The 106,357-nt window shown below is 64.2% G+C and carries 140 protein-coding genes and 1 tRNA gene (2 of these 141 only partly in view); 84 read left to right on the top strand and 57 right to left on the bottom strand.

Going from position 1 to position 106,357, the window contains the following annotated elements; genetic code table 11:
• The 3 genes in view from lepB to ruvX are tightly spaced (at most 31 nt apart) and all read left to right on the top strand, a layout consistent with a single transcriptional unit that may run on beyond the window.
• Positions 1-534, top strand: partial view of a signal peptidase I gene (lepB, locus tag WBP07_RS18360; protein ID WP_395393179.1) — the 3' portion only. The gene continues 414 nt to the left of window position 1, outside the view; only the last 534 of its 948 coding nucleotides appear in the window; its start codon lies beyond the left edge, outside the window; its stop codon occupies positions 532-534.
• Complete coding sequence (locus tag WBP07_RS18355) at positions 531-1,646, top strand: AI-2E family transporter (protein WP_395393178.1); 1,116 nt, start codon at positions 531-533, stop codon at positions 1,644-1,646. Before lepB ends, WBP07_RS18355 begins: the two co-directional genes overlap by 4 nt.
• 31 nt (positions 1,647-1,677) lie before the next feature.
• On the top strand, positions 1,678-2,163 hold the full coding sequence (ruvX, locus tag WBP07_RS18350) for a Holliday junction resolvase RuvX (protein WP_395393177.1): 486 nt from the start codon (positions 1,678-1,680) through the stop codon (positions 2,161-2,163).
• A gap of 149 nt (positions 2,164-2,312) precedes the next feature.
• Here the strand turns inward: ruvX and WBP07_RS18345 are convergent, their stop codons facing one another.
• The 7 genes from WBP07_RS18345 to argH form a co-directional block, all read right to left on the bottom strand.
• Positions 2,313-3,236, bottom strand: a complete 924-nt coding sequence (locus WBP07_RS18345) for a transposase (RefSeq protein ID WP_395393176.1) — start codon at positions 3,234-3,236, stop codon at positions 2,313-2,315.
• Positions 3,224-4,177: a hypothetical protein gene (locus WBP07_RS18340; protein ID WP_395393175.1), complete on the bottom strand. Its 954-nt coding sequence runs from the start codon at positions 4,175-4,177 to the stop codon at positions 3,224-3,226. Before WBP07_RS18340 ends, WBP07_RS18345 begins: the two co-directional genes overlap by 13 nt.
• A gap of 25 nt (positions 4,178-4,202) precedes the next feature.
• Entirely contained in the window at positions 4,203-4,382 is a 180-nt protein-coding gene (locus WBP07_RS18335; protein WP_395393174.1) for a hypothetical protein, read from the bottom strand.
• A 171-nt stretch (positions 4,383-4,553) separates the two neighbouring features.
• Positions 4,554-5,336 (bottom strand): NAD(P)-dependent oxidoreductase, encoded by a 783-nt coding sequence (locus tag WBP07_RS18330; RefSeq protein ID WP_395393173.1) that lies wholly within the window; start codon positions 5,334-5,336, stop codon positions 4,554-4,556.
• A gap of 43 nt (positions 5,337-5,379) precedes the next feature.
• Positions 5,380-6,639 (bottom strand): diaminopimelate decarboxylase, encoded by a 1,260-nt coding sequence (gene lysA, locus WBP07_RS18325; RefSeq protein WP_395393171.1) that lies wholly within the window; start codon positions 6,637-6,639, stop codon positions 5,380-5,382.
• Positions 6,640-6,660: 21 nt separating this feature from the next.
• Entirely contained in the window at positions 6,661-6,912 is a 252-nt protein-coding gene (locus WBP07_RS18320; protein ID WP_395393170.1) for a hypothetical protein, read from the bottom strand.
• A 5-nt stretch (positions 6,913-6,917) separates the two neighbouring features.
• On the bottom strand, positions 6,918-8,291 hold the full coding sequence (gene argH / locus WBP07_RS18315; protein ID WP_395395832.1) for an argininosuccinate lyase: 1,374 nt from the start codon (positions 8,289-8,291) through the stop codon (positions 6,918-6,920).
• A 19-nt stretch (positions 8,292-8,310) separates the two neighbouring features.
• Between argH and WBP07_RS18310 the strand changes: the two genes are divergently transcribed.
• Positions 8,311-8,895, top strand: a complete 585-nt coding sequence (locus tag WBP07_RS18310) for a TlpA family protein disulfide reductase (RefSeq protein ID WP_395393168.1) — start codon at positions 8,311-8,313, stop codon at positions 8,893-8,895.
• 80 nt (positions 8,896-8,975) lie between these two features.
• Complete coding sequence (locus tag WBP07_RS18305) at positions 8,976-9,206, top strand: hypothetical protein (protein WP_395393166.1); 231 nt, start codon at positions 8,976-8,978, stop codon at positions 9,204-9,206.
• A 3-nt stretch (positions 9,207-9,209) separates the two neighbouring features.
• On the opposite strand, the gene WBP07_RS18300 is transcribed toward WBP07_RS18305, so the two are convergent.
• The 6 genes from WBP07_RS18300 to WBP07_RS18275 all read right to left on the bottom strand — a co-directional run bounded on the left by WBP07_RS18300 (position 9,210) and on the right by WBP07_RS18275 (position 15,338).
• Positions 9,210-9,536, bottom strand: a complete 327-nt coding sequence (locus WBP07_RS18300) for a YnfA family protein (protein WP_395393165.1) — start codon at positions 9,534-9,536, stop codon at positions 9,210-9,212.
• 46 nt (positions 9,537-9,582) lie between these two features.
• Complete coding sequence (locus WBP07_RS18295) at positions 9,583-10,494, bottom strand: VOC family protein (protein ID WP_395393163.1); 912 nt, start codon at positions 10,492-10,494, stop codon at positions 9,583-9,585.
• A gap of 16 nt (positions 10,495-10,510) precedes the next feature.
• Positions 10,511-11,869, bottom strand: a complete 1,359-nt coding sequence (locus WBP07_RS18290) for an SRPBCC family protein (RefSeq protein WP_395393162.1) — start codon at positions 11,867-11,869, stop codon at positions 10,511-10,513.
• Between the two features lie 89 nt (positions 11,870-11,958).
• Positions 11,959-13,188: an MFS transporter gene (locus tag WBP07_RS18285; RefSeq protein ID WP_395393160.1), complete on the bottom strand. Its 1,230-nt coding sequence runs from the start codon at positions 13,186-13,188 to the stop codon at positions 11,959-11,961.
• Positions 13,181-13,594 carry an EthD domain-containing protein gene (locus tag WBP07_RS18280; RefSeq protein ID WP_134093806.1) on the bottom strand — a complete coding sequence of 138 codons (414 nt, stop codon included), beginning with the start codon at positions 13,592-13,594 and terminating at the stop codon, positions 13,181-13,183. The genes WBP07_RS18285 and WBP07_RS18280 overlap by 8 nt, the downstream gene beginning before the upstream one ends.
• 127 nt (positions 13,595-13,721) lie before the next feature.
• The gene (locus WBP07_RS18275; RefSeq protein WP_395393158.1) at positions 13,722-15,338 is read right to left on the bottom strand and encodes an SMP-30/gluconolactonase/LRE family protein; all 1,617 of its coding nucleotides are present in this window, start codon (positions 15,336-15,338) and stop codon (positions 13,722-13,724) included.
• Positions 15,339-15,575: 237 nt separating this feature from the next.
• On the opposite strand from WBP07_RS18275, the gene WBP07_RS18270 reads away from it, so the two are divergent.
• The 4 genes from WBP07_RS18270 to WBP07_RS18255 all read left to right on the top strand — a co-directional run bounded on the left by WBP07_RS18270 (position 15,576) and on the right by WBP07_RS18255 (position 19,894).
• Complete coding sequence (locus WBP07_RS18270; protein ID WP_395393157.1) at positions 15,576-16,502, top strand: SDR family NAD(P)-dependent oxidoreductase; 927 nt, start codon at positions 15,576-15,578, stop codon at positions 16,500-16,502.
• 101 nt (positions 16,503-16,603) lie between these two features.
• Positions 16,604-18,433, top strand: coding sequence for a flavin-containing monooxygenase (locus WBP07_RS18265; protein WP_395393155.1), 1,830 nt, complete (start codon positions 16,604-16,606; stop codon positions 18,431-18,433).
• A 308-nt stretch (positions 18,434-18,741) separates the two neighbouring features.
• Positions 18,742-19,329: a DoxX family protein gene (locus WBP07_RS18260; RefSeq protein WP_395393153.1), complete on the top strand. Its 588-nt coding sequence runs from the start codon at positions 18,742-18,744 to the stop codon at positions 19,327-19,329.
• Between the two features lie 73 nt (positions 19,330-19,402).
• Positions 19,403-19,894 (top strand): nuclear transport factor 2 family protein, encoded by a 492-nt coding sequence (locus WBP07_RS18255; protein ID WP_395393151.1) that lies wholly within the window; start codon positions 19,403-19,405, stop codon positions 19,892-19,894.
• Positions 19,895-19,905: 11 nt separating this feature from the next.
• Here WBP07_RS18255 and WBP07_RS18250 read toward each other — a convergent pair whose 3' ends face one another.
• Positions 19,906-20,592: a pentapeptide repeat-containing protein gene (locus WBP07_RS18250; protein ID WP_395393149.1), complete on the bottom strand. Its 687-nt coding sequence runs from the start codon at positions 20,590-20,592 to the stop codon at positions 19,906-19,908.
• 51 nt (positions 20,593-20,643) lie between these two features.
• Complete coding sequence (locus WBP07_RS18245; RefSeq protein ID WP_395395831.1) at positions 20,644-22,803, bottom strand: transglycosylase domain-containing protein; 2,160 nt, start codon at positions 22,801-22,803, stop codon at positions 20,644-20,646.
• 157 nt (positions 22,804-22,960) lie between these two features.
• On the opposite strand from WBP07_RS18245, the gene WBP07_RS18240 reads away from it, so the two are divergent.
• Positions 22,961-23,036 (top strand) — tRNA-Val (locus WBP07_RS18240).
• 20 nt (positions 23,037-23,056) lie between these two features.
• On the opposite strand, the gene WBP07_RS18235 is transcribed toward WBP07_RS18240, so the two are convergent.
• The 21 genes from WBP07_RS18235 to WBP07_RS18135 all read right to left on the bottom strand — a co-directional run bounded on the left by WBP07_RS18235 (position 23,057) and on the right by WBP07_RS18135 (position 37,054).
• Positions 23,057-24,265: a tyrosine-type recombinase/integrase gene (locus WBP07_RS18235; RefSeq protein ID WP_395393147.1), complete on the bottom strand. Its 1,209-nt coding sequence runs from the start codon at positions 24,263-24,265 to the stop codon at positions 23,057-23,059.
• Between the two features lie 136 nt (positions 24,266-24,401).
• A complete protein-coding gene (locus tag WBP07_RS18230) occupies positions 24,402-24,707 on the bottom strand; it encodes a hypothetical protein (protein ID WP_395393144.1) in 306 nt (101 codons plus the stop codon).
• The gene (locus tag WBP07_RS18225) at positions 24,704-24,937 is read right to left on the bottom strand and encodes a hypothetical protein (RefSeq protein WP_395393142.1); all 234 of its coding nucleotides are present in this window, start codon (positions 24,935-24,937) and stop codon (positions 24,704-24,706) included. The genes WBP07_RS18230 and WBP07_RS18225 overlap by 4 nt, the downstream gene beginning before the upstream one ends.
• Positions 24,934-26,814, bottom strand: coding sequence for a DNA cytosine methyltransferase (locus tag WBP07_RS18220; RefSeq protein WP_395393139.1), 1,881 nt, complete (start codon positions 26,812-26,814; stop codon positions 24,934-24,936). The genes WBP07_RS18225 and WBP07_RS18220 overlap by 4 nt, the downstream gene beginning before the upstream one ends.
• Positions 26,814-27,185: a hypothetical protein gene (locus tag WBP07_RS18215; RefSeq protein WP_395393137.1), complete on the bottom strand. Its 372-nt coding sequence runs from the start codon at positions 27,183-27,185 to the stop codon at positions 26,814-26,816. The genes WBP07_RS18220 and WBP07_RS18215 overlap by 1 nt, the downstream gene beginning before the upstream one ends.
• Positions 27,182-27,733 (bottom strand): hypothetical protein, encoded by a 552-nt coding sequence (locus WBP07_RS18210; protein WP_395393135.1) that lies wholly within the window; start codon positions 27,731-27,733, stop codon positions 27,182-27,184. Before WBP07_RS18210 ends, WBP07_RS18215 begins: the two co-directional genes overlap by 4 nt.
• A gap of 318 nt (positions 27,734-28,051) precedes the next feature.
• Positions 28,052-28,330, bottom strand: coding sequence for a hypothetical protein (locus WBP07_RS18205; RefSeq protein WP_395393133.1), 279 nt, complete (start codon positions 28,328-28,330; stop codon positions 28,052-28,054).
• Entirely contained in the window at positions 28,327-28,740 is a 414-nt protein-coding gene (locus WBP07_RS18200) for a hypothetical protein (protein WP_395393131.1), read from the bottom strand. Before WBP07_RS18200 ends, WBP07_RS18205 begins: the two co-directional genes overlap by 4 nt.
• The gene (locus tag WBP07_RS18195; RefSeq protein WP_395393129.1) at positions 28,737-29,138 is read right to left on the bottom strand and encodes a recombination protein NinB; all 402 of its coding nucleotides are present in this window, start codon (positions 29,136-29,138) and stop codon (positions 28,737-28,739) included. Before WBP07_RS18195 ends, WBP07_RS18200 begins: the two co-directional genes overlap by 4 nt.
• On the bottom strand, positions 29,131-29,484 hold the full coding sequence (locus tag WBP07_RS18190) for a putative HNHc nuclease (protein ID WP_395393127.1): 354 nt from the start codon (positions 29,482-29,484) through the stop codon (positions 29,131-29,133). Before WBP07_RS18190 ends, WBP07_RS18195 begins: the two co-directional genes overlap by 8 nt.
• Entirely contained in the window at positions 29,484-30,095 is a 612-nt protein-coding gene (gene ssb, locus WBP07_RS18185; RefSeq protein WP_395393125.1) for a single-stranded DNA-binding protein, read from the bottom strand. The genes WBP07_RS18190 and ssb overlap by 1 nt, the downstream gene beginning before the upstream one ends.
• Positions 30,096-30,105: 10 nt before the next feature.
• The gene (locus tag WBP07_RS18180) at positions 30,106-30,612 is read right to left on the bottom strand and encodes an HNH endonuclease (RefSeq protein WP_395393123.1); all 507 of its coding nucleotides are present in this window, start codon (positions 30,610-30,612) and stop codon (positions 30,106-30,108) included.
• A 2-nt stretch (positions 30,613-30,614) separates the two neighbouring features.
• Positions 30,615-31,616 (bottom strand): hypothetical protein, encoded by a 1,002-nt coding sequence (locus WBP07_RS18175; RefSeq protein WP_395393122.1) that lies wholly within the window; start codon positions 31,614-31,616, stop codon positions 30,615-30,617.
• Positions 31,616-33,097 carry a hypothetical protein gene (locus WBP07_RS18170; protein ID WP_395393121.1) on the bottom strand — a complete coding sequence of 494 codons (1,482 nt, stop codon included), beginning with the start codon at positions 33,095-33,097 and terminating at the stop codon, positions 31,616-31,618. The genes WBP07_RS18175 and WBP07_RS18170 overlap by 1 nt, the downstream gene beginning before the upstream one ends.
• Before the next feature lie 11 nt (positions 33,098-33,108).
• Positions 33,109-33,873, bottom strand: a complete 765-nt coding sequence (locus WBP07_RS18165; RefSeq protein WP_395393119.1) for a hypothetical protein — start codon at positions 33,871-33,873, stop codon at positions 33,109-33,111.
• 97 nt (positions 33,874-33,970) lie between these two features.
• A complete protein-coding gene (locus WBP07_RS18160) occupies positions 33,971-34,270 on the bottom strand; it encodes a hypothetical protein (protein ID WP_395393117.1) in 300 nt (99 codons plus the stop codon).
• Positions 34,267-34,593: a hypothetical protein gene (locus WBP07_RS18155; protein WP_395393116.1), complete on the bottom strand. Its 327-nt coding sequence runs from the start codon at positions 34,591-34,593 to the stop codon at positions 34,267-34,269. The genes WBP07_RS18160 and WBP07_RS18155 overlap by 4 nt, the downstream gene beginning before the upstream one ends.
• Positions 34,590-35,003, bottom strand: a complete 414-nt coding sequence (locus WBP07_RS18150) for a hypothetical protein (RefSeq protein ID WP_395393115.1) — start codon at positions 35,001-35,003, stop codon at positions 34,590-34,592. Before WBP07_RS18150 ends, WBP07_RS18155 begins: the two co-directional genes overlap by 4 nt.
• 157 nt (positions 35,004-35,160) lie before the next feature.
• Positions 35,161-35,934: a hypothetical protein gene (locus WBP07_RS18145; RefSeq protein WP_395393114.1), complete on the bottom strand. Its 774-nt coding sequence runs from the start codon at positions 35,932-35,934 to the stop codon at positions 35,161-35,163.
• On the bottom strand, positions 35,931-36,449 hold the full coding sequence (locus tag WBP07_RS18140; RefSeq protein WP_395393113.1) for a hypothetical protein: 519 nt from the start codon (positions 36,447-36,449) through the stop codon (positions 35,931-35,933). The genes WBP07_RS18145 and WBP07_RS18140 overlap by 4 nt, the downstream gene beginning before the upstream one ends.
• A gap of 146 nt (positions 36,450-36,595) precedes the next feature.
• Positions 36,596-37,054, bottom strand: a complete 459-nt coding sequence (locus tag WBP07_RS18135; protein WP_395393112.1) for a hypothetical protein — start codon at positions 37,052-37,054, stop codon at positions 36,596-36,598.
• A gap of 85 nt (positions 37,055-37,139) precedes the next feature.
• Between WBP07_RS18135 and WBP07_RS18130 the strand changes: the two genes are divergently transcribed.
• The 39 genes from WBP07_RS18130 to WBP07_RS17940 all read left to right on the top strand — a co-directional run bounded on the left by WBP07_RS18130 (position 37,140) and on the right by WBP07_RS17940 (position 57,440).
• Entirely contained in the window at positions 37,140-37,352 is a 213-nt protein-coding gene (locus WBP07_RS18130; protein WP_395393110.1) for a hypothetical protein, read from the top strand.
• Complete coding sequence (locus tag WBP07_RS18125; RefSeq protein WP_395393109.1) at positions 37,349-37,648, top strand: LexA family protein; 300 nt, start codon at positions 37,349-37,351, stop codon at positions 37,646-37,648. Before WBP07_RS18130 ends, WBP07_RS18125 begins: the two co-directional genes overlap by 4 nt.
• Before the next feature lie 3 nt (positions 37,649-37,651).
• A complete protein-coding gene (locus WBP07_RS18120; protein ID WP_395393107.1) occupies positions 37,652-38,125 on the top strand; it encodes a hypothetical protein in 474 nt (157 codons plus the stop codon).
• A gap of 58 nt (positions 38,126-38,183) precedes the next feature.
• Positions 38,184-38,561 carry a hypothetical protein gene (locus WBP07_RS18115; protein ID WP_395393106.1) on the top strand — a complete coding sequence of 126 codons (378 nt, stop codon included), beginning with the start codon at positions 38,184-38,186 and terminating at the stop codon, positions 38,559-38,561.
• A 60-nt stretch (positions 38,562-38,621) separates the two neighbouring features.
• Entirely contained in the window at positions 38,622-38,885 is a 264-nt protein-coding gene (locus tag WBP07_RS18110) for a DUF2312 domain-containing protein (protein ID WP_395393103.1), read from the top strand.
• On the top strand, positions 38,885-39,091 hold the full coding sequence (locus WBP07_RS18105) for a hypothetical protein (RefSeq protein WP_395393102.1): 207 nt from the start codon (positions 38,885-38,887) through the stop codon (positions 39,089-39,091). The genes WBP07_RS18110 and WBP07_RS18105 overlap by 1 nt, the downstream gene beginning before the upstream one ends.
• Positions 39,088-39,237, top strand: a complete 150-nt coding sequence (locus WBP07_RS18100; RefSeq protein ID WP_395393101.1) for a hypothetical protein — start codon at positions 39,088-39,090, stop codon at positions 39,235-39,237. The genes WBP07_RS18105 and WBP07_RS18100 overlap by 4 nt, the downstream gene beginning before the upstream one ends.
• Positions 39,234-39,599 carry a hypothetical protein gene (locus WBP07_RS18095; RefSeq protein WP_395393100.1) on the top strand — a complete coding sequence of 122 codons (366 nt, stop codon included), beginning with the start codon at positions 39,234-39,236 and terminating at the stop codon, positions 39,597-39,599. The genes WBP07_RS18100 and WBP07_RS18095 overlap by 4 nt, the downstream gene beginning before the upstream one ends.
• Positions 39,596-39,793: a hypothetical protein gene (locus tag WBP07_RS18090; protein WP_395393098.1), complete on the top strand. Its 198-nt coding sequence runs from the start codon at positions 39,596-39,598 to the stop codon at positions 39,791-39,793. The genes WBP07_RS18095 and WBP07_RS18090 overlap by 4 nt, the downstream gene beginning before the upstream one ends.
• Positions 39,790-40,104: a GIY-YIG nuclease family protein gene (locus WBP07_RS18085; RefSeq protein ID WP_395393097.1), complete on the top strand. Its 315-nt coding sequence runs from the start codon at positions 39,790-39,792 to the stop codon at positions 40,102-40,104. Before WBP07_RS18090 ends, WBP07_RS18085 begins: the two co-directional genes overlap by 4 nt.
• A gap of 516 nt (positions 40,105-40,620) precedes the next feature.
• A complete protein-coding gene (locus tag WBP07_RS18080; protein ID WP_395393096.1) occupies positions 40,621-41,256 on the top strand; it encodes a hypothetical protein in 636 nt (211 codons plus the stop codon).
• On the top strand, positions 41,253-41,543 hold the full coding sequence (locus WBP07_RS18075; RefSeq protein ID WP_395393094.1) for a hypothetical protein: 291 nt from the start codon (positions 41,253-41,255) through the stop codon (positions 41,541-41,543). Before WBP07_RS18080 ends, WBP07_RS18075 begins: the two co-directional genes overlap by 4 nt.
• A 1-nt stretch (position 41,544) precedes the next feature.
• Positions 41,545-42,114 (top strand): hypothetical protein, encoded by a 570-nt coding sequence (locus WBP07_RS18070; protein WP_395393093.1) that lies wholly within the window; start codon positions 41,545-41,547, stop codon positions 42,112-42,114.
• Positions 42,101-42,301: a hypothetical protein gene (locus WBP07_RS18065; RefSeq protein ID WP_395393091.1), complete on the top strand. Its 201-nt coding sequence runs from the start codon at positions 42,101-42,103 to the stop codon at positions 42,299-42,301. The genes WBP07_RS18070 and WBP07_RS18065 overlap by 14 nt, the downstream gene beginning before the upstream one ends.
• Positions 42,298-42,927, top strand: coding sequence for a putative metallopeptidase (locus tag WBP07_RS18060; RefSeq protein WP_395393090.1), 630 nt, complete (start codon positions 42,298-42,300; stop codon positions 42,925-42,927). Before WBP07_RS18065 ends, WBP07_RS18060 begins: the two co-directional genes overlap by 4 nt.
• Positions 42,924-43,589: an LEM-3-like GIY-YIG domain-containing protein gene (locus WBP07_RS18055; protein ID WP_395393089.1), complete on the top strand. Its 666-nt coding sequence runs from the start codon at positions 42,924-42,926 to the stop codon at positions 43,587-43,589. The genes WBP07_RS18060 and WBP07_RS18055 overlap by 4 nt, the downstream gene beginning before the upstream one ends.
• Positions 43,586-44,059, top strand: coding sequence for a DUF2280 domain-containing protein (locus WBP07_RS18050; RefSeq protein WP_395393086.1), 474 nt, complete (start codon positions 43,586-43,588; stop codon positions 44,057-44,059). Before WBP07_RS18055 ends, WBP07_RS18050 begins: the two co-directional genes overlap by 4 nt.
• A complete protein-coding gene (locus tag WBP07_RS18045; RefSeq protein ID WP_395393085.1) occupies positions 44,056-44,409 on the top strand; it encodes a hypothetical protein in 354 nt (117 codons plus the stop codon). Before WBP07_RS18050 ends, WBP07_RS18045 begins: the two co-directional genes overlap by 4 nt.
• A complete protein-coding gene (locus WBP07_RS18040; protein WP_395393083.1) occupies positions 44,406-44,969 on the top strand; it encodes a hypothetical protein in 564 nt (187 codons plus the stop codon). Before WBP07_RS18045 ends, WBP07_RS18040 begins: the two co-directional genes overlap by 4 nt.
• Positions 44,966-45,253: a hypothetical protein gene (locus WBP07_RS18035; protein ID WP_395393082.1), complete on the top strand. Its 288-nt coding sequence runs from the start codon at positions 44,966-44,968 to the stop codon at positions 45,251-45,253. The genes WBP07_RS18040 and WBP07_RS18035 overlap by 4 nt, the downstream gene beginning before the upstream one ends.
• Positions 45,250-46,701, top strand: coding sequence for a phage terminase large subunit (terL, locus tag WBP07_RS18030; protein WP_395393080.1), 1,452 nt, complete (start codon positions 45,250-45,252; stop codon positions 46,699-46,701). Before WBP07_RS18035 ends, terL begins: the two co-directional genes overlap by 4 nt.
• Before the next feature lie 55 nt (positions 46,702-46,756).
• Complete coding sequence (locus tag WBP07_RS18025; protein WP_395393079.1) at positions 46,757-47,032, top strand: hypothetical protein; 276 nt, start codon at positions 46,757-46,759, stop codon at positions 47,030-47,032.
• A gap of 55 nt (positions 47,033-47,087) precedes the next feature.
• On the top strand, positions 47,088-49,034 hold the full coding sequence (locus WBP07_RS18020; RefSeq protein ID WP_395393077.1) for an anti-CBASS protein Acb1 family protein: 1,947 nt from the start codon (positions 47,088-47,090) through the stop codon (positions 49,032-49,034).
• 1 nt (position 49,035) lies between these two features.
• Positions 49,036-49,524, top strand: coding sequence for a hypothetical protein (locus WBP07_RS18015; RefSeq protein WP_395393075.1), 489 nt, complete (start codon positions 49,036-49,038; stop codon positions 49,522-49,524).
• The gene (locus WBP07_RS18010; RefSeq protein ID WP_395393073.1) at positions 49,521-49,703 is read left to right on the top strand and encodes a hypothetical protein; all 183 of its coding nucleotides are present in this window, start codon (positions 49,521-49,523) and stop codon (positions 49,701-49,703) included. Before WBP07_RS18015 ends, WBP07_RS18010 begins: the two co-directional genes overlap by 4 nt.
• The gene (locus WBP07_RS18005) at positions 49,696-49,881 is read left to right on the top strand and encodes a hypothetical protein (RefSeq protein WP_395393071.1); all 186 of its coding nucleotides are present in this window, start codon (positions 49,696-49,698) and stop codon (positions 49,879-49,881) included. The genes WBP07_RS18010 and WBP07_RS18005 overlap by 8 nt, the downstream gene beginning before the upstream one ends.
• The gene (locus WBP07_RS18000) at positions 49,881-50,687 is read left to right on the top strand and encodes a phage minor head protein (RefSeq protein ID WP_395393070.1); all 807 of its coding nucleotides are present in this window, start codon (positions 49,881-49,883) and stop codon (positions 50,685-50,687) included. Before WBP07_RS18005 ends, WBP07_RS18000 begins: the two co-directional genes overlap by 1 nt.
• Before the next feature lie 359 nt (positions 50,688-51,046).
• A complete protein-coding gene (locus WBP07_RS17995) occupies positions 51,047-52,135 on the top strand; it encodes a DUF2213 domain-containing protein (RefSeq protein WP_395393068.1) in 1,089 nt (362 codons plus the stop codon).
• A 12-nt stretch (positions 52,136-52,147) separates the two neighbouring features.
• Positions 52,148-52,597, top strand: a complete 450-nt coding sequence (locus WBP07_RS17990; protein ID WP_395393065.1) for a hypothetical protein — start codon at positions 52,148-52,150, stop codon at positions 52,595-52,597.
• An 11-nt stretch (positions 52,598-52,608) separates the two neighbouring features.
• Complete coding sequence (locus WBP07_RS17985) at positions 52,609-53,619, top strand: major capsid family protein (RefSeq protein WP_395393063.1); 1,011 nt, start codon at positions 52,609-52,611, stop codon at positions 53,617-53,619.
• Between the two features lie 3 nt (positions 53,620-53,622).
• Entirely contained in the window at positions 53,623-53,949 is a 327-nt protein-coding gene (locus WBP07_RS17980) for a hypothetical protein (RefSeq protein ID WP_395393061.1), read from the top strand.
• A gap of 467 nt (positions 53,950-54,416) precedes the next feature.
• Positions 54,417-54,812 (top strand): DUF4054 domain-containing protein, encoded by a 396-nt coding sequence (locus WBP07_RS17975; RefSeq protein ID WP_395393059.1) that lies wholly within the window; start codon positions 54,417-54,419, stop codon positions 54,810-54,812.
• Entirely contained in the window at positions 54,812-55,189 is a 378-nt protein-coding gene (locus WBP07_RS17970; protein WP_395393058.1) for a hypothetical protein, read from the top strand. Before WBP07_RS17975 ends, WBP07_RS17970 begins: the two co-directional genes overlap by 1 nt.
• Positions 55,182-55,610 (top strand): HK97-gp10 family putative phage morphogenesis protein, encoded by a 429-nt coding sequence (locus tag WBP07_RS17965; protein ID WP_395393056.1) that lies wholly within the window; start codon positions 55,182-55,184, stop codon positions 55,608-55,610. The genes WBP07_RS17970 and WBP07_RS17965 overlap by 8 nt, the downstream gene beginning before the upstream one ends.
• Before the next feature lie 5 nt (positions 55,611-55,615).
• A complete protein-coding gene (locus WBP07_RS17960) occupies positions 55,616-55,789 on the top strand; it encodes a hypothetical protein (protein WP_395393055.1) in 174 nt (57 codons plus the stop codon).
• Complete coding sequence (locus WBP07_RS17955; protein WP_395393053.1) at positions 55,782-56,219, top strand: DUF3168 domain-containing protein; 438 nt, start codon at positions 55,782-55,784, stop codon at positions 56,217-56,219. Before WBP07_RS17960 ends, WBP07_RS17955 begins: the two co-directional genes overlap by 8 nt.
• Positions 56,220-56,231: 12 nt before the next feature.
• A complete protein-coding gene (locus WBP07_RS17950; RefSeq protein WP_395393052.1) occupies positions 56,232-56,501 on the top strand; it encodes a hypothetical protein in 270 nt (89 codons plus the stop codon).
• 40 nt (positions 56,502-56,541) lie between these two features.
• Positions 56,542-56,991 carry a phage tail tube protein gene (locus WBP07_RS17945; RefSeq protein ID WP_395393050.1) on the top strand — a complete coding sequence of 150 codons (450 nt, stop codon included), beginning with the start codon at positions 56,542-56,544 and terminating at the stop codon, positions 56,989-56,991.
• Positions 56,991-57,440, top strand: a complete 450-nt coding sequence (locus WBP07_RS17940) for a hypothetical protein (RefSeq protein WP_395393049.1) — start codon at positions 56,991-56,993, stop codon at positions 57,438-57,440. Before WBP07_RS17945 ends, WBP07_RS17940 begins: the two co-directional genes overlap by 1 nt.
• 174 nt (positions 57,441-57,614) lie before the next feature.
• On the opposite strand, the gene WBP07_RS17935 is transcribed toward WBP07_RS17940, so the two are convergent.
• Entirely contained in the window at positions 57,615-57,938 is a 324-nt protein-coding gene (locus WBP07_RS17935) for a hypothetical protein (protein WP_395393048.1), read from the bottom strand.
• A 68-nt stretch (positions 57,939-58,006) separates the two neighbouring features.
• On the opposite strand from WBP07_RS17935, the gene WBP07_RS17930 reads away from it, so the two are divergent.
• From WBP07_RS17930 to WBP07_RS17855, 16 genes are read left to right on the top strand one after another with little or no spacing between them, the layout of a single operon-like run.
• A complete protein-coding gene (locus WBP07_RS17930) occupies positions 58,007-61,141 on the top strand; it encodes a tape measure protein (RefSeq protein WP_395393046.1) in 3,135 nt (1,044 codons plus the stop codon).
• 1 nt (position 61,142) lies between these two features.
• Positions 61,143-61,694, top strand: coding sequence for a hypothetical protein (locus WBP07_RS17925; protein WP_395393044.1), 552 nt, complete (start codon positions 61,143-61,145; stop codon positions 61,692-61,694).
• Positions 61,694-62,080 carry a DUF6950 family protein gene (locus WBP07_RS17920; RefSeq protein ID WP_395393042.1) on the top strand — a complete coding sequence of 129 codons (387 nt, stop codon included), beginning with the start codon at positions 61,694-61,696 and terminating at the stop codon, positions 62,078-62,080. The genes WBP07_RS17925 and WBP07_RS17920 overlap by 1 nt, the downstream gene beginning before the upstream one ends.
• Complete coding sequence (locus tag WBP07_RS17915; protein ID WP_395393040.1) at positions 62,080-64,395, top strand: hypothetical protein; 2,316 nt, start codon at positions 62,080-62,082, stop codon at positions 64,393-64,395. The genes WBP07_RS17920 and WBP07_RS17915 overlap by 1 nt, the downstream gene beginning before the upstream one ends.
• Positions 64,392-65,129, top strand: a complete 738-nt coding sequence (locus tag WBP07_RS17910; protein ID WP_395393039.1) for a hypothetical protein — start codon at positions 64,392-64,394, stop codon at positions 65,127-65,129. The genes WBP07_RS17915 and WBP07_RS17910 overlap by 4 nt, the downstream gene beginning before the upstream one ends.
• Positions 65,119-65,469, top strand: a complete 351-nt coding sequence (locus tag WBP07_RS17905) for a hypothetical protein (RefSeq protein ID WP_395393038.1) — start codon at positions 65,119-65,121, stop codon at positions 65,467-65,469. The genes WBP07_RS17910 and WBP07_RS17905 overlap by 11 nt, the downstream gene beginning before the upstream one ends.
• A 29-nt stretch (positions 65,470-65,498) precedes the next feature.
• On the top strand, positions 65,499-66,785 hold the full coding sequence (locus tag WBP07_RS17900) for a hypothetical protein (RefSeq protein ID WP_395393037.1): 1,287 nt from the start codon (positions 65,499-65,501) through the stop codon (positions 66,783-66,785).
• Between the two features lie 42 nt (positions 66,786-66,827).
• Positions 66,828-67,034 carry a hypothetical protein gene (locus tag WBP07_RS17895; RefSeq protein WP_395393036.1) on the top strand — a complete coding sequence of 69 codons (207 nt, stop codon included), beginning with the start codon at positions 66,828-66,830 and terminating at the stop codon, positions 67,032-67,034.
• On the top strand, positions 67,034-67,486 hold the full coding sequence (locus WBP07_RS17890) for a hypothetical protein (RefSeq protein WP_395393034.1): 453 nt from the start codon (positions 67,034-67,036) through the stop codon (positions 67,484-67,486). Before WBP07_RS17895 ends, WBP07_RS17890 begins: the two co-directional genes overlap by 1 nt.
• A complete protein-coding gene (locus WBP07_RS17885; protein WP_395393033.1) occupies positions 67,486-67,674 on the top strand; it encodes a hypothetical protein in 189 nt (62 codons plus the stop codon). Before WBP07_RS17890 ends, WBP07_RS17885 begins: the two co-directional genes overlap by 1 nt.
• On the top strand, positions 67,671-67,838 hold the full coding sequence (locus WBP07_RS17880) for a hypothetical protein (protein WP_395393031.1): 168 nt from the start codon (positions 67,671-67,673) through the stop codon (positions 67,836-67,838). The genes WBP07_RS17885 and WBP07_RS17880 overlap by 4 nt, the downstream gene beginning before the upstream one ends.
• Complete coding sequence (locus tag WBP07_RS17875) at positions 67,838-68,212, top strand: hypothetical protein (RefSeq protein ID WP_395393030.1); 375 nt, start codon at positions 67,838-67,840, stop codon at positions 68,210-68,212. Before WBP07_RS17880 ends, WBP07_RS17875 begins: the two co-directional genes overlap by 1 nt.
• Position 68,213: 1 nt before the next feature.
• Positions 68,214-68,792, top strand: coding sequence for a glycoside hydrolase family 19 protein (locus tag WBP07_RS17870; RefSeq protein ID WP_395393029.1), 579 nt, complete (start codon positions 68,214-68,216; stop codon positions 68,790-68,792).
• Positions 68,789-69,022 carry a hypothetical protein gene (locus WBP07_RS17865; RefSeq protein ID WP_395393027.1) on the top strand — a complete coding sequence of 78 codons (234 nt, stop codon included), beginning with the start codon at positions 68,789-68,791 and terminating at the stop codon, positions 69,020-69,022. The genes WBP07_RS17870 and WBP07_RS17865 overlap by 4 nt, the downstream gene beginning before the upstream one ends.
• Positions 69,019-69,567, top strand: coding sequence for a hypothetical protein (locus WBP07_RS17860; RefSeq protein ID WP_395393025.1), 549 nt, complete (start codon positions 69,019-69,021; stop codon positions 69,565-69,567). Before WBP07_RS17865 ends, WBP07_RS17860 begins: the two co-directional genes overlap by 4 nt.
• Before the next feature lie 38 nt (positions 69,568-69,605).
• A complete protein-coding gene (locus WBP07_RS17855) occupies positions 69,606-69,851 on the top strand; it encodes a hypothetical protein (RefSeq protein ID WP_395393023.1) in 246 nt (81 codons plus the stop codon).
• 4 nt (positions 69,852-69,855) lie between these two features.
• Here WBP07_RS17855 and WBP07_RS17850 read toward each other — a convergent pair whose 3' ends face one another.
• The 4 genes from WBP07_RS17850 to WBP07_RS17835 form a co-directional block, all read right to left on the bottom strand.
• Complete coding sequence (locus tag WBP07_RS17850) at positions 69,856-70,047, bottom strand: hypothetical protein (protein WP_395393022.1); 192 nt, start codon at positions 70,045-70,047, stop codon at positions 69,856-69,858.
• A gap of 163 nt (positions 70,048-70,210) precedes the next feature.
• Complete coding sequence (locus WBP07_RS17845) at positions 70,211-70,912, bottom strand: hypothetical protein (RefSeq protein WP_395393021.1); 702 nt, start codon at positions 70,910-70,912, stop codon at positions 70,211-70,213.
• Positions 70,902-71,285 carry a hypothetical protein gene (locus tag WBP07_RS17840; protein WP_395393019.1) on the bottom strand — a complete coding sequence of 128 codons (384 nt, stop codon included), beginning with the start codon at positions 71,283-71,285 and terminating at the stop codon, positions 70,902-70,904. The genes WBP07_RS17845 and WBP07_RS17840 overlap by 11 nt, the downstream gene beginning before the upstream one ends.
• Entirely contained in the window at positions 71,269-71,949 is a 681-nt protein-coding gene (locus tag WBP07_RS17835) for a hypothetical protein (protein WP_395393018.1), read from the bottom strand. Before WBP07_RS17835 ends, WBP07_RS17840 begins: the two co-directional genes overlap by 17 nt.
• 220 nt (positions 71,950-72,169) lie before the next feature.
• On the opposite strand from WBP07_RS17835, the gene WBP07_RS17830 reads away from it, so the two are divergent.
• Positions 72,170-72,445: a hypothetical protein gene (locus tag WBP07_RS17830; RefSeq protein ID WP_395393017.1), complete on the top strand. Its 276-nt coding sequence runs from the start codon at positions 72,170-72,172 to the stop codon at positions 72,443-72,445.
• Positions 72,446-72,642: 197 nt separating this feature from the next.
• Here WBP07_RS17830 and WBP07_RS17825 read toward each other — a convergent pair whose 3' ends face one another.
• The 3 genes from WBP07_RS17825 to WBP07_RS17815 form a co-directional block, all read right to left on the bottom strand.
• Positions 72,643-74,064: an aldehyde dehydrogenase family protein gene (locus WBP07_RS17825; RefSeq protein ID WP_395393016.1), complete on the bottom strand. Its 1,422-nt coding sequence runs from the start codon at positions 74,062-74,064 to the stop codon at positions 72,643-72,645.
• Positions 74,065-74,158: 94 nt separating this feature from the next.
• Entirely contained in the window at positions 74,159-75,934 is a 1,776-nt protein-coding gene (locus WBP07_RS17820) for a thiamine pyrophosphate-binding protein (RefSeq protein ID WP_395393013.1), read from the bottom strand.
• Between the two features lie 143 nt (positions 75,935-76,077).
• Complete coding sequence (locus WBP07_RS17815) at positions 76,078-77,301, bottom strand: CaiB/BaiF CoA transferase family protein (RefSeq protein WP_395393011.1); 1,224 nt, start codon at positions 77,299-77,301, stop codon at positions 76,078-76,080.
• A gap of 150 nt (positions 77,302-77,451) precedes the next feature.
• Between WBP07_RS17815 and WBP07_RS17810 the strand changes: the two genes are divergently transcribed.
• From WBP07_RS17810 to WBP07_RS17795, 4 genes are all read left to right on the top strand, one after another.
• Complete coding sequence (locus WBP07_RS17810) at positions 77,452-78,618, top strand: acyl-CoA dehydrogenase family protein (protein WP_134093802.1); 1,167 nt, start codon at positions 77,452-77,454, stop codon at positions 78,616-78,618.
• 115 nt (positions 78,619-78,733) lie between these two features.
• The gene (locus tag WBP07_RS17805; RefSeq protein ID WP_395393009.1) at positions 78,734-79,639 is read left to right on the top strand and encodes an HpcH/HpaI aldolase/citrate lyase family protein; all 906 of its coding nucleotides are present in this window, start codon (positions 78,734-78,736) and stop codon (positions 79,637-79,639) included.
• Position 79,640: 1 nt separating this feature from the next.
• Positions 79,641-80,912 carry an acetyl-CoA hydrolase/transferase family protein gene (locus WBP07_RS17800; protein WP_395393007.1) on the top strand — a complete coding sequence of 424 codons (1,272 nt, stop codon included), beginning with the start codon at positions 79,641-79,643 and terminating at the stop codon, positions 80,910-80,912.
• The gene (locus tag WBP07_RS17795; RefSeq protein WP_395393005.1) at positions 80,912-81,694 is read left to right on the top strand and encodes an enoyl-CoA hydratase/isomerase family protein; all 783 of its coding nucleotides are present in this window, start codon (positions 80,912-80,914) and stop codon (positions 81,692-81,694) included. Before WBP07_RS17800 ends, WBP07_RS17795 begins: the two co-directional genes overlap by 1 nt.
• A gap of 222 nt (positions 81,695-81,916) precedes the next feature.
• Here WBP07_RS17795 and dcd read toward each other — a convergent pair whose 3' ends face one another.
• A complete protein-coding gene (gene dcd, locus WBP07_RS17790) occupies positions 81,917-82,471 on the bottom strand; it encodes a dCTP deaminase (RefSeq protein ID WP_395393003.1) in 555 nt (184 codons plus the stop codon).
• Positions 82,472-82,643: 172 nt separating this feature from the next.
• On the opposite strand from dcd, the gene WBP07_RS17785 reads away from it, so the two are divergent.
• The 3 genes from WBP07_RS17785 (at position 82,644) to wecC (ending at position 85,851) form a co-directional block, all read left to right on the top strand.
• Positions 82,644-83,120 carry a hypothetical protein gene (locus tag WBP07_RS17785; protein ID WP_395393002.1) on the top strand — a complete coding sequence of 159 codons (477 nt, stop codon included), beginning with the start codon at positions 82,644-82,646 and terminating at the stop codon, positions 83,118-83,120.
• 43 nt (positions 83,121-83,163) lie between these two features.
• Complete coding sequence (gene wecB, locus WBP07_RS17780; protein WP_395393000.1) at positions 83,164-84,294, top strand: non-hydrolyzing UDP-N-acetylglucosamine 2-epimerase; 1,131 nt, start codon at positions 83,164-83,166, stop codon at positions 84,292-84,294.
• A gap of 252 nt (positions 84,295-84,546) precedes the next feature.
• Positions 84,547-85,851 (top strand): UDP-N-acetyl-D-mannosamine dehydrogenase, encoded by a 1,305-nt coding sequence (wecC, locus tag WBP07_RS17775; RefSeq protein WP_395392999.1) that lies wholly within the window; start codon positions 84,547-84,549, stop codon positions 85,849-85,851.
• 205 nt (positions 85,852-86,056) lie between these two features.
• On the opposite strand, the gene WBP07_RS17770 is transcribed toward wecC, so the two are convergent.
• The 7 genes from WBP07_RS17770 to WBP07_RS17740 all read right to left on the bottom strand — a co-directional run bounded on the left by WBP07_RS17770 (position 86,057) and on the right by WBP07_RS17740 (position 91,147).
• Positions 86,057-86,689: a MarC family protein gene (locus WBP07_RS17770; protein ID WP_395392997.1), complete on the bottom strand. Its 633-nt coding sequence runs from the start codon at positions 86,687-86,689 to the stop codon at positions 86,057-86,059.
• Positions 86,690-86,694: 5 nt separating this feature from the next.
• Positions 86,695-87,399, bottom strand: coding sequence for a hypothetical protein (locus WBP07_RS17765; protein ID WP_395392995.1), 705 nt, complete (start codon positions 87,397-87,399; stop codon positions 86,695-86,697).
• Positions 87,396-88,292, bottom strand: a complete 897-nt coding sequence (gene folD / locus WBP07_RS17760; RefSeq protein ID WP_395392994.1) for a bifunctional methylenetetrahydrofolate dehydrogenase/methenyltetrahydrofolate cyclohydrolase FolD — start codon at positions 88,290-88,292, stop codon at positions 87,396-87,398. Before folD ends, WBP07_RS17765 begins: the two co-directional genes overlap by 4 nt.
• Positions 88,292-88,585, bottom strand: coding sequence for a YggT family protein (locus WBP07_RS17755; RefSeq protein ID WP_395392993.1), 294 nt, complete (start codon positions 88,583-88,585; stop codon positions 88,292-88,294). Before WBP07_RS17755 ends, folD begins: the two co-directional genes overlap by 1 nt.
• Positions 88,586-88,774: 189 nt before the next feature.
• The gene (locus WBP07_RS17750; protein WP_395392992.1) at positions 88,775-89,332 is read right to left on the bottom strand and encodes a hypothetical protein; all 558 of its coding nucleotides are present in this window, start codon (positions 89,330-89,332) and stop codon (positions 88,775-88,777) included.
• Between the two features lie 51 nt (positions 89,333-89,383).
• On the bottom strand, positions 89,384-90,283 hold the full coding sequence (gene argB / locus WBP07_RS17745; RefSeq protein WP_395392990.1) for an acetylglutamate kinase: 900 nt from the start codon (positions 90,281-90,283) through the stop codon (positions 89,384-89,386).
• 186 nt (positions 90,284-90,469) lie between these two features.
• Complete coding sequence (locus tag WBP07_RS17740; RefSeq protein ID WP_395392989.1) at positions 90,470-91,147, bottom strand: queuosine precursor transporter; 678 nt, start codon at positions 91,145-91,147, stop codon at positions 90,470-90,472.
• Between the two features lie 102 nt (positions 91,148-91,249).
• Here WBP07_RS17740 and WBP07_RS17735 point away from each other — a divergent pair, with 102 nt between their 5' ends.
• Complete coding sequence (locus WBP07_RS17735) at positions 91,250-92,587, top strand: NupC/NupG family nucleoside CNT transporter (RefSeq protein WP_395392987.1); 1,338 nt, start codon at positions 91,250-91,252, stop codon at positions 92,585-92,587.
• A 169-nt stretch (positions 92,588-92,756) separates the two neighbouring features.
• On the opposite strand, the gene WBP07_RS17730 is transcribed toward WBP07_RS17735, so the two are convergent.
• On the bottom strand, positions 92,757-94,217 hold the full coding sequence (locus WBP07_RS17730; RefSeq protein ID WP_395392985.1) for a carboxylesterase/lipase family protein: 1,461 nt from the start codon (positions 94,215-94,217) through the stop codon (positions 92,757-92,759).
• Positions 94,218-94,463: 246 nt separating this feature from the next.
• Here WBP07_RS17730 and WBP07_RS17725 point away from each other — a divergent pair, with 246 nt between their 5' ends.
• The 4 genes from WBP07_RS17725 (at position 94,464) to WBP07_RS17710 (ending at position 96,565) form a co-directional block, all read left to right on the top strand.
• Positions 94,464-94,826, top strand: coding sequence for a DUF4870 family protein (locus WBP07_RS17725; RefSeq protein ID WP_395392984.1), 363 nt, complete (start codon positions 94,464-94,466; stop codon positions 94,824-94,826).
• Between the two features lie 40 nt (positions 94,827-94,866).
• A complete protein-coding gene (locus tag WBP07_RS17720) occupies positions 94,867-95,457 on the top strand; it encodes a hypothetical protein (RefSeq protein WP_395395830.1) in 591 nt (196 codons plus the stop codon).
• A 142-nt stretch (positions 95,458-95,599) separates the two neighbouring features.
• Entirely contained in the window at positions 95,600-95,950 is a 351-nt protein-coding gene (locus tag WBP07_RS17715) for a PilZ domain-containing protein (protein ID WP_395392983.1), read from the top strand.
• 183 nt (positions 95,951-96,133) lie between these two features.
• Complete coding sequence (locus WBP07_RS17710) at positions 96,134-96,565, top strand: thermonuclease family protein (protein WP_395392982.1); 432 nt, start codon at positions 96,134-96,136, stop codon at positions 96,563-96,565.
• Between the two features lie 367 nt (positions 96,566-96,932).
• On the opposite strand, the gene WBP07_RS17705 is transcribed toward WBP07_RS17710, so the two are convergent.
• The gene (locus WBP07_RS17705) at positions 96,933-97,985 is read right to left on the bottom strand and encodes a ribonucleotide-diphosphate reductase subunit beta (protein ID WP_395392981.1); all 1,053 of its coding nucleotides are present in this window, start codon (positions 97,983-97,985) and stop codon (positions 96,933-96,935) included.
• Positions 97,986-98,305: 320 nt separating this feature from the next.
• Here WBP07_RS17705 and WBP07_RS17700 point away from each other — a divergent pair, with 320 nt between their 5' ends.
• The 3 genes from WBP07_RS17700 to WBP07_RS17690 all read left to right on the top strand — a co-directional run bounded on the left by WBP07_RS17700 (position 98,306) and on the right by WBP07_RS17690 (position 101,549).
• Positions 98,306-98,548 (top strand): DUF2171 domain-containing protein, encoded by a 243-nt coding sequence (locus WBP07_RS17700; RefSeq protein WP_395392980.1) that lies wholly within the window; start codon positions 98,306-98,308, stop codon positions 98,546-98,548.
• A gap of 134 nt (positions 98,549-98,682) precedes the next feature.
• Complete coding sequence (locus WBP07_RS17695; protein ID WP_395392979.1) at positions 98,683-98,910, top strand: DUF2171 domain-containing protein; 228 nt, start codon at positions 98,683-98,685, stop codon at positions 98,908-98,910.
• A 197-nt stretch (positions 98,911-99,107) separates the two neighbouring features.
• Positions 99,108-101,549, top strand: a complete 2,442-nt coding sequence (locus tag WBP07_RS17690) for a PQQ-dependent dehydrogenase, methanol/ethanol family (protein WP_395392978.1) — start codon at positions 99,108-99,110, stop codon at positions 101,547-101,549.
• A gap of 75 nt (positions 101,550-101,624) precedes the next feature.
• Here WBP07_RS17690 and WBP07_RS17685 read toward each other — a convergent pair whose 3' ends face one another.
• Entirely contained in the window at positions 101,625-101,861 is a 237-nt protein-coding gene (locus WBP07_RS17685; RefSeq protein WP_395392977.1) for a hypothetical protein, read from the bottom strand.
• A gap of 156 nt (positions 101,862-102,017) precedes the next feature.
• Positions 102,018-102,914, bottom strand: a complete 897-nt coding sequence (locus tag WBP07_RS17680) for a LysR family transcriptional regulator (RefSeq protein ID WP_395392976.1) — start codon at positions 102,912-102,914, stop codon at positions 102,018-102,020.
• Positions 102,915-103,009: 95 nt separating this feature from the next.
• On the opposite strand from WBP07_RS17680, the gene WBP07_RS17675 reads away from it, so the two are divergent.
• From WBP07_RS17675 to WBP07_RS17665, 3 genes are all read left to right on the top strand, one after another.
• Positions 103,010-103,519, top strand: a complete 510-nt coding sequence (locus WBP07_RS17675; RefSeq protein WP_395392975.1) for an SRPBCC domain-containing protein — start codon at positions 103,010-103,012, stop codon at positions 103,517-103,519.
• A gap of 13 nt (positions 103,520-103,532) precedes the next feature.
• The gene (locus WBP07_RS17670) at positions 103,533-104,210 is read left to right on the top strand and encodes a type 1 glutamine amidotransferase domain-containing protein (protein WP_395392974.1); all 678 of its coding nucleotides are present in this window, start codon (positions 103,533-103,535) and stop codon (positions 104,208-104,210) included.
• 130 nt (positions 104,211-104,340) lie between these two features.
• The gene (locus WBP07_RS17665) at positions 104,341-105,459 is read left to right on the top strand and encodes an NADH:flavin oxidoreductase/NADH oxidase (RefSeq protein ID WP_395392972.1); all 1,119 of its coding nucleotides are present in this window, start codon (positions 104,341-104,343) and stop codon (positions 105,457-105,459) included.
• A gap of 274 nt (positions 105,460-105,733) precedes the next feature.
• Here the strand turns inward: WBP07_RS17665 and WBP07_RS17660 are convergent, their stop codons facing one another.
• A protein-coding gene (locus WBP07_RS17660; protein ID WP_395392969.1) for a helix-turn-helix domain-containing protein crosses the window boundary here: on the bottom strand, positions 105,734-106,357 show its 3' portion. The gene runs 267 nt beyond the window's last position; 624 of the gene's 891 nt are visible here — the last part of the coding sequence; its start codon lies beyond the right edge, outside the window; its stop codon occupies positions 105,734-105,736.

Genomic DNA, 106,357 nt, shown 5'->3' with positions numbered 1-106,357 from the left:
GGGCGCATCCGGCTGAACGGCAAGTTCGTGCCGCGTCAGGTCGAACCGCCGGTACGGATTCCCGCCGACGATTCGCTGCACTGCGAAGGCGATGCAGAGCCCGGCCACTGCTACGACGGCTTCGAGATGTTCCGCACCCGCCTGCCCAGCGGCAAAGAAGTCTACGAATTGCCGACTTATCGTGAAACCTTGCCCAACGGCGCCAGTTACGATGTGATCGACTATATCGATCAGGAGCTGGACAATTACCCGGAGATCAAGGTGCCCGAAGGCCATGTCTTCCTGATGGGCGACGACCGCGACCGCTCGGCAGACAGCCGCGCCCCGTTCGAAACCGATGTGTTCGGCCAGCCCGGCGGCGGGCTTGGCGGCCCGGTGCCGTTGACCAACATCGGCGGCCGCGCGGAATTCATCACCTTCTCGCTGGACGGGACGCAGACCTGGAACCCGCTGACCTGGTGGAAGGCGCTGCGTGAGGGCCGGGCCTTCTCCAGCCTGCGCCCGCCGGTCGATCCCACCAAGGCCTGGAAGTGAGCGGCGCGGGTCACACCGATCACGGTTCGGCCCCGCTGGAAGAGCGGGCCGGGCCAACCGACATCACCGATCCGCTGATCCGCACGGAAGCACGCAAGGCCTTCGTCTGGATCGGCATGGCCGCGCTTTTCGCGCTGGTCGTATTCCTTTCGCAATCGCTGCTGGTGATCTTCGGCGGCGTGGTCGTCGCCGCGCTGATCGACGGCGGCGCGCGGGTACTGGGCAAAGTGCTGAAGATCCCGCGCGGATGGCGCGTGGGACTGGTGCTGCTGCTGGCGCTGGCCTTCGTGATCTGGATGGGCGATTTCGCCGGCAGCCAGATCGCATCGCAGGCGGCGGAGCTTCCCGCCACACTGGAAAGCCAGTTCCATCGCGGTGCCCTCTGGCTGGAAAGTCACGGCTTCGTGATGCGCGTCACCGACATGCGATCGCTCGCGCGGGAGGCGATCAGCGGCGTCGGCGGCGGCATCGGGCAAGTCACCCGCATGGTCGGCGGCCTGATCGGCGGGCTGACCACGCTGTTCCTGATCCTGGTGCTGGGCATCTACTTCGCGATGGAGCCGCGACTCTATCGGCGCGGCGTCGGCTGGATGCTGCCGCAAGAACGGCGCGGCCATTTCGAGGAAACCGCCGAAGTCATGGGCCAGGCCCTGCGCCGATTGCTGTTCGGCCGCGTGATCGGCATGACCGTGGAAGGGCTGTTCACCTGGGTCATGCTGGAATTCTACGGCGTGCCGATGGCGACGCTGCTGGCGCTGATCACCGGATTGCTGGCCTTCCTGCCCAACATCGGTGCGCCGATTTCCGGCATGCTGATGATCCTGGTGGGCTTTTCGGGCAGCTACGAGATGGGGCTCTACACGATCTTCGTCTATGCGCTGATCCACCTGATCGACGGCTACCTGATCGTGCCGCTGATCGCCCGCAAGACGGTGGACCTGCCGCCCGCGCTGGTGCTGGCCGCGCAGCTCATCATGGGCGTGCTGTTCGGCCTGCTGGGACTGGCGCTTGCCGATCCGCTGGTGGCGATGATCAAGATCTGGCTGGAACGACAGGCGGAGCGCAACGACGATCTCGCCCCCGCTTCCCCGGAGCACACGACCTCTCTATGAGGGCCGTCCATTCGCGAAGAGGACGGCCTAGATGGCAGACGGCACAGTGATCACCACCGGCGCGCTCGAGTATCGGGACGCACTGCCGGAAACGGGCGGCGCCCTGCTGGGGATCGACCTGGGCACCCAGACCATCGGCACGGCCTTCTGTGACGCCGGCTGGCGCTTCGCTTCGCCCGGCAAGACGCTGAAGCGCGGCAAGTTCGGCGCTGACAAGGCGCTGCTGGAAGAACTGATCCGCGAACGAGCGATCAAGGGCATCGTCATCGGCCTGCCGCTCAACATGGACGGATCGGAAGGCCCGCGATCGCAATCGAGCCGCGCTTATGCCCGCAACCTTGCCGCGCTGGGCCTGCCGATTCTGCTGTGGGACGAACGCTGGTCCACCACCGGCGCGGAGCGTGGGCTGATCGAACAGGACATGAGCCGCGCCAAGCGCGCCACCCGCATCGATTCGGCCGCCGCCGCAGTGATCCTGCAAGGCGCGATCGACGCGTTGGCCGGCGGGATGTTCTGACGTCCCTTGAGCAGTTGATCCGATTGCATCGGATCAACTGCTCTAAGTTTTTGGTTTGCCGAGTTTTCCGAGTCATCAGGTTATTCCACCTGATTAGAAAACGCTCTAGCCTTGTCGGCCGCCCCGACGGACAACCGATAGCCCCGCCCTCAGCGATCGAACCGCAGCGAGCCCTCCGCCCGTTGCCGTGCGGCCACTTCGGCGACCAGCCGGCTGCCGGACCGTTCGGCCGCTTTCCAGACCTCGTCACGCGCCGAAACGGTGCCCGCCTGGGCCGCCAGCGCCTGCCATGCGACCAGCCGCATGCGATCGCTGGGATGGGTCTTGCCGAACCGCGCGGCAAGATCCGTCGCCTCCACGCCGCCAAGCGCGACCGCGATCCGCAGCAGGCTTTCCGAAGGGCCATGGCCCAGCAGGTCGGTAATCTCGCCCCGCCGCATGTCGAAAGTGTGATGGCTGGCCCATCCCTGCATGGGATCGGTGTGCACGAGGTCGATCGAAACCGACAGCGCGTCCGGCGGATGGCGCAGCAGCACGTCGCGGCGGGCCCGGTAGTGGATCAGCCGCCCTTCATCCAGCGGGCCCCGTCCCACCAGCTTCAAATCGACCGGTTCCCCCTCGTAGCCGATGACCGCGTCGGGCGCATATTCGTAGTCCTCACCCATGTAGCCCGGCCCAAAATAGCCGAGTGTAAGCACGTCCGTGGCGAAGTCGTGCGCTTGCCCATAGCCGCAAGCAGCCGGGGTGCCGGCGCGATAGACCGCCTCGCGCGGGGAGGGCCATATGCGTGCGCGGATGGAAAAGTCCCCCCGGCCCGGCGGCACCAGCAGGATCGTTTGCGGGCCGCCGCCCACCAGTCCCTCGGCATCGGCCGGCACTGGCGCCAACCCCGCGAGCAGGTCCACCAGCACATCGCCCAGGAACTGCCGATCGTTGCCCAGCCGCTGCAACCAGCTTGCCGCATGGGACAGGCTGACGTCCTCATGCGGATCGAAGCCCCAGCCCGCCAATGCCTCCGCACATTCCGCCAGCGAGGCGCTGGTCGGATCCCGCCGCGTCATCACCCGCGCCATTGCGTCACCTTTTCCAGTTCCGGCCATTCCTTCAGAAAATCGCTACGAAGCGCACGCGCGGCGGCGCCAAGCGCCGCGTCATCCCCATCGGCAAGCTCGCCGAGCAGAACCATCCCCGCACGCGTATCCAGCCCAAGCACGCCCCGCAGAGCCGACCAGCGCAAGGCCGCCGCCCCGGATCCACCGACAATCCGGCCCAGCGCGGGAACCGCATCGCGGCGGCCCTGCGCCACAAGCACGGAAATCGCCAGTTCGAGCCGGCTGTCTTCCACCCGCGCTGCCGCCCGGTTCAGAATCGCGCCATCGTCCAACGCGAACTCGCAAGCTGCGTCCGCCGCGCCAATCGGCCGTTGCAGGCGCAGGACGACCAGCGTGCCCTCTGCCGCACGCACCCGCAGCGCTTCGGTCCTGCCATCGCGGTGGATCACGTCGCCCGGTCGCAGGACGACCTCCGCCCGGTCGAGAGGGCCGGCCGACACCGGGTTCCGCGCCACAAGCGCAGCGGAGCCGGTTCCAGAGACGACCCGCAGCCACGTCTCCACCGGCGCGAAATCCGCGCTGCGCGGTGCCGGTTGCAGGGACAATGCCGCCCCGTCGTAAACGGTGACCGCAAGGCTTGCCTCCCGCTCACGCGCCAGGAGCAGTGTGTGCGCCGCCCGCCGGTGCGCATGGCGAAGGGGCAGTTGGCCAAGCGGGATCGCCGCCATCGCGGCCACGGCTTCATGAACGAAACTGTCCAGAACCTTTTCGGCCGGTTCCGGATCGGCGCGAAACAGTGCCCCCAGCGAAGGGCAATCGTTAATCGCGGCGCCATCGGCGAACCGCCCCAATGCGGCCAGCACCGGCGCCACCGCGTCATTCGAACGCCAGCGATTCACGGCCGAAGCCAAGCGCCGCTGGCCGCTTTCCCAGTCGGTCATGCCAATCGCGAAACCTGCCATCTTCCGGATGCCTGCCCGCTGTGCGTCACGCGCCGGGATGGAAGGCATAGAGGCAATCGAGCAGTTCGGCCCGGTTGTCGTCCAGCGAATACCGGTGCGCGGCATCGCAAAGCGTACCGAAAAGTCCCGTCAGATGTTCAAGTTCAGGTATCCGGGAAATATCGATCCGCGGAAGCAAGGATGTCGGTGATTCCAGCTGCTGCAAAATTATCCCCTATGGCATGATGTCCAGACCGCCATCGGACAAAGGTGCCGCACCGCGCCCACCAATATGAATTAACTCCTTGCAATTATAAAAAGATAATTAACCAAGCGCGGCCACGGATCAAGACACCGGCATGCCGGAAATGTGACCAACAATACTTTTTAAAATCGGTCACGGCGCCCGCAGAATTACGACCAGCCCACTTCCGCCCGCTTCATCAACGGCCGAAAGTTCCCGCCGCATGGCATCGGCGCGGGCACGATCGAGCACGGCAGAGGCAACGCCCACCTCGTGGAGAACAAGGTCCGCGGACCCGAGCAGACGGGCTTCGCGCAATGTCAGGTCTTCGGGATCGTCGCTGCGCAGGCATATCTCCACCCGGCCCGAGGCCATCGCCGCAGCACCGGCAAGCCAGCCTTCGACACGATCCGCGGCCGCATCGTCCAGCGGGTCGAGCGCGCCGCCCTGCCCCAGCGCGGCATCGAGCGCGCGGCGACGCTCGCCAGCATCGGGAAATCGGGCGCGCAATCGCCCACGCGCGTCGTACAGGGCCTGGGCAAGCCGCCCCAGCGTGGACGGCAGCAGCACTTCCAGCCGCAGCCGAAGCTGCTTGGCGAGCCCGGCCGATGCCCCTCCGGTGCCGATCGCCACCAACACCGGGGACCGGTCCAGCACGGAAGGCACGGTGAAATCGCACAAGGCCGGCCGATCGACGACATTGACGAGCAATCCCGCCTGCCGCGCCCGCAAGGCATCCGCCTCTGCCGGTCCTTCGTCTTCATGGGCCACGAAGGCCAGCCGGGCGCCGGCATTGCAGCCATGGTCCAGATCTTCGAAGACCACGCCCCCGGCACGTTCGACCAGCCGCCGCTTCGCCTCGGCCGCCTCACCGCTTCCGAGGACGACGACCGGGCGACCGGCAATACGGTGAAAGAGAGGTAGGCTGGCGATCATTCCGCCAGCCTACCGCGCCATGTCCGGCTTGTCTAAAGCCCTGTTACTTCAACCACTCCGGCACGGTTTCGGCGGCCAGGATGGTGGCGGGCTCGATACGCTCGGCCACCACGGCCCACTTGTCGCCGTCGACCATCACCTCAGGCACCAGCGCGCGGCTGTTGTAGGTGTTGGCCATCGTCGCGCCATAGGCGCCGGCGGTGCGGAAAATCGCCAGGTCACCGGCGACAACCTCATCGATCTCGCGGCCCATGGCGAACGTGTCGGAGCTTTCGCAGATGGGGCCGACGATGTTGGCGGTGACCGTCTTGCCGCTGGGCTTCACCGCCGCAAAGTCGTGCCAGGCATCGTACATTGCCGGGCGGGCAAGGTCGTTCATGGCGGCATCGACCACCACGAACGGGTTCACGGTGCCCTGCTTCACGCGCACGACTTCGGTGATCAGTACGCCCGAGTTGCCGGTGATCACACGGCCCGGCTCGAACATCAGCGTAACGCCCCAGTCCTTGGCGACCGAGGCGACCACTGCGCCGTAATCTTCCGGCGTCGGCAGCGCATCGCCGGCCTTGTAAGGCACGCCGAGCCCGCCGCCGAGGTCCATGTGCGTGACCTTGTGGCCCGCCGCGCGGATCTCTTCCATCAGCGCGCCCATCTTGATGAAGGCCTGGCGCGAGGGTTCGAGGTCGGAAATCTGGCTGCCGATGTGCACGGCAAGCCCGCGCATATCGAGGCCCGGCAACGCGGAAAGACGCGCGTAGATACCGGCGGCGCGGTCATAGGAGACGCCGAACTTGTTCTCTGCCTTGCCGGTGGAGATCTTGGCGTGGGTACGCGCATCGACATCGGGGTTCACGCGGAGCGCACAGGCCGCCGTAAGGCCCAGTTCCGCCGCGATCTCGGCAAGTTCGACGCCCTCTTCCTCGCTTTCGAGGTTGAACTGGCCGATGCCCGCCTTGACCGCTGCGGTCAATTCGCGCCGGGTCTTGCCAACGCCGGAAAACACCACGTCTTCCGCCGGAATGCCGGCGGCCAGCGCACGGTTCATCTCGCCTTCGGAAACGACGTCGGCCCCGTAGCCCTCGCTCGCCAGCAGGCGCAGCACCGCAAGGTTGGGGTTGGATTTCACCGCGAAAGCGATGTGAACGCTGGGCAGCGCCGAAAGCGCTTCGCGGAACACGCGGGCATGGCGGCTGAGCGTCGCGCGCGAATAGACGTAGACGGGCGTGCCGACTTCGCGGGCGATTTCGGCCAGCGGCACGTTTTCGGCGAAAAGCTCGCCGTTGTTCAGGGCAAAATGATCCATTGGTTTCTCGGCGTCAGAGTGTCATTCGGGCGGCGGGAGATCGTAGGGATCGTCTCCGCGGTCCTCCGATCGGGTGCGCAGTTCCACGCTGCGCTCGGGAATGGCCAGCGTGGGCGGGGTCAGCAGTTCCGCCGCCTTGGGCTGCACCGCGCGCCCGTAAGGCGCCGGCGGCAACTGCTCGCCCTGTTTGACCGTCAGCTGCGCGCGCTGCCCGCACCCCGCAAGCGCGGCGGCGAGAACCGGTATCAGGATCAGGGCGGCAGTCTTGCGCATCAAGCTCACTCCAGACCGAGCGCGAGCCGGGCTTCGGCCACGCGCAGGCGTACCTGATCGGGCGCGGTGCCCCCGTGCGACTTGCGCGCGGCAACCGAAGCCTCGACCGAGAGCGCCTTGAATACGCGTTCGTCGATGCGGCTGTCGATGGCCTTGAGGTCTTCCAGCGGCAATTGGTCGAGCGCGACGCCGCGCTGCTCCGCCAGCTTCACGGCAGAGCCGGTGATGTGGTGCGCCTCGCGGAAGGGAATGTCGCCCTCACGCACCAGCCAGTCGGCCAGATCGGTGGCGGTGGCGAAGCCCAGTTCCGCCGCGCCGCGCATACGATCGGTGCGGAAGCGGGTTTCGGCGACCATGCCGGTCATCGCCGCGATCGACAGCGCCAGCAGGCTGGCCGCCTCGAACACCGGCGGTTTGTCGTCCTGCATGTCCTTGGAATAGGCCAGCGGCAGGCCCTTCATGGTGATCATCAGGCTGGTGAGGCAGCCGACGATCCGGCCCGAATGGCCGCGCACCAGTTCCGCCGCGTCGGGGTTCTTCTTCTGCGGCATGATCGAGCTGCCGGTAGACAGCGAATCGGGCAGCGCCACGAAGCCGAACGGCTGGCTGGCCCAGATGATGAACTCTTCCGCCAGGCGCGAGAGGTGCAGCGAGCACTGGCTGGCCGCCATCAGGTAATCGAGCGCGAAGTCGCGGTCCGACACCGAATCGAGGCTGTTGTCGGTGGGCGCATCGAAGCCCAGTGCCTGCGCGGTCATGTGGCGGTCGATCGGGAAACCGGTGCCGGCCAGCGCTGCCGCGCCCAGCGGGCTGCGGTTCATGCGCTTGCGCGCGTCGGCAAAGCGCGAACGGTCGCGTCCGATCATCTCGTAATAGGCCATCAGGTGATGGCCCAGCGTCACCGGCTGCGCGGTCTGCAGATGGGTGAAGCCCGGCATGATCGAATCGGCATGCTCGCCGGCGCGGACCACCAGCGCCTTCTGCAGCGCGTCCAAGCCAGCATCGGCCTGATCCATCGCATCGCGCACCCAAAGGCGGAAATCGGTCGCCACCTGGTCGTTGCGCGAACGCGCGGTATGCAGGCGCCCCGCCGCCGGACCGATGAGTTCCGCCAGGCGGCCCTCGGTGGTCATGTGAATGTCTTCAAGGTCCCAGTTTTCGGGCACGCCGTTGGCCTCGTACTCGGCGGCGACTGTGTCCAGGCCATCGCGAATCGCCAGCGCGTCCTCGTCGGTGACGACGCCGCAAGCTGCCAGCATCGCGACGTGCGCCTTGCTGGCCGCGATGTCCTGCCGCCACAGTGCCTTGTCGAAGGGGATCGAGGCATTTATCTCGCGCATGATTGCCGACGGTCCTTCCGCGAACCGTCCGCCCCACATCTGGTTGGAGCCTGCCCCCTTGCTGTCGTCCACTTCGCTCAAGTCGCTTGTCCTGTGTTCACTGGCGGGGGCCTCGGCCCTCACGATCGCGGGTTGCGATAAGCAAAGCGGGAAGGACGCGCAACCGCAGGCTACGGAATCCGTCGCGCAGGCGCCCAAACCCACCGACAAGCTGGACCGTTCGCACAAGGGCCAGCCGATCCCCGACGTTACCTTGGTGGACAATACGGGCGAGAGCCTGGACCTCACCTCGCTCAAGGGCAAGCCGCTGCTGATCAACCTCTGGGCCACCTGGTGCGCGCCCTGCATCGCCGAGATGCCGACGCTGAACGAACTGGCCGCCAATCCCGATTCGCCGGTGCAGATCCTGCCGATTTCCGAAGATACGGCGGACATGGGCAAGGTGGTGGAGATCCTGCATCGCCGCAAGCTGGACCATATCGAGCCCTGGCAGGACGAGCATGGCGACCTTGGCTTCCAGTACGGCGGCAACTTGCCGGTTACAGTGCTGTTCGACAGCCAGGGCAAGGAAGTCTGGCGCTTCGTCGGCGGCAACGACTGGACCAGCGACGAAGCGATGAAGCTGATCGCCGAGGCCAAGTAAGGATTGCGGCGCGGTGGCAGGCGCCTTGCTTGCCGCCACATGGCATGAGACGCTGCGGCTTCCTTGAAGGAGAGTCCATCATGCAGAACCTCCTGGGGCGCGATCCTGCCGTAACGGCGATGTTCATCATCGCCATGCTGCTGATGCTGCTGATGCTGCTGATGGGAACCGCGGCGGTCCTGATCGTGACTGTCGGCCCGGAATTTCTTGGACTGGCGAAGATCGGGATGCTGCTGACCGGCGCTTTCGCGCTGGTCGGCATCGGCTTTGGGCTGATGCGCACCTTGCGCGGGCGCGCCCCTCGCCGCTAATTCTCAGGCGCGGTGCGGCCCGAACAGGATGACGGCGGCACCGACAAGGCATAGTGCCACGCCGCCCAGATCCCAGCGATCCGGCCGCACGCCCTCCGCTGCCCAGAGCCACAGCAGCGCAAACGTGATGTAGATGCCGCCATAGGCCGCATAGGCGCGGCCGGCCTGCGAGCTATCCACCAGAGTCAGCAGCCAGGCGAACAGCACGAGCGATCCGCATCCCGGAATCAGCCACAGGGGCGATTTCCCCATGCGCAGCCAGGCCCAGAACGAGAAGCACCCGGCGATCTCCGCCAAGGCCGCACCGAAATAGATGAGGATCGATTGCATCGGCGTTCCCTAGCCGATTCAGGGTATTGCGTCTGCCTCGGAGATCCTAGGCGGCGCCGGCCATTTCGCCGAGCCGCGAACCAACCGCCGGATAACCCTGCGGCACGTGATGGGTAAACCAGATCAGCCGCCCCTGTGCCACGTCGGGATCAATGGCGAAGCGCGTTGCGGTATCGCCGATCAGCGGCAGGCCCCGTGCGCGCAGAGCGCTTGCGGTTTCCTCCGCATTACGGACCTTGAAGACGAGATGGCAGATGCCCTTCACATCGCGCGCGTGGGCGGCGATGGGCGAGCCTTCGTCGCCTACGATCGCTTCCAACACGGTGTCTCCCATGGCGAAGGCCGCGCATCGCCCCTCGGGCAGGTCCCGGGTGCCGATTTCCGGCCATTCCAGCTTTTCCGCAAACAGGGCCCGCGCTTCCTCCAGCGAGGGCGTCGAAAGGCCCAGCGCCTGAAGCCCCTCGATGCCGAGCCGATGGTCCGTCGCCGGGCGCCACGCCGGATCGCGGCGCGGGTCGCCCGGCATGTCCTGCTTCACGATTTCCAGTCGCATGCCCAGCGCCTGCCCGCGCGGGACGAGGAAGTAGAACGCCTCCATCCCCGGATCGTAATGCCGCTTGAACCCGCGCGCCGCAAACCATGCGTCGGCCTCGGCCAGATCGGTGACTTTCAGCGCCACCCCGATCCAGCGATGCGGCGCGGCCGAGCGGCGCAGCATGTCACCCAACGGACTGCCCTTCTGCGCGCCGTGACCGGCCGGGGCGATCGGGATCAGCATGGTGTCGCCGATCATGAGGAGGCTCTCCTCGCGGTCGAGCCCCATCTTCTCCGTCTCGGGCGTGATCAGGATTTCGTGCGCGGTGCTCGCCCCGAACACCTCGCGAAAGAAGGTGTCGCAGGCAGGCCGGCCGGCGTTATCGGCCAGCGACCAGCTTACGTGGACCAGCGGGAACTGCATGGAGTTTTGGGCGCGATCAGTACGTTTCCGGCGCGCCCGTGCCCATGAACTTGGCAAGGTTCATGTGCAGCGACGCCACCGACCGCTCCATGTAGGGATTGGGCTGCGCGCCCCGGAAACCGACGTTCTTCATGCCCTGCTGGACCGCTGCCATATTGGCGAAGTCCTGCTGGAGCACCGGCGGCCAATCGGTGGGGGCGGTATATTCCCACTCGGTCTCGGGCGCTTCGCCTTCGGGCCATAGTTCGTAGACGGCGGCTTCGAAAATGCACTTGTCCGGATCGGTGCCGTAAGGCCGCGCCTGATAGCAGAGCATGTTGTTGACCGCGTGGCCGATCTGGAAGTTCGGGAAGATCTGCCAGGCCGTGCCCGCCTGCGCGGTGTGCTGCGGGTCGACTTGCGCCCAGACCACGCCGCGTTCCGCGTCTTCCTTGCGCGCGGTGCCGATCCAGTAAGCGGAAACTTCCGCCGCCGGGGTGCCCTCGGGCAGTTCGTCCTTCAGGCGGTTCGCCACGCCGACCAGCGTCATCGTCGTGTTGGTATTGGCGTTGGCCCAGGTGAAGTTCTGCATGTCCGCCGTGGTCAGGCGCGGGTCTTCACCGGCGCCGAGGCGCAGTTTGCCCGAGTCTTCCTCCTGCCCCTTGGGCGCGTCGTAGCCGATGTTGGAATGGAGGCCCTGGTTGCGCGCCCAGCCGCGAAACTGGCCGAATTCCATGAATTCCGGGTGCGTGGTGGAGACGTGATAGGTCTCGCAGAAGGCCTCCATCGCGACCTTCCAGTTGCATTCGAACACCACCCACTTGCGCCAGCGCGGGCGCATGTTCTGAAGGCCGTAGGGATCGAGCATGCCCGCCGCCGGGTTCAGATAATCGGCCAGCGGCATCGAATCCGGGTCCAGATTGATCCAGATCCAGCCGCCCCAGGTATCGACCTTGACGACACCTAAGTCGGCCTTGCCGGCACAGAGATGGCCCTGCCAGTCCTCCGGATGCTCCAGATAAGTGTTCGCGCCGTCCAGCCCGAAGGTCCAGCCGTGATAGCCGCAGATGAAGCTGCGACGCGTGCCGCGCGCATTGCGTTTTCCGGCCGGGGTATCGACCAGCTTGCGGCCGCGATGGGGGCACACGTTGTGAAAAGCGTGAATCTCGGTTTCGGAGGCGCGGACCACGATCACCGAATCGTCGATGATGTCGAAAGTGATGAAGTCGCCCACTTCCGGAATGTCTTCCAGCCGCCCGGCCTGAAGCCAGACCTTGCGCCAGAGCTTGTCGCGCTCCGCCTTGGCGTATTCCGGCGAGATGTAGGCTTCCGCCGGGACGCGGACCGGGACGGTCAGGTCCTCGGGAGCCTGTACGATCTTACCTTGCTCACCCATTGCTCTCTTCCCAATTTCGTATCGCGCCGATTTGCGGCCGTTATCCCATTATTCGCACGCGAGGCCAATCGCCGTGGCGCTACCGGGCGCTAGGCGGGGGCAAATTTCAGGCTGCGCCGTGGCAGCGTACCGATGGCGAGGCTGCTGGCCGCCATCGTGGCGATCGCCAGATAGAGGAACATTTCGTAGCTGCCCGTCCGATCGTGAATCAACGCTGCGACCAGCGGGCCGACCGCCGTGCCGATCGACAGTGCCGCCAGCACGCCGCCGTAGAGCCCGCCAAAGTTCCTGAGGCCGAAGTGCCGGGTGATCAGATAGACCACCACGTCGATCTCCGCCCCCAAAGTCAGCCCGATCAGCCCCGAGGCGAGCGCCAGCACGGCAAGCGACGTGCCCGATCCCAGCAGCAGCAGGCAGCCCATCACCGGCAGCATGAACACCGCCGCGCCGACCAGCGAGGCCGGGAATCGGTCCAGCAGCACACCCGTCCCCAGCCGCCCGGCGAGCGAGAACCAGCCGACGAACGAGGCGATCGCCGCCGCCGTCATCGGGTCCGCGCCGCGATCGCCGAGGATCGAGACGAAGTGGACGACGATGGCGATGATCGTGAACGTAAACAGCAGGCTCGCCACGAAAAGCCGGTGGTAGACGCTGGAGCGCAGCCCCTCCCCCAGCGAAACGCCGGGCAGGTCGCGCTTGGCCGGCGCGGGCTCCTTGCGCCGCCCACTGTCATGCGCGCCGCGAAAGAACAGGAAGATCACCGGCGCCGCGATCACGAACCACAGCCCGCCGTGCACCGCGAAGGCCAGCCGCCAGCCGAAGGTCTTGATCGCCCAGGTGCCGATGATCGGGAACAGCCCCGCCGCGATCGAGGCGCCGCAGAGCGTTACCGCCAGCGCCATCCCGCGCGAAAGCTCGAACCGGGACGCCACCGCGCTTGTCCAGACCGAGGCTTGCACCGGCAGCGAGACCATCGCGATCAGCCCCCAGAGCAAATACCACTGCAACAGGCTGGCCCCGGTCGTGCCGAGCAGCGCGAAGGCCAGAGTCAGCAGCACGATGCCGATCACGCCGAACCGGCGCGGGCCGAAGCGATCGACCGCCAGGCCGATGAACACCCCGCCGATGGCCTGCACCAAGGTTGCGATGGTCAGGCCGAAGGTCACTTCGGTGCGGGTCCAGCCCATCGCTTCGGCCACCGGGCCGATATAAGGCCCGATGCCGTAGATATGGATCACGCTGGTGGCGTAGCCGAGCCCCGCCGCCACCGGCAACAGCCCGAACTGCCGCCATTCCTGTCGGGCCGTCAGTTCAGTCACCGTAGCGCAGCTCAACTTGCGTCGCTTCGCCATTCGGCCCCATCGGCGAATCGTATTCGATGCAGGTGCAGACCGGGTTGGCGTGGCTGGCGAACAGCTTTTCCTCATCCGCCTTGGTCATCGGCAGGCGCGCGGGATCGCTGATGATCGCCTGCGAGCGTTCGAAGTCGGCGCGGCTGTTCCACCAGATTTCCATCACGCAATCGAAGCCGGGATCGTGGACTTCGCCGGTGATCGGGTTCTTTTCCGGCACCAGATAGCGCCGCACGTACCGAACCGCGCCGGGGATCGCCGGCTGCGCGCCCATCTTCTTCGACAGCTGTGAGTGCTGGTTCTCGTAGTAGTCCATGAACTCGTCCATGGTCATATCCGGGCGTTTCCGGAAAAAGCAGATCTGCTTGAGCATGATTAGGCTCCTTTGACGATCCGGCGCAGCCGGATCGAAGCGGCACCGGCCCGCTCCCCCACCCGACCCCCCATCAGGATACGCTCGCGCGTGTTCGGATGGGGGAGCGGGCCGGTGCCGCGGGTTTTCACGAAGACGCCTTCCTGAGTGCGAGAACGGTGCCTTCGAGGTCACCGCAGATCCACACCGTGCCGTCCGGCCCCACGTCGAGCCCGGTCATGTTGCCCATCGGCCCGCACATGTCGCCCACGCCGCCCAGCGGCTTGGGATCGGTGCCCTCGGGCGCGCCCACCGGCAGGCCGGCCGCGATCACTTCGCGCGCGCCGCCGGACAAGTTGCACTGGATCGCTTCGCGGCGCTTTACGTCGAGCACGGTCACGGTGCCATTGCGGATCGCGAGACCTTCGGGGCGGACGAGATCGTCCAGCACTGTCTCGGTACGCCCGCTAACCAGCTTCACCACCCGGCCCGCGCCGCTTTCGGCCACGTAGACGGTGCCGTCCCCGGCCACCGCCACGCCCTTGGGCCGGTCCAGCCCGGAGGCCAGTTCCTCTACTTTGCCATTGTGCACCGAGTGAACCTTGCCGGTGCCGTATTCCGCGAAGACCACCGCGCTGGAGGGAGCCAGCGCCACACCCATCAGCTGGTCGTAACCGCTCGCCAAAACCTCACTGGAAGGACCGGCAGGATGGAACTTGGCGACTTCGCCGTTGGCGGTGGTGACGATCATCGTCCCCGCACCCGCCGCCGCGACGCCGCGCGAGTAACCGGGGAAGCTGGGGCTGAACAACATGCCTTCCAGCTTCACCGCCTCACCGGCGCGGAGCGAGAACACGAAGCCGCCATCGGCGATCCACAGCACCCCGTCCTCGCCCATGGCGACGTCCAGCGGCCATTGCAGGCCCTTCTCGATCAGCGGCTTCACCACACCACCCGCCGCCTTGGGTGTGGTGATCTCGTGAATCGAACCGAGGATGTGCGAGATGAACAGGCGGTCGCCCACGAAGGTGCAATTGTCGAGGCCGGCGCCGATATCGGCCAGCACCGTCTTCGCGCCGGTGCGCGGATCGATGCGCAGCACCTGCCCGCTGGCGACCTGGGTGGAGACGATCATCCCGTCACTGTCGAACTTCACCGAGTCCGGCACGCCAAGGTCGCCGCAGACCACTTCGGGTTCGCCGTTGCCGTCGAGGTCAATGCGCCAGATCGCGTTGGCGCCCATCACCGGGATATAGAGCTTGCCGTCCGGGCCGACTTCGAAGGCGTTCGGCATCGGCACGTCGCCCGCGATCACGCGCGGCGCGCCGCCGTTCCGATCGAGTTCGAGGATCTGCGATCCCATGTGGCAGCCCGCCGCGATCAGGCGCCCTTGCGAATACGTGATCGGGTTGGCCACCGGCAGGTCGCCGCAGACCACTTCGCTGCTGCCGTCCGGGCGCAGCATGGTAACGCGGCCCTCGGTAATCTCGGTGGCGAAGAGGTTGCCCGCCTCGTCGAAGGCCAGATCGTCCGGTGCGGTGATCGCACCGCCCATCGGGCTGATGATCTCCACCGCGCCGGTATCGGGATCGACCGCGCTGATCTGGCTGCCACCCACTTGCGCCACATAGATGCGCCCGTCCGGACCGGTGCGCAGGCCATTGGCACTGTAGAGGCGCGTGGGCGGGGTCAGCCGGTGCAGCATCCAGCCTTCGGAAGCGCGGGCGGAAACGACGCCGTGATTACGTCCTGCGGGTTCGAGCATCGGTGAAATTGTCCTCTCGTCCGGCGCTCTTGCGGCCGTTCTTTTCCGGCCGAGCCTATCCAGCGCTTCCGAGGCAGGCAACGCGAGGACCGGGCCGAGAGCCCTTCGGACATGCACTATCGCCCCGGCGACGTTCGCGCGGCTTTGTTCGATTGCCCCGGCTGGCTGCGTGCGCATATTCGACCGTCAGACGGAAAAGAGACCGCTTCGTTTTGCGGCCAACCCGGAGAGTTTACCATGGAAGAGATGCGTTTTGACGGCCGGGTGGCCGTGATCACCGGAGCTGGCCGCGGGCTGGGCCGGGCCTATGCCCTGCTGCTGGCCGAACGCGGCGCCAAGGTGGTGGTGAACGATCTGGGCGGCGCGATCCGGGGCGATCTCGATGCGCCCGGCGCGGACGTCAGCGTGGCGCAGCAAGTGGTCAACGAGATCGTGGCGGCGGGCGGCGAAGCCATCGCCAACACCGATTCCGTCGCCACGCCGGAGGGCGGCAAGGCCATCGTGCAGGCCGCGCTCGACCAGTGGGGCCGGATCGACGTGCTGGTCCACAATGCCGGCAACGTCCGCTACGGTTCGATCCGCGATCTTTCCAGCGCGGACCTTCATGCCGTGCTCGACGTTCACCTGCTGGGCGCTTTCCATGTGGTGCAGGCGGCGTTCGGGCCAATGTGCGATGCCGGATATGGCCGCATCGTGCTGACTAGCTCGGTCGGCGGCCTCTACGGCAATGAGAACTGCGTGAACTACGGCATCTCGAAATCGGCGATGCTGGGGCTTTCCAACATCACTGCCCTCGAAGGCGAGGCGCACAACGTGAAGTGCAACGTGATCGTGCCCGGCGCGGTGACGCGCATGGCCGAGGGGCTGGACATCTCGCAGTACCCGCCGATGGAGCCCGAACTGGTGGCCCCGGTGGTCGGTTGGCTGGCGCATGAGCAGTGCCCGGTGACGGGTGAACTGATCGCCTCGATGGCGGGCCGCGTGGCGCGCATGTTCGTGGCCGAAACGCGCGGCGTCTACCGCTCGCACTGGACGATCGAGGACGTCGCCGCCGCGTCCGATGCCTTCCACGACAAGAGCGAACTGATCGATTTCGGGCTGCACGGGCATGTCGATCACATTGGCTATTCGTTCAAGATGGCGACCGCAGGTGCGGACGCTTAATGAACAACACTGTTGACAACTAACTCACCGCTGCGCCAGATTCGGCGGTGAGAGGGCGACCGGAGCAGAGTCGCCGCCAAGAGGATGCCCATTCGATGGAAATGACCTGCCTCAAGTCCGACGTGCCTTCGCCCGAGGAACTCGACATCCCGGCGCTCAAGGCCAAGTATCGTCAGGAGCGCGACAAGCGCATGCGGCGCGAGGGCGGCGAGCAGTACGTGCGGCCGACTGACGATTTTTCCGATAACTACGCCCACGATCCGTTCACCCCGGTGGCGGAGCGTGAGGCGCTGGTCGAGGATATCGACGTTGCCATCCTGGGTGCTGGTTTCTCGGGCATTCTGGCGGGCTATCACCTGCACAAGCAGGGCGTTTCCAACGTCCGCAACATCGACCATGCTGGCGGTTTCGGCGGCGTCTGGTACTGGAACCGCTATCCCGGCGTGCAGTGCGACAACGACGCCTACTGCTACCTGCCGCTGCTCGAAGAAACGGGCTTCATGCCCAGCAAGAAGTTCTCCGACGGCTGGGAAATCCAGCAGTACTGCCAGGACATGGCCGAGCGCTTCGACCTGGCCGACAAGGCGTTGTTCCACACGCTGGTCACCGGCATCCGCTGGGACGAGAGCATCAAGCGCTGGCATGTGACCACCAATCGCGGCGACGACATCCGCGCCCGCTTCGTCGTCATGGCGGGCGGAGTGATGAACATGCCCAAGCTGCCCGGCATCCCCGGCATCCACGATTTCAAGGGCAAGATGTTCCACACCAGCCGGTGGGAGCATGACTATACCGGCGGTTCGTGGACCGCGCCGGAGCTGGAAAAGCTGCGCGACAAGCGCGTCGCCATCATCGGCACCGGCGCCACCTCGGTCCAGGCGGTGCCCTACCTCGCCAAGTACGCCAAGCACCTCTACGTGCTGCAGCGCACGCCCTCGAACATCGACGAGCGGCCCAATCCGCCGACCGATGCCGAGTGGGCCGCCTCGCTCCAGCCCGGCTGGCAGCAGGAGCGCATGGCGAATTTCCACCGCGCCGCGCAGCAGTTCTTCATCCCCGGCGAGCCCGACCTGATCTGCGACATCTGGACCGAGATCAGCCGCAACCTTGCCATCGAACTGGGTGAGGAAGGCTGGCCCGCGCTGGAACCGCTGGAGTTCATGGACCGCCGCGAAGTCGTGGACTTCCAGGTGATGGAACGCCTGCGCCGCCGCGTGGATTCGATCGTCGAGGACAAGGATACGGCGGAGAAGTTGAAGCCGTACTTCCGCTTCATGTGCAAGCGGCCGCTGTCCAACAACGACTACTACCCCGCGTTCAACCAGCCCAACGTCACGCTGATCGACGTTTCGGCGACTCAGGGCGTGGAACGGATGACCGAGAAGGGCTTCGTGGCCGACGGCGTGGAGCACGAAGTCGACCTGGTGATCTTCGCCAGCGGTTTCGAAGTGACCAGCGACCTCAAGCGTCGCTGGGGCATCGACACGGTGGAAGGACGCGGCGGCAAGTCGATCTACGACCACTGGACCAACGGGGCGAGCACGTTCCACGGCGTGATCACCGACGACTTCCCCGCGATGTTCTACATGGGCTACATCCAGGGCGCGACGAACTCCTCCACCACCGAGCAGTTCGGGCGCCAGGCGGAACACATCGCCTTCATGATCGGCGAAACCAAGCGCCGGGGCGCCAGCACGGTTTCCGCCACCAGGGAAGGCGTCGAAGGCTACTGCGCGCACTGCAAGACGAACGAGGTCGACATGTCCGGCTTCCAGAACGATTGCACGCCCAGCTACTTCAACAACGAAGGCGACAAGGAACTGAAGTGGGCGCTGTTCCGTGGCTATCTGCCCGGCTGGGACGCCTTCCGCGACATGCTGGGCGACTGGCGCAAGAGCGACACGCATGACGGCGTGAAGTTCGAAGCGTGAAGTTCGAAGCCTGAGGTTTGGGCCTGATGTTCTGAGCTGTTTGAAAATGCCCATCCGGGCATTTTCATGCGGCACCGGCCCACTCCCGTCCCGAAGAACACGAGAAGGTCCGGGGGACCTTCTCGCTGAGGGGGCCGACCTCCCACTAGTGTATCCTGATGGGAGGTCGGGTGGGGGAGTGGGCCGGTGCCGCCAAAAATCCGCGCGCAGCGGATTTTCAAACCCACCGACGAACTAACCCCTCGGGAACAAACCGGCCCCACATCCGCTACTCCCGGCAGGTAGAAAGACCTGTCGGGAGAGCAGACATGTCCAAGATCGCCGCCATCATCGGGCGATTCCTGATCGCCATCATCTTCATCGTTTCCGGCGCGTCCAAGCTGATGGACGTATCCGCCACCGAAACCCTGATCGTCGCCGCCGGGCTGCCTGCCGGGCTGGCCATTCCCACCGGGCTGTTCGAACTGATCACCGGCCTGTGCCTTGCCGCCGGCTTCATGGTGCGGCTGGTCTCGGTGCTATTGATCGGCTTCGTCGCGCTGACGATCCTGTTCTTCCATCACCAGTTCACCGATCCGATGCAGCAGATCATGGCGCTGAAGAACGTCGCGATCATGGGCGGCCTGTGCCTGGCCTTCGCGCATAGCCAGATGTGGAACCACTACTACGCGATCGCCAGCGAGCGGCGCGGCGAGCTTGCCGCCCGCGATGCGGATGCGCGGGTGCGCGAGGCCGAACTGCGCGCCGCCCGGGCAGAGGCGCGCGCGGACGCGCTGGCCGGAACCCACGTCCCCGTGGAGCATGTGACCACCGAGACCGTCCCCGCCGCCGCCCTGTCGGACTACGACCGCGGCGCCATCCCGATCACGCGCCGCCGCCGCCTGTTCGACTGGTAATATCGCTTGACGCGCCTCTCTCGCCGGGGAACCCTTGGCCTGAAGTAACGAAACACGGCGGGAGAGGCCGGAAATGACCAACGAAGACGTGCTGGCGCGCGAGGGGATTCGCGACGTGATAGCCCGCTACAACATCGCCGGCGACCGGCTGCGGATCGACGATTTCGCCGCCTGCTTCACCCATGATGCGATACTGGAAAGCGACCGCGTTCCTGAAGACCGCGCCTTCCGCTTCGTCGGCCGCGACGCGATCCGCGATTGGCAGACCCAGTGGAGAGACCGCGCCGCATCGGGCACCCCCGTCCACGAAGCGAACTTCGTGCGTCACCACCTCACCACTTCTCAGATTGACCTGGTCACGCGCGACAATGCCACCGCCCGCACCTATTGGCAGGCGTGGACCCGCATCGGCCCCGATCACGCCGGCTATTATCTGGACGATCTGCGCCGCGTGAACGGCCACTGGCTGATCGCCCACCGCCGCGTGCGCATGGACTGGGAGGCGGAGGAAAGCCTGTTCAAGCCCGCCATCGCGCGAACCCGCGACTTGCGCGGGCAAGCCTAGAGCATCTGCCTTTAGACTACTCTCAGCCCCAGTTCGGATAGCACCTGCCCCGCCTGTTCGCGTGAGATAGTGGCGCCACGAAAGCGGCTGGCATCCTCCAGCCGCACCCCGCCCAGATCGGCGCCGCGCAGATCGGCCCCGTCGAACCGCGCGCCGTCCAGCACCGCTTCGCGAAGGCTGCATTCCTCGAACAGGGCTTGCCGGAAGTCGCAATTGCGCACGTCCGCCTGCGAAAGATCGACGCGCAGCAACGTCGCCCTGCGGAACGACCGTCCGGTCAGCTTGGCGCTGACCAGCAACGTCTCCTCGAACGCCAGGTCGACCGCCCTCACTTCGGACAAGTCCGCGCCGGTCAGCCGGCACCGTTCGAACCGCGCGCCTTCCAGCGTGCTGCGCTTGAACGAGGCATTGTTGAAATCGCTGGCGACGAACACCGCATCGCCCAGATCCGCGCCAGAGAAATCCGCGAAAGCGGCCTTGCATCCCTGCCAGCGGGTTCCTTCCAACGTGGCGCGGTTCAGATCGATGCGCCGCAAGCTGCACTGTTCGAAAGTCCAGCCGGAAAGGTCCAGCCGCGACAGGTCCAGATCCTCAACCTCACAGTCGATCAGGGTCTGCGGCGTGCCGAGCAGGCCCCGAATCCGTTCGGCATCAAGCGTCTGCTGGCGAATGGCGCGGTCGGCGAAAAGGTCGTCCATCTCCGGTTGGTAGCCGAGCCGCGCGTGCGAAACCAGTCACGCCGGTCGCGATCAATTGGCCTTGGGCGTCGATCCTGTCGCCGGTGCGGCGGGCGGTTGATCACCCAACCGCTGCCCGTTGATCTGAAGCCCCTTCTGGTCAAGCTTCAGTTCCAGCGGCACGCCGTTGATCTGGCCGTTCAGCGTCGCCGCGTTGTTCTCCACCTTCACGTCACCCACGCTGACGTCGGGCGTGACGCCGCTGGGCAAGCCGGTCGGCAGTGCGGTCGGGATATCGCCGATATCGGGCACGTCGAGCGGCTGGATCGGCCCACTCGGGTTCGGGCTCGGCTTTGAGGATGGGGCCGGAATGCCGCCTTCGCGCAGCGCCTCGCGCATGAAGCCGCGCCAGATCTTCGCCGGGATCGACCCGCCGGATACGCCCTTCAGCGGCTTGTTATCGTCGTTGCCGACCCAGACGCCCACCACGTAGTCACCCGCATAGCCCACGAACAGCGCATCGCGGTTTTCCTGGCTGGTGCCGGTCTTGCCGAAGTTGGCTGCCTTCAGCATCGCGCCGCGTCCGGTGCCCTTGTTGACGACGGCGCGCAGCAGCGTCTCGATATTCTCGTGCTCGCTGCTGGACATCGAGTGGCGGCCATCGAACAGCCAGTCGAACCAGCCCTCTTCCGGCACCGGAAACGCGCGCGGCTCCACCGGGAAGCGGTTGGCGGCCACGCCGGCATAGGCAGCGGTCAGTTCCATCAGCGACATCGTGGAGGTGCCCAGCGCCAGGCTGGGATCGCCCTGCGGCATCGGCGAAGTGACGCCGAGGCGGTGGGCCATGTCGATCACTGCGGTATCGCCCACTTTCTGGAACAGGCGCACGGCGGCGACATTGCTGGAGCGCGCGAAGGCATCTTCCAGCGTGATCGTCTGCGAATAGTTTCCGCCGGCATTCTGCGGGCGGTAATAGCCGGTTTCGATCGGGGTGTTCTCGATCGTGTCCGTCGGCTTCCAGCCCTTGTCCAGCGCGGCCAGGTAGACGAACAGCTTGAAGGTGGAGCCCGGCTGGCGGCGCGCCTGCGTCACGCGGTTGAAGGTCGAAGCGGCATAGTCACGCCCACCCACCATCGCCACGACCTCACCATTGCGGCGCATCGCCACCAGCGCGACTTGCGCGGAGCCCAGCCCGGACGATTCGATGGCTCGGCGCGCGGCGGCCTGAAGCCGCGAATCGAGCGTGGTGCGGTAGGTCTGCGCCGCGTAGCTTGCCTCGTCGATCATGCGCGCCTGCGGCAGTGCCCAGTCGGCGAAATAGGTGCCGGTGGGCAGCTCGTTCTGCACGCGCACGTCCAGCCGAGGTGGGCGAATCGCCTTGGCTTGTGCAGGCGTGAGGAAATTCGCCTCGACCATCGACTGGACCACCAGCTTCATGCGGTCGGCAGCGCCGTCGTAATTGCTGGTGGGGGCAAGGCGCGACGGCGCCTTCATCAGCCCGGCCAGCATCGCCGCCTGCGCCGGCGTCAGGCTTTCCGGCTTGCGGTGGAAATAGTGCATCGCGGCGGCGCGCAGGCCGTAGCAATTGTCGCCGAAATAGGCGTTGGACAGATAGCGTTCGAGGATCTGGTCCTTGGTCAGCCACGCCTCCAGCCAGAACGCGATCAGCATCTCGCGCGCCTTGCGGGTCAGGCTGCGTTCGGAACTGAGGAAGGTGAACTTGGCCAGCTGCTGGGTGATCGTGCTGCCGCCCTGCGTGCTGCCGCCGGACACATTGCTCCACATGGCGCGGGCGATGCCGCGCGGGTCGATGCCCCAGTGGGTGTAGAAGCGGCGGTCCTCGATGGCGATGAAGGCCTGCGGGACGTGGATCGGCAGCGTCTTGATCTCCACCGGCGCGTCCACGATCGCCCCGTTGCGCGCGATCGGCGTGCCGTCCGCCGCCAACAGGGTGATCTGCGGCGGGGAGATCGGCTGGAGCGACTTGGACAGCGGCGCGGTCACCGCCAGCCATCCGATCAGCAGGAAAAACGCCAGCAGCAGCGCGGCGATCCCGCGCGTGATCCACCACAGCCGCGTGCGCCGCTTGCGCGCAGGCACCTGCGAATCGAGCGGTGCCCCGGGAATCGCGCCGGGAGTCGCACCCGCACCGTGACCGGGCTGGTTGGGCAAGACTTCCGGGGCCAGAATCGGGTTCTTGGCGGCGGAAGGCAGAGGCTGAAGGTTATCCATCGTCAGCGCGTCGCTATACTTCGTGCGCGGGCCGACGAAAAGCGCCCTGCACACGGCCTGCCGCATCGAATTGTGGGGATTACTTCTCAGCCCGCCCCCCTTGACCACGGCGGCAAACCCGCTAAATGCGGCCCTCCAGACGCGCTGCGGCGTGCTTGGGCGATTAGCTCAGTTGGTAGAGCATCTCGTTTACACCGAGAGGGTCAGCGGTTCGAGCCCGTTATCGCCCACCATTCTTAAACGCGCAGAAAACTTAGCTTTTTCGCGCTTTCAACTCAACCAAAATCTTGTTGTTGTCGCCCGTGATGGTCAGAGAATGGCCAGAGCGCCATTTGGCCGCCTCGCGCTCAACCTCACTCCATAGTTTGGTCAGAACGCGAATCGCTGTCCGCATCTTCTTCGGGTTGATGTGAGCGTAGATCTCGCTGGTGCGCTCCAGCGTATCATCCTCAGACTTGTGCCCGAGTATGGCGCTGATCTGCTCGCCCGGCACCTCATGGTCCCGCAGGTAAGTGCTCACCGTGTGCCGAATCGTTTTCGGGATCGCCTTCTCTGGCAGATTCAGCATCCTGCGCGCGGTGCCCCACCATTTCTTGCGAGACTTCACCCTTTCGCCATCGGGCCAATTGGCAAGGAACAGCTGCAGGGGCTCGATAACCGGCACGATCGGGTTTCGCTTGTTCGTAAGCGAGGCTCCCTCCGGATGCATGTCAGCAACATTCCCGAGCCATTGCTTCGCCGGATCGAACGCAAGGCCGGCATCGGGCCGAACGGCGGTGCCGATCATCAGCCATAGCCACGCCTGCACGTCCGGCTCATGGTCGGCAAAGGCCACCACTGCGCCGAGTTGCTGGACGGTGAGCGTAAGACGGCGAGGCTTCGATCTCAGCTTTTTGTCCACCGCGGGAATCTTGGGTGCCTGCGGGATGCGCTTTTCCGCTTCCGCATGGTTCAGGGCGGCGCGCAGGTCTTCGATGTTCCGCTGGACCGCCTCGCCAGTCACACCCTTGCTGGTGTGCCGGTACTGCTTACCATCCCACATGATGTCCCACGAGTGTGGCGCCATGCGCCAGCGGCGGAAACGCGCTACCACATTCTTGGTCAGATCGCCCACCCGCGCGCCGGTTGTCAGCTCGTCCTGCATCAGGAATCCGATCCACGCGCGGAATGACGACTTCACAGTGTCGAGGCGGTGAACGTCCGGCCCATGCTCGCGCAGGTAGTGGAACAGGTGAGGCAGGAGTTCGGCCTCTGTCGTCTCCTGCCTGGTCGTCGATCGCTGATTCGCCTCAAAGGCGCGAAGGACGTTGCCTGCTTCGGTTACATCCCTGCGCTTAGTGCTTCGATAGACAACGGTGCCCGCGCGGGCCGTGGCAATTTGCCAGATTTCCGGGGACTTGCCGTCGCGGCGCTTGTCGAGCCAATAGTCACCGACGATGAGGGGGCTGTTTTCGCGGGGCATAGTTCGTTCGCTTCAATCTTCGCTATGAGTTCGAGCACGCCATATCCGGCAAGCTCCTGGAGTTGTTCGAGGGTGAATGATGCGCCGGTCTGATTCCGCAGCGCTCGGCGGTATTTCGACGCGATGCTGTGTGCCGTCATTCCGACTTCTCCATTTTCTTGATGACCCGATGCTGCCGAGCATATCGGGGTGAGACGATCTTCCCGTTGAGGGCGCGATACGTGAGTGATCCTCCCTCAATCCAATCCATCGGCAGCTCGAAGAACCCGCCGTTGATCCAGGGCTCGAGGTGCTCGGGGTGATCAGCGAGATAGGAGATCAGGTGACCGGCGGTTTCCATGGCGCCAACGCCAGCCTCATTCGCAAACCCTGCCGAGCGCTTCGCCACCAGTTCGATGAACCGCGCCGGGGTCCAGTCCGCCAAGCGTTCTTCCATGCTCATGAGCGTTCCGCCTGTTCGATGGTGACAGCCTCGCACCGACCGCCCGGCCGGATGACGATGCTCTCGATTGCGTAGAAGTTCGGGCCGGCCTCAACGATCTCGTGCAGGTCCGCGATCTCCTCGAAGGAAACCATGCGTACCTCGTTGCCCGCGTCGCGCCGGTAGGTGATGTGTGCCACCCACCGGTAGAGCGTGATGGGCTGGACCGCGCTGCTGGTGATCTGGGTCATGCTGCCTGCGCCTCCCGCTCCGCGATCTCGTCGGCCATGTTGGCGCGCACCAGCGCCTCGGAGAGTGGCGGGCAGACGCTATTGCCGCACTTGGCGACCTGGGCAGTCTTCGTGATCGGCTTGCCGTGGGCGTCGAACTCGATCTTGTAATCAGCCGGGAAGCCCTGCGCGTTGAAAAGCTCGCGCGGGCTGAGCATCCGCATGCCGATATCGACGATGACGTATTCTTCGCCCTCAATCATCACCGTGACGAGACCGTACCGATCCTTGGTCGTCACGGTATGTAGGGGCTCGCCCAACTGCGGATCTTGATCGGTCCCGTAGTATTTGAGCAGAAAGGCGCGGACCTCGCCCATGTGGGTGCCGCCGGCGCTGACTGTGTGCAGCGGCTCATCTACACCTTGGCCGTCCCGACAGGTGCCGCGCAGCTTCACGAGGTTGGAGGTCACGAGGCGCTGCTGGCTGCCGGACGTGGCCACCGTCGAGAGCGGAGCGTCCGCAGGTCGCCCGGCAAGGTTCTCGTTGTTCGGCCCACCATTGGCCTGCTCAACATGGGCACAGATCACCGCGTGACGCGGCGCGCCAGCCATGACGGTATGCAGAGGGTCGGCCGGGTCATAGCCCTGCCCGTTCTGCGCGAACTTCTGCATGAATGCGGTCACGGCATGGTGCTTCGTCCCGCCAGCTACGACTGTGCCGAGCGGCGCCTGTACGTCCATGGCACGGGGCGCCTGCCCCTGCCGCTCACCGTTGCCGATGTGGACCAGGTGTGCGGTAGCGACGCAATTCTGATCCTTGTTCGACGCGGTGACGGTGTGGTGCGGGTCTTCCAGCGAGCGGTTCGCGCCGCCTTGCTGGGCATAGGTAGCAAAGGGGGCAGCGGCGACCTCGACCACGCCCAGCGGCACGCTGCCGCCCGGTCGCTTGATGAAGCTGTTCGCCGTCACCGTGTGCAGCGGTTCATCGGCAGCATGGCCAATCGCGCCGGAGCGGAACTTCGTCACGTGAGGCATGATGATCGCGTGCTCGCCCCGATTCGCGCCCGTCACGGTCGCCATGGGCTGGTCAACCGATGCGCCGCGCGCGCCGCGCTGGTGATGGGTCAAGGGCACGATGAACGGCGCGGGGTTGTTGACCACGAACTTCATGATGCCGTGCGCGATGCGGCGCAGGGTCTTGTCGGCCAGTGGCTTCTTGCGCTCGAAGATGGACGGGCACGGGATCGACCAGTCGATAATCTCGGCTGCCGTGCGCCACGGCTTGCGCTTCCCGCTCAGCACCTCGGGCGAGCCCGGCTTACCATGCGTCGGCTTGGGCCAAACGATAGGCTTGCCGTCGCAGCGGGCGATCATGAAGAAGCGCTTGCGAATGGTCGGCGCGCCATAGTCGCAGGCCCGCAGCTCCTTCCACTGGATCTTGTATCCGGCCTTGCGTAACTCACGCTGCCACTTCTCGAACGTCTCGCCAGCCCGCTCCTTGATCGGCATGCCTTGATCGCAGAGCGGCCCCCAGGTGCGGAACTCTTCGACGTTCTCCAGCAGGATCAGCGAAGGGCGCACACGCTGGGCCCAGAGCACCACGACCCATGCAAGGTCGCGAATGGACTTCTCGCGCGGCTTCCCGCCCTTCGCCTTGCTGAAGTGCTTGCAGTCGGGCGAGAACCAGGCGAGGTCGACGGGCTGGCCGCCGGTCACTTCCTTCGGGTCGATCTGCCAAATGTTGTTGCGGATGTGCAATGTGCCGGGGTGATTGACCTCGTGCATGCGGATCGCTTCTTCATCGTGGTTGATGGCGATGTCCACGGCGCGGCCGAGGGCGGCTTCGATACCGGTGCTGGCTCCGCCGCCACCGGCGAAGTTGTCGACGATGAGGCCCATTATGCCATTGCTCCACGGATGCATTCGCGAGCCCTGATGTTCTCGCAGATGTGATTGTACTTCTCTCGGGTGATGAGGCCGGAGTGCTCAAGCTGGGAGGCGGCGGTGAGGTCGTCAGTGTGACGCTCGGCAAGCAGGGTTTCCACGTCACTGAGCCGCACAAGACGCTCGGCTTCCGCCGGTCCGGTGGACCAGTGGTAAGCAATAGCATCGCGCTCCCGCAGGCCCTCGATCGGGTGGTCCGGTTCCTGGATCATCCAGTGGTAGGCCGCGACCGGAATTCCGTTCCAATACTCGCGATCGATCTTCCGAACGATGCCGCGACCCATGTCCTTTTCGTCCTGGGTCACCTCCACGGTGAAGGTCTTCATGCGGAGTCTCCGGGGATAGTCTGGGCGAATGCCTGCGGCACCGCGCTCTCGTGAACCGAGCCGGTTCCCGTCTCGGCCCTGCGGGCTTCGATCGCTTTCGCGGGGCGAGCGTAGAGCGGGGTTTCGGCCCAATGTTTCGGCACCTTGTCCCAGCGCGTTGCGGAAAGGGCGACAACCGGCTTGGGCGGCGCGGTGCATTCCATTTTCGGTTCGTACTGCACCGTGTAGATATACAACCACGCCACCGGCTCCGCGGGCGATCCCGCAAGCAACGGCGTGAAATCACCGCCGGTCACGTTCAGGTGCTCGCCCTCATCCCAGCTTCCGATGAGATATCCGGCCCACCTATAGGCTCCCGGCGCAAGGTGCTCGGGCGCACAAGTGGCGAAAGTGTCCTCCCACCAATGCTCGATGTCGAACTGGTTCCAGTCCTCAGAATGCCCGAGGACCATCACCTCTTTGTTGTGAGTGACAGCGATATCGAACCACGACATGTCCGGCTCTGCCTCAATGGCTTCCGGCGTATGCTCAGTGCGGGTGTCGGTCATGCGGCTTTCCTCGCCATCTTTTCGAGACGAAGCGCCGCCTGAGCTGCCAGCATGTGCGGCGGCCATTCATCGTGCGGCATGTCGTCGTAGAGTTGTGTGAAGCAGGGCGCGCAGTCCCAGCGATCCAAATGGGCGACATACCAGTCGCGGACCTGTACGCACTGTACGCAGGTGGCATAGCTGTCTGGACGGCTATCCCAGATACCGCTGACGTAGTTGTACCTCTCGCCTGCAATGATCCACGCTGAGCATTCACAGCACCGATGCGGCTTTCGGGCCGTCCGCCAGCTTTCCGAGAAAGCCTGAGGAACTTCACAATCACACATTGTCCTTCCCCTCCTCGATCTGAGAGGGGGCGGAGGGGAGGTAATGCGTCGGATCGAACCGAAACATGCCGTCGGCGCAGACGAAACCAGCGTTGCAGGCCCAGCTATCGCCATCCCACTCACCATAGACCGGGAATATGGTCTCGACCTTCTGCGAGCTGGGATCGAGAAGATGGGCCACACGGATGCGCTGATCCTTGGGCGCGTCGGCAATCGGAAGCCATCCAGCTTCCTTCATGCCCGCAGCGATATCGGAGGTGGTGGTGCTCATGCTGCCTTCACCTTGCTGTTGCGTTGGAATTCGCCGAACGTCAGGCTGTCGTTGACGTCGCTGATGGAAAGCCACTTGGAATACCGGGCCTTCGCGCGGGTGGTGGCGATCACCTCCATCTCGTACCCTGCGTAGGACACGAGCCAGCGCCGATGCTTGTCGCCGATGGCCTTGAGGTGCGCGGCAAGCGCAGCCCGGCCTTCACCGGTGACTAAGAAGTACTCCCCTTCGCCATCCTTGCCGTCGCCAAGCCAGAACGGGGACGCCGCCATATCGCGACGCAGGTCGGTGTCGCCGATCACGTAGAAGTAATTGCGGTAGGACTCCGCCATTGGATCGACCGGACGGCCCAGCGCGTGGTCGATGTGGTCCATCGCCTTGTCTTTGAGGTAGCGGTTCACCTGCGTCATGCGGCGTGCCTTTCAGCGGGTTCGCTCCAAACGACGCCATGCTCGGCGCCGAAGGCGTACATGCTTTCGATCATGTCACTCATCTGGGCGACGGTGAGGCGGGAGGAACGGAAGCCGGTGTTCACGACACCATCGCCGTCGAGCGAAGGAACCCAGTTGGCCTGGTGGCCCATCGCGTCGAGGAACAGGCACTTCCAGATCTCGGGCTTGAGGTTGCGGCCCATCGGCTTTGCCCGGCTGATATCGGACAGCATGGCGTGCATCTTCGCGTTCTGGTCCAGCGAGCGGGTCGCCTCGCGGATGTTGAGCACGGCCCGCTCCGGCGCGCGATCGATCAACTGATGTGCGAGGCGCCGAACTTGGTCATTCGCGAGAATGAGGGTCTGACCATTAGCCATTGTTGCGCTCCCTCTTTGCTTGGCGGATTTCTGCGGCCTTGGGGCTCTCGGTGGAGAACTCAGCGGCCAGCGCGTGCAGGTCGATGCCATGCTTCCGCGCGAACGGGCCTTCGCCGATCCGGTGCTGCTCGCCGTGGTGGTCGCGGCACAGGCTGACCGTGAACCAGTCTGACGGCTTGCGACCCATTCCCGCGTCGGAGCCCGAGCGAACATGCGCGACCTCGATCGGCATGCTCTGGCAGCCGGGCACGCAGCACTGATGCGACCTGACGAAGTTGCAGTGGGCTGCCGAGCGCCAGCGCTCAGAACGGTTGCGCTCCTTCGGAATCCGACGCGGGAGCGCCATCACCAGATGCTCCGGTCGGTGATGAACGGGATATCGTCGTCGAGGTCGTCCCCGAAGCCGCCGTCATTGTGCCAGTTGTCGGCCGACGACCCACGGCTGCCATCGCCGCCGTCCTGCCAGCCACCGCGCGCCGAAGAGTAGACCTCCTTGTCGCCCTGCTGCTTGCCCCAGTTTCCGCCGGAGCGCTGGCCGCCGCGTTCGTTCCCGTCGCGCTGGCCATTGCCGCGATGCTGCTGGCGGCCGCCCTGCCCCTCGCCGCCGCTGTTGGCGCCGTCGAGCATGATGAGCTTGGCCTCGTAGCCATTCAGCACGATCTCGGTGGCGTAGCGGTCGCTGCCGTCCTGCGCCTGATACTTGCGCGTCGACATCTTGCCGGCGACGAAGACCTTGCTGCCGCGACGCAAAAAGCGCTCCGCAACGCCGATGAGACCTTCGTTGAAAATCGCAATGCTAATCCACTCAGTTTTTTCCTTTGGATTGCCCTCGCGATCCTTCCACTTTTCGGTGCAGGCTATCCGGAAATTAGCGACACGACCGCCATTCTGGAACGAACGCACTTCTACATCCGCGCCAAGGTTACCAATGAATGAGCATGAGTTCAGAGAAGACATGGAATAACCCTTAAATATGCGTCCATCGCTCGCGGCGAACAACCTTGCCAACCAGCGCGCGACTGATTCCAAAAGTATCTGCTATTTGAGATTGCCGGTGACCGATGTCGTACAGGCGCCGAATTTCCAGCGCTTGTTTGGCATCTATCTTTGCCATTGGATGGCGATCACCCTTCCGGTCGGAATTGCGACCTCTCGCAACCATATCGCGCATGTTCTCGGATGCCGTTCCGACTTCGAGGTGGAGCGGATTCACGCAAGACGGCGTGTCACACTTGTGCCGGATCACCTGATCCGACTGTGTGAGGCCGTAAACATACGAGTAGATCCAGCGATGCGCACGAATGGTTGTCTGTCGAACTTTGAAGTGGCCGTAGCCCTGTTCATTCGTGCCACCATGCCAAATCCAACAATCGCCAGCGCACTCGGGGATGGTGACGAACCCCATGAAACGGCAGAAGTCAGCGACCTTCCCTCGCGGGGAGGTGATGTCGTATTTTTCGGGGCTCGCCAACATGATCAGACCACCTGCTCGGAGCGAATGTTGAAGCCTGGAATTCCGCGAACTCGGGTCGCCTCAATGCGGGCGTCACGGGTCGCCCAGCGCTGAATCAGCCCATGGAATTCAGCCATGAACTCGGGGTTCTGCTTGTAGTGGCCATATGCGAGCGCGTAGCTGTTCGGGGCGTCGATCAGATCGGCGTGGTAGATGGTGCGCAGGGTCATTGCCCGTTGCCCCTCGCCAGCATCGACACGGACCTTTTCCTTCGAGACCACCTCGGCCTCGCGCAGCAGGGCCTTGGCTCCCGCCAGCGCGTCCTCTGCGCGGTCCATGACGGCAAGGTCAGTGGTTTCCTTCGCCTCGGTGCGGAGTGCCATGGCCTCCTGCGCAGCGGCGAACGCAGCATCGGCAGCAGCCTTCTCGCGCTGCTTCCGCTCATCATCGAGCTTCTGGAGCCATGCGCCCGACAGCCTGCCGGTTGCCGCGATGGCCTTGGTGAGCGAACCCGCAGGGATCGTCTTCATGCCAGCCTTGGCGGTATAGCCGTTCTGCCACTTGGCGATCTCGTTGACCGCTTCGTTTAGGGGGCGCTTTTCATCGTCGGCCTGCTTGTTGACCAGACCAGCGACTTCCTGAAGTGAGCGGTGCAGAGTGCCGACCTTGGCCGCCTGCCCTTCGTTCTCAATCGCGACACCGTCAGCCCAGTTGGCAGCCTCGGTCAGCAGATCGTCGGCATGCGCCTCGATGGCGGCACGGCCTTCCAGCTTCGGCGCGGGGGTTTCCTCGGGAGGGTTGTTCCCGCCAATCACCGCGCGCGGGTTCGCATCGTCACCGCCTGCCAGCGCCTTCGCTTCGGCCTCGGCGGAAAGCTTATCGACATGCGCCTGCAGGGCGTCGATCTCGGCCTTCCGTTCCGGCTCGTTGCGGATCAGCTTATTCACCGCGTTTTTTGCATACGAGAGCGGCATATCGGCAATAACCTTTTCGCCGCTGCTCGACTTGTAGATGGTGGTAGTCATCAGGCGGATTCCTTCTGGAACAGGGCCTTGAAGCGCTCGCCGTAGTGGCCGAACGCAGCGGTCAGCACGGTTTCGAGCGGCAGTTCGTTGGCTTCGGGGTCAAGGCCGGCCTCAGCCATGCCGTGGCGGGTGCCCTCTTCGCAGGCGCCGGTGATGAGGCGAAATTCCTCAATCATGACGGTGCCGCGCGATTTGATCTCATCGACCAGTTCGCCCTCGTCGAAGTCGTGCTCCATCACCTTGAAGCGGAGATCGCGCATCGCCTGCTCGACGGTCGAACCGTGGGCGAAATGCTTGCCCTGGTGCGCGACGTAGCAGGTCTTGAGGTCGGCCAGTTCGCCACCGCCGAAGTATGCGGCGCTGTAGAGCGTGACTTCGCCAACCATCCGCTCGGAGCGGATCAGCATGGTAAAGCCGTCGACATGCTTCAGGCGGATGCGCTGGCCGCGATACGTCTGGTATTCGTCGGTCAGGCTGCCCAGGTAGACGTTGCCGCCGTTCGAGAACGTGGTGCCCTCGGGAAGCGTGGTCAGGCTGCGCAGGTAGACGTAGCCGCCGTTCGAGAACGTGGTGCCCTCGGGAAGCGTGGTCAGGCTGCGCAGGTAGACGTTGCCGCCGTTCGAGAACGTGGTGCCCTCGGGAAGCGTGGTCAGGCTGTCCAGGTCGACGTAGCCGCCGTTCGAGAACGTGGTGCCCTCGGGAAGCGTGGTCAGGCTGCGCAGGTCGACGTAGCCGCCGTTCGAGAACGTGGTGCCCTCGGGAAGCGTGGTCAGGCTGCGCAGGTAGACGTTGCCGCCGTTCGAGAACGTGGTGCCCTCGGGAAGCGTGGTCAGGCTGCGCAGGTCGACGTAGCCGCCGTTCGAGAACGTGGTGCCCTCGGGAAGCGTGGTCAGGCTGCGCAGGTCGACGTAGCCGCCGTTCGAGAACGTGGTGCCCTCGGGAAGCGTGGTCAGGCTGCGCAGGTAGACGTTGCCGCCGTTCGAGAACGTGGTGCCCTCGGGAAGCGTGGTCAGGCTGCGCAGGTCGACGTAGCCGCCGTTCGAGAACGTGGTGCCCTCGGGAAGCGTGGTCAGGCTGTCCAGGTAGACGTTGCCGCCGTTCGAGAACGTGGTGCCCTCGGGAAGCGTGGTCAGGCTGCCCAGGTAGACGTAGCCGCCGTTCGAGAACGTGGTGCCCTCGGGAAGCGTGGTCAGGCTGTCCAGGTAGACGTTGCCGCCGTTCGAGAACGTGGTGCCCTCGGGAAGCGTGGTCAGGCTGCGCAGGTAGACGTTGCCGCCGTTCGAGAACGTGGTGCCCTCGGGAAGCGTGGTCAGGCTGTCCAGGTAGACGTTGCCGCCGTTCGAGAACGTGGTGCCCTCGGGAAGCGTGGTCAGGCTGTCCAGGTAGACGTTATGAAAGCTCTTCACCTCCACGCCGTTTTCGGTGACTTCGTAGACGTAGCCCTTGCGATCCAGCAGGGCGCAGAATTCGTCGCGGTTCATCGCAAGCCCTTTCAGTAGGGGATATCGTCGGCGGCGAGGTCGCCGGACTGGGCGCCGGTGCGGTTGCTCTGCTCGCGCGCCATCTTCGCCATCGTCTCTTCGAGCGTGGCCACGGCCTCGTCGTATTCCTTGGGCGACAGGTGCTTGAGGTCCTTCACGCCGAAGTGCTTGAGCATCTTGCCGGTGTCGGTGTTGGTCGCTTCGATCAGCTGGACCAGCTTTGCCCACGCATCGGCAGGCATCCCGTCGTCATCCTTGGCGGCACGGCGCGCAGGCTCCTTGGCGGCCTCAGGCTCGGCTTCTGCCTCGTCGACATGCAGGTCGCCCTTGTGCCAGAGGTCAAGCGCCGCGCCGAAGCGCATCGCCGCGTTGCGGAGCGCGTCGCCGATGGCCTCCTTGATGCCGTTGCCGCCGGGCTTGCCGTCAGCATCGCCATAGCCAAGACGCGTCACTCCCAGGACCGTCAGGCGAATCCAGAGCCCGCCATTGCGGTCGAGCGCGGGCAAGCCATCCTGTCCGAAGGCCACCGGCTCCCACGACCACGCGGGGTCGGTGTCGAGCAACCGATCGGTCAGCGCGGCGTGGCCGACGTAATCGAGGTGGATGATCTTGCTGGTGGCGTGAAATCCGCCGCAGACCTTGCAGGGAGCCTTCGCCAGCTTGTCCATTACCTCGCGCTTTGCGGTGGGCTTCGGAAGCTTGCTGATCTGGTGATCAGGAAAAGGTTCCCGCAGCTTCGCCAAAGGCGATGGCTCAATCTTGGAAACAGCGTTCATTGCTGGAATCCTTGTCCGAGGCCGCATCGAAGCCAGGGGCTAGTTGCCGCTTCCGGTAGGGGCTCCGGCGACGCAGCGGTTGGGATCAGAAAGGCGATCAGTTCCAGAGGCCGAGGCCGACGCCCGCGAGGATCACGGCGGCAATGCCGACCATTCCAAGCGACAGGCGGGCCAAAGCCACAGGGTAAGGCGGCTGCGCGTCAGCGAGGCCGGACAGATTGTGCGGGTCGTCGATCAGGTGGACCGGCTCGCGCGCTTCGGCGGCGATGCCGCGCAACTTCGCGATGACGCTGTTCAGATCGTTCTCGATCTGGCTCATGCGGGTGCGGGGCTTGGCGTCGAAGTATGCCGGGACGCGCTGACCGTAGTGCAGCCGGGTGGCGATGCGCTGGTTCATGCCGCACGCTCCCGAACAACGATGTCGAAACCGGCCTTGTCGAGCACGGCAACGATCTGGCGCGCCTTACTTTCGCTCGAAAAGTTGCTGTAGCCGAAGTAACCGGTGATCGCGTCAACCGCGCCGCTCTCCGGACCTTCCAAGGCCTCGTAGATTGCGCTGTCGATCTCGGCAGCCAGTTCCTTGAACGTGGCGGCGTGAACCATCCGGGTATCGCCCTCACCATCGTAATCGGGGTGAGTGGCTTCCCAGTCGAACCCGGCGTGCGGAATGGGCTTGGGGTCGAAGTAGACGTTCCAGTCGCGATAGGTGCCCGCGCTCATGCCGCTTCTCCGATCCCGTGGCGCGCCTGCGCGGCCTTGATCTGAGCCTCGCAGCGCATCATCTGCGTGGCGCGGTCGGGATGCTCGTTGCCGAACCGGCGCGGGTCGCCGAAGCGCTCCGACAGCACCGCATCAACGGTCGGGTTCTCGTCGTCGAAATCGAGGTAATCGTGGGCGCGGCCGGAGGCGTTCGCTTCGCGGAAGGTGCAGCCGAACAGCGCATCGACCACCTCGCGGCGCATGTCGTGCAGCTTCTCCACCGGGTCGCCGGTGTAGATCAGCTCGTCCTTGCCCATCACGATCAGCGGACGGCGAAGGGCCAGATCGTCAACGGTGACCGTGGCGAGGTATGCAGCGACAGCAGGCGTTTCGTGCCAAGCCGCGCTCGAAATCTTGGTGATGGCGTTCAAGGGAACCTCCATGCAGGCGTTCTTGCCTGATGGAGACGTTTTGACGTGTCTTTTTCTACACGTCAAGCGAGAAATGTATTTTTGTACATTTTATAGGCGGAAGGCACAAAAAACCCCGCCGGAGCGGGGTTCCGTACGATCGACAATCGAGCGCTGATTATGCCGCCTCAGCCACAACCTTACGCAGCACATCCTCACCAACTCCGGCCTCAATGACTTCGGCTTCCTGAGAGATGAGCGGGAGCCACTTACTCATCTTCGCGAAGCTTTCCACCACAGCTACTGGATGAGTTTCGGGGCCCAGGCGGCGAATGTCACTGAACTTGCTCTTTGCAAATACCACTGATGAATGGTGTGGCACCACGGCATCAAAAAGCACCCGGCGCTCGCCAAGCGTCACCTCAGCGGCAAAAGGCCAATCGAGGTTGGAGGCGCCAGCGATCTTCGTTTCGCCTTTCACGTGGTCCGCACCGAACATATCGCGCAGCCGCTGGTAAAGAACGGCGCCGATTTCATGTGCCTCCATCTCAGGGAGCGAGTTGTGTGCCTTTGTCGCTGCGTCATGCGACGCGGCAGCAACGCGCCGAATGGCGGTTGTGAGCTGTCGTTCGGTAGCGAACATTCTGATCTCGTGGCCCACCGTGTATTCGACGCCATAGCGCTCAGGGGCCTTACCTGCATGTGCACCGAAAGATCGCTGGGCATCAATTGCCTCGGCCTCACGGTAGCCCATCGCAAAATCACTGACCCAATAGCCGCCAGCTTCGGGTGTGATTTTCACGCCGACCACGGCCCCTGAAGGGTAGATCATAGGCACAGTGACTAGATAAGACGCGCCCCAAGTAGAAGCGCGCACCAGGCTGCCAACTGCCTTACGCACTGCTTCATCGCGGATGTCGTCGCGCGTCAGTGGATCGAAAGCGAGCGTCATGAGAACAAGTCCTTGGGCCACGGCCGAGGCAACGAAGACCCTGCGCCCGAGATTCTAAACAGCTTACCTACCCCGTCAAGGAGTTCCTCAACTGATTGATAGTCTGGGATAATTTCCTCTGCGATGGGTAAATTTCTCAATGGCTTGCCCGCGCTCGATGACCAATTGAGCGGGAAAGAATGGTGATGCGATCCCTCGATATCTCCAAGCAGTTCTGCCGGAGTTCTGGGATGGTCATTCCCGTGCGGGGTCTTGGGCCTCCAGTCTATACGAGCCAACTGCACAGCGTCGCGCCGGCTATCGGTAGGCAGGTAGATCAAGCTGAAGCTCACGTCTGCTTCGCGGGGATCTAGGTGTGTCCGGCCAACCAATTCAAGCCCCTGCAGAACCCGCCCCTCCAGCATCAGCGACGCGACAAGCGTCATGCGGAGATCAACCCCCTTGGGCTTTGACCAATATGGATCGCCAGCGATTGCCTTCTCGCTTTCCACGAGACGCTGATACTGACTCATCATCTAGCGCGGACCCATCGAAGGAAATTTCCTAGACTTGTTGGATTTCATCGATCATCTCCGAATGAGAACAGATCGTGAACAAGGAGGCGATTCGATGGCACTGGTTCTTGCTGAGCCTCAGTGCGAGGTTGGATGCAGCACGTGCCTCATGAGGTGCGCGATCCTTCCTGCCCGTCTTCATTGGTGGGAGCGGGAGGTAGAGCGCCTTTGTCGAGATCGGTCCCTTCGACCTGACTGCCTGGAGCTACGCCAACAGTTAAATGCAGCCTTAGCTGCTCACGAAGCGCTGACGCGACGGTATTCCGAATCTCCTCGATCCGCATACCAGCTTGGATTTCCTCTGCTGCAATCTCAGCCATCCCGCGAAGCACGTCGTCAGTAAGGGCGTTGTCATTGCCGAAAAGCAGCCAGCGCTCCGACGTTTTCAGTGGCCCCGCCAGCTTGTTTAACGTCTCGACGGTCAGCGATTGGCTCATGCCGTCTAGGAAGTTGCGCACAGTCGTTTGACCAATGCCGTGGTCCTTGAGCCACTTGCCCGTCAACGAAAGGTCGAGATCGCTGAACCTTGCGCGCAGGCGTGCGCGAATGTCTTCATGGTCTATCACGTGTACATTTTGACACAGCACGATATCTGCGCGCGAATGTCTAATTCTACTTGACCGATCGTGTATAAAAAGACATTCATGCTGCATGGATGACACTCAGAAGCTGATCGCGCGCGTCGACGCGCTGGCGCATCGCACCGGGGCAAGCACCTCCACTCTCTCGCGCAAGCTGTTCGGCAACGGCAAGCGCCTCGATGAGATCAGGGCTGGCGGCTCGCTCACGATGACTACGTATCACCGCGCCGTCTCCACTCTGCGTGACCTGGAAAACGCTCCCGCTCGTGGCCGCGCCGCATGATTGGCCTCACCACACAGCAGAGCCGCCTGCTCTCCTACCTTGCGGGCTATCTCGCGAGCACGGGCGGAGTAGCCCCCAGCTTCGATGAGATGTGCGCCGCCACCGGTATCGCATCCAAGAGCGGCATCCACCGCCTGCTCTCCTCGCTGGAAGAGCGCGGCCATGTTCGCCGCATCCCGCAGCGAGCGCGCGCGATCGAGATCGTAGACGTTTCCGCCCTCCGTGATCTGCCTACCGAAGCTCTGATTTCTGAGTTGACGCGCCGGGGCTTCCACATCGCAAGCGGGAAGGCCTGAGCCATGGCTGAAGATTGGCAGATTGGTGACCTCGCGCTCTGCGTGGATGACACGAACCTTCGCAAGGGGTTGATCCGCAAGGGCGGCGTCTATCGCGTGAACGACCTTTGCCACGGCGAGCACGTCCGGTTCGGGCCTCAGATCGCCCTCTATTTCGATGGTGTAGACGACATCATGGGTCACGCGGCCATCCGCTTCCGCAAGATCAAGCCGCTGACCGAAGAAGAGCGTCGCTCCTTCGTGGCAGAACTCGACTGCCCCGTGCTCCAGCCCAATCAGGAAGTCGCGCAGACTGTCCGCGCTGACGGACGGCCACAAGCTCTCCCCACCTCCCCCATCTCGTGCCGGGCGCATGGCGCGATGGGGGACGTGTCCCTGCCCGCCCCACTGAGCGCTCCGTGCCTCGCCGGGGCGGGCCTTTCCTCCAATCCTGTCGATGCCTGTCGTCATGACAGCGCTTCTATCTCGCAAGGGTGATAAGATCATGCCGCACTGCATTGGAACAAAAGAAGATGTTGCAAGTCGCGTCGCGGACATGTTCCGCCTCGCCGAGCGCGACTATGGCCTCGACCTCAAGCGCCTCGAACTGCTGACGCGCCTCGATTATTCGAGCCTCAAGAATTACCGCAACGGCACTGCGATCCCGCTGCACGCATTCGTGCAGCTCGCGCCGCACATGCCCGACGAACTGCTCTCGCTCTGCGTGGGCGGCGTTGGGAAGCACATCGGCACCGATGAGCCCGACGACGGCGGCGCGCACGATCTGGCTCGCGATTCCAGCGAGTACAACGTCGAGTACATCCGCGCGACTGATCCACGGGGCGACGGTGGCGCCTCGATCACCCCGCGCGAGCGCGCCCGCCTGACCGACATTCACCGCCGCATGCGCGTCCGCAAGATCGCTTCGCGCTGAGCACCCAACTCATTCCCTCCCCACGGAGCCCCTGACATGTACGCATCTGACGACACCCAAATGTCGATCCCCGGCACTGAGCGGAAAGAGAACCGCGCGGCCGACGATCGTTTGCGCCTCCTGATTGAGCGCGTGGAGCGCCTGGCCGAAGAGGGCAAAGGCATCGCGGACGATATCAAGGACGTTTACAACGAAGCCAAGGCCGTCGGGTATGACGTGAAGATCATGCGCCAGATCGTGCGCCTCCGGAAGATGAAGCCGGACGATCGCCGCGAAATGGACATGCTCATCGACACCTACAAAGTCGCGCTGGGCATCGACTGATGCTGGGGCTCTTTCGTCGGCGCGCCGCGCCCACCCCTCTTCCGGAACCTGTGGAGCGTCCCGGCGCTGCCGCTCTGCGAGAGCGTCGGGCGAAGACCCGCGCCGCCGACGATCGCGCCCTCATTCGAGCCACCGCCGACCAGATGCGTGCCGAGATGCGCGCACGCGGCATGGACAAGCCCGCAATCGACTGGAGCGCGCTGTGAAGGATTCTCGCGCCTACTACCAGCGCTACCACCTGCCTCAGCAGCTGGCCGCCGCGCGCGCCAAGGTGGATTACCTTGAGCGTAAGGCGCGCCGCCTCGGAATGGTTGAGTTGGTCCAACCGCCCAAGACGGACCCGCACGCATGAGCCGGGTGATTTCCCTCCCCTGGCCGGACAAGCGCCTGTCGCCGAATGCGCGCGTGCACTGGTCTCGGACCTCGCGTGTCAAACGCAATGCTCGGCAAGAGGCTGCGCTCCTCGCGCGCGCCGCCCTTGGCCCGACCGTGAAGGCGCTTGGTGCAGAGTTGGCCGAGGCCGGCTCGATCCCGGTCAAGGTCACGTTCTATCCCCCCGATCGCCGGTTCCGTGACGATGACAACATGATCGCCAGCTTCAAGGCTGCGCGCGATGGCATCGCGGACGCCCTCGGCATCGATGATCGCAAGTTCCGGCCTCACTACCATTTTGCCGAGCCCGAGAAGCCCGGCCGGATCGAGGTGCTTCTGTGAGCGTCCCCGCCCCCTTCGAGGTTGTGCCGGTCGACGGCGGCTTCTCGTGGCGCCTGATCGGCAGCTGCGGCCGCCCCTTGGTCTATCCTCAGGAAACCTACCCCAGCGACTTCGCTGCTGCTGACGCGGCCAAGGCTGCCCGCGCTTACCTGCACGCGCGCGCCCGGCTGATTGATGGAGGCCAACACCTGTGAGCGAAGGCAACATCTACCTTCTCGGAACCGGCGAGCCCCTGGCGGTGAAGATCGGCTTCACCAAACAGGATCCGCGTGCGCGCCTGAAGCAGCTGCAAACCGGCAACCCCGCCCGGCTCAAACTGCTGGGATGGTATCCGGGAACGCTGAAGGACGAGCGAGAACTGCACAAGCGCCTCGCCGCATACAACATCGGCGGTGAGTGGTTCCGCCTAGACGACGCCGCATCTGACCTCTGGCGGCCGATCGTCACCGTCATCCAGATCAACAATGCCCTGTGCGGCTACGACCCCGAGGCGGCCCACCCGTGAACCTTGAGACGATGCGCCTCTTGGTCGCGAAGGGCCTTTCTGCCGAGGACATCCTTGAGATTGCCGAGACTATGGCGTGCGCCCCGGAAAAGCGTTCGTCCGGTGCCGAGCGTCAGGCTCGCTATCGCGCCCGTAAAGCGCAGGCGAATGACGCGTGTGACGTAACAAGTGACGTAACGCGTGACGGTGACGGTGACGCAACGGGAGTGACGGACCCCTCCCTTCCCCGCCTCCCCAATGAAAATAATTCTAACCCCTCCACCCCTACCCACCCGGAAACTCACACCCCGCGTACGCGTAAGGCGACCCGGCTTCCTGCTGACTGGATGCCCGGCGACCTCGACGACCGAACTGCCGGGGAAATCGCGACTTGGCCCGAGGGCGCAGTCGACCGGGAACTCTCGAAATTCCGCGATTGGGCCATGGCCGCCCCCGGCTCGAAGGGGGTGAAGTCCGACTGGGACGCCACCTGGCGCAACTGGCTCCGCAAAGCACACGAAGAAGGACGGTATCGCAATGGAAGCATTCGGAACAACGCTGGATCGCCTTCTCCCCGGCATGGCGGGAAGCCACGGGACGGCGCAATCGCTGAGCTTGATCGCCAACTCGGCCTCGATGGCTTTGGAGAGCCGCTTGGACGATGGGATGCTGGCCGCAGTGCAGGCGCTGGCGACCGCGCCCTTGCCGGCCCCCGAACCCTGTGACCGCGACCATTTCAACCAGTGCCTGCGCGTGATGCTGGCCGTCCTGCCCAAGCGGAACTCGGACGAGGTGAGCGGCAAGCTGCTGATCTCTGCATACCAGAAGAAGCTGGGCGGATTCCCGAAGGACCAGATCAGCTATCTGGCCGATCAGGCGACCACGACCTGCGAGTGGTTCCCCTCGATCGCGGAATGCATCTCGATCATGGGCAAGTGGGAGCGCGAGGACGACGCCGTTCGCATTCGCCGCGAGGCCATTGGCGCCGTGCGCCGAGAAATGCACGCCCGCTTCGACGAGGCCATGGCGCGCCTCTCGCGCGGCGGGTGCGACCAAGCCGAGATCGACACCCTGCCCACCAACTGGAAGGAGATCGCCGAGACGCGCGGATACCTCTGGCGGAACGGCGACGGCACCTATTCGCCGCGCGAAGACCGGAGGGCGGTGGCATGATCCGGGTCACCTTTCACGCGATCACCCGCGCCATGGAGCGTATTCCCGGTTGCCTCACCGAGGACCAAGCCCGCGCGCTGCTGTCCACGAGGGCAATCGCCGCGGCGGCGAAGTTTGGCGCCAAGTATGTGCGCTTGGGCACCGGCCAGCGTGTCGTGATCGAGGAAGGCAGCGTCATCACGGTTCTGCCCGCTGACACCCAGGTCTGGAAGATGGGCCAGACCGGCGACCGCATCCGCCAGCACGCAAGGGGCTGGGCTCGATTTGAACAGCAGGGGGCACACTGACATGAACGCCGTCACCATCATCACCGCCAGCACCCCGGCGACCACACAGGACGAGTGGATCGCGCGCGGCCGAACCCTCGCCGACCAGCGCCGCGACGTAGACTGGCAGTTGGCCGACTGGATGGTCGAAGGCCGGGACGCCGGATACCTCAGCCAGTCGGGTTTCGACTTCCTGAGCGAAAACCTCGGCCTCGCCCCGAAGCGCCTGAAGGACGCGCTCAAAGCCGCGACAACCTTCCCGCCGGCGCTGCGCGATCGTACCCTGTCGGTAGACCACTACGCCGCGGTCGCCTCGCTGCCGCAAGACGAGGCCCTCCCCCTGCTCAAGCGCGCCAGCACAGACCACCTGCCCGTGAACGCCCTGCGCGAGCACGTGACCCAACGCCGGTACGAGACAGGCCAGAACTTCGCGGACGAGGACACGGACAGCACGCTCTGCACCCTGATCGTCCGTGCCTGGAACCGCGCCACCCCTGAGGCCCGTGAAGGCGCATTCGAGCACTTCAAGCTCGCCGCCACTCAGGGGTTCGCAATCGTAGATGAAGATGAGGCCTCCGATGTCGAAGAGTAAGCTCCTGCCCACCTCCGCACCGAAGCCCATCCCCCCCGAGTTCATGGAGAAGTTCAAGAAGCACGGATGGCGCCGGGTCGAGCAGATCTGGGGCAAGTCGACGGTGCTTGCCTGGCGCAAGGCGCTGGGGGCGAAGCGCATGGCGGCCGAACGACGGCGGTACCTGAAGGAGGAGGCTACGCGATGAATCGCCCGTACCCACCCCACGACCTCGCCACGCTGTCCGATCTCGAAATGCTGGACCGGTTCGTCCCCGCGCCGGACCTGCTGGAATGGATACGCGACACGTTCTTGGAAGAGGCGAGCCCGCTGTACAACCATGAGCACGCCCACCTGCGTGATGCCGCCCTCGGCGTGCTCTGGACCGACTGCGACAACAGCAAGCAGATGCGCGCCGTCATTGGCCAGGCCGAGCTGATGCCCCCCATGGCGATGGGCAAGTGGCAGCGCGCCCGTGCAATCCAACAGATCGAAGAGTGGTTCGATGGAATGCCCGACTTCCTGCTGACGTTCAGCGCGCCGGCTGCTGCCGGGATGGACGATCCCTCGTTCTGCGCCCTGGTAGAGCACGAGCTTTATCACTGCGCCCAGAAGCTCGACAAATACGGGATGCCCGCCTTCAACAAGGATACGGGCAAGCCGATCTTCGTGATGCGCGGGCACGACGTGGAAGAGTTCGTGGGTGTCGTTGCCCGGTATGGGGCCGATGCCGCTGGCGTCTCCGCGATGGTCGATGCTGCGAAGGCTGGCCCGACTATCGGGCGTGCATCGATCGCCGGTGTCTGTGGCACATGCCTGAGGGCGGTAGCATGACGGAGGTTGTGGAAGTTTTCGCAGCCGCGCTGGCTCAGGGCCGAACCCTATCGGACGCCCTTGATGCGGCGGGTCTGCCGTATGTCGGTTTCGGAGTGCCTCGGGGCTATTACGTCTATGCGCTGGCCGATCCTCGCACCGGTCTCCCGTTCTACATCGGGAAAGGCAAAGGGAAGAGAGCTCTCGCCCATATGCGCAACGCTCTCGCAAGCAAGGAGCCGAACCTAGCTAAGGCTGAACGCCTTCGGGCCATCGCTGCCGCCGAGCTCCCGCTCATCGTGGCCATAGTGATGGAGGGCCTTAGCGAAGGCGAGGCCTATTCGATCGAGCGTCGGATTATCCAAGCAGCCAAGCACCGGCTGACGAACATCGGCCCGGGGCAATTGGGGGACGTGGAGCGGTATCAGGCGTCAGTTCAATGGTCGCTTGCTGTATTCGAGAATGCAGACCCAGCGGTGCCGCTGGATATGTTCGACACCATGTCGACGGAAGAGCGCGCCGCCCTGTTCTCCGACCTCGCGTCGAGCGCACGGCCGCTTTTGAGCGCTCCGGACGAGTTAGTTGAGGCGAGTGCCAAAGCGGCCCGAGCCGATGAGCGTGAAGCCGTCGAGCAAATGCGGATCATCATGGCGCAGGTTGATGAGGGGTTGACATTCGAATGACCGGGAAAGCTCTCCCCAACGAGGTGAAAATCTACATCGCTCAGGCAGTTGCGTGCTTCGACAGTCCGGCGACTGTGGTGAAGGCGGTCAACCAAGAATTCGGCATCACCATATCGCGCCAGCAGGTCGAGAAATACGACCCGACCAAACGAGCCGGGCAAGGTCTGTCGAAGAAGTTGCGCGCCATTTTCGAAGCGACCCGGAAGGGCTTCATCGAAAACACCGCCGAGATCGGATGGTCGCACCGAGCGACCCGGCTGCGCGTCATCCAGCGCGTAGGCGAAAAGGCAGAGGCGATGGGCAACTTGGTCCTCGTGCTGACAGCCGCGAAGCAAGCGGCTGAGGAAGAAGGCAACGCCTACACCAACCGCCGCGAACTGACGGGCAAGGACGGCAAGGACCTGCCCGCTGCTGCGCCGGCCGTCGCGATCTTCGCTCTCCCCGATAATGGAAGGGACACCCCAGCATGACGGATATCGAAATCAACGGGCAAATCCCGGAAGGCGCGAGCCCGCCCCGCATTGCCCTGATCGGGGGAGGAACGCGTCTTGCCCTCGCCCATCTTGCCATCGCCGCCGGCGCCGGACCGCTCACAACCATCGTCATCAACCGCGACGATGATCGGGAGCGCATGCTTCGGGGCGTCTTCGACGAGTACGAGCCGCTCGCCTTCGAGCTGTTCGCGGGAAAGCACCCGCGCGGGCGGCCGACCGACTTCCGCGTCATCCAGCTTCTGCCCGATCCCGATAAGTCTCACTTCGAAAGCCCGCGCCCGCTCACCAAGCGCCAGCGCCGTCGCCTCAAAGGCAAGTGCGCATGACCGAAGACACCGTTGCCGCCCTGGTCGACGCGATGACGCTCGATCCGTTCATGGACGACGTGATCCTGATGGGCACCACCCAGCAGGACATGCGCATGGAGCACTATGCGAGGGTTGCCGTCGCCGCCCTGCAATCCCGCCCCGCCGAACCTGCGCGCGACGATGAAGGCCCCTGCACGGATTGCGACGATACCGGGATCACGATCCAGACCGAGCGTCGCTGCTCATGCGATGCTGCCGAACCTGCGGGCGAGGAGCCGGTGGCATGGATGGATGAGGATGCTGACGGACGACTTGTGTTCTATCCGCATTGCGCGTTCACAGAGTTTCCCCCGAAGGCCGTCCCCCTCTACGCTCGCCCCGCCACCCCGAGCAATCCCGAAAGGTTGGTGGAGGCAGCGGCGAGGGCCATAGCGGGCATCGTTGCGGAAAAGGGCACATTTGGGGACCGCAAAGAACAGAGGGTCGCCGAATGGGTGCGCTTGCACTGGGCAGATTATCGCGACCATGCCACCGCCGCCATTTCCGCCGCTCCTGCGCAGAATGGGAGAGAGGGATGAAGCCGATGGAACTCTTCGACCTCTGCATGGACGCGATCGATCGCTTCAACCGGGGTGAGGTATTCGCTGACCGCCCGTTCGTGATGCTCACCATACCGCGTGCGAGCAAATCCGTGGGCAAGACGATCCGCCTGTTCGGGAAGACTGGCCCGATTGGCGACGTAGCCACGGCACACCGGCGAGAAGACGGCGGCCTCGATGTCGTCGCATACTTTCCGGCCGTGCCGATTGTTCAGACGCTAAGTCGGATGGTCGGCACGAAGGTGAACGTCCGCCGCGCATGAGCCCCGCCACCGGATTCACCAGCGAAATTACGTGTGAGCGGCCGGTCGGCATCGGCCACAACGGCAGCCCCCAGATCACTGCCGAGACGATCAAGCCGCAGCCCGGCCCGCAGACCGCGTTCCTGTCCTCGCCTGCCGACATCGCCATTTACGGCGGCGGCGCGGGCGGCGGCAAGACCTGGGGCCTGCTCATGGAGCCGCTGCGCCATGTCAGCAACCCCGGCTTTGGTGCGGTGTTCTTCCGGCGGTCGACGGTTCAGATCCGCAATGAGGGCGGCCTGTGGGACGAAAGCGCCGTCCTCTACCCCCAGGTCGGCGGCGACCCGAAGGAGCACACGCTATCGTGGTCGTTCCCCACCGGCGCCAGCGTCAGCTTCGCTCACCTCGAACACGACAAGACCCGGTTCAACTGGCAGGGCTCGCAGATCCCGCTGATCTGCTTCGACGAGCTGACGCACTTCTCCGCGGTCCAGTTCTGGTACATGGTCAGCCGCAACCGCTCGATGTGTGGCGTCCGGCCCTACATTCGCGCGACCTGCAACCCTGACGCTGATAGCTGGGTTGCCGACCTCATTGCATGGTGGATTGACCAGGACACCGGCCTTCCCATCCCCGAGCGCGCGGGCAAGCTGCGGTGGTTCGTCCGTGTGGGCGAAGACTTGAAGTGGGCAGACAGCCCCGAAGACCTCGCCTGCTACACCATGATCAACGACGCGGGCGAACATGTGCCCATCCCCGCGAAGTCGCTGACCTTCATCCCAGCCAAGCTGACCGACAACAAGGCGCTGATGGCAGCCGATCCTGGGTACATGGCATCGCTTCTGGCGCTGCCGCTGGTCGAGCGCGAGCGCCTGCTGGGCGGCAACTGGAAGATCCGGCCCGCCGCGGGGCTGTATTTCCAGCGCGCCTGGTGCCGTGTGGTTGACGCGATCCCGGCCGGGACCGTGTTTGCGCGCGGCTATGACCTTGCCGCGACGCCGCGCACGGCGGAGAACCCCGACCCGGACGCCACGGCTTCGACCAAGATCGGCCGCACGCCCGACGGCAGGTTCATCGTAGTCGACAGCGCCGCCGACTGCCTCAGCCCGAACGGTGTCGAAAACCTGATCGTCAACACCGCCTCGCAGGACGGCAAGGCATGCCTGATCTACCTCCCTCAGGACCCCGGCCAAGCCGGCAAGGCCCAGGTGCAGAGCCTCAAGCTCAAGCTAGCGGGATACAACGTGCGATCGTCACCGGAATCGGGCGACAAGGTGACGCGCTTCGGGCCGTTCTCGGCACAGGCGGAGGCGGGCAACGTGGACGTGCTGCGCGGCCCTTGGAACGAAGCGTGGTTCTCGGCCAACGAGAACTTCCCCAGCGCCAAGCACGATGACACGCCGGACAGCACCTCTCGGGCTTTCGGGGCCATCGCGCTTGGATCGCGTTACAATATCAGGAATGCATAAATCGCCAATGTCACAAACATCTGATATACGTCGGTATTATCAGAAGGAGACTACTATGGCACTTGAGCCCACTGGGGACGAAATTAACACTCTGGTCGGAGCGAACAGGCTCGGAACAGACGCGGCAGGCAATCGCGTCGTTGTCGCCGCCACCAGCGAATCTATCGATGACTTTGGGTGGCGCACGATTTGGCAGGCAGCGGAATCCAAGTACGATCTCGGCGATTTCGAGGACAACGGCACCACCCGCGTCGTCAACGTGACCACCGCAGATTGCAAGGCAGAAGAGGCTGAAGCGGACGGCGACTTCGAGAGCGAAGACGAGGATTAATCTAAACGGGCGAGCGCGGTAACGGCACCGCGCCGCCCTCCATACCTTCTCCGGTATGTCCGGTGGCCGTATCCGATCCATTCGTTTCAAGGACGGGTACACCGTCGATAGCCTGACCAACGCGGTGTCGGGCTTTGGCACTCATGCCGACCCGCGCAGCTATAATCGCTATCTGCCGCGCAACCTCGATCAGTTCCACATCGCTGCCGCCTACGATGGCTCGGGCATGATGGCGAAAGTCATCGACATTCCCGCGCTCGACATGGTGCGGGAGTGGCGGAACTGGCAGGCCGACGCGAAGCAGATCAAAGCGCTTGAGGCAGAGGAACGCCGCCTTGGTCTGCGCGAGAAGGTCCGCATGGCCGAGACCTATCGCGGCCTCGGCGGCGGCGCCCTCGTCATCATCACCGCCGGCGAGCACTCGTCGGAATTGAAGCCCGAGCAGATCGCCAAGGGCGGTATCGTCGCGATCCACGTCGTGACCCGGTGGCAGATTACGGGCGTCGACTACATCGACGAAATCGCGGATCCCAATTACGGCAAGCCCAAATATTGGCGCATGGGGAACAGCCAGGCGAACATCCACCCTTCCCGCGTGATCTGCTTCCGGGGTGACCCGCTGCCGCCGATCATTCCGGTCTCGGTAGATGAGCGCTTCTGGGGCCGCTCCCGCGTTCAGCGCGTGCTCGATGCGGTCCAGAACGTCGACACCGCACAGGGCTCTTTCGCATCGCTGATCACCAAGGTGCGGAACGTCATCATCGGCATTCCGGGCCTGATGGACCTCGTTTCGGATGCGGACGGCGAGGCCGCGCTACAGCGCCGCCTGTCCGCGATGATCCTCGGCGAGAGCATGTACAACGCCATGCTTCGAGATGCGGGCGATGGTACGCCGGGCGCGGGCGAGACGATCGACCACCGCCAGGTGAACTGGTCGGGCATCCCTGAAGTGATGATGGCCTTCGCCACGTTCCTGTCGGCGGTCTCGGACATTCCGGCTACGCGCCTCATGGGCAAGTCGCCCGACGGCCAGAACGCCACCGGTGACAGCGACACCGCGAACTGGAACCGCATGGTGAAGGCCAAGCAGGAGCTTGAGCTGCAGCCGTGCATGGACCAGCTCGACCCGCTGCTGATGGCTTCTGCGGGGGTGAGCACGACCGAGGATGCCGAAGTCTGGGCCGACTGGGCGCCGCTCGACACGCCCACTGAGAAGGACGACGCCGACACCTTCAACGTCACAATGGACGCGGTGACGAAGCTGCAGGCTACCGGCACGATCCCGGACGAAGCCTTTGCCAAGGGCGTACAGAACCTCATGACCGAGCGGGGCTGGATTCCCGGCCTTGAGGGAGCCCTTGCCGATATCCCCGAAACGGAAAGATATGGCCTCAACCCCAGCGATGACGGCACCGATCCGTCTGCGCTGCAGCCGAGCGAAGGAGGTGATCAGACGTCTGCCGGCGGCGGGAACCCCACTCCCGCCCGCCGTGCCACGAACGATGCCGCCGCAGGGTTCTTCGTCGATGCTGCGCCGCGCCCGCTCTACGTCCAGCGCAAGCTGCTGAACGCTTCCGCGCTGATCGCCTGGGCCAAGGACAACGGCTTCAAGTCCACGCTGGCCGCCGACGACCTCCATGTGACGGTGCTGTACTCGAAGACCGCCGTCGATCCGATGCGCATGGGCGAGAGCTGGTCGGGCGACGACAACGGTAACATCCGCGTCAAGCCAGGCGGCCCGCGCGCGATCGAGCGCTTCGGAGAGAACGCCGTGGTGCTGCTGTTCGCCTCGTGGGAGTTGGAGAGCCGTCACCGCTCCATGGTCGATGCGGGCGGCAGCCACGACTTCGACGAATACCACCCACACGTCACGATCTCGTTCGACGTTCCGGCTGACTTCGATCTTGCCGAGCTCAAGCCCTACGCGGGCGCGCTGGAGTTCGGACCGGAACTGTTTGAGCCGCTTAACCTCGACTGGAAGCGGTCGATCACGGAGACCTGATATGGCATGGATTGTTCAGCCGCTTGAGAAGTGCGGCAGTGACGGCCTCGGCATTGGTATTTTCCACCTCACAGCCAAGAGCGATGAAGGTGGCCCTTTGTACGTGGGCTGCGATCACGATCACGCATCCGCCGATGACGCCCAAGCCTGCCAGGAAGCACGGCGCAAGATTGGTGGGATTACGGGTTTCCCCGATGGGTACGACGAGAAGCGCCGCGTGGACAGCGCCTCTGACGACCGCACCGCCAACAACGCCGTCCGCCACAGCTATCGCGTCCTGAGCGATGCGGAGAAGGCGCAAATGGTCGCCATCAAGGACAAGGGCGCCGAGTTCTTGAACCTGATCGACAGCCTGCGCACGCCGCCGGAGCCCGCCGGTGAGGCTAATGGAGAGCCCTTCGCCATCTGCACGTTCGACCGCGAGCTGACCATCGCTGCCGAGAAGGTCGAGGAAGCCGTCATGTGGGCGGTGAAGCACATCACGGCATGACCATGGCTGAGAACCACATCACGATCCACCTTCGCGCCCGCACTCGTATGGTCATGCCTGTAGCTTGGGCGCTGTATCCGCTGGTCTACCTGCGCATCATGAGCGCCGAACGTGCCGTAGCCATTGCTATGCGCTTTGCCCGCGTTGAAGCATCGATGGAAGGATGGGGTGGTGACTGACCACCAGACCGTCCACCTCGCGACCGGCGGCTTCATCGCCAATCCTGAGCGCCCGTACATTGTCGGCGAGCAGCCGCAGTGCTGCCTCGGGATGTTCTACCCGACCCCGGTGAGCAGAACCGCTGTCGGCAGGCGGTGGTCAGGAAAGGCGGTAAACATCGTCATTCCGAGCCGCTGATGCCCCGCTATGATCTCGCAGCCATGGCCCGCCGCGCCAACCCCGGCATGCGGCGCCGGAGCATCGTCCTGCGCGACATTGCGCCCCCGGCCGTACTGGCGACCAACCTCTACCGGGCTGTGTACAACCCTGTGGTTGAAGCGTGGGCAGCCAGTGTAGAACGCATTGTCGATGCCTACGCCCGCACCCTCTCCGAGCTGACCACCGACGCCCCCGCCGACGTGAAGGCAGAGATCGATGGCGCGGCCGAGCAGATCAACCGGCTGATCCTGCTGCTGACCCCGCAGATCCGGGAATGGGCCCTGTCCGTCGAGAAGTGGCAGCGTGGTAAGTGGCGCGGCGCAGTCCTGTCGGCCACCGGCGTTGACCTAGAAACGATGCTGGGCCCGGCCGACGCGCGCGCCAGCCTGGAAACCACCATCGAGTGGAACACCAGCTTGATTAAGGACGTGTCGGACGTGACGCGCCAGAAGATCGGTAACGCGGTGTTCGACGGGCTCCGCAACCGCACGCCTGCGCGCGATGTGGCCAAGACGATCAGCGATTCCGTGGGCATGAGCCGGAAGCGGTCAACCCGGATCGCCTCCGACCAACTCAACAAGCTGACCAGCAGCCTGGCAGAAGAGCGCCGGCGTGAGGCGGGCATCGAGACATGGATCTGGCGGCACAGCCGAAAGGCTCATCCCCGCGCGAACCACGTGGCCCGCGACGGGAACGAGTACACCGATGCGACGGCACCGCAGGATATGCCGGGGCAACTGCCCCACTGCGGGTGCCGGTCGCAAGCGGTTGTCAAGCTAGATTGAAATCATTTGCCATGTACCAACGACACTTTCCGCCTTGGTACTCATAAAAGTACTTTCCGCTGCGGTAAAATTCACAACGACCGCCGGAATATGCATAGAGGTACTTGTTCTCGCTCCCGGAAAGGTAGTGGGAACACTTTCCGTCCATCGTGTAGAGGTACTTCCCTTGAAAGTATCCATAACACGCTCCGCCGCTGTACTCATAAAGATAGGTTGCCATGGTCTCCCTCGTCTTTCCTTGCTCGATATAAGCGCGTGCAACGACGGTAAACCAGCCCACTGCCCAACAATAATGTTCGGGCATGCAATTTCGGGACACCCTCACCCTTGATGCCCCGCGCCGGATTGAAGGCGGTGCCATGGCTGTTCGCGCCCGCGCGGCCCGCACTGGCGTTTATCAGTACGGTGGCTCCGAGGTAGATCCCGACAACAAGCACGGCCTGCGCGATACCGCGCTTGTGAACGTGCTTCGCGACGACAGCACCGTTTTCGACGAGCGCTCGGTTCGCAGCTTCATCGGCAAGCCCGTCACGGACGATCATCCTGCCGCCGCAGTCACGACCGAGAACTGGCGCGACCACGCGCGCGGCACGATCATGGGCGCGATGCGGGACGGCGACTACCTCGCCTTCGACCTGCTGCTGACCGATGCCAGCGCAATCGCCAAGGTGGACGGCGGCAAGCGCGAGCTTTCGAACGGCTACAGCAGCGACCTCGAATTCGGCGACTTCACGGCCGCTGACGGCACCAAGTGCCAGGCTCGTCAGACCTCCATCACCGGCAACCATGTCGCCCTCGTTGATCGAGGCCGCGCGGGTTCCGAGTGCGCCATCAAGGACGGTTTTGCCGTCTGCGACGCCCTCCCCTCCAACATTCTCGATTCACTCACCCAGGAGAGCCCTGTGCCGAAGATCGTACTTATCGACGGGCTTTCCGTCGACGTGTCGAACGCGGATACCGCCGCGACGACCATCGCCACCCTTGTCGCCGCGCGCGACGCCGCCAGCACCAAGGCCGCCGGCCTCGAAACCCAGGTTGCTACCCTCACCGCCGAGGGCCAGACCAAGGACGCCAAGATCGTCACCCTTGAGCAGCAGGTGAAGGACGCCAAGCCGACCCCGGCTCAGCTGCGCGACGCTGGCAAGGCGCTGATCATCACCGCCGACAAGGCCAAGGCCCTCGGCGTGACCGTCACCGACGAGATGGACGAAGCCGCCATCATGTCGGCCACCGTCACCAAGCAGATGGGCGACGCAGCCAAGGAATGGACCGCCGACCAGATCGCCGCCTCGTTCGCGGTTCTGACGAAGGACGCGAAGGTCGAGGACAACGGCGTGAAGCCGCTCGGCTCGCCGAAGGTCCTGACCGACAGCGCGACCGCAATCGCTTCGTCCCGGGCCGCATGGCTCGCCAACAAGCAGACCGCCCATCGCGGTCAGGCCGCCTAAGGAGCGACGCCCATGTCCGTACTTCAGAGCACCTTCAACGAGGACATTCCTTACGGCTATCCTGGTATGGAAGCCGATGGCGAGTTGTCCAACGCCATCTCGCGCATCCTTGAGGGCGCGACGGCAGCCGCTTTTGGTCGCCCGGTCTACGCCGGCGTTGCGGATCGCGGCGCCTCGCTGACGGTTTCGGCCGCGCTCATTGGCTTCACCATCGCGAAGAAGGGCAACGTCGTAACGCCCAACCGCGCGGCCGACACCTATGCGCCCGGTGACGTTTTCCCGGTCAAGGAGCGCGGCAAGATCTGGGTGGCATCCACCACGGCGGCCGCGAAGCGTGACCCGGTCTATGTGACCGCCGCCGGCGCCATCACCAACGTCGCCACGGGCAACACGGCCGCAACTGGCTGGGTGTTCGACGACACCATCACCGCCGCGGGCAACGTCCGCATCGTGCGTCGCTAACGGGGGACCCCATGACCAAGCCCATCTTCTTCGACAGCGTCGCCACTGCGGTCGCTCATCTCGCCGCCGAGGACGCCTCGGTCGCTGCTTTCGTCGATGCCATCCGTGGCGTCGACCTGAACGACGCCCAGCAGGTCAACGCCTTCCTCATGCCGCAGCTGCTCCGCGTCGAGCAGGGCGTGTACATGATCAAGTACCCGCTGGCCGACTACGCCGAGTTCATGCCCATCGACACCCAGGGCACGATCTGGACGGCCGGCTCGCTGTACTACTCGGGCGATATCGCCGGTAAGCCGGAATGGTTCGACGTGGCGGCCGACGATATGCCGTACGCCGATTCGAGCCGCACCCAGTTCCTGCAGGAAAACTGGATCGCCGCGATCGGCTACAAGTGGAACCGCGCCGATCTGGAGCGTGGCCAGCAGCTGGGCATCAACATCCTTGCCGACAAGGCGGATGCTGCCAGCAAGTCGGCCGAGCGCTTCATCCACAAGACCGCCATGCGTGGCGACGGGCTGAAGTTCACCACGGGCTTCATCAACAACCCGCTGGCGACCACCACGACCGCCGCTGGCGCGATCACTGCAGCCTCGGACCCGGACGCCGACGTTGCTGTCATCAACGACGCGATCACGTCGGTCGAGGTGAACACCGGCGAAACCTTCCAGGCCGACACGCTGGCGGTCCCGACTTCGACGTTCAACCTGCTCGCCTCGAAGCGCATGACGGACACCGGCATGTCGGTGCTGAACTACATGCGCCAGAATTCGGTGATCGGCGCGCTGAACATCAAGAAGTCGCGGCACCTCGAAACGGCCGGCAGCGGCGGCACGAAGCGCCTGATCGCCTACGCGAACACCAACGATGTCCACCGCTTCCACCTGCCCGGCGGCGGCCACCAGCTGTTCAACAGCCAGCCCTACCAGAAGGGTCCTTTCTCCTGGGAGGTCCCGGGCCTGATGAGCATCGGCGGCTACGAGAACCGCATCCCGAAGGCCATCACCTTCGTCGACGGAGTCTGACGCATGAAGAAGCTGACCAATTACGCGCTGGGTGCCCGCGGCATCCGCACCAGGGATGGCGTCGTCTACCTCGACCCGGGTGAAACCCGCGAGTTTGACCCCAAGACGCTCGTGGGCGAACTGCCGGACCTCGGCAAGAAGGCAGATGCCGCGACCACCGACACCTCGGAGGTCGACGACCTCACTGCATGGGTGGCAGACCTGACCAAGCAGGTCGAGGCGCTGACCGACGAAAACGCCGCCCTCACTGCCGAGCGCGACGGCCTGGCCACCGACAAGGCAGACCTGACCAAGCAGGTCGAGGCGCTGAAGAAGCCCGCCGGCAAGTAATAGGCGGAGCGACGAAATAGTGAGGGCCGCTGCTCGAAAGAATGGCGGCCCTCAACTTATGCCCGACGGTATGCGCGAAACGGCGCGCAAATTCGCCAACGTATTCACACCCTTATAGAACTGACAATCTTTCTCGGAAGTAGTCGTACCGCCTTGATCGCGATGATGTTTTGCGCGAACATGCGCCCGCGACCCGAGGGACGATCTACGAGTCCCTATTTACCTGACCCGGACTGGCGCTGCTGGTCCGGGTCATTTTTTGGTTACTGCGATCGACGACTTTCTTCGATGAAATCGATTGCTTCCTGTCGGAAAAGTAATTTTACGTTGCGCGATGCACTCGATATGGAGCGGTCAACTCCCTCGGGTCGCACCAAGGGGGCGCCGGTGAGAACTAGGTTCCGCCGGCGCCAGTTCACAAAGATGAAAGCGGTAAGGTGCGGTGTCGCGTGCACGCAATGTGCAGCATGCCCTACACTCGCCTCCCGTTCGACCAGTTCAAGGCAATGTTCCCTGCGTTCTCTACGCTGACGGAAGATCCCTATGCCGCTTGGGCGACCAAGGCGGAGGCGCGTGTCGGCGAGAACTACGGCGATGAGCAGCAGGACGCGACCGAGCTGCTGACGGCGCACCTGCTCGCCCTCAACGGCGTGGGGCTGTCGGCCGGCACTGGCACGCTTGCCGCGACCGGCGCCACCAGCTTCAAGAGCGGCACCTTCAGCGCCACCCTATCCGACAGCGTCGTCTCCCAGCGCGCTAAGGGCGGCTATCAGGCAACCCCGTACGGCCAGCAGTTCGCCGAGATCCAGCGCCGGCTGTTCAGCGGCCCGCGCCTGGTCGGCTTCACTGGCACGCCCTGCTGATGGACCTCGCCGCCGCCTTCGCCGAGATCGGCCTTGGGTTCTCGTCCATGTTCGGCGGGCCATATCATGCCGCGCAGACGATCGAACAGGTCGACCCGGTCTATGATGATGGCGGCTCCATCATCGAGCCCGGCGGGGTCCGGTACCGAGAGTGCCAAGCGCAGATCGACACAGCCACCCAGCGCATGCGTGAATCCGAAGGGTACGTTGACACAGACGTTGCCTTTATCATCCTGGCGGAGACGCTGAGTGGTGGTCTGGACACCGAAGCGCGCATCGAAATCCTTGAGGGGCCGCACGCCGGCATCTGGTCGGTCGAGCTGATCGAACGGGACACGGTCGCCGCGGGATGGGTCGGGCGAGGCCGCCGTGCCTAAGTCTCGTCTCATTGGCGCTAAAGCGCATGCGGCCCGCCTCAAAAAGCTCACCGGCGAAACTATGGTGCGCGAGGTTGGTAGGGCACTGTTCGCAGCCGGCGAGCTTATCCAGGCGGAAGCGCAGGTGTCGATTACTGCTGGCTCTGTATCTGGGAAGAATCACACCCCCTCGGCCCCCGGGTCCCCCCCAAATAATGATTCGAGCGTGCTCCGTAACAACATCGAGACGAATCAAGTTGCGCCGCTTGTTGTCGAGGTGTCGAGCAACGCACCCTACGCCGCAGCGCAAGAGTTCGGCAATTCCCGCCTGCCTGCCCGCCCCTACATGGCCCCGGCGCGTGACGCGAAGAAAAAGGAAGTCACCCAACTCGTCCGCAAGGCTGTCGATCGCGCCGTGAAGCGCTCGAAATCATCGGAGTAACCCCCATGCAGACCGTCACATTCGCCCGCGAGTACCGCCACAAGCTGGATGATCTTCGCGAGGCCGTCTATCCGCCGAATGTCGAGATCGATGTGACGGATGCCGTTGCCCGCGCCGCCCGCACGGCAGGAGCCATCAAGGCCAAGCCCAGAACCGGAAAGGCCAAGGCCGATGGCTAGTGATCTACTGCGCGCCACGGAACGCGCCGCCGTCATTTCACTGAAGGCCGATGCACCGCTTACCCAGATCGTTGCGAAAGCATCGATCGATCCCGTCGCCGAAGCTCCCGCTTGGCCGTTTATCCGGCTCGAAGGGACGCAGTCGCTTCCCCAGGGCAGAGGCTGCACCGCCCGCGCCGAGGTCACCTTCCAACTGCATTCTTTCGCCAAGCCGATCTACAACGGCGCCGGGGCAATGACCAAGACGGCGCGCGACCATGCGGGAGAAATCAATACCGCCGTCGTCGAGGCAATCCACAATCATGCATTTGAGGTCGCCGGGCGTCGCTATCGCTTTCAGGTCCGATCCACGCTGTTGATGCGCGACGGTGCGGAAGCGGACGCTTGGCATGGGATCGCCAGCGTCGTTGCGAGGGCGTTCGCGGGCTGATATGCCTGTCGAATGAAGGATGTCGACTATCTCGTAATGACGGAACTGGCGAAGATCCTCATCCGCAAGGGTGTGATCACCCCGGAAGAAATTGCAATCGGCGTCGATGATCTAGCGCGCGTCAGCCGGACAGCCTCCACGAACCTCCATATGCTCGCCCTGGAGGCCAGTGCGATGTCGGCATCTGAGTTTGAGGCCGATTACCGGCGCAGGCAAATGCGTGAGAGAACAGCTTTCCTTGATCGGCGGCGCAAGGACGACGGCGGTAAGTCCGAGGACTGATGCGGCCTACCCTCCATGCAGACCATGCTGGAGATTTGCCGTGTCCGAGCCGAATAGTGCCGACTTCGCCCTGATCAAGGTACAGACCGCCGACGGTCCGCCTGCCGTATTCACCCTGATGTGCGGCATCGAGGGCGTGACCATCAACCGCACCGCCCAGACCAACGAGACCTATCGCCGCGACTGCGCCAAGCCCAACCGGCCTGGCACTCGCAAGCTGCGCGTCACCGGCTCGTCCTGGTCGATCAGCGGCACCGGTTCCGACAACATCGATCTCGAAGAAGAGATGACCGACGCTTTCGGTGTCCGGAAAAGCTATGAGATCACGCTTTTCAAGGACGACGGCACCGACGCAGGCGAGGCCATGGGCACCTATGCCGGCACCGCCCTCATGACTGCTCGCAACCAGTCCTATTCGCAGGACAACGCCGGGACGCTCGAAATCACCCTTGAGGGTGAGGGCTTGCTTGACTGGACCGTCGCCGCCTGATGCCGGACACCGCCGTCGATCTGACTTTCGCTGATGGGAAGTATCACTTCTGGCTCGGCCTCCCCCAAGTGGTCGAGCTGGAGCGTAAGTGTGGCGGCAAGTCCGTCTTCGCCATGTACGACGCGATGGGCGCCGGGCTCGGCATGGCTGGCGATGATCCCGTCTACCTCGGCGGCAGCACCGCCATGGTCGCTGAGATCCGCGAGACAATCCGGCTAGGCTTGATCGGCGGCAACTCGGCGCTGATCGATGGCGAGACAGTCAAGGTAGGCCCGCAGCGCGCGATCGAGCTGGTGGACACCTACGTTTTCCCCGCCCGGCCGCTGACCGAGGGGCTTCACGTCGCCTGGTCCATCCTCCATGCCGCGATCGTAGGCATCAGCCTAAAAAAAGCGGACGGCGCGGGGGAGGAGCCGCCGGCCCCCAACCTCTCCGAAAAGGACAGCTGATCGCGAACTGCGGCGGCATGCATCTGGATTGGGAGCGGCTTTCACTCAGCGGATACTTCGAAGCGCTGGAAGCCCACAACGAAGCGCATTCTCCTGCCGGACAAGAGCCGCGACCGTCCGGAGACCCGGAGCGGCTGCGGCGATTTGTCGACGCTCACCGTGGCGCCTGAAGCATCACTTGCAAGCCAAGATTTCGTCGGTTGTCTTGGCCTTGCTGATGCATTCCATTTTGGCCGGAGACATGGTTTCTTCTGGGGTCTCGGCTACCGGACCGGAAACTCCGACCGAACCGGCCGGTGCCATCGGGTTCGGAATGCTGGCGCCCACGAGGTAAAGCGCAACGGCAAATATCACGGCACCAAACCAGCCTATGACGCAGGCCGCCAGCGGCATGCCCTTCAAGTCGCCATTGGCGTTACGGAAATCGCTATTTGACGCAATTTCGAGACATTTCACGATGAGGTAGAGGCACCCCAGCCAACCGATTATCTGTAACATCCGCCCTCCTGATTCTCGCTGGATCGTAGGCGGTAATGGCCTGCCCGAGCAACTTTTACGCTCGCGCCATGGCCGAAATCGATCCCGTCATTCTGCAGCTGCGCGCTGACCTTTCCAAATACCGTGCCGACATGGACGGCATCACTCAGCGGGTCACGGACCAGTTGGGCTCCCAGGAAAAGGCGGTTGTCCGCCTTGAGACACAGATCCAGCGGTCATCCACGCAGATCTCGTCCTCCATGAAGACGATCGCAACTTCCCTCGCCGCGGGCCTGTCGGTGCAGCAAGTCGGAAGCTTCGTCGACGCGTGGACGCGATACACCAACCAGCTGAAGACAGCCGGCTTTGAGGGGCAGAACCTCGCCCAAGTGCAGGATCGCCTGTTCGCCATATCCAACAAGTACGGCGTCAGTCTGGAATCGGTTGGCACGCTTTTTGGCCGGAACGCTGCCAGCGCGAAGGAGATGAACCTTTCGCTCGAACAGCAGCTCAAGGTCGTCGAAGCCACCAGCGCAGCGCTCAAGGTCAGCGGGCAGAGCAGCGAGGAGGCCGCCGGTGCCCTGCTTCAGCTGAGTCAGGCCCTTGGCGGATCGACGATCCAGGCGGAAGAATACAACAGCCTCATCGATGGCGCGCGCCCGCTGCTGCAAGCCGTTGCCGATGGTTCTGACCGTTGGGGCGGTTCAGTCGCCAAGCTCACCAAGGATGTGAAGGCCGGAAACGTCGCCACGAAAGATTTCGTCAACGCACTTCTTCAGGGGTCGCAAGGCGTCATCGACAAAGCCGCCTCGTCCACCCTCACCCTTTCAGGCGCGTTCCAGACGCTCGACAATAGTCTCACCAAATACGTCGGTTCGGCCGCGAGCGCGAGCGGTGCAACCGGCCTAATCACGGATGGGATCGTTGCTCTCGCGAACAATCTCGACACCGTGGCCGAAGCGCTGGCGGTGATCAGCGTTGCCCTTGGCGTCCGCTATGTCGCCTCGGCCGCGACGGCCACCGCCGCAACGATCGCCGCGAGCGATGCCTTTTTCGCGATGCAGGCAGTAATGGGCGGTGCGGCAACGGCCAGCGAAGGCCTGGCATTTGCCCTCGGCGGCCTATCCGTCGCAACCGTTGTCACCGCCGCGATTGCTGCTCTGGCTGCCGGCGTCGCGTACCTGTACGTGAAGCAGAAGGAAGCTGAAGCAGAATCGGCAAGGCTCAACGCATCCATTGCCCAGCAGACCGCCCAGTTTGCAGGATTACGGAAAGCGCACGCCCAGGCGGCCGCCGAAACGAACAATCTGACCGAAAAGCAACGAGCGGCTATTACGGCGACCGCCAATCTGACGGGGGAAGTCGGCCTCTTGGGCAACGCTTGGGCCCGCGTGGCTGCGCAAGCCAAGGCGGCCGCGATCGAGCAGGCACGCGCCGCGCTGTACACCGCTCGCCGGAACGTGAATGATTCGCGTACAGCCTATCAGAACAAGGTCCAATCAGGTCTCGACAACGCGAGCCGGCCCGTTGCCGAGCGCGGGTTGAGCAAGGGCATTTTCAACGACCCCGGAAAAGCGCTATCCGATGCTCAGGCTCAGGCCGCGGCTGAAAAGCGCGCATATGATGACGCCGTCCAGAACGTCCAAGACGCCCGCGCCGAATATGACAAGCTCATCTCCACGCCGCTGGCCGATCCCAAGTTTCAACCTGCCCCGACTATCTCGACGGACAACAGCGCGAACGCGAAAGCGCTTGCGAAGCACCAGCAGACCCTCGCCGACCTCGAAAAACTGAAGGTCGGCGCAAGCGGGAAAGACTTGGCAACGATCAACAAGAAGATCGCTCGGGAACAGGCTATCATCGGCAACCTGCAGAAAGGTGTCGGCGAGACCGCCGCCATTGCCGCCGCCACATCTACCAGCGCGGGCCACGCACGCGATGCAGCCCGTGCGCAGGAGGACATGGCCCGTCTGTCCGTCGAGGAACTGCAGGCTAAGCTCGATCTGGCGACCGATGCCAAAGACCGGGCGGATTTGCAGAAGCAGATTCTCGCCGAGGAGCGAGCCCAGCGGATCGCCGAAATCAAGGCCAACAAGGACCTGACCGAGGCGCAGAAAGCCGCGGCGCTCAAAACCATCGAGAAGCTGTACGGCGCGGCACCTTCGGACAGCGGCGACATCGTAGTCTCGCCCGGTCTATATGGCCGGCGCATAGATCGCGAGCGTGAAGCCCAGGAAGAGCGTGACAATCGCGAAAAGGCGCAGGCTTCGTCCCAGAACGACGAGGACCTGCTGCGGGCCCAAGCGGACATCGTGGATACGCGCCAACGGCGCCGCGAAATCGAACTCCAGTTGCTCGATCTGGCTTACGACCAGCAGCGCGCCGAGCTTGAAGCGGTTATCGCCAGTCAGACGGCGACGGATGCTCAAAAGGAAATCGCACAAGCTCGCCTGAACATCCTCGACCAACTGAAGTCGGCGGATGTTGAGAAGACGAACCGCCAGTACGAATCGCCGCTTGAGCAAAAGCGCCGACAGGTCCGAGAGACAGCGGCCAACATGGGCGACGCGATCGAGAACATCGAGATCGATGCCGTCGATCGTCTTGGAGACAGTCTCGGCGAGGCAACTGACAAGTACATCAAGCTGGGCGGTGTGGCAGGCGATGTCATCAATGGCATCATCAAGGACCTGATCAAGCTCGCCACGCAGCAGGCGATCCTTGGCGGCGGGGGCGGCGCAGGCGGTCTATTCAGTCTGTTCGGCCTCGGCGGCGGCTCTACTTCGCTATCCAGCAGCAGCTCTGTGGCTAGCGCAGCGGGCTCCTACAACTGGAGTTCTTTCGGCTTCGCGTCGGGCGGATACACCGGCGACGGCGGCAAGGATGAGCCGGCCGGCATCGTCCACAAGGGCGAGTATGTCGTGCCGGCAGATGCGGTGCGTCGGATCGGCGTCGATAACCTCGCAGCAATGACAAGCGCGAACGCAGCATCCTCGATGGCCGGCGTTACGGCGGCAGGCGTGGCTGGGAGGTCAGTGCAGCAGCCGGTGATCGTGAAGGTGGAGGCCAACGATTACTTCGACGCTCGCGTAGACGGCCGGGCTGCCAAGGTGGCGACGCCGATCGCCACCCGGCAGTCCAATCGGGCAGCAGGCGCATCCTATGCCGCAGGCCAGCAGTCCGCTCCGGGCACCATCAACAAGTACAACCAGTTGAAGGGCTGACATGCAGCTTCGCGAGAGCTTTGCCCTGCGCATCGAGACAGACGACCCTTTCCGCATGTGGAGCGGTGATGGCGATCTGGAGATTCCCGCAGACATCGTCGAGACGGAGCCGGCCAAGTACATCGGCGCGGGCGAACTCCTGAATGCGCCGGATTTCGACCAAGGCATAAACTACACCGCTGAGCGCATCGAAATCCAGCTTTCCGGTGCATCAACACGCATGATCCAGCTCGCCTTGGAAGAGGCGGCGACCGTCACGAACGCCCGCGTCCATTTCGTCACGATGCGTTTCGACACCGAATGGCAGTTGGTCGAGGTCGAGTACGAGGCGGTTTTCAGGGCCGACAAAATCACCGTTGAAAGCCAAGACAGTGACAACGGCCGGACGCGCACGATCACCCTTTCGATCGGGACCGAGGATACGAACCGCAACCGCGCGCCGATGGCGTACTTCACGGATCAAGATCAGCGACGCCGGTCATCTACCGACGCCATCTTCAGCAATGTGTCCGGCATTAACCAGGGCACGTCCCGCACCTTTGGACCCCGCTAATGCTTGGCGACTTCCTTCGATCCGCTCAACCCGCATGGGACTACCGCCTGCATGACTGCAGTCGATGGTTGGACCGCTATCTCGTGATGTTGGGTTACGCCTCACCGATGAAGGCAACGGGCATTCAGTACGACAATGAGCGGGAGGCAAAGGTTGTCATCGGGCGAGGCGGTGGGCTGCTGGCACTCTGGTCTGCCGGGCTCGAGGCAATCGGGCTGACGGAGATTGAAGCGCCAGATCTCGGCGACGTGGCAATCCTCTCCGTCTCCACTGACGACGGCGAGGACCAAACCTGCGGCATCTGGACCGGCAAGCGCTGGGCGTCGGTGCATCGCCACGGGACCGCCTTCGGCATCGGCGAGCCTATCAAGATGTGGAGGGTCTGATGGGCGCCGTTGCTCGGGCGATCGTCTCGCCGCTCAGCATTATCGACCGTGACCTTGGCCGTATGGTGCTGCAAGTAGTCGCCGTCGCAGCGAACTTCATTCCTGGCGGCCAGCCTGTCGCCGCCGCCGCCGCCCTTGCGCTCGCCACCCTATTCAAGCCGAAGGGCCCGAAGCCCGAGCAGCAGGAGCGGGCCATCAAGATGGCCTTGCCCGCGCGAGTGTCCGCCTACGGAACGGTCCGGCTCTACGGTGCATACATCCTCTACGATACCAACGAGGACGGCTATGCCTGTGATGCTTGGGCATTCCACGAGGGGCAGGTCAATGCGATAATCCGGCGATACCTCCGCGACATTCGAGTGACGATCGATGGCAGCGGCTTCGTTCAGAAGAAGAACGGCGAGTTCGGCGACGGTGACACCATCCGCATCGGAACCCGCCTTGGTCTAGCGACAGAGACCGCCTTCTCCGAGCTGATCGCCCGCATTCCCGGCGTCTGGTCAACGAACCACCGCGGCGACGGCGTGGTCACGGGCTGCATGATCTCGAAGCCGGTGAAGTCGAAGAACTTCAACGATGTTTACCCGTCCGGAGGCCCGGACTCCAACGTGCTCTCGCTAGTTGTCGAGGCCCAGTGGGTTTTCGACTGGCGCGATCCAGCACAAGATCCGGACGATTCCAGCACATGGAAGTTCAGCGACAACGCCGCCCTCTGCACCGCCCACTATTACATGAACCGCGCCTATAAGGATTGGCAGACACACTTCCTGCCAACTATCGATTCGTGGACCGCTGCCGCCAACGATTGCGATGTCGCGATGACGCTTTTCTATGGCTCATCGATAACCACGGCCGATGCCGATGCTGGCGACCATACGGTCACACTCGACAATGTGCGCGGCCTGGCTGCCGGCAAAGTGGTAACGATAGCAGCCTCGGAGACGAACACCGTCCAATCGATTTCCGGAAACTCCGTCACTTTTGTCAACGGGTTCACCGATGACTACCCCGAAGGCACGTACGTGCAGTGGGAGGGTGGCGGCACCGAGCCACGCTATCGCGTCGCCCTTGCCCACAAGCACACCGATGCTCATAAGGTGACTATCGGCAATCTCCTGGCCTGCTGGGATGGATTTGTTGCGCCGCGCGCAGACGGCGCGCTTGTCGCCTGGTCTGGCCGCTATGTTGACCCCGATCCCGATGACCTGATCGGGCCCGATGAGATCGTGTCCTATTCATGGGACTATGGCGTCGTCGACGAGGATCAGTTCAACGAGGTAGCGGTTTCTTATCTGTCGGCCAATCACGACTATACCACCGTCGACGCCTCCGCGTGGCAAGACCTGGATGCGATCAGCGCAGCCGGCGAAACCAAGAGTACCACATTGGAGAACTCGGTCCCGAGCCACGCTCAGGCGCGCCGGCTCGCCAAACGGCTCATGGCAAAGACCATGGCAGCCAATCGTGGGTCGGTGACCACGAATGCACTCGGCCGCAAGATCCGCGGCAGGCGCTTCATCCCGCTGCACATCGAGGAGGCTGGATCGGTCTTCTTCTCCGGCACGGCCGAAATCATTCGCCTCCGACGCAACCTCTCAACGGGGGGCGTCACCTTCGACTGGGTCAAGGCAGACCCGAACGTAGACGAATGGAATCCCGCCACCGAGGAGGGCGAGCCCGCGCCGGTCGGCAACCGCGTCGCGCCGCAATCCCTCGGCACCCCGGTCATCACTTCCGCCGCCGCTGAACTCGACGCTTCCGGCACCGGCGCCCGTGTGCGGATCATCGTCGAAGGTTACGACCGCGACGACATAACCTGGTATGCCCGCTGGCGTTCCACGACCGATGCATCTTGGAACGAACAGCAGTACACCGATATCGACCCCGGCCCGGCTGCGCTGCTCGTCACCAGCGTTGTTCCGGTGGAAATCGCGGTGGACGTAGAGGTGGCCTATTCCGTCGGTGACGGCCGTGTTTCTCCCTGGTCGCCGTCGGCCACCGTCAGCACTAGCACGGCCGATCTTGCGCCCCAGCCAAATACGGCCTTCACCGCCGTAGGAGGCATTGGCCGCACGACTGGGGCTTGGTCGAACAGCACATCGTCGAACTTCGGGCACTCAGAGCTTTGGATCGGAACGACGACCAGCTTCGGCAGCGCGGCGCAAGTCGGCCCAGACTACACTGGGGGCCGCGGCGTCAGTGAAGCATTTGATGAGACGCTTAGCGCCGGAACCTATTATGTCTGGACAGTTGCCTTCAATGCCAGCGACACAGCCAACGCCCGCACCGGACCTGTCGAGGTCACTATCACATGACGGCGGTAATCCAGCCAACCAATGATGCCCACTATCGGGGTATGTATGTTGTGCCCGCCCATTTCTTCAATCCACTCAATGTCCGCGCTGGGATCGATCCCCGCGTCATTAGCGGGGGCACTTCGCTGAGTGGTGAAGAAACCGTCATCCAGATGGACGGTGGCGGGAAATGGCGCATCGAGTGGGCCGGAATTAATATAGATGACCCTGGGACCGAGCGCCTCTGGGACATGTGGATTTCGTATCTTGCGGGCGGGTCGCGCGCGGTACTGGTACCGATCTTGTCACTGGCGACTGCCCCCAGGCCATATGTCGGTGGCGTTGAAACAGACCCGTCGGGCTTAGCTTACGATGATGAGGCTTTTCCGACGTTTGTTCGCTTCGCCTCTCCGCACATAGTCGCGCACGTCGTCAGTCCTGTCGCGTTGCGCGCAACCACGATAGAAATCGAGGTAACGCAGGGCGCCCGCATTCGAGGCGGTGAAAAGCTCAGCATCAGTGGCAACCGCGCCCACCTTATCGAGCGCGTCATCTCCCGTGCGGAGCAGCGCGCAACCTGCGTGATTTCTCCACCGACGCGCACCGCAATACCGGCAGGCGCTGAGGTCAATTTCGAGTGGCCTGTGGTCCAATGCCGTGCGGAGGTGGGCCAAAGCTTAATTCCAATGATGGAGTTTGGCCGCTTCTCGGAAGTCTCCATCAGCTTCGTGGAGGATTTTTCCGATGCGGACTGAGCGCCTTGACCTTCGGATATTCCGCAATGCCACTTACCAAGAGGGGTGGCAGATCAGCGATACGCACAGGAATCCCATTGACCTGACCGGATGCACTCTCGCGTTGAGTATCCGGGCTGTCGCGGGGCAAGGCCCGGTTCTCGCGGCAGGTATTATCGACGTTTACGACGCGGTCGGCGGATCGTTTAACGTCACAATCAATGGCTCATCGTTGGATGCCGTTGCCGGCCAATCGGAGGTGGTGCGGCTCGCCTATGACCTCCGGCTTTCCTACGCCGATGGCGTCCCGGCAATCCCCGTCTCCGGTCAAATTATTCTCACCCCTGGAGTGACGTACTAATGGCATCCTCGCCAAGCATCTCGCCTACTGTGCGCATCGACGTTGCAGGCGCGCGCGGTGAAAGCCAGACGGATATCGCCCGCCGCACCGGCGTCGGCGGTGTCACGCCAACCGATACTGATGCCGTCGCGCTGGAAAAGCTGGCGACTTACGCGATCGCGGCCGGAACGGACGCCGAACCGGGGCAGTTTATCGTCCGCGGTGCGGGAGATGATCCGTTTTTCATCGGAACCGATGGCACAGGAGCAGATTCCGCACTTCGCACAGATCTTGCTGCGCCAACTGGCGGAGTTCTCGTCGGCACCGCCGACGGCTCAAACGTCGAGCAGAACCTCGCAGAACGCAGTACCGACTTGTCTGCGCTTGGCTATCCGAAGCTTGTTTTTAGCGCGGCCGTTCCCCGCCAACCCGCAGCGGGCGGTGGGTTTGCCTCGCTCAATGACGCCGGTCACGAACCAGGAAACCTCTCCGGAGCCATGACTCTGTCTGGCCGGAACCTGGTTATTCCCTTCGGGTACACCGCAAACCGGGTCGGCACGTTCCAGATCACTCCGGATGAAACTTTTGCGGGCCTCGGGATTACCGCGGGAGCCTCTGTCGCCTTCGACAAGGCGACGGTTTCGTTCTTCATGCCGCTGTACATCTTCGGGAACTTGTCTTCGATCCCGACCACTGCGGGCACCGCCGGCCTGGCCGTGCCCACCTTTTTCACTGGTGACGTCACGGGCATCAAGTCGAGCGCGGACGTCACTATCACGCATCCAAGTTGCGGCGCGGCGACGCATACCCCTGCGGTTACGCAGATTTTCCAAGCGGCTGACGTCGTCGCATGGGACAATCGGTGTACCGGCTACACAGCCACCACCGTAAGTATCGCAACCTTCATCGATTTCGTTTTTTCGGTGACGTGGAACGGTACGGCCTGGGTCGTCACAACGCCGATGGCCGTCACCCCCACGGTGGCATTCTCCGCCGGCGTCCTGACCGTAACATTCGGCCAGACGCTTCCGTCGAACATGCTCTATGCGCAGATGAACAGCCCGTATCACGCAACCGTCAAGGGCGTGCGGCGCAACGGCAACATGACGACGACAACGATCCCGATCTCTTTCGTGGATAGTGCCGGTGCCCTCCTGACAACCGAACAAGCTGGCATGACGGCGACGGTGTCGATTCCGGTCAAAGTGAAGTCGGCGACGCCTCTGGGACGCGTAGCAATACTGCGGCCCAACGCCAGCTTGGACGCCGATAAAATCCGCAGCGATGATGGAAACTTTTGGGTTTGGGGAGCCCACAAGCTCGCGGCTTCCGTCTGATCTTCGAATGCGCCCCGGCGCCCTCCGGGCAGGATAACGACAATGACCATCAGCATCACTGTAGCCACGCCCAATAACAAACGTGCGAAGATCACCCGATCGGATGGCGTCGAACAGTTCGTCGAGCCGGGATCGACGGGCAATTTTTGCATTCACGATGGGGCGCCCATCCTGACGATCGAGGAAATCGATGCCAGCGCCGCAGCCGCCCCTCTGTCTGGCGGCACGGGCAACGGACCTCCGAAGTAATGCACTGGACGCTGATCGCCCTACTGTGCCTCTGCGCCGCCAGCTTTTTGCTGAATGCGGCGCAGTTGGCTATGGTCGGCAGCGTCCGAATATCTGGAGCGCTGGTCTGCCTGTTCTGGGCGGCGCAGGAACTGCACTGGTGGGCTACCGGCGGCGACAGCATCGTCCTTTTCTTGACCTGTGACGCGCTGCTGGTCCGCTGGTTCTGGCGCCGTGGTGCCGCAGACTGGTCGGACCGTGCGATCGCGGCGCTGATCCCGCCCACGACCGCCTGCGTGATCTACGCCTGGTGGATCGGCGGACCAACGGTAGCAAGCTGGTGGCTGAACACCTGCATGGTCATAGCGCAGATGGCGCTAGGCCTCCCCCGGCTCGTCCTTCAGCGGTCGCTCGGGTCTTTTTCACACGGAAGCATCAAGCGCCTGGGGGTGCGTAATGCGAGGGGCGCATAATGGAATTGGCAGCCATCGGGAAATGGCTTGGGGACAATGGCCCGCTGGTCGGGATTATTGGCCTGCAATGGGCGGTCATTTGGCGACTGCTCAACCGCTTCTTTGCACAGCAGGATCTGGTGATGAAGGCCCTGAGGGTAGCGGAGCGCAATACCGAGGTGGCCGAGAAGGCAGTCGGCGAGAAATGAGCCCGCTGCGCCTCCTGTGGCGGATCATGACCGGCGGCGATCATCCGCAGCTAGAAGACCACGCCAAGCGCCTGAGCGCGCTGGAGCGCCGCACGGAGGCCGTCGAGCGCCGACAGGACGCGATCGAGGCATTCCGCCGGGTGTCGACGCGGGGGCGCTCTTGATGAGCCTCCCGACCTCGTGGCTTTTCGGTGCCCTCGCTATCGCCTCGCTCATCATGTGCTTCGGGCTCTGGCCGATCGTGCGCAAGGAGGCCATCACCGTCCCCGGCCACTGGTGGAGCAACCGCGCGTTTTGGCTCGCCTTCGGCCTGTGGGTTCACGGCGCTGGTGCCGTGATGATCTTCGGCGCACTGCTGTTCGCCCAGATCGACTATCGCGGCGGCACAGTCCTGTACCTGCTCTGGCTTGGCTGGACCCTGTGGCTCGCATCCAAGACGGCGGTCATCCATGTGACCGGCCGCCTTCAACTCGCCCTCGCCATGTACCTGCTCTGGACGCTCGTCTGGGTGGCTTGGCGCTTGAATCTCGGAGGCTGATATGGACGTTCGCAAGCTCCAAACGTCGGTTGGTGTCAATCCCGATGGTGACGCTGGCCTCAAGACCTTCACCGCACTGTTTCAGAAGTGCGGCGCCACCATCGATCGAGCGCAGGAACTTGCCATCTGCGCGAACCGCTATTTCCCTGAATATGGGATCATGGATAGCCCGCTGCGCCTGGCGCACTTCCTGGGTCAGGTTCTTCACGAAAGCATGGGCTTTCGGTACATGGAGGAAATTGCCTCCGGTCAGGCATACGAGGGCCGCGCCGACCTGGGCAACACGCAGCCGGGGGACGGCATCCGCTACAAGGGGCGTGGGCCGATCCAGATCACGGGCCGGGCAAACTACCGCAAGTATGGCGCCCTGCTTGGCACCGACTTCGAACGCCATCCCGAGATTCTTTCGTTCCCATCAATCGGCCTGCACGGCGCGCTGGAGTTCTGGAAGCAGAACAAGCTGAACGCCCTGGCCGACGCTGACGATGTCTTGGCCATCACTAAAAAGGTGAACGGCGGCACCAATGGCCTTGATGACCGCAAGGCCCAACTTGCTAAGGTGAAGGGCTGGATCCTGTGACCGAGCATCGCATCGATATCGGGTTGCTTGGGCTGATCGCCCTTGGCGTACTGGTCCTCGCAGGCCTTTCAATCTGGCGAAACAGCGCCGGCGAGGCGTCTGCATGGACCGCCGTGCTGATGGCTATCATCGGGGCCATTAAGGAACGCTGGCAGCAGCGGACGATCGATCGCCAAACCGATGCGCTGCAAGCCAGCGTGCCGCAGCAGGACCAAGGGGACAAGCCATGACCGCCGCTTTCGCATGGCTGCTCGCCAAGGCCACCGGTGCCGGCCTTTGGCTGCTCGACATAGCCAAGCGCTACCCTTGGCAGTTCGCCCTGGTCGCCGCGCTTGCCCTCGCCTGGTGGCAGTGGAGCGGAAAGCGTGATGCCCTTGCCGAGCGGGACACCGCGCGCACCACTCTCGCCTCCGATCGTGCCGAATGGAACCGCAACGTCGCTGCCGCCAAGGCCGCCACCGCAGCGGCAGAGCAGAAATCACAGGAGATCGCCCATGATGCCCAAGAATCGCACGACGCACTGCTGGCCGACAATGCTGGCCTGCGCGACTATATCGCTGCTCACCGGGTGCGGAGCGAAACAGGAAGTGCCCCAACTTCCTCCAGTACCGCCCAAGATAACGGTTCCGCCGTTCCTGTCGAGCCCGCCACCGGCTCCCTCGTGGCGGTCACCGAAGCAGACCTAGGTGTCTGCGATGCGGATTACGCCTATGCCAGAAGCGCCTACGAATGGGCGCAGGGGTTGATCTCCAAGGATCTGGCAGTGCCGCAATAGCGCTTCCCGAATCGCATGAATGTTCCTATCATGTTCTCGTGCCCGAGAACGATCCATATCCCGTCGTGATGACCCAAGAGGAGATCGAACTCCTCATCTCCTTCGAGGTGGGGCAGCTTCCACGAAGCTGGATTCACACATGGGTCGGCAAGGATCGCCTGAAGGCGTCAGCTGCGCGCGATCAGGTTTCGAAGCGGATTGCGGAGCGATTTGCAGGGCTTCAAGTGCGCAAGCGTGCTCCACTTCCGGCCCATGATGCATCGGCTAGCCGCCGGGACAATTGATCGCTCATGCCTTTTCCTTTCCGAGAGCGCGGCGGGCGATGCGCCTATATGTTTCAGCGCTTGACCCGCTCGAAGCGATCATCTCCAACGCCTCCCTGAGGCGCTTGTTCTCTTCTGCCATTGCGAGGATGGCGGCGTGAACTTCCGGGAACTTCACGCGCACGGCATGTAGCTTGTCGGTGTCGATCTGGGTCATCGGCGGGTTCCCTTCCGTGGATCGGGTTCGCTCCATGTCTGCCCAAATTGCGTGACACGGAGGCCCGCGATCATTTCGGCAGTGAGGTAACAGCCAGTGCCCCGCCTATCTGCGCGGGCCATGCGGTTGAGCGCATTTTGTGCGTCGTGGTTGACGTCTTCGCTCATTCCCCCTTCTCCCCATCCTGCGCGGGTGCGGCACGATAGAGAGGGACAGTAAAATCGCCGCCCATTTCTCTGCGAACGCGTGGAAATTCACGGTTGCTGGCCAGTTCAGCCTCTTCGCCCCAAACGATAGGATCATGCTCCAGCACAGACCGCCCTCCAAGAGCGCGGCGGGCTATACCTTGCGACATGTGTGCGTCATGCGGGAGTTGTTGGCTCGTTCGTCCTTCTGCAATCCGCTCCAGCGCCTCCACCAACCTTTCGGGATTGGTCGGGGTGGCGGGGCGGTCATAGAGAGCGAGAATGGATTTCACATCGGACATATCGATCCGAAGGCTCCCAATGGAGCGATCCGCGTAAGGGCGGAGGTCGGCAATCAGAATTTCAAGGTTTCGGTCCGCCACCGGCTCCTCGCCCGCAGGTTCGGCTGCATCGCACGAGCAACGGCGCTCGGTCTGGATCGTGATTCCGGTATCGTCGCAGTCGGTGCAGGGTCCTTCATCGTCGCTCGCACGTTCGGCGGGGCGGGCTTGCCCCATCGCCCAAGTCAGGATTTTGTCGAGGTCGCGCAGGTCGAGGAACGCGCCGCCCATTGCCACCAGCATTTTGCTCTCTTCGCGCCCGCTGCATTCCAGCATGACGTTGAACGACCACGCGTCGATCAATTCGCGCAGATTCTCATTGCTCATGTCAGGCTCCATTCGTTTGGGTGGCGCGGGCGCGGAGACAAGCGACAACAAGCGCGATCGGCGCCGATGATCCGCCAGCAGCAGGCAAGCCGCCGGGCTTTCCACGGTTGAACAGCTTGGCAGCCCACCGTCCTTCGCCGTCGAACTCCATGAGAGTCCCGAGGCGGTAGCGATCGGGAATCAGCGTCATAGCCCCATCGACTGAATGCAGCGGGTCCGGCGTCTGCATGCAGCGCTGACCCTGCGGATCGATCAGTTCTGCGCCGCGATGGGTCCATCCCACGGCCAGCAGGATCGCCTCGTGGAGGTCGAGATTCGGCTGTGCCGGATCGGACAACTCACAAGCCGCCGCCAGCTTCATCAGATCTTCAGACGACATCGGCATCGGGGTACTCCTTGCGATAGGCTGCAAGAGGATCACGAACACTTTCCAGTGACATCTCGCGCAAATCATCCTTGCCGGGGTGGATGATCTTGAATGCCGCGCTGATCTGGCGCTCGGCTGTTTCCAAGCCCTTTGCCATGGCCTCGCAGTGGGCGCGCAGGCGTGACGCCTCCTCTTTCGCGCGCTCCGCAATCTCCCGCTGCGCATCATACTGCCCACTAAGAATTCCCAAGTGGGTCGCCGTGGCCGCCATGAACTGGCTGTATTCGGGATCAAGGCTGTCGCGCGATTGCATGCGAAGCTGGCCCGCGAAAGTCTCCGTTGACCATTCGTCGAACCGGCCGCCGTCCGTCTGGCTTTCGATGTTCTGAAGGCGTTCGGAATCGGCGCGGAGGCGGAACAGTTCCGCAGACTCGCCGGGACGCTCGTTCCAAGTCGCCTCAGCTTCCTCGACGCTGTGGCTGAGTGGCCCCTTCGCCCCGCAACGGGTGCAGCGGATCAGGTGATTTGAGGACGGCTTGCCCGCGCGCTGGAGGCGATGCTTTTCGTGATAGCCCTTTGCCTTGGTATTCCGCTGGAACTTGGTGTTCGCGCAGAACGGGCAAGGTTCGAGGTCGCGCGGAGTGGTCAGAAAATGGTCAGTGGATGCCAGTTTGTTCGCCATTGAATCACGCTCCGTTCTCTCTTAGAGTTACGAAAGAAGCGCGTTTTGAATGGGTTATTCTCGTTTACACCGAGAGGGTCGGCGGTTCGAGCCCGTCATCGCCCACCATTTCCCCCACTACGAATGCGAAATCCGGCCTGCCGGGCCACGCTTCGCGTTGCAATCGCACGCGCAATGGTGTTCGCTTGCATTTCTCTCCACTGGGCATGGACGGGGTGCGATGGGTTTTATCGAACGGGCAGCGCGGGCTTTGGCGGTCTCTCTGGAAAATCGCGAATGGGAGGCGCTGGACGCCGCCCTGCAACGCAAGTTCCGCGTGGCGGCGCGGGCGGTTCTGGAAACGCTGCATGAACCCGACGAATTCATGATGGAAGCGGGGGCGGAGATTGTCCGCCATGTCGGACCGGACGAATCGGACGAATCCTATCGCAACGATGCCGCCAATATCTGGCGCCTGATGGCCTCGGCCACGCTGGCCGAGAACGGGCACGCCTGAGGCGTCGCAAAACGGTGAGAGGGGGTGCGGACACCCCTCTCTAAATTCTCCGTCATCCCCGCGTAGGCGGGGATCCCGCTTATTTCTTTTTGGGTTCACGCCAGGCTCTAAGAAGCACGTCTCCCGCGACCCCCAAAAGCGGCCTCCGCCGGGCGCATACTTGTCGATCAAGCATGCCCCCGGTGCCGACTTTTGCCTCAGGCCGGGTTCCAGCCGACCACCGACTTCACTTCCAGATATTCGGCAAAGCCCTGCTCGCCCCATTCGCGGCCGTTGCCGGAGCGCTTGTAGCCGCCGAACGGTGCGTGGAAGTCGAACCCGCCGTTGACCCAGATCGCCCCGGTGCGCATCCGGCGCGAGATCGCGCGGGCCGCGTCGAGGTCTTCGCCCGAAACGTATCCGCCAAGGCCGAAATTCGAATCGTTGGCGATAGCCACCGCGTCGTCGACATCGTCGTAACCTATGATGACGAGCACGGGGCCGAAGATTTCCTCGCGCGCGATCACCATGTCATTGGCACCGACGAACACGGTGGGGCGGACGTAGTACCCCTTGTCTAAGCCCTCCGGCTTGCCCGGCCCGCCGGCGATGAGCTTGGCGCCTTCCTCCAGGCCCTTTTCGATGTAGCCCTGGATGATCTCGTACTGGCTCTTCGAGACGACCGGGCCCATCGCGAAGTTGCCCTTGGGATCACCGACGGTGACCCCGTTCGCAGCCTCAGTGGCGGCAGCAATGGCATCGTCCATGCGCGCGTTCGGCACCAGCAGGCGCGAACCGGCCGAGCAGGTCTGGCCGGAATTGCCCATCATACCCCCGGTAGCGGCGGCGACGTTAGCGGCGAGCGAGGCATCGTCGAGCACGATCCACGCAGACTTGCCGCCGAGTTCGAGGCCAACGCGCTTCACGGTATCGGCGGCGTCCTTCTGGATTTGCACGCCCACCGGCTCCGACCCGGTGAAGGAGATCATGTCCACGTCCTCATGCGTGGAAAGCGCCGTGCCGATCTCGCTGCCCTTGCCCTGCACCATGTTGAACACGCCTGCCGGAACGCCCGCGTCATGCAGGATTTCAGCCAGGATCTGGGCTGAGTACGGCGCCAGTTGCGGCGGCTTGAGGATCATCGTGCAGCCAGCGGCGAGCGCCGGGAAGATCTTCACGCAGGTCTGGTTCATCGGCCAGTTCCACGGCGTGATCAGCCCGCAAACGCCGATCGGCTCCTTGCGGATCATGGTGACGCCGCGCTGTTCCTCGAACTTGAAGTCCTTCAGCACTTCGATCGCGGTGGACAGGTGGCCCTTGCCCAGCAGCGTGTGGAACCCGCAGGCGAGCGACATCGGCGCGCCCATTTCCTCGCTGACAGCCTCACCCAGTTCGGTTTCGCGCTTCAGGTATTCGGCCAGGATCGCTTCGAGCAGGTCGAGGCGTTCCTTCGCACTCGTCTCGCCGAAGGTAGCGAAAGCGCGGCGGGCGGCGGCGACGGCCTTGTCGACATCGGCAGCCGAGCCCAGCGAGATCGTGCCGGAGACTTCCTCGGTGGCCGGATTGACGACTTGTGCGGTGCGCGGCGCGATGGGATCGACCCACTGACCGTCGATGTAGAACTGGGTGTAATTGCGCATCGTTCTCTCCCGTTCCTAAAGCAAAACCGCCCCGCACTCGGATCGAGAGGGAGCAGCTTCGCTTCAGGTCTGCATTGGTTTTCCGGTGTCCGGCTTACTGGGTGCCCTCGGCATACCAGGTGCGGAATTCGGAGTAGTTCGGCATTTCTTCCGAGTTCGCGGCCGGGTCGATCGGCACGTGGATCACGGTGCAGCCGCCACGCTCATAGGCGCGCTTGATGGCCGGGCCGATGTCTTCCGCCTTCTCGACATATTCGCCTGCGGCGCCGAAGCCTTCGGCGATCTTGTCGAAGCGGACCTTGTCGGACCAGTGCACGCCGGTTTCCTTGGTGCCCTTGCCGAAAGTGCGCTTGTAGACGCCCACTTCGAGGCCCCACTGGAAGTCGACGCCAACGATCACCACCAGCGGCAGGTTCTTGCGCACCGCCACTTCCAGTTCGCCGACATGGAACAGGAACGAGGAGTCCGACGTGATCAGCATGCCCGGGCGCTGCTTGCCCGTTTCGGCCTGGTCGGCGAGCATGGCGCCCGTCGCATAGGGCAGGCCGGTGCCGATGTGGCCGTAGTTCTGGTTCCAGATCACGTCGTGCGGCTTGGCCTGCGAATAGGTCCACTGGAAGATCACCGTGGCGCCGCCGTCGCGGATCAGGATGCCGTCCTTCGGGAAGGCCTTGGTCGCTTCGGTGACGAACTGGCTGGTGTGCATCTTCGCGGTCGAGCCATCGGGCTTGCCGGCGGCTTCCTCGGCCAGTTCGACAAGCTGCTGGGCGTCACGCTCGATGTATTCGGCCAGCGAGGGCGAAGCCTTGCGCGGCGTGTCCTTGAGGGCGCGGACCAGCTGCGGCACCACGGCGCGCACGTCGCCCACCAGCGGCACGTCGATCGGGCGGTTGACGCCGATCGCGGTCGGGTCCTGCTGGACGTAGATCCACTTGCGGTTGGCTTCGTTGTCCACCCAGTGGCGCCAGCGGCCATAGTGGCTGGGCTCGCCCAGTTCGGTGGCGAGTGCCACGCAGCAATCGCTTTCGACCACGGCGTCGATCGACGCTTCCGAGAAGCCATAGGGGAAGGTGCGGTCCTCAAGCCCCTCGATGAACGAGGTTCCGCCCGAGGTCTGGATGACCGGGCACTGCATCAGCTCGGCCAGTTCCTTCACCGAGGCGCCGGCCTTGGCGGTGTAGGCGCCGTGGCCCACCAGCAGCACCGGGTTCTTCGCGTTGCGGATGATTTCGGCCGCTTCGGCAATACGGTCGCCGTCGGCGCCCTGATTGGTCAGGCGGTAGCGGTGCGGCGGCAGCACCGGCGGCAGGTCCAGCTCTTCCAGAATGACGTGGGCGGGATACTCGATATAGGCCGGTCCCGGCGTGCCCGACATGGCGACGCGGATGGCTTCGCGCACGATCTCGTCCGTCTGGTCGGCATATTCGATCGAGCTGGAGAACTTCACCGAATCCTCGATCATCGGCTCCTGCCGCACGAACTGGATGCGGCCGCGGCGCACGCGGCGCTCGGTGATGCGGGCACGCTGGCCGCCCATGAAGATCACCGGATCGTTCTCAACCTTGGCGCACTGGATGGCCGGCATCATGTTCGCCATGCCCGGCCCGAGGGTGCCGATGCAGAGTGCGGGCTTGCCGGTGATGCGCGCGGCAGCGGCGGCCATGTGGCCGGCGGATGCTTCGTGGTGCGGCGAAACGACGGTCCAGCCGCGCGATTCGGCCTCAAGGAACAAGTGGACGAAGTTGGGATCGGGAATGCCGAACAGGGTCTTGATGCCCTCAGCCTCGAACAGGTCGAGAATGCGCTTGTAAACCGGGGTGCCCTTGCGCGCCGAGACGGGCGCTTCGGCCTGGGGTTGGTCGTCGTACATGGTGGTGCCTTCCTTCTCGATCCCAATATCGTTGCCGGCGGTTCTCGGGGGGACCTGCCCCTCCACCGCTATCGCAGCGCCCGGCTTGAACAGGTGGTTAGCGCAAGCCTCGGGACGCTGTCAGGTGAAATCAACAGTACTGTTTACTTCGAATCGACTGCTATCGCTGGGGCGACGCTGGCTTCGCCACTTTCGAGTTCGGCAAGGACACTTTCGTTGTCCTGCCCGAGCGTCGGCGCGGGTCCGCGAACCTTGCCGGGGGTCGCCGAAAACCACGTCGGCACGCCGGGAAAACGTACCGGGCCCTGCTCGGTCTCTACTTCCTCGAAGAAGCCGATGGCGTTCAGGTGCGCGTTGTCGAAAAGCTCGTCGGTGGAGCGCAGCGGCGCGCAGGGGATGTGCAGGCCGCGCAGGGCATCGAGCCATTCCTGCGTGGTGCGGGTCAGGAACGTCTCACCCAGCAGGCCATAGACCCGGCCGATCTGGCGCGCGCGCTTTTCCAGCGTCGAGAACTCGTCACCCAGTTCACCTCGCGCCCATTCCGGCTGCACCGATTCGATGAAGGCGTTCCAGTGCTTGTCGTTGTAGACCAGCGCGGCGACGTAGCCGTCCTGCGTCTTGTAAGGCCGCCGGTTCGGCTCGACCGCGCGGTGATAATGTGCGGGGCTCGTCGGCGGCGTGAACATCGCGCCGTTGGCATGCTCCACCAGCATGAACGAGGTCATCGCCTCGAACATGGTGACTTCCACTTCCTGGCCCTCACCCGTGCGCTCGCGGTGATAGAGCGCCATCATCGTCGCGTAGAGCGCGTGGAGGCCGGCCACCTTGTCCGCCATGATCGTGGCGACATAGCCGGGCTCACCGTTCATCAGGCCCTGCACATGCGGGATGCCGCATTCTGCCTGAATGGTATCGTCATAGGCGGGCTTGTCGCCCTCCGGCCCGCGCCGCGAATAGCCGTAGCAATTGGTGTAGACGATGTCCGGCCGGATGGCGCGCACCGCCTCGTAATCGAAGCCCAGCTTGCGGATCGCGCTGCCGCGCATCGAATGGATGAAGACATCCGCCGTGGCGATCAGCGCGCGCAGGCTCTCGCGATCCTGCTCCTGCCGCAGATCGAGCACGATCCCGCGCTTGCCACGATTCACGTTGACGTAGATGCCGCCCATGCCGGGCACCGGGCCCTTGGTGATCCAGCGGGTATTATCGCCCTCCGGCGGTTCCACCTTGATCACTTCGGCGCCCATGTCCGCCATGATCTGCGTGGCATAAGGGCCGAAGACCACGCTGGTGAGGTCCACCACGCGCAGTCCGGCCAATGGTCCATCCTGGGATCCGCCACCTTTCGAATCCTTGCTCGCGGTCAAGGCCCTCTCCTTCTCGTTGGCCTATGCGTAACGCACCGCCGGAGCGAAAACCATTCGTATTTGCGTTTGATGGACGCATATCGGCACGATGATGGTTGTCTCGTGCAGGCCCCGCTGTTAGTCCGGCAGGCAAGAAGGAAGAGGAACGCCATGGATTTCGCCCTGACCGACGACCAGCAGAACATCCGCGAGGCCGTTCTCAAGCACTGTTCGCAGTTCTCTGACGAGTACTGGCTGGAAAAGGATCGCAGCGGCGAATTCCCGTACGAGTTCCACAAGTCGATGGCCGATGCCGGCTGGCTGGGCGTGGCCATGCCCGAAAGCGTAGGCGGCGCGGGGCTAGGCATTACCGAGGCAGCCGTGATGATGCAGGCCGTGGCCGAAAGCGGCGGCGGTATGACGGCGGCATCCTCCATCCACTTGCCCGTCTTCGGGCTGGAGCCGGTGATGCTGTTCGGCACCGAGGAACAGCAGCAGCGGATGATCCCGCCGATCCTTTCGGGCGAGGAGAAGATGTGCTTCGCCGTGACCGAGCCGAACACCGGGCTCGACACCACCAGCCTCAAGACCCGCGCCGAAAAGGTGCCGGGCGGCTACCGCGTCAATGGCGAGAAAGTGTGGATCACGCAGGCCCACATCGCCGATCGGATGCTGATCATCGCCCGCACCACGCCGCTGGAACAGGTGAAGAAGAAGACCGACGGCCTCAGCCTTTTCTACACCAAGCTCGACCGCGAGCACATCGAGACGCGGATCATCCCGAAGATGGGCCGCCACGCCGTCGGCTCCAACATGATGTTCATCACCGACCTGTTCATCCCGGATGAGGACCTGATCGGCGAGGAAGGCCAGGGCTTCCGCATCCTGCTCAAGGGCCTCAATCCCGAACGCGTGCTGCTGGGGGCGGAGGCGACCGGGTTGGGCCGCGTCGCGATCCAGCGGGCCTCACGCTATGCGCGGGAACGCGTGGTGTTCGGGCGGCCGATCGGCCAGAACCAGGGTATCCAGCACCCGCTCGCCAAGGCGTGGATGCAAGTGGAGGCGGCCAGCCTGATGGTCTTCAAGGCCGCCACCCTGTTCGACAAGGGGCTGGACTGCGGCGTGGAGGCGAACTCCGCCAAGTACCTTGCCGCCGAGGCCGGGTTCGAGGCGTGCCAGACCGCCGTGATGTCGATGGGCGGCATGGGCTATGCGCAGGAATACCACGTCGAGCGTTACCTGCGCGAAGTGATGATCCCACGCATCGCGCCGGTCAGCCCGCACCAGATCATGAACTTCATCGCCGAGAGGGTTTTGGAACTGCCCAAGAGTTATTGAGGCGGCTCCACTTGAGAAACCCCGTCATCCCGGCGAAAGCTGGGATCGTAATCGGAAACGCGGGACTTGGCTGCCCGCGATCCCGGCTTTCGCTGGGATGACGACTGGAGAGAACATGCCCGCGACTCACGAAGCCCCGAAACACGAACCTATCGCCGCCCGCTCCTGGCTTTTCGCGCCGGGCGACAGCGAGAAGAAGATGACCAAGGCGATGGAGGGCGAGGCCGACATCGTCCTGATCGACCTGGAAGACGCCGTCGCGCCCGATTCGAAGGCCGCCGCGCGCCCGATGGTGCATGACTTCATTGCCGCGAACCCCGAACAACGCGGCCGCCTTTGGGTGCGGATCAACCCGCTCGACGGCCCGCACACGCTGGACGACCTTGTGGCGATCATGCCCGCGCGTCCCGGCGGGATCATGCTGCCCAAGGTCTATGGCCGGCAGGACGTGGAGACGCTGGACCGCTACCTCGAAGCGCTGGAAGTGGCGAATGGTATCGACCAGGGATCGACCCCGGTGATCGTGCTGATCACCGAGACCGCCGAAGCGATGTTCCACACCGGCGACTACAAGGGCGCACCGCGCGTGGTGGCGCTGACCTGGGGCGCGGAAGACTTGGCCGATTCGATCGGCGCTTCGTCCAACAAGAATGCGGACGGCTCGTATTCCTTCACCTACGAACTGGCGCGCAGCCTCACCGTGCTGGGCGCGGCGACAGCGGGCGTGACCGCGATCGAGACGATCTCTGCCGACTTCAAGGACCTCGAAGCGCTCAAAGCCCGTGCCGAGAAGGTGCGCCGTGACGGCTATCGCGGGATGATGGCGATCCACCCGGCGCAAATCCCGGTGATCAACGAAGCCTTCACCCCCACCGAGGCCGAAATCACCGAAGCGCAGGAGATCGTCGACATCTTCGCCGCCAACCCCGGCGTCGGCGCGATCGGCTGGAAGGGCGGCATGCTCGACCGTCCGTACCTTGCCCGCGCCGAACGCCTGCTGCGGCAGGCAGGAAAGCTGTAAGATGACGCTTCGGCTCACCGCATCCGAACTCGACCTCTCCCGGTTCCTGAAACCGGGAGACCGTGTGGTCTTCGGCCAGGCCTGCGGCGAGCCGACTACTTTGGTGGAGGCCCTGATCGAACAGGGGGAGGCAATCGGCGGCCTCCACGCCTTCATCGCCACCAGCTTCTCCGGCCTGTTCACGCCCGAAAGCGCGCGATCTTTCCGTCTTTCCAGCATGGGCGCGATCGGCGCACTGCGCAGCATGACCAAGGCGAATGCGCTGGACGTCATCCCCGTCCACGTCAGCCAGATCGCCTGCCTGATCGAAGCGGGAATCATGCCCTGCGACGTGGCGATGATCCAGGTCAGCCCGGCCGATGCGCAAGGCAATCACAGCTGCGGCCTGATCTCCGACTACGTGCGCGCGGCAGTGGACAAAGCGCGCATCGTCATCGCCGAAGTCAACGAACAAGTGCCTTACGTTCCCGGCGAGACGATCCCGGGAGACCTGATCGACGTTGCCGTCCACGTGAGCCGCGTGCCGGTGGAAGTGGCCCCGGCCAAGATCGGGCCTACGGACGAGGCCATCGCCCGCCACTGCGCCGAATTCATCGGCGACGGCGCCGTGCTGCAAACCGGCGTGGGCGCAGTGCCGGACGCGATCCTGCGCCTGCTGCACGACCGCAAGGACCTGGGCGTCCATTCCGGCATGCTGGGCGACGGTCTGGTCGATCTGGCCGAAGCCGGCGTGCTGACCAATGCACGCAAGGAGATCGACCGCGGCGTCTCGATCAATGGCGCGCTGATCGGCACCCGGCGGCTCTATGACTGGGCCGCGCACAATCCCGCGATCAGGATGATGCCCAGCAGCTATACCCACGGGGTGAAGCCGATCATCCAGCTTACCCGGCTGGTGACGATCAACTCCGCGCTGGAAGTGGACCTGACCGGGCAAGTCAATGCCGAGCAATCGGGCACGACCTATCTCGGTGGCACCGGCGGGCAGGTCGATTTCGTCCGCGCCGGATCGCGCGTGCCGGGCGGTGCCTCGCTGATCGTGCTGGCCTCCACCGCGAAGGGCGGCACCTTGAGCAAGATCGTTCCCGCCCTCTCCGGCCCGGTCACCACGGCGCGGACGGAAGTGGACGTGATCGTCACCGAATACGGCGCAGCGCAGCTCAAGGGCCAGACCTTGGCCGAACGCGCGCGGCGGCTGGTCGCCATCGCCCATCCGGACTTCCGCGAGGACCTGTCGCGCACCGCCCACGAGATCGGGAAAAGGGGCTTCTAGTGTCGAGTTCGCAAGAAAGTCGGGCCGTCATCTACGATGCCCATGACGATGGCATCGCGGTCATCACCATCAACCGCCCCGAACAGCGCAACTGCCTCAGCCGCGAAGTGCGCGAGGGGCTGCGCGAGGCCTGGGCGACGTTCGAGGCCGATGCCTCCGCCCGCATCGCCATCCTCACCGGCAGCGGCGACAAGGCCTTTTGCGCCGGCGGCGATCTCAAGGAGATGGTGGAAACCGGCATGGCCGTGCCGCCGCGCGATCTCTACGCGCTGCCATACGACACCATCGAACTGACCAAACCCACCATCGCCGCCGTCAACGGCCACGCCTTCGCCGGCGGCTGGATGATCGCGCAAGCCTGCGATCTCTGCGTCGCCAGCACCAACGCCAAGTTCGCGATTACCGAGGTGAAAGTCGGGCGCGGCAGTCCTTGGGCCTCTCCGCTGATCCACATGATCCCGCAGCGGATCATGATGGAGATCATGCTCACCGGAAAGCCGATTACCGCCCAGCGCGCCTACGAGATCGGCCTCGTCAACCGTCTTGCCGAGCCTGGTGCGGTGCTGGACGCGGCGATCGAACTGGCGCTGGAAGTGCTGGAAGGCGCCCCGCTATCGGTAAAGGCCGCGCGGGAGACGGTGATGCTGTCCACCGAGATGGGCCGCTCCGCCGCGCTGCAGGCAGCGCGCTCGGCGCATGAGCTTACCTATAACAGCGAGGATGCGCAGGAAGGCCCGCGCGCCTTTGCGGAGAAGCGCAAGCCGGTGTGGTCGGGCAAGTAGTCGGCCGGCGACGCTCTAACCCCGCCCAAATCACTCCGTCGCCCCCGCGAAGGCGGGGGCCCCGCTTCCTTTTCGCCACGCTCGCAAGAACAAGCGGGATCCCCGCCTTCGCGGGGATGACGAGGTTTTGCCGGGACGCGTCGAGAGTTACTCAGCGCTACCGCACACGCGCGAATCGGGGATTTGCAAGTGCAAGGGCTTAGCCCTCGGACGCCCTCAGTCTCAAAGCTTCGGCAGCGTCACACCCAGCTGCCCCATGTACTTGCCCGCGCGGTCCGCATAGCTGGTCTCGCAAGGCTCGTTGCCCTTGAGGAACAGGAACTGGCACGCGCCTTCATTGGCGTAGATCTTGGCCGGCAGCGGCGTGGTGTTGGAAAATTCCAGCGTCACATGCCCTTCCCAGCCCGGCTCCAGCGGGGTGACGTTCACGATGATGCCGCAGCGCGCATAGGTGCTCTTGCCCAGGCAGATCACCAGCACGTCGCGCGGCACCCGGAAGTATTCGACGGTGCGGGCCAAAGCGAAAGAGTTGGGCGGGATCACGCAGACGTCCGTCTCGCGGTCCACGAAGGAATTGCTGTCGAAGTCCTTGGGATCGACCACCGCCGAATCGACGTTGGTGAAGATCTTGAACTCCGGCGCAACGCGCGCGTCATAGCCGTAGGACGAGAGGCCGTAGGATATGCAGCCGTCACGCCGCTGCGCCTCGACGAAAGGCTCGATCATGCCGTGTTCGAGCGCTTGCTCGCGGATCCACTTGTCGCTCAGGATAGACATGCTCCGGTGATTGCCGATGGGGCGGACCGGGGCAAGAGGCCCGCCCCATTTGTCCACACGGGCCGCCCGCCTCTCCGGCATTGAAAGGGCGGGGTCTTGCCACCAATTAATTTCGGCAGCAGCGTGATCGGCTGCAATATCGCACCGCTGCAAGCATTTACGCGAGACTTCGATGATCGTGATCGCCTTGAAACTGCTCACCCTGTTCGCCGTGCTGACCCTGGCCTCCGCACCCCGCAACAGCCTGCGCGGGCGGATGTGGCATAATGGCCTGATGATCCCTCTCGCCCGAAAGCTGGGGAGGATCACGCGCGGGCATGTGCTGCTCACGCTGGGGCTGGCTGCATTCTTCGGTCTTCTATTCTGGTTGATGGGCGGGGAAGGCCTGCACATCTCGTCGATGGCGTTGCCGGAAGTGACTTCCTGGGCGATGACCTTCGAAATTTCGACGCTGATCGATGCCTTGGCGACCGTGGCGATCCTGGCGGCCAGTGTGCGGATCAAGGCCGTTGGCGCGCTGCTTTCGGGCCTTGCAAAGCGGCCCTTGCAGCGCACGCGCCAGCGGATGGCCCGCGCGCGGCGTCGCCCACGCATCCGACCGTCTTCCGCGAACGACGATGACCCCGTCGTACGCCCGCTCGCCGCATGACTGCTTTATCCCAAGCTTAACATTAGGCTGATAGCCCGCCTGCATGACCAAGCCCGCCCGCATCCTCCTCGTCTTCGGCACCCGGCCGGAAGCCATCAAGCTCTTTCCGCTCGTCCATGCGCTGAAGGCCGATCCGCGCTTCGAATGCGTGGTCTGCGTTTCCGCGCAGCATCGCCAGATGCTCGATCAGGTGCTGGAGATCGCCGGAATTGTGCCCGATCACGATCTGGACGTGATGCAACCCGACCAGACGCTGGATGCGCTGACGGCGAATTTGCTGACCGGGCTGGGCAAGGTGATGGACGCGGTGCAGCCCGATCGCGTGATCGTGCAGGGCGACACCGCCACTGCCATGGCCGGCGCACTGGCCGCCTATTACCGCAAGCTGCCGGTCGATCATGTCGAGGCCGGCCTGCGCTCGGGCAATATCCACCATCCCTGGCCCGAGGAAGTAAACCGCAAGATCATCGGCGCCATGGCCAGCCTGCACTTCGCGCCGACCGAAACCTCACAGGCTGCGCTGCTGCACGAGAATGTCGCCCCCGCGCGCGTCCACGTTACCGGCAACACGGTGATCGACGCGCTGCACTGGGTGGTTGCCGAGATCGAACGTCAGCCCGCACTTGCCGCCGGCCTCGCCGATCTGGAAGCGCGTTTCGCCGGCAAGCGGATCATCGGCGTTACCAGCCATCGGCGCGAGAACTTTGGCGAAGGGATGGAGCAGATCGCGAGCGCCATCCGCCAGATCGCCGCCCGCCCGGACGTGGCGGTGATCTTCCCCGTCCACCTCAACCCCAATGTGCGCAAGGTGATGAACGAGCGGCTTTCCGGGTTGGACAACGTCGCCCTGATCGAACCCCTCGACTACCCCCACTTCGCCCGCCTGATCTCCATTGCCGAGATCATGCTGACTGATTCGGGCGGCGTGCAGGAGGAAGCACCCGCGCTGGGCAAGCCGGTGCTGGTGATGCGCGAAACGACCGAACGGCCGGAAGGCGTCATGGCCGGAACCGCGAAACTGGTCGGAACTTCGGCCGATACGATCGTTACCGAATTATCAACCCTGCTGGACGATAGAGTGGCATACGAGTCCATGGCGCGCGCCCATAACCCCTTCGGGGACGGGCATTCCTCGCGCCGAATCGTGGAGTTGCTTGCCAGTGAAATCGGATAAACGAACCTGTCCGGCTCATTGGGATGCTCCGGGACGGAGCCAATTTTGGCCCAGTGCAAGACGCGAGGAGGGAGCAATGCTCGCCCATTGTGACCGACGAGCAACGCAGCAATGGGCCAAAATTGGCCCGCCCCTTCGGGGTTGGCATTGGAAGTTCGCTGGGGGCGTCACGACGCTTGGCCGGGACAGCCAGCCCGCCCGGCGCGCCGCTCCTACCCAGCGAACTTCCAATGCCAATCACGGAGTATCCCAATGAGCCGGACAGGTTCGCCGCCTGACGTTTGCGTCGTCGGCCTCGGCTATATCGGCCTTCCCACCGCCGCAGTGATCGCCCGCGCCGGGTGTAAGGTGCTGGGCCTCGACGTCTCCCAGGCGGTCGTTGATACCATCAACCGGGGCGAGATCCATATCGAGGAAGTCGATCTGGACGGCCTCGTTCAAGGCGTGGTTTCGCGCGGGCTACTCTCGGCCTCGACCGAGATTGCGCCTGCCGATGTTTTCGTGATCGCGGTACCGACGCCGTTCGATAAGGACCATGCGCCGGACATTTCCTACGTCCTTGCTGCCGGGCGCTCGGTCGCGCCGGTACTGAAGGCGGGCGACGTGGTGATTCTGGAATCGACCTCGCCGGTCGGCACCACCGAGCAGCTGCGCGACCTGATCGCCGAACTGCGGCCGGACCTGAAGATCCCCGGCCTCACCCGCGACACTCCGGATGTCTCGATCGCCTATTGCCCCGAGCGTGTGCTGCCCGGCCGCATCCTTGAGGAACTGACCAACAACGATCGCTCGATCGGCGGCATCACCCCGCGCTGCGCGCGCAAGGCGCTGGCGTTCTACAAGCGCTTCGTGCGCGGTGAGTGCGTGACCACCGATGCCCGCTCGGCCGAGATGACCAAGCTGGTCGAGAACGCCTATCGCGACGTCAACATCGCCTTCGCCAACGAACTGTCGATGGTGGCGGACCGCATGGGGCTGGACGTGTGGGAGGTGATCCGCCTTGCCAACCGCCACCCGCGCGTGAACATCCTGACTCCCGGCCCCGGCGTTGGCGGCCACTGCATCGCCGTCGATCCCTGGTTCATCGTACACGGCGCGCCTGAGGATACCCCGCTGATCCGCACCGCGCGCGGCGTCAACGATCACAAGATGCACCACGTGATCGCCAAGGCCGAAGCGCTGGTGGAAGCCAATCCGGAGGCCAAGGTCGCCTGCCTTGGCCTGGCCTTCAAGGCCAATATCGACGATTTCCGCGAGAGCCCGGCCCGCTTCGTCACCAGCCGCCTCGCCCGCAAGTTCGGCAGCCGCATCCATGTGGTGGAGCCCTATGCGGCGCAGCTTCCGATCGAGTTCACCGACACCGGCGCCGTGCAAATCGACATCGACGATGCGCTGGAGACGTGTGAGATCCTGATCGTCCTCGTCGACCATGACGTGTTCCGCGTGGTGCCGCTGGCAGAACGTGCGGACAAGCTGGTCTACGACACGCGCGGCATTTGGCCGGATCAGCCGCGCGTGGTGCGCGAGGAAGCGGCGAAGCTGGCGCTGGCGGGGTAAAGCACTCGCTTATGCCGGCAACGTAAGCCACTCGCTTATTTTGCCCCACGACGCTCCCTAATACACCTCGTCGCCCCCGCGAAGGCGGGGGCCCCGCTTTCTTTTTGCCACGCGCGCGCAGAACAAGCGGGATCCCCGCCTTCGCGGGGATGACGGGGTAGTTTTGGGAGAGGTCGCTCGCCGAACTGGCGGCGGCCCCGGAAACTCAGTGCAGCACGGCCTTCACGCCGTCGATCACATATTGCGCGGCCAAGGCGGCCAGCAACACGCCCAGCAGGCGCGTGATCACCGCTTCGACCTTGTCGCCCAGCACCCGCATCAGCGGCCCGGCAGCGGCAAGCGCCACGAAGCTGATCGCCATCACGGCGGCCATCGCGGCAAGCACCGCCAGCGTCTCTTCCATGCCATGCGCGCGCGAGGTCAACAGCATGATCGTCGCGATCGAGCCCGGGCCCGCCAGCATCGGCATGGCCATCGGGAACACCGAAACGTCATCCACCTCAGGCGTTTCCATGTTGTGGGCGATGATCTTCTCGGCCCGTTCCTCGCGGCGCTGGGTGCGCTTTTCGAAAACCATGTCGATGGCGATCATGAACAGCATGATGCCGCCGGCGATGCGGAAGGCATTGAGTTCGATGTGCAGCGCGCCCAGCAGGCGGGCGCCGAACAGCGCGAAGACGACCAGGATGGCCGTGGCGATCAGGCAGGCGCGGCCCGCCATGGATATCGCCTGCGACCGGTTCGCCTCGGCCGAGAGACCGGCGTAGATCGGCGCGCAGCCGGGCGGGTCGATCACGACGAAGAGCGTGACGAAGGCGCTGAGAAAGAGTTCGTACATTCGCTTTACGGGGCCTTCGGCGCGGCGACGTCGCTGCGCATCACTTCGGTCATGGTGCCGTTCTTCATCAGCGAGACGACCAGCGATCGCGACTGATCCGCCGCGACGCTGTAGCGCCAGGTCAACGTGCCGTCGTCCGATCGGCCTTCGCCGGTCATGCCGGGCGCGCCCTTGGCAGGTTCGGGACGCTGCATATCGCCGCGGGGGCCGCCACCGGCGGGGCAATCCGCCACGGAGGCCGAGAGCATGTCGCTGTCCGGCAGCGGCTGGGCCAGGCTATCGCCCTGATCCAGCACCCAGCGATAGTCGGTCTTCTTCCAGCGCTTCTGCCAGATCGTGGTGAAGTAGCCGACCGAACCGTCCGGCTGCTGCCACGCGCCCTTGGTGACGCCCAGCGTACCGTCACAGCTCATCCAGACTTGCGTGGGCTGCCACTGGACGGAGGCCGGCGGATCCTTACGGCCGCTCAGCCAGGTTTGCGCGCGGACGGGCTGGGGCACGAACATCACCGCGTCTTCGGCAGCGGTCTCGCGAAAGGCGGTCCACTGCCCCTTTTCGCGCGCCATGCGGGCGAAGGCGATCTCCGCCGCAATCAGCGCGCTGGGGTTGGCAGTGCCGACGCCGGGCGCCCGATCCGGCCGCCGCGCCAGCGCCGGTGTCGTCACCAGCGCCAGCATGGCCGCTCCGGCGATCGCCCGGCGCAGGATCAAAGCGCGCTCTCGTCGAAGTCCAGACCGGCGTTGCGGTGGGCGGCGACGATGGTGTTGCGCAGCAGCACGGCGATGGTCATCGGGCCGACGCCGCCGGGAACCGGGGTGATCGCACCGGCAACTTCGGCAGCCGAGGCGAAATCGACGTCGCCGACCAGCCTGGTCTTGCCTTCCTCGGCACCGGGAACGCGGTTGATGCCCACGTCGATCACGGTGGCGCCGGGCTTCAGCCAGTCCCCCTTGACCATTTCCGGGCGGCCGACGGCGGCGACGACGATATCGGCGCGGCGGACGACTTCGGCCAGGTCCTTGGTGCGGCTATGCGCGACGGTGACGGTGCAGCTTTCCGCGATCAGCAGCTGTGCCATCGGCTTGCCGACGATGTTCGAGCGGCCGATCACCACGGCGTCGAGCCCGGAGAGCGAGCCCAGCCTGTCCTTCAGCAGCATCACGCAGCCCAGCGGCGTGCAAGGCACGAAGCCCGGCAGGCCGGTGGCGAGACGCCCGACGTTGACGACGTGGAAGCCGTCCACGTCCTTGTCGGGGTTGATCGTGGCGATCACCTTCTGCTCGTTCATGTGCGACGGCAGCGGCAGCTGGACGAGGATACCGTCCACGGCCGGGTCTTCATTCAGCTGGCGCACCACCGCCAGCAGATCGTCCTCGCTGGTGTCGGCCGGCAGCTTGTGTTCGAAGCTGTTCATGCCGGCGGCCAAGGTCTGCTTGCCCTTGTTGCGCACGTAGACCTGGCTGGCCGGGTCTTCGCCCACCAACACCACGGCAAGGCCGGGCTTGCGGCCCGTGCGCGCCTCGAACCCGACGGCGGCAGTGCCGACGCGGGCGCGCAGGCCTTCGGCAAAGGCCTTGCCGTCGATAATGGCTGCCTGCGTCATCAGTAGTACGCCCTTGCAAGGTTGCCGACGATGATCTGGATGACCTTCAGGCCGATGATCAGCACCATCGGCGAAAAGTCGATCGCGCCGGTGTTCGGCATGATCCGCCGGATCGGCCGCAGCATCGGCTCAAGGATCGCGTTGAGCGCGGTCCAGAGCGCCGAGACGAACTGGTTGTGCGTGTTGACCACGTTGAACGCGATCAGCAGGCCGAGCACGAACTGCACGATCACCACGAAGACGATGATGCTGATCAGGTAATCGATGATCTGGTAGAGGGTGAGGAACAGCAACGCCGGCTCCTTGGATGCGTGGGAATGCGAAGATGCCCGCGAGCTGCGGACTTTCCAGCAAATTTCTGAAGTGCTGATAGCCGAATGGACGGCGCCGGGGCAAGGGCGCGTCCATCGCAGTGCAACAGGGATCGATCAGCGCCGAAATCGGGCCCGAACGCCCGCTTGCTTCGGGCTGCGGGACCGGACTTACTGCGGCAGCGTCGACGTCCGCTCGATCCGCCAGTTGAGCTGTTCTTCGCTGGCCCCCGGCACATCGTTGACGCGGCGCAGGACGATGGTGCCGCGGCGCGAGGGGCGGCCATCGGCAAAATCGATCACCAGCGGCGCCTCGTAATAGAGCGATCCGGCAGCGCCGGCGACATCGCCCTTGCCCACCGCGATCTTCGGCCCGGCATCGCCGCCGAATTCCTTGGCCAGCTTTTCGGGCGTCATCTGCGCGTCGAGACTCCAGGCCCGGGCAGCATCCGCCCAGGCACCCGCACGCAGGGCATTGGTGTAGAAGCGCAGCAGGCGTTCCGGATCGCGGCGTTCGTTCAGCGCAGCGAGATCCAGTTTGGCGATATCGGCAGACACCGCGCCCGTCGCATCTTCACTGGGCGTATCTTCGGTGACGGCAGCGGCCTCACTCGCTTCCATGCTCGCCGCGCCGCTGGGTGCGGCGGCCGGCTCCTTGGAACAGCCCGCGAGCAGCAGCGCGAGGGCCGAAAGGGAGGCGACCGGGGCGAGAAGGAAACTGGTACGCATTGTGTTCGAATGGGCCTTTCTGCCGGAATTTCCCCCCGCTGCAGGATTATTCTAGCCGGCGCGGATCAAGGTGCCGGCGCCTTCCTGCGTGAATATTTCCAGCAACATGGCATGGGAAACACGCCCGTCAAGCACGACGGCCGCCTCGCAACCGGCCTCCACCGCGTGAACGCAGGTTTCCAGCTTGGGGATCATCCCGCCCGAAATCGTGCCGTCTTGCTGAAGGCCCTTGATGTCTGAAGGCTTCAGGTCGGTCAGCAGTTCGCCCTGCTTGTCCAGCACGCCGTGCACGTCGGTCAGCAGGAACAGGCGCGCGGCGCCGAGGGCGGCGGCAATGGCGCCGGCCATCGTGTCCGCATTGATGTTGTAGGTCTGGCCGTCCTCGCCCGGGGCGATCGGCGCGATCACCGGGATCATGCCGGCGGCCGAGATCGTCTCGATCACGCTGATGTCGATCTTGGCCGGCTCACCCACGAAGCCCAAGTCGACTACGCGTTCGATGTTGCTGTCCGGGTCCTTGGCGGTGCGCTGGACCTTGGACGCGGTGACGAGGCCGCCGTCCTTGCCGGAAATGCCCATGGCCTTGCCGCCGGCTTCGCTGATCCAGCCGACGATTTCCTTGTTGATCACGCCGGAGAGCACCATTTCGGCGACTTTCGCGGTTTCCTTGTCGGTAACGCGAAGCCCGTCCACGAAGCGCGATTCGACGCCCATGGTCTTCAGCATGGCACCGATCTGCGGGCCGCCGCCGTGGACGACCACGGGGTTGATGCCCACTGCCTTCAGCAGCACCACATCCTCGGCAAAGTCGCGCGCCAGTTCGGGATCGCCCATGGCATGGCCGCCGTACTTTACGACGAACGTGCGACCGGCATACCGCTGCATGTAGGGCAGCGCATCGACGAGCGTCTCGGCCTTCGAGAGCATGGCGGGATCGTGAGGATTCGGCATGGGCGCGCTTTAGACCCCTTGCTCAGAAATAAAACATGCTTTTTCGCGAGTGCGCCTTCGACATCCGTCGAAGGCTTGCGGCACCAGCCCGCTCCCCCACCCGACCTCCCAGATTCTACCCGGTAGGGGAGATCGGGTGGGGGAGTGGGCTGGTGTCGCCAAAATCCGCCTTTGGCGGATTTTCAATCAAACTCCGTCCAGCTTGCGGCCCAGCTTCACGAACAGCCAGATGAACGGCGGCACCATGATCGTGGAGAGCAGCAGCTTGGAAATGATCTGCCCTTCCATGATCGACCACAGCGGCAGCACGCCCGCGAACGAGATCGTGATGAAGATCAGGGTATCGACCACTTGTGACAGCAGGCTGGCAATCCACGCGCGCAACATCAGCATCGCGCCTTCGCGGCCGGCGGCGAGGCGGGAGAACACCATGACGTTCAGCGTCTGCGATACGCCGTAGGAAACCAGCCCCGCGAACTGCATGCGCGCGCCTTGCCCCAGCAGGCGGGCATAGGCCTCCTGGTCCTGCCAGAACGGAGCCGGCGGAACGACGTGGATCACCAGCGTCAGCAAGCTCATCGACACGATCAGCGGGATGAAACCGAAGCGGATCAGACGGTTGGCGACGGCGGTGCCGTGCAGTTCCGCCACCGCGCTGGACAGCACCACCAGCAGCAGGAACGCGAAGATGCCCGATTCCACCGCCAGGTCGCCCACCACCGGCCAGTGGCCCAGAGAGGCGATCTTGATGCCCAGCACACCGGCCAGCACCACCAACCCGCCATAGAGAGTGGAGAAGACGAACATCGAACGGGGAATGAGAATCGCGCGGGACTGCGCGCTTGCCGGGGCTTGCGGTTCCATGACGATGCTCTAACGGGCTTGGCACAATTGCACTAGCCGCCACGAATGCGCGCCTTTAGGTTTGCGCACAGATTCAGCATGTTTTTTGGAGACCCGGGGACGATGCACGTCGCCTACAGCCTGCTTGGCATCGTTCTCATCATGGCCTTCGCCTTTCTTCTTTCCACCAACCGCCGGGCAATCCGCCTGCGCGTGGTGGGTGCGGCGTTCGCGCTTCAGGCCGGTCTGGCCGCGCTGGTGCTCTACGTTCCGTTCGGCAAGGACCTGCTGGGCGGCGCCGCGGCGGGCGTGGAAAGCCTGCTGGGCTATGCCCATGCCGGCGTGGAATTCCTGTTCGGCCCGCTGGCCAGCCCGGAAATCGGCGGCCACTCCTTCGCGATCTCCGCCCTGCCCGTGATCATCTTCTTCGCATCGCTGATCTCGATCCTCTATTACCTGAAGATCATGCCGCTGGTGGTGCGCTGGATCGGTGGCGGGCTTGAGAAGGTGACCGGGATCAGCAAGGTGGAAAGCCTTTGCGCCGCGTCCAATATCTTCGTGGGGCAGAGCGAGGCTCCGCTGGTGATCCGCCCCTACCTTGCCAACCTCAACCCATCGCAGCTGTTCTGCGTGATGAGCGTGGGCCTGGCGGGCGTGGCCGGCACGATCCTGGCCGCCTATGCCTCGATGGGCATTCGCATCGACTATCTGGTGGCCGCTGCATTCATGTCGGCGCCGGGCGGCATCTTCATGGCGAAGATGATCATGCCCGATCCCAAACCGGTTCCGGTCGATCCTGTCGCTGAAGAGGAAGACGTCCACGAAGGCACGCTGCCGCCCGCCGGGGCCGCCGCCGCGGCGCTGAACCGCGCGGACGTGACGCACCTTCCCGGCGTGCATATCGACGAGCCCGAAGCCGTCGAGCATGACGAGGAAAAGCCCGCCAACATCATCATGGCCGCATCGCAGGGCGCACAGACCGGCGTGAAGCTGGCCGTCGCCGTGGGCGCGATGGTGCTGGCCTTCGTGGCGCTGATCGCGCTGGCCAACGGTCTGGTCGGCTGGGTCGGCAGCCTGTTCGGCTTTACCGGCGTGACCTTCCAGGGCCTGCTCGGCTACGTCTTCGCGCCGGTGTTCTACCTGCTCGCCACGCCGGACTGGCATGAGGCGATGCAGGCGGGCAGCCTGTTCGGCAGCAAGATCGTGCTGAACGAGTTCGTGGCCTTCATCGACCTTGGCAACATGAAGGAACTTTCCGCGCGCACGGTGGCGGTGGTGACGTTCGCGCTGTGCGGGTTTGCCAACTTCTCGTCGATCGCGATCCAGATGGCGGTGACCGGCGGGCTTGCCCCCAACCAGCGCCCGATCATCGCCCGCCTTGGCGTGCGCGCGCTCTGCGCCGGTAGCCTGTCCAACCTGATGAGCGCGGCGCTGGCCGGGCTGTTTCTGGGGCTGAACTAACGAGGTTGCCGGTCAGGCAGGCACCTTTCCCATCAGTCCCGTCGCCCCCGCGAAGGCGGGACCCCGCTTCCTTTTTGCCATGCGCGCAAGAAAAGCGGGATCCCCGCCTTCGCGGGGATGACGAGGCTTGGTGTTGCGGCAGGTTCGCGGACTGGCCGAGTGAAGCCCCCTACTTCCCCCGCCCCGGCTCCACATCGCGTCCGGCCCAGGCGGCATAGCGCTCCGCTTCCGGGTTCGCCGCGAAGCTGTCCGCCAGATCGTAGATCCGCACCTTGCGCGTCGCCGCCTCATAGCGCGGCCAGATATCGCCCGGATCGCCGTGCCGGACGAAATGCGCCACGTGGGAGCGCATGCGCTGCCCCAGCTCCGCGCGCCGCCCCTTGTCCGGCCCGCCGCGCACCAGTGCCATCTTCAGGCCGGAGAACGGCCAGAACACCGTCAGGTCCAGCCCATGCGCGGCACCGACCAGCGGATGCGTATAGTCGAAGCGGTAGAACCATGTCGGGTTGCCCTGCGCATGACGCTCCGCGAAGTGACGCGTGGGCATCACGAAAGTAAGGTCCGAGCCCAGCGCGATCCGCCCTTTCCGGTTGCGCGGATAAGTCGCCAGGATGCGCGCGGTCTGCTCCGGGCCGAACTGGTCGCGCAGCAGGCCCTTCAGATCGTCCCACTTGGTCGGCAGGATATCCCCCGGCATCAGGTCGAACAGACGCACTTCGTCGCGCGTGGCGCCCGCCAGCAGCGGTACCGGCGCGGTCGGAGTGGCAACCGCCTCGTCGAACGAAGCCGGCAGCACGTCCCCGTCGTACCACGGGGCGGCGGGGATCGCGTTCTTCAGCTGTTTGCCCACGGCGGCCTGCGCGCCGATCAACTCGGCAATGTCCATGGTCTTTAGCCGCTGCAGGCTGGACTGGTCCAGCTTCAGCGCCTCCGCATAGCGCCGCGCATCGCGGATGGATCGTTCGCGATCGTGGATCAGGCTTACCGCGCCGGACTGCATCACCGCCCCGTGAAACAGGCCGCGCGCACGGGGAGAGAGCATCAGCAGCGAGACCGACATCGATCCGGCGGACTGGCCGCAGATCGTCACCTTGCCCGGATCGCCGCCGAAGTCCGCGATATTGTCGCGCACCCATTCCAGTGCGGCGATCTGGTCGCGCAACCCGATGTTGGACGGAATCGCCGGAATACCCAGCGCATCAGTGAAGTTGACGAAGCCCAGCACGCCGATGCGGTAGTTGATGGTGACGACGATGATGTCACCCTCCCGCGCCAACCGCGACGCGTCGTAGGCGTTCGATCCGCCCGCCAGGAACGCGCCGCCGTGGATCCAGACCAGGACCGGCTTCGGCCCGATCGACCCGCCTTCTGGACGGAACACGTTGAGGTAGAGGCAATCCTCCCCATAAGTCTCGCTCTCCAGCACGTCGCGGCGGACCTTGCCGCCGAACTGCTGGGGGCACTGCTTGGCGAAGCGGTCCGCCGCGCGGGTGCCCTGCCACGGCGCGACCGGCCCCGGCGCCTCGAACCGGGCGGCACGGGCGTAAGGCACGCCCAGGAAGCGCGTGATCCCCGCCTCCGCCACGCCCGCCAGCGTGCCATTGCGCGTTTCGATCACAATCTCGGTCACGGTGTCTCTCCCCTCACCCGCCTGCCTGCTGCGAACCAGCCGCCCCCGCGACGTAACAGTTTGCAATGACAGTGGTAATCACGCCTTGCGACAAGACCAGAGGGTAAATTCGACAATCTGCACTCATCGCCCGCCAGCGACCTGCAAGTATTGGCACCACGACGAGAATTTCCCTTTTTGAAACAATACTTGCACCAAAGGTGCATTGAAGGCAGCATCGACCCTCAGGCCATCATGGAGGCTACCATGGACGACCTCGATCGCAGCAGCACCGGCTCCGGTTTCGAATTCAATCATCCGACGATCATTTGCCTGCTCTATCTGGCCTCGTGCGTGACGGGGGTCACGGCGATCGTCGGTATCGTGCTCGCCTATGTCTGGCGGGGGGAGGCGACGGCGGATTGGGAAGCCTCGCACTACCAATATCTGATCAACACCTTCTGGATCGGCCTGATCGGATCGATCATCGGCGGTTTGCTGCTGATCGTGGTGATCGGCATCCTGGTGCTGGCAGCGGTGGGCGTGCTGGTCATCGTACGCTGCGTGATGAGCCTGCTCAACGCGCAGAAGCATCAGCCCATGCCCAATCCCGGCAGCTGGACGGTCTGAAAGTCCTGGCCATGCAACCGGGGTTCCCGGGGCGTTGAGCGTGGGCCACGCGGCCGCGACCAGCGACATTTTCCTGCACGTTCGCGTGCTGGTGGGCCTTGTCCTCGGCCTGGCGCTTACCCGCGTGCTTTCGGGGATATCGGGCATCGTCCAGCATCCCCGGCGGCGCCCGCTCTATCTGCCGCACCTTGCCTGGGTGGCAGTGGTGCTGGTGATGACCATCCACTTCTGGTGGTGGGAATTCGGGCTGGAGCGCGTGGCCACCTGGCGCTTCGAACTGTTCGCCTTCGTGCTGGGCTACGCCTTCCTGCACTATCTGCTGGCCAGCCTGCTGTTTCCCGAATGGATGGACGATTATGCGGGGTACGAGGATTACTTCCTATCACGCCGGGGCTGGTTCTTTGGCCTGCTGGTTGCCGTATGCGTGGCCGACTGGATCGACTCCTCGATCAAGGGGCCTGCCTATCTTGAGGCGCTTGGCCCCGAATATCCGATTCGGCTGATCGTCTGCGGCCTGCTGTTCATAGTTGCCGCATGGATTTCGAATCGCCGTTTCCACATCGCGCTGCCGCTGATCTTCCTTGCCTACCTGTTGAGCTGGATCGGGCGAATCTACGACATTCTGGGATGAGAGTTTTTCAACGCTGTTGGTGCAAGATCGTCTATAAGGTAACCAGTTGGTAATCATGAGAGCGCAGGCTTGTTACTGTTCGGAATTCTGGCGCGCCCAGAACTCTGCTCAGTAAGCGAAAGACCGGGGGCCATCGGTGAGGATGTTGAGATACAGCGCGCATCAGCGCTATGCCGTGCGCCGAAAGGCCTCGATCTATCGGGAAGGCCGTCGCATCGGCAGCGGCCTGCTTGTCGAACTGTCGCAGGAAGGATGTCGGATCGGCTGCCTTTCGGCCGCGGGGCAGAGCAATATCCTCACGCTGGACAATGACGACCTGGTCATTCTCAAGGTCGAAGGCACCGCCCCGATCGAGGCGCGCGTGCGCTGGACCGGCGGCGGCACGCTGGGCATGAAGCTGACGAGCCCGCTGCACCGCGCGGAACTCGATCTGCTGATACGCACCTGCCGCGGTGAATTTGACGAGCCGGAACTGCGCGAATACGGGACCTGAAGCCGTCCTTCTTTCCGACAATTCCGACAGGTTTTCATGCGCTTCCGCCGTCGTTCGAATATCATTCCCATTGCCGGCGCCCGCGATCCTCAGCCTCCGTTCGTCCGCGCACGACCGCGACGGCGCTGGCCGCGCCTCCCCCCCATCTGGATCCTCGCCTCGTTGGGGATTGCCGCAGCCCTGGTGCTGTGGCCCAGGCTGCAATCGGGTCCTTCCTCCCCTGGACGCTCGGACACCCCGGTCGCCTCGGCGCAGGACCATGAGGCCGGGCACTTCGCGCACTGCAGCGGCCGCGCGCGCCGCACCTGCATCGTCGATGGCGACACCTTCTGGTATAAGGGCAAGAAAATCCGCATCGCGGACATCAACACGCCCGAAACCAGCGAGCCCGACTGTGCGGCGGAAGCCCAACTGGGTGCCCGCGCCACCGCGCGGATGACCGAGTTGCTGAATGAAGGCCCTTTCTCGCTGGAACCCTGGACCGACGGACGCGATGCCGACCGCTATGGCCGCAAGCTGCGCGTCGTCACGCGCGGCGGGCAGAGCCTGGGCGAAGTGCTGGTGGCCGAAGGGCTCGCCGAACGCTGGGTAGGATACCGCCGCAACTGGTGCTGAGGCTGCACGGCCTTCGCATCCGTACTGAGGGCCCGATGCCGCCTGATGCGGCTTGATGCGGTCTGGCGCGGCTTGACACTCGACACCCTATGTTCGTGATCCCCGCGAAGGCGGGGATCCCGCTTGTTCTTCGCGGCAAGGAAAAAGGAAGCAGGGCCCTCGCCTTCGCGGGGGCGACGAGGTCTATCGGCACAGGATATGGGGCTCGGGGCTCGGGGCTCAGGGCTCAGGCTTAGGTTCCGGCCAACTCGCGCTGCGTGCTCAAGCGGCACCACCTCCACTCGCCCCTGAAAAGACAAAACCCCGCATGCCGGTGGCATACGGGGTTTCGAAATCCGCCCTGGAAGCGCGGATCGACCGCTAGCGGTTACTCAGCCGCCTGGGTGCCGCCGAACATGTCCGGCTCCGAAAACTCGACCAGCGGCTCAAGATCGTTGGCCTTGGCCTTGCGGCGCGAATCGAAGTTCGACCACACGGTGTTCCAGTCGCCACGGGTGGCGCCCTTCGAGTATTCGGTCGCGCGCGTCTCGAAGAAGTTCGCGTGCTCCACGCCGTTGAGCAGCGGCTGCAGCCACGGCAGCGGGTGATCCTCGATCAGGTAGATCGGCTTCAGGCCCAACTGGCCCAGACGCCAGTCGGCGATGTAGCGGATGTACTTCTTGATGTCCTTGGCGGTCATGCCCGGAACCGGGCCCATCTCGAACGCCAGATCGATGAAGTTGTCTTCCAGACGCACGGTGGTCTGGCACTGGTCGGCGATATCGTCCTTCACCGCCTTGGTCAGGCAGCCGCGTTCCTGCACGAAGGCGTGGAACAGGCGGATGATGCCTTCGCAGTGCAGCGATTCGTCGCGCACCGACCACGAGACGATCTGGCCCATGCCCTTCATCTTGTTGAAGCGCGGGAAGTTCATCAGCATCGCGAAGCTGGCGAAGAGCTGCACGCCCTCGGTGAAGCCGCCGAACATGGCCAGCGTGCGGGCAATATCCTCGTCATTGTCGACGCCGAACTTCTGCAGGTAGTCGTGCTTGTCCTTCAGTTCGGAGTATTCGAGGAAGGCGCCATATTCGCTCTCCGGCATGCCGATGGTGTCGAGCAGGTGCGAATAGGCGGCGATGTGCACCGTCTCCATGTTGGAGAAGGCGGTGAGCATCATCTTGATCTCGGTGGGCTTGAAGACGCGGGCGTACTTCTCGTGGTAGCAATCCTGCACTTCCACGTCGGCCTGGGTGAAGAAGCGGAAGATCTGGGTGAGCAGGTTGCGCTCATGCTCAGAGATGTTCTGTGCCCAGTCGCGGCAATCTTCGCCCAGGGGCACTTCTTCGGGCAGCCAGTGGATCTGCTGCTGCGTCTTCCAGAAGTCGTAGGCCCAGGGATATTCGAAGGGCTTATAGGTCTTGCGGGCTTCGAGAAGGGGCATGGGCGGACTCCGATGGCGATTCTTGCAGGCGCGCCGACGGCTGCTGGCGGCCGCATCGGCGGCACTGCTGGCATTCGCGGCGCTTGAACTTTCCGGCCCCGAAGCGAACCTCGGAGCGCAGGCTGGCCACGATACTCAAAATCCACCACAAGTGGAGCCGCTTGCTGGAAAGTTTGCACAGCTTAAACGGCATATCTAGCGCATGCCCCAATATAGGGACGCAAGCACTGGTAGGCCATAGGCGATTGCGCGACTCGCCGGATCGCGCGAGATTGGGCCTGTTTCAAGCCACCAAAACCGGCCCTTGCGGAGAATATGCAATGAGCTTCGACGACCAGACATCATGGCCCACCGAATCGGGTTTCGTGCGCAAGGGCATGACCGTGATCGGCCCGGAAGGCACGGTGCTGGGCGTGGTGGACCGGGTGGATGGACAGGAAGTGATGCTGGAAGAGGCCGGCCACCCGTTCATCGCCATCAGCGAGATCGACGGGATCGACGGCGACCGCATCCTGCTTGCCCCGCGCGGCGACGCCACCTTCGGGCTGGGCGCCACGCCCTGATACAAAAGAGGTCCGCGGCTCACCCAAAAAATCGACGCGACCACGAAGCGTTTCTCCGGTCGGACGAGTGCCGGAACGATGCCCTTCGCCCCCCGTTTACTAGGTATCAAGCCAATACAACGGGAGAAATTCTCATGTTTGAGAAGCTGCGCATCCGTGAGCACATGGAAGTTGCCGATGCCGCCGGCCAGCATGTCGGCACGATCGACGAAGTGAAGGACGATCAGATCAAGCTCACCCGTTCCGACAGTTCGGACGGTGCGCATCACTTCATCGCTTTCGACAATGTCGATCGCATCGAAGACAACCGCGTCTACCTGAAGGAAGGCACCCCCATCCCCATGGGCGCCGGTTCCCATTAATCCCCTTTGGGGACCGCAGATCGCCCGAGGGCCCCGGTTTTCCGCCAGGAAGGCCGGGGCCTTTCACGTCCGGCCATTCGCGGGGGCGATGATCGGCCCGAAGATATGATACACACAATATAGCAAGTCTTCCCAAGCGCTTTCCCGGCTGATAGCCCTTCGTCCGAAAAGACAAGATATTCCCGGGGGAAGACGCTGTGACCGCACGTCCCGTTAGAACTGCGCTCAGGAGTGGCGCGCTCAAGCTGGCGCTGGCCATCCTGGCGCCCGTGGCGCTCTCTGCATGCAACAAGCCCGCACAGCCCATCGAACAGGGCATGATCGCCGATCCGGACGAATGGCCCAGTTGGGGCCGTACCCCCGGCGAAACGCACTATTCCCCGCTGGACGAGATCAACACCGATACCGTCGGCAACCTGAAGCTCGCCTGGCACTACGATCTGGAGCCGGGCTACACCGCCAGCACGCCGTTGATGGCGGAGGGCAAGGTCTTCCTCACCAGCGGCCATTCGCACATCCGCGCGCTGGACGCGGTGACCGGCAAGCAGCTTTGGGAATACGACGGCGGCACCCGCGAACGCGCGAAGTCGGCACTTCAGATGTCCTGGGGCAACAAGGGCATCGCCTATGATGCCGGACATGTCTTCCTCACCACCACCGACGGTTACGTGATCTCGCTCGACGCGAAGACCGGCAAGGAAACCTGGAAGACTTACGACTACCCCGATCAGGCCCCGCGCAATTCGAACGGCGCGCCGCGCGTGTTCGGCGGCAAGGTGATCGTCGGCTTCGGCGGCGCGGACATCAGCCCGGCGCGCGGCTTCGTCACTGCTTATGACGAGAAGACCGGCAAGCTGGTCTGGCGCGTCTACACCACGCCTGGGGATGAAGTGACGCCCGCCAACCAGAAGGCGGAGGCGGTCATGCGCAAGACATGGCCCAGCGGGTGGAAGAACCCCGACGGCACCCGACGCGGCGGCGGCGGCACCGCATGGAACGCCTTCAGCTACGATCCCGAACTGAACCTGATCTACCTCGGCGTCGGCAACGGCTTCCCCTACAACCAGAACTTGCGCAGCCCCGGCGGCGGAGACAACCTGTTCCTCGCCTCCATCGTCGCGGTCGATGCGAATACCGGCGAATACAAGTGGCACTATCAGGTCTGCCCCGGTGAGCAGTGGGACTGCACCGCCACCACCGACATGTCGCTGGCGACGCTGAAGATCGACGGGAAGGACCGCAAGGTGCTGATGCAGGCACCGAAGAACGGCTTCTTCTACGTGATCGACCGCGCGACCGGCGAATTCATCTCGGCCGAGAAGATCGCCAAGGTGACCTGGGCGGATCATATCGACAAGAAGACCGGCCGTCCGGTGGAAAACCCCGGCATCCGCTATGCCGGCAAGCCCGGCATGTTCGAACTCTGGCCCGGGCCGACCGGCGCGCATTCGTGGATGCCGCAGGCCTACAGCCCGCAGACCGGGCTGGTCTACATCCCGGTTCTGGAGATGGGCGCGCTGATCGGGGACGGCGGCGCCGGCGGCGGAGAGATCAGCAAGGGCATGGGCGTCACGCTGATCCCAGAGGTGGAACTGCCCGGCGGCCACAAGAGCTTCCTGCGCGCCTGGAACCCGGTGACGCAGACGCTGGCCTGGGAAGTCGAACTGCCCGGCACCTGGCCCGGCGGCGTGATGGCCAGCGGCGGCGGGCTGGTGTTCGAAGGGCAGGTGGACGGCAAATTCGTCGCCCGCGATGCCAAGACCGGCAAGGAACTCTGGTCGTTCAAGACCGAGAGCCCGATCGTCGGCGCGCCGATCACCTATCGCATGAACGGCAAGCAATACGTCACCGTCATCACCGGCGCGGGCGGCCAGGGCGCGGGCATGCAGTCGCTGGGCAATGCTGCCTTCCGCACCGACTATCGCCTGCCGCGCCGCGTGCTGACTTTCGCGCTGGACGGCAAGGACACGATCCCGCCCTTCGCCTATCTCGAACCGACGCCGCCGCAGGATCCGACGTTCAAGCCCGATCTGGCCAAGGCGCAAGCCGGCGCCATGCTGTTCGGCACCAAGGCCTGCATCGTCTGCCACGGCTGGAACGCGGTGGGTGGCGGTGCGGCGCCGGACTTGCGCTATTCGCCGATCATCACCGACGCGGCGACGTTCCGGCAGATCGTCAAGGAAGGCGGCCTGAAGATGAACGGCATGCCGCCCTTCCCCGACATTTCCGACAGTGACCTGGAAACCATCCGCTTCTTCCTGCGCGCCCGCGCCCAGGCAGCTCCGGCCGAAAAGCAGGCGCTGCTGGACAAGGCCAAGGCCGCGGCAGCCAGCACCGCCAAGCCGCAGGACTTCGTGGGCAAGTGGAACATCGTGATCCAGACCCCGGTCGGCCCCCAGAAGGCCGTGATGGACCTGACCGTGAACGGCAATGTCATCACCGGCAAAGTCACCGCCGAGCAGGGCACCGTCAATGTCGCCGGCGGCGTGAAGGACGGCCGCGCGAAGTTCGAAGGCAAGGCGTCCATGCCGATGCCGATCACGGTCAGCTACGATGTCACCGTCAAGGACGGGCGGATGAGCGGCGAGAACTCGAACGGGCCCTTCGGCACCTTCCCGATGACCGGCGCGCGCCCCTAACCTAGCGCGCGATCAAAAGAAAAAGGGCGTCGGCAGCACCCGCTGCCGACGCCCTTTTTGCCACGCGCCTGATAATCAGCGCGGACGATTGGGATTGTTCGGATCGTTCCAGCCGCCCTGATTTCCGCCTGAACCACCTCCCGGACCTCCGCCTCCAGGGCCACCATTACCGGGGCCGCCGTTGCCGGGCCCACCTTGGCCCGGCTTACCGTGTGGCGGGCGATTGTGGCCGGGATGATGATCGTCGCAGGCCGCAAGCGTGGTGGTGGCGATCAGCGCAATCGCCATTGCGGCAGTCCATTTGCGAAGCATGGGCAAGCTCCCTGTTCTGTGGGCTATGCGCCGGTGCATAGATGCGGCACCGGCCATATCAGGCTCTCATGCCCGCCGCCCAGGGAACAGTACCCAATCAGAGGGTTAGCCCGGGCCAGCCACGCTCCGCCGCAGGTGCGTGCTCACGCCCTATGTTCAAGCTGCCCGCTCCGCCAGCCGCTCGCGCAGCCAGACCATGGCGGGATCTTGCTGGGTCCGCTCATGCCACGCCAGCAGCTTGGTGAAGCCCGGCACGGCGATCGGCGGATCGCGCAGGCACAGCCCCTCCAGCCCGCGCACCAGCCGTTCGGGCAGCACCGCGCAAGTATCCGAAGCCCGGATCAGGTCGAGCACGAAGCTGAAATTCGGCGCGGAGAGCACCACGCGGCGGCTGCGTCCGATGGCGTCAAGCGCGCGGTCCGTCGCGCCGTGGAACTGGGTGCCGTCGTGCGACATCAGCGCATGGTCCAGCGCGCAAAAGGCATCGAGATCGAGCGGGCGCCGCGTCGCCGGATGGCCGTGGCGCATCGCGCAGACATAGCGTTCCTCGAACAGCCGCCGCGCGCGCAGATGCTCGGGCGCCATTTCGGGCGTGATCAGCGCGAAATCGAGCTGCCCCTGCTCCATGTCCCGCGCCAACGTAGCCATGTCGACCGGGCGGATCGAAACGCGGATGCCCGGTGCGATCCGCCGCAGCGCGGTCAGGAACGGCAAGATCACCACGCGCTGCGCATAGTCGGTGGCGGCGATGCTGATCGTCATTTCCGCGCTGGCCGGATCGAACGCATCGGGCTGAAGCAGCACTTCGATATCGCGCAGCGCGGCCTTCAGCGGCCCGGCCAACGCTTCGGCGCGCGGCGTGGGCAACACGCCGCGCTGCGCTCGAATAAACAGCGGATCGTGAAAGGCTTCGCGCAGACGCGTCAGCATCCCGCTGACCGCGGGCTGGGTCAGCCCGAGTCGCTCCGCGGCGCGCGTGACCGAGCGGGTTTCCAGCAGCGCATCCAGCGCTTTCAGAAGATTGAGGTCCAGCCCTCTGATATCACCCTGCATGATGCCTTAAATCTCGAATACTGATTTCTCTTATATCAAATGCCCGCTTATCTGTTCCCCGGTCAAGCTTTCCCCCCGAAGCGCAGGAGATCCATGTGAGCGACATCCTCTGGCCGGCCGGCTACGTTCCCGGTTTCACGGACAATTTCTGTTCCAACGAAGTGATCGTTGCCGGCCTGACCGCCGCCGACATCTGGCCCTTCCTGGCCGAGCCGCTGCGCTGGTCCGCCTATTACGCCAACAGTTCGGACGTGGCGTTTCACGATGGAAAGGGACCCGTCCTCGAACAGGGGGACCGCTTCTTCTTCAAGACGTTCGGCTTCCCGGTGGAATCGCAAGTGGTCGAATGCGTGCCACCGGTCGAAGGCCAACCCGCGCGGATTGCCTGGCATGGCTGGTCGGGCGAAGGGCAAACCCGGCTGGACGTGCACCACGCCTGGCTGATCGAGGACCTTTCCGCCGGCCGCGTCCGCATCCTGACGCAGGAAAGCCAGAAGGGCGAACCCGCCAGGGAACTCGCCAAGGCCAAGCCCAATCCCATGATCAACGGCCATCAGGACTGGCTCGACGGGTTGGTCGGTGCCGCATTTGCCGCCAAGGCGTGAAGGAGAAGACCCCATGAAGATCCTCATCGTGCTCACGTCCCACGGCGTGATCGGCGAAACCGGCCATCCCACCGGCGTCTGGATGGAGGAACTGACCACGCCCTATTACGCCTTCATCGATGCCGGGGCCGAAGTGGACCTGGCATCGACGGCGGGCGGCCAGGTGCCGGTCGATCCCAATTCGATGGCCGAGAAGGACCGCCCGGAAAGCGTCGAGCGCTTTCTGGACGATGCGCCGGCGATGGAAAAGCTCAAGCACTCGCTGAACGTCGATCATCTGACCGCCGATCCCTACGACGCGGTGTTCCTGCCCGGCGGCCACGGCACCATGTGGGACTTGCCCGAAAACACCGCGCTGGCCGACCTGCTGACCACCGCCTTCGCGGAGGGCAAGGTGGTAGCCGCCGTCTGCCATGGCCCGGCGGGGCTGGTGAACGTCAAGGATACCGAGGGCAAGCCGCTCGTCGCCGGCCGCAAGGTCAGCGCCTTCACCAATAGCGAGGAAGAGGCCGCCGGGCTTACCCACGCCGTACCGTTCCTGCTGGAAACCCGCATTCGCGATCTGGGCGCGCTCTATGAACGCGGGCCGGATTTCCAGCCGCATGCGGTGCGCGACGGCAGGCTGGTGACCGGGCAGAACCCGGCCTCTTCCCCTCGCGTCGCCGAACTGGTGCTCGAAGCCATCGGCTGACGCGCCGTTTGAAAATTCGCGGCACGCGAATTTTGCGGCACCGGCCACGAAAATGCCTTTCCGGCATTTTCCAAAAAGACTCTAACGCCTACCTCCCTTCCGTTTTTCTCTCCCCCCAACCGGAGGACGCATGTCCGCGCTTTTCACACCCTTCACGCTCAAGGACGTTACCTTGCGCAACCGCATCGCGGTGCCGCCGATGTGCCAGTATTCGGCCGTCGATGGCGTCGTCACCGATTGGCACCTTGCCCACTACACCGGCATGGCACGCGGCGGTGCCGGCCTCGTCATCGTGGAGGCCACCGGGGTTTCGCCCGAAGGCCGCATCACGCCGGGCTGCACCGGCCTGTGGAACGATGCGCAAGTGCCCGGCATGGCCGCGATTGCCGCCGAAATCCGTAAGGCGGGCGCGGTGCCCGGCATCCAGATCGGGCATGCCGGCCGCAAGGCCAGCGCCAACAAGCCGTGGGAGGGCGACGACCACATCGCCGATGGCGCGCCGGGCGGCTGGCCGACGATCTCGCCCTCTGCCCTCGCCTTCGGCGGCGGCCTCACCAAAGTGCCCAAGGAAATGACGCTGGCGGACATCGCTCGCGTCAAGGCGGACTTCGTTTCGGCGGCCAAGCGCGCGCTCGATGCCGGGTTCGAGTGGCTGGAACTGCACTTCGCCCACGGCTATCTGGCGCAGAGCTTCTTCTCGGTGCACGCCAATACCCGCACCGACCAGTACGGCGGCAAAGCCGAAAACCGGGGCCGTTTCCTGATCGAGACGCTTGAGGCCGTCCGCGCGGTATGGCCGGAGAACCTGCCGCTGACCGCCCGGTTCGGCGTGCTGGAATTCGACGGACGCGATGAGGAGACTCTGGCCGAGTCCATCGCGCTGGTGAACCGCATGCGGGAGGAGGGGCTGGACTTCCTCAACGTATCGATGGGCTTTTCGACCATCGCGGCCAATGTGCCTTGGGCGCCCGCCTTCATGGCGCCGATCACGCAGCGCGTGCGGGCTGAGACCGGGCTTCCGGTTGCCACCGCATGGGGCATGGACGTCCCGGTGGATGCCGAGCGCGCCGTGGCCGAGGGGCAGATGGACCTCGTGATGGTGGGGCGTGGGCATCTGGCCGATCCGCACTATCCGTTCCGCACGGCGCGCGAACTGGGTGTGGCCAAGGCGTCCTCGCTGCTGCCGGAGCAGTATGCCTATTGGCTCTCGCGCTATCCGGGGCCGCAGAATGGTGAAGTGATCGACTGAGCGTGGTGAGTTGGGCCTGGTCGATTGACCGGCCCCCCATCGCTTACCCAAAAACGCTTCGTCGCCCCCGCGAAGGCGGGGGCCCCGCTTCCTTTGGCCTGCCGACAGAAGAACAAGCGGGATCCCCGCCTTCGCGGGGATGACGGGTGTGTTTGCGGTAGGTTTGTTCAACACCCAGCGGCTCGTCATTGCGAGCACGGCGAAGCAATCCAGAGCGGCACAAACCGACCCTGGATTGCTTCGCTACGCTCGCAATGCCGAAAGAAGGTGGGGCCTACCCCTCCACCACCACCGAACCGAACCGCTGCGCCCGGCGGTATCCGCTGGGCGTCTCGCCCACCTTGCGGGTGAAGAACCGCGAGAAGTAAGCCACGTCGCTGAAGCCCAGCCAGTCCGACAGTTCGGAGATCGTCATGCCCGTATAGGCAAGGCAGCGCTTGGCCTCCGCCACGGTGCGCTCGTGAATCAGGGCATTGGGCGAAAGGCCGGTCACTTCATTGCAGGCCGACCGCAACTGCGAAACGCTGACGCCCAGCGTGGAGGCCATGTCAGGCAGCAGCGGCTGCTGGCGATAGCACACCTCCACCAGCGCCTTGAACCGCTCCACGGTGTCATAGCGCGAACCGGCGGCGGGCGAGGTGACGCTCGATTCCGGGCAATGGCGCAGCATCTGCAGCAGGATCGCCTGCAAGTGGATTTCGGCGGCAATGGCGCGGCCGTGGCGCTGTTCGGCCATTTCCTCGCGAAGCTGCACGAATTCGTCGCCGATACGGCTGAGGGCAAGCTCGGCCAGATCGAACAGGCGCGGCGCGTCCAGCAGGCCTTTAAGCACCGGCGCACGCACCAGCAGGTCTTCCAGATAGCCCTTCTCCACCGTCAGCATCCAGCCATTGGCATT

This window comes from Novosphingobium oxfordense, assembly GCF_044029435.1.
Lineage (GTDB): Bacteria > Pseudomonadota > Alphaproteobacteria > Sphingomonadales > Sphingomonadaceae > Novosphingobium.
The sequence above is the reverse complement of the archived record's forward strand: the minus strand, read 5'-3'. Positions and strand labels throughout refer to the sequence as shown.

Excerpts from the sequence above, each read along its gene's own strand:
- ruvX (WP_395393177.1), top strand. The coding sequence starts at position 1,678 with ATGGCAGACGGCACAGTGATCACCACCGGCGCGCTCGAGTATCGGGAC.
- WBP07_RS18345 (WP_395393176.1), bottom strand. The coding sequence starts at position 3,236 with ATGGCGCGGGTGATGACGCGGCGGGATCCGACCAGCGCCTCGCTGGCG.
- WBP07_RS18340 (WP_395393175.1), bottom strand. The coding sequence starts at position 4,177 with ATGGCAGGTTTCGCGATTGGCATGACCGACTGGGAAAGCGGCCAGCGG.
- WBP07_RS18330 (WP_395393173.1), bottom strand. The coding sequence starts at position 5,336 with ATGATCGCCAGCCTACCTCTCTTTCACCGTATTGCCGGTCGCCCGGTC.
- lysA (WP_395393171.1), bottom strand. The coding sequence starts at position 6,639 with ATGGATCATTTTGCCCTGAACAACGGCGAGCTTTTCGCCGAAAACGTG.
- WBP07_RS18320 (WP_395393170.1), bottom strand. The coding sequence starts at position 6,912 with ATGCGCAAGACTGCCGCCCTGATCCTGATACCGGTTCTCGCCGCCGCG.
- argH (WP_395395832.1), bottom strand. The coding sequence starts at position 8,291 with ATGTGGGGCGGACGGTTCGCGGAAGGACCGTCGGCAATCATGCGCGAG.
- WBP07_RS18305 (WP_395393166.1), top strand. The coding sequence starts at position 8,976 with ATGCAGAACCTCCTGGGGCGCGATCCTGCCGTAACGGCGATGTTCATC.
- WBP07_RS18300 (WP_395393165.1), bottom strand. The coding sequence starts at position 9,536 with ATGCAATCGATCCTCATCTATTTCGGTGCGGCCTTGGCGGAGATCGCC.
- WBP07_RS18295 (WP_395393163.1), bottom strand. The coding sequence starts at position 10,494 with ATGCAGTTCCCGCTGGTCCACGTAAGCTGGTCGCTGGCCGATAACGCC.
- WBP07_RS18290 (WP_395393162.1), bottom strand. The coding sequence starts at position 11,869 with ATGGGTGAGCAAGGTAAGATCGTACAGGCTCCCGAGGACCTGACCGTC.
- WBP07_RS18280 (WP_134093806.1), bottom strand. The coding sequence starts at position 13,594 with ATGCTCAAGCAGATCTGCTTTTTCCGGAAACGCCCGGATATGACCATG.
- WBP07_RS18275 (WP_395393158.1), bottom strand. The coding sequence starts at position 15,338 with ATGCTCGAACCCGCAGGACGTAATCACGGCGTCGTTTCCGCCCGCGCT.
- WBP07_RS18270 (WP_395393157.1), top strand. The coding sequence starts at position 15,576 with ATGGAAGAGATGCGTTTTGACGGCCGGGTGGCCGTGATCACCGGAGCT.
- WBP07_RS18265 (WP_395393155.1), top strand. The coding sequence starts at position 16,604 with ATGACCTGCCTCAAGTCCGACGTGCCTTCGCCCGAGGAACTCGACATC.
- WBP07_RS18260 (WP_395393153.1), top strand. The coding sequence starts at position 18,742 with ATGTCCAAGATCGCCGCCATCATCGGGCGATTCCTGATCGCCATCATC.
- WBP07_RS18255 (WP_395393151.1), top strand. The coding sequence starts at position 19,403 with ATGACCAACGAAGACGTGCTGGCGCGCGAGGGGATTCGCGACGTGATA.
- WBP07_RS18250 (WP_395393149.1), bottom strand. The coding sequence starts at position 20,592 with ATGGACGACCTTTTCGCCGACCGCGCCATTCGCCAGCAGACGCTTGAT.
- WBP07_RS18245 (WP_395395831.1), bottom strand. The coding sequence starts at position 22,803 with ATGGATAACCTTCAGCCTCTGCCTTCCGCCGCCAAGAACCCGATTCTG.
- WBP07_RS18235 (WP_395393147.1), bottom strand. The coding sequence starts at position 24,265 with ATGCCCCGCGAAAACAGCCCCCTCATCGTCGGTGACTATTGGCTCGAC.
- WBP07_RS18230 (WP_395393144.1), bottom strand. The coding sequence starts at position 24,707 with ATGAGCATGGAAGAACGCTTGGCGGACTGGACCCCGGCGCGGTTCATC.
- WBP07_RS18225 (WP_395393142.1), bottom strand. The coding sequence starts at position 24,937 with ATGACCCAGATCACCAGCAGCGCGGTCCAGCCCATCACGCTCTACCGG.
- WBP07_RS18220 (WP_395393139.1), bottom strand. The coding sequence starts at position 26,814 with ATGGGCCTCATCGTCGACAACTTCGCCGGTGGCGGCGGAGCCAGCACC.
- WBP07_RS18215 (WP_395393137.1), bottom strand. The coding sequence starts at position 27,185 with ATGAAGACCTTCACCGTGGAGGTGACCCAGGACGAAAAGGACATGGGT.
- WBP07_RS18210 (WP_395393135.1), bottom strand. The coding sequence starts at position 27,733 with ATGACCGACACCCGCACTGAGCATACGCCGGAAGCCATTGAGGCAGAG.
- WBP07_RS18205 (WP_395393133.1), bottom strand. The coding sequence starts at position 28,330 with ATGAGCACCACCACCTCCGATATCGCTGCGGGCATGAAGGAAGCTGGA.
- WBP07_RS18200 (WP_395393131.1), bottom strand. The coding sequence starts at position 28,740 with ATGACGCAGGTGAACCGCTACCTCAAAGACAAGGCGATGGACCACATC.
- WBP07_RS18195 (WP_395393129.1), bottom strand. The coding sequence starts at position 29,138 with ATGGCTAATGGTCAGACCCTCATTCTCGCGAATGACCAAGTTCGGCGC.
- WBP07_RS18190 (WP_395393127.1), bottom strand. The coding sequence starts at position 29,484 with ATGGCGCTCCCGCGTCGGATTCCGAAGGAGCGCAACCGTTCTGAGCGC.
- ssb (WP_395393125.1), bottom strand. The coding sequence starts at position 30,095 with ATGTCTTCTCTGAACTCATGCTCATTCATTGGTAACCTTGGCGCGGAT.
- WBP07_RS18180 (WP_395393123.1), bottom strand. The coding sequence starts at position 30,612 with ATGTTGGCGAGCCCCGAAAAATACGACATCACCTCCCCGCGAGGGAAG.
- WBP07_RS18175 (WP_395393122.1), bottom strand. The coding sequence starts at position 31,616 with ATGACTACCACCATCTACAAGTCGAGCAGCGGCGAAAAGGTTATTGCC.
- WBP07_RS18170 (WP_395393121.1), bottom strand. The coding sequence starts at position 33,097 with ATGAACCGCGACGAATTCTGCGCCCTGCTGGATCGCAAGGGCTACGTC.
- WBP07_RS18165 (WP_395393119.1), bottom strand. The coding sequence starts at position 33,873 with ATGAACGCTGTTTCCAAGATTGAGCCATCGCCTTTGGCGAAGCTGCGG.
- WBP07_RS18160 (WP_395393117.1), bottom strand. The coding sequence starts at position 34,270 with ATGAACCAGCGCATCGCCACCCGGCTGCACTACGGTCAGCGCGTCCCG.
- WBP07_RS18155 (WP_395393116.1), bottom strand. The coding sequence starts at position 34,593 with ATGAGCGCGGGCACCTATCGCGACTGGAACGTCTACTTCGACCCCAAG.
- WBP07_RS18145 (WP_395393114.1), bottom strand. The coding sequence starts at position 35,934 with ATGACGCTCGCTTTCGATCCACTGACGCGCGACGACATCCGCGATGAA.
- WBP07_RS18140 (WP_395393113.1), bottom strand. The coding sequence starts at position 36,449 with ATGATGAGTCAGTATCAGCGTCTCGTGGAAAGCGAGAAGGCAATCGCT.
- WBP07_RS18130 (WP_395393110.1), top strand. The coding sequence starts at position 37,140 with ATGGATGACACTCAGAAGCTGATCGCGCGCGTCGACGCGCTGGCGCAT.
- WBP07_RS18125 (WP_395393109.1), top strand. The coding sequence starts at position 37,349 with ATGATTGGCCTCACCACACAGCAGAGCCGCCTGCTCTCCTACCTTGCG.
- WBP07_RS18120 (WP_395393107.1), top strand. The coding sequence starts at position 37,652 with ATGGCTGAAGATTGGCAGATTGGTGACCTCGCGCTCTGCGTGGATGAC.
- WBP07_RS18115 (WP_395393106.1), top strand. The coding sequence starts at position 38,184 with ATGTTCCGCCTCGCCGAGCGCGACTATGGCCTCGACCTCAAGCGCCTC.
- WBP07_RS18110 (WP_395393103.1), top strand. The coding sequence starts at position 38,622 with ATGTCGATCCCCGGCACTGAGCGGAAAGAGAACCGCGCGGCCGACGAT.
- WBP07_RS18105 (WP_395393102.1), top strand. The coding sequence starts at position 38,885 with ATGCTGGGGCTCTTTCGTCGGCGCGCCGCGCCCACCCCTCTTCCGGAA.
- WBP07_RS18095 (WP_395393100.1), top strand. The coding sequence starts at position 39,234 with ATGAGCCGGGTGATTTCCCTCCCCTGGCCGGACAAGCGCCTGTCGCCG.
- WBP07_RS18080 (WP_395393096.1), top strand. The coding sequence starts at position 40,621 with ATGGAAGCATTCGGAACAACGCTGGATCGCCTTCTCCCCGGCATGGCG.
- WBP07_RS18075 (WP_395393094.1), top strand. The coding sequence starts at position 41,253 with ATGATCCGGGTCACCTTTCACGCGATCACCCGCGCCATGGAGCGTATT.
- WBP07_RS18070 (WP_395393093.1), top strand. The coding sequence starts at position 41,545 with ATGAACGCCGTCACCATCATCACCGCCAGCACCCCGGCGACCACACAG.
- WBP07_RS18065 (WP_395393091.1), top strand. The coding sequence starts at position 42,101 with ATGTCGAAGAGTAAGCTCCTGCCCACCTCCGCACCGAAGCCCATCCCC.
- WBP07_RS18060 (WP_395393090.1), top strand. The coding sequence starts at position 42,298 with ATGAATCGCCCGTACCCACCCCACGACCTCGCCACGCTGTCCGATCTC.
- WBP07_RS18055 (WP_395393089.1), top strand. The coding sequence starts at position 42,924 with ATGACGGAGGTTGTGGAAGTTTTCGCAGCCGCGCTGGCTCAGGGCCGA.
- WBP07_RS18050 (WP_395393086.1), top strand. The coding sequence starts at position 43,586 with ATGACCGGGAAAGCTCTCCCCAACGAGGTGAAAATCTACATCGCTCAG.
- WBP07_RS18045 (WP_395393085.1), top strand. The coding sequence starts at position 44,056 with ATGACGGATATCGAAATCAACGGGCAAATCCCGGAAGGCGCGAGCCCG.
- WBP07_RS18040 (WP_395393083.1), top strand. The coding sequence starts at position 44,406 with ATGACCGAAGACACCGTTGCCGCCCTGGTCGACGCGATGACGCTCGAT.
- WBP07_RS18035 (WP_395393082.1), top strand. The coding sequence starts at position 44,966 with ATGAAGCCGATGGAACTCTTCGACCTCTGCATGGACGCGATCGATCGC.
- terL (WP_395393080.1), top strand. The coding sequence starts at position 45,250 with ATGAGCCCCGCCACCGGATTCACCAGCGAAATTACGTGTGAGCGGCCG.
- WBP07_RS18025 (WP_395393079.1), top strand. The coding sequence starts at position 46,757 with ATGGCACTTGAGCCCACTGGGGACGAAATTAACACTCTGGTCGGAGCG.
- WBP07_RS18020 (WP_395393077.1), top strand. The coding sequence starts at position 47,088 with ATGTCCGGTGGCCGTATCCGATCCATTCGTTTCAAGGACGGGTACACC.
- WBP07_RS18015 (WP_395393075.1), top strand. The coding sequence starts at position 49,036 with ATGGCATGGATTGTTCAGCCGCTTGAGAAGTGCGGCAGTGACGGCCTC.
- WBP07_RS18010 (WP_395393073.1), top strand. The coding sequence starts at position 49,521 with ATGACCATGGCTGAGAACCACATCACGATCCACCTTCGCGCCCGCACT.
- WBP07_RS18000 (WP_395393070.1), top strand. The coding sequence starts at position 49,881 with ATGCCCCGCTATGATCTCGCAGCCATGGCCCGCCGCGCCAACCCCGGC.
- WBP07_RS17995 (WP_395393068.1), top strand. The coding sequence starts at position 51,047 with ATGGCTGTTCGCGCCCGCGCGGCCCGCACTGGCGTTTATCAGTACGGT.
- WBP07_RS17990 (WP_395393065.1), top strand. The coding sequence starts at position 52,148 with ATGTCCGTACTTCAGAGCACCTTCAACGAGGACATTCCTTACGGCTAT.
- WBP07_RS17985 (WP_395393063.1), top strand. The coding sequence starts at position 52,609 with ATGACCAAGCCCATCTTCTTCGACAGCGTCGCCACTGCGGTCGCTCAT.
- WBP07_RS17980 (WP_395393061.1), top strand. The coding sequence starts at position 53,623 with ATGAAGAAGCTGACCAATTACGCGCTGGGTGCCCGCGGCATCCGCACC.
- WBP07_RS17975 (WP_395393059.1), top strand. The coding sequence starts at position 54,417 with ATGCCCTACACTCGCCTCCCGTTCGACCAGTTCAAGGCAATGTTCCCT.
- WBP07_RS17970 (WP_395393058.1), top strand. The coding sequence starts at position 54,812 with ATGGACCTCGCCGCCGCCTTCGCCGAGATCGGCCTTGGGTTCTCGTCC.
- WBP07_RS17960 (WP_395393055.1), top strand. The coding sequence starts at position 55,616 with ATGCAGACCGTCACATTCGCCCGCGAGTACCGCCACAAGCTGGATGAT.
- WBP07_RS17955 (WP_395393053.1), top strand. The coding sequence starts at position 55,782 with ATGGCTAGTGATCTACTGCGCGCCACGGAACGCGCCGCCGTCATTTCA.
- WBP07_RS17950 (WP_395393052.1), top strand. The coding sequence starts at position 56,232 with ATGAAGGATGTCGACTATCTCGTAATGACGGAACTGGCGAAGATCCTC.
- WBP07_RS17940 (WP_395393049.1), top strand. The coding sequence starts at position 56,991 with ATGCCGGACACCGCCGTCGATCTGACTTTCGCTGATGGGAAGTATCAC.
- WBP07_RS17935 (WP_395393048.1), bottom strand. The coding sequence starts at position 57,938 with ATGTTACAGATAATCGGTTGGCTGGGGTGCCTCTACCTCATCGTGAAA.
- WBP07_RS17930 (WP_395393046.1), top strand. The coding sequence starts at position 58,007 with ATGGCCGAAATCGATCCCGTCATTCTGCAGCTGCGCGCTGACCTTTCC.
- WBP07_RS17925 (WP_395393044.1), top strand. The coding sequence starts at position 61,143 with ATGCAGCTTCGCGAGAGCTTTGCCCTGCGCATCGAGACAGACGACCCT.
- WBP07_RS17920 (WP_395393042.1), top strand. The coding sequence starts at position 61,694 with ATGCTTGGCGACTTCCTTCGATCCGCTCAACCCGCATGGGACTACCGC.
- WBP07_RS17915 (WP_395393040.1), top strand. The coding sequence starts at position 62,080 with ATGGGCGCCGTTGCTCGGGCGATCGTCTCGCCGCTCAGCATTATCGAC.
- WBP07_RS17910 (WP_395393039.1), top strand. The coding sequence starts at position 64,392 with ATGACGGCGGTAATCCAGCCAACCAATGATGCCCACTATCGGGGTATG.
- WBP07_RS17905 (WP_395393038.1), top strand. The coding sequence starts at position 65,119 with ATGCGGACTGAGCGCCTTGACCTTCGGATATTCCGCAATGCCACTTAC.
- WBP07_RS17895 (WP_395393036.1), top strand. The coding sequence starts at position 66,828 with ATGACCATCAGCATCACTGTAGCCACGCCCAATAACAAACGTGCGAAG.
- WBP07_RS17890 (WP_395393034.1), top strand. The coding sequence starts at position 67,034 with ATGCACTGGACGCTGATCGCCCTACTGTGCCTCTGCGCCGCCAGCTTT.
- WBP07_RS17885 (WP_395393033.1), top strand. The coding sequence starts at position 67,486 with ATGGAATTGGCAGCCATCGGGAAATGGCTTGGGGACAATGGCCCGCTG.
- WBP07_RS17880 (WP_395393031.1), top strand. The coding sequence starts at position 67,671 with ATGAGCCCGCTGCGCCTCCTGTGGCGGATCATGACCGGCGGCGATCAT.
- WBP07_RS17875 (WP_395393030.1), top strand. The coding sequence starts at position 67,838 with ATGAGCCTCCCGACCTCGTGGCTTTTCGGTGCCCTCGCTATCGCCTCG.
- WBP07_RS17870 (WP_395393029.1), top strand. The coding sequence starts at position 68,214 with ATGGACGTTCGCAAGCTCCAAACGTCGGTTGGTGTCAATCCCGATGGT.
- WBP07_RS17860 (WP_395393025.1), top strand. The coding sequence starts at position 69,019 with ATGACCGCCGCTTTCGCATGGCTGCTCGCCAAGGCCACCGGTGCCGGC.
- WBP07_RS17850 (WP_395393022.1), bottom strand. The coding sequence starts at position 70,047 with ATGACCCAGATCGACACCGACAAGCTACATGCCGTGCGCGTGAAGTTC.
- WBP07_RS17845 (WP_395393021.1), bottom strand. The coding sequence starts at position 70,912 with ATGGAGCCTGACATGAGCAATGAGAATCTGCGCGAATTGATCGACGCG.
- WBP07_RS17840 (WP_395393019.1), bottom strand. The coding sequence starts at position 71,285 with ATGCCGATGTCGTCTGAAGATCTGATGAAGCTGGCGGCGGCTTGTGAG.
- WBP07_RS17835 (WP_395393018.1), bottom strand. The coding sequence starts at position 71,949 with ATGGCGAACAAACTGGCATCCACTGACCATTTTCTGACCACTCCGCGC.
- WBP07_RS17830 (WP_395393017.1), top strand. The coding sequence starts at position 72,170 with ATGGGTTTTATCGAACGGGCAGCGCGGGCTTTGGCGGTCTCTCTGGAA.
- WBP07_RS17825 (WP_395393016.1), bottom strand. The coding sequence starts at position 74,064 with ATGCGCAATTACACCCAGTTCTACATCGACGGTCAGTGGGTCGATCCC.
- WBP07_RS17820 (WP_395393013.1), bottom strand. The coding sequence starts at position 75,934 with ATGTACGACGACCAACCCCAGGCCGAAGCGCCCGTCTCGGCGCGCAAG.
- WBP07_RS17810 (WP_134093802.1), top strand. The coding sequence starts at position 77,452 with ATGGATTTCGCCCTGACCGACGACCAGCAGAACATCCGCGAGGCCGTT.
- WBP07_RS17805 (WP_395393009.1), top strand. The coding sequence starts at position 78,734 with ATGCCCGCGACTCACGAAGCCCCGAAACACGAACCTATCGCCGCCCGC.
- WBP07_RS17800 (WP_395393007.1), top strand. The coding sequence starts at position 79,641 with ATGACGCTTCGGCTCACCGCATCCGAACTCGACCTCTCCCGGTTCCTG.
- dcd (WP_395393003.1), bottom strand. The coding sequence starts at position 82,471 with ATGTCTATCCTGAGCGACAAGTGGATCCGCGAGCAAGCGCTCGAACAC.
- WBP07_RS17785 (WP_395393002.1), top strand. The coding sequence starts at position 82,644 with ATGATCGTGATCGCCTTGAAACTGCTCACCCTGTTCGCCGTGCTGACC.
- wecB (WP_395393000.1), top strand. The coding sequence starts at position 83,164 with ATGACCAAGCCCGCCCGCATCCTCCTCGTCTTCGGCACCCGGCCGGAA.
- wecC (WP_395392999.1), top strand. The coding sequence starts at position 84,547 with ATGAGCCGGACAGGTTCGCCGCCTGACGTTTGCGTCGTCGGCCTCGGC.
- WBP07_RS17770 (WP_395392997.1), bottom strand. The coding sequence starts at position 86,689 with ATGTACGAACTCTTTCTCAGCGCCTTCGTCACGCTCTTCGTCGTGATC.
- folD (WP_395392994.1), bottom strand. The coding sequence starts at position 88,292 with ATGACGCAGGCAGCCATTATCGACGGCAAGGCCTTTGCCGAAGGCCTG.
- WBP07_RS17750 (WP_395392992.1), bottom strand. The coding sequence starts at position 89,332 with ATGCGTACCAGTTTCCTTCTCGCCCCGGTCGCCTCCCTTTCGGCCCTC.
- argB (WP_395392990.1), bottom strand. The coding sequence starts at position 90,283 with ATGCCGAATCCTCACGATCCCGCCATGCTCTCGAAGGCCGAGACGCTC.
- WBP07_RS17740 (WP_395392989.1), bottom strand. The coding sequence starts at position 91,147 with ATGGAACCGCAAGCCCCGGCAAGCGCGCAGTCCCGCGCGATTCTCATT.
- WBP07_RS17735 (WP_395392987.1), top strand. The coding sequence starts at position 91,250 with ATGCACGTCGCCTACAGCCTGCTTGGCATCGTTCTCATCATGGCCTTC.
- WBP07_RS17725 (WP_395392984.1), top strand. The coding sequence starts at position 94,464 with ATGGACGACCTCGATCGCAGCAGCACCGGCTCCGGTTTCGAATTCAAT.
- WBP07_RS17715 (WP_395392983.1), top strand. The coding sequence starts at position 95,600 with ATGTTGAGATACAGCGCGCATCAGCGCTATGCCGTGCGCCGAAAGGCC.
- WBP07_RS17705 (WP_395392981.1), bottom strand. The coding sequence starts at position 97,985 with ATGCCCCTTCTCGAAGCCCGCAAGACCTATAAGCCCTTCGAATATCCC.
- WBP07_RS17700 (WP_395392980.1), top strand. The coding sequence starts at position 98,306 with ATGAGCTTCGACGACCAGACATCATGGCCCACCGAATCGGGTTTCGTG.
- WBP07_RS17695 (WP_395392979.1), top strand. The coding sequence starts at position 98,683 with ATGTTTGAGAAGCTGCGCATCCGTGAGCACATGGAAGTTGCCGATGCC.
- WBP07_RS17685 (WP_395392977.1), bottom strand. The coding sequence starts at position 101,861 with ATGCTTCGCAAATGGACTGCCGCAATGGCGATTGCGCTGATCGCCACC.
- WBP07_RS17680 (WP_395392976.1), bottom strand. The coding sequence starts at position 102,914 with ATGCAGGGTGATATCAGAGGGCTGGACCTCAATCTTCTGAAAGCGCTG.
- WBP07_RS17670 (WP_395392974.1), top strand. The coding sequence starts at position 103,533 with ATGAAGATCCTCATCGTGCTCACGTCCCACGGCGTGATCGGCGAAACC.
- WBP07_RS17665 (WP_395392972.1), top strand. The coding sequence starts at position 104,341 with ATGTCCGCGCTTTTCACACCCTTCACGCTCAAGGACGTTACCTTGCGC.